This is a genomic window from Pseudooceanicola nanhaiensis (assembly GCF_020171315.1).
Taxonomy (GTDB): domain Bacteria; phylum Pseudomonadota; class Alphaproteobacteria; order Rhodobacterales; family Rhodobacteraceae; genus Pseudooceanicola; species Pseudooceanicola nanhaiensis_A.
Genome location: NZ_JAIUZP010000006.1, coordinates 113,599 through 226,249, shown reverse-complemented (window position 1 = coordinate 226,249; position 112,651 = coordinate 113,599). Strand labels below are relative to the sequence as shown.

Below are 112,651 nucleotides of genomic sequence, written 5' to 3'. Positions count from 1 at the left end.
CCATGTCGGATTACCGCGTGTCGGTGGAATTCGCCCCCGAGATGCGCGTGCCCCAGCTGCCCTACCTCTTCTCGGGCGAGGCGCATTACTCCAAGTTCATGCATGAGTCCGACTTCCTCGCGGGCGTGAACGAGACGCTGCTGCCGGAAGGCTTCCAGGTGCTGTCCTCCGTGGGCCTCGGCCCGTTCTCGGGCCTCTACAACAACAAGGCCGAGATCAAGACCGCCGCGGACATGCCGCAACTGCGGATGCGCGCCCTCGACACCATGCAGATGGACCTCTTCTCCAAGCTGGGCGCCTCGGGCGTCGTGGTGCCCTGGACCGAAGTGCCGAACGCGATCCAGACCGGCGTGGCCGATGGCTACATCAACCCGGTCGGCGTGGCGCTGACCTTCGGCCATATCGACCTCTTCGACTATTTCACCGACTTCAAGGTGATCCCCGCCGTGCGCGTCGCCATCGCCTCGACCATGTGGCTCGACGGGCTGAGCGACGAGGAAAAGGCGCAGGTGGATGAGGCCGTTGCCGCCGCAGATGCCGCTGTCGACGCCTGGATCCCCACCGTGGACGAACGCCAGAAGGGCGAGATCGCGGATGCGGGCATCAAGGTCTACCAGCCGACCGCCGAGGACCTGAAGACCTTCGCCGATGCCGCCGCCCCGATGGCCGACAACGTGGACGGCGTGGAGCCGGCCCGCGTGCAGGCCATCATCGCGGACATCAAATCCTACGCCGAGTGATCGGCTGAACGCAGCCGGTTCCGTCCCCCCTTCACGGGACCGGCCTCTCCCCTGTGGTGCGCGTGTCTCCCGTTGTGCGCCACAGGGTTATTCGCCCGGGCCGCAGGCGCGCGGTTCGGGCGCCTTTTTTAAAGATTTCAGGAGCTTCCAGAGATGAGCGCGCAGGCATCCTTCGACATCGTCATCCGCAATGGCCGGGTGATGGACCCCGAAACCGGCCGGGATGAAATCGCCGACGTAGGGATCAAGGGCGACAAGATCGCCGCCATCGGCCAGAGCCTCGCCGCCGGGGCCCGCGAGATGGATGCCGAGGGCAAGATCGTCTGCCCGGGCTTCGTGGATATCCACGCCCACGGCCAGTCGATCCCGGCGGACCGGATGCAGGCCTTCGACGGGGTCACCACCTCGCTGGAGCTGGAGATCGGTGCGCTGCCTGTGGGCGAGTGGTACAAGGGGCAGGCCAAGACCGGCCGCGTGCTGAACTACGGCTGCGCCTCTGCCTGGATCATCGCCCGCATGGCCGCGATGACGGAGTTCCCGCTGGATGCGGGCATCAAGCCGCTGGAAGCCATGGGCTATGGCGCCAAGGACACCCGCTGGTCGACCGAGGCCGCCACCAACGAACAGGCGCAGGAGATCGTGCGTCTGGTCAAGGAGGGGCTCGACGAGGGCGCCATCGGCGTGGGCATTCCCAACGGCTATGCCAAGGGCACCGGCCTGAAGGAGCTGACGTGGATCTGTGACGCCGCCAAGGCCGTGGAAGCGCCGACCTTCACCCACGTGGCCTTTGCCTCCAACATCGACCCGCAGTCGGGCGTCGAGGCCTATGTGCGCATCATCGGTCTGGCTGGCGCCACCGGCTGCGACATGCACATCTGCCACCTGAACTCCACCAGCCTGCAGGACGTGGAACACGCGATCACCGTGCTGCGCAAGGCGCAGGAGCAGGGGCTGCCCGTCACGGTCGAGGCCTATCCCTATGGCACCGGTTCCACCGTGGCCTCGGCCGGCTTCCTGCGCGCGCCGGACTTCCGCGAGAAATCGGGCGGCGACTACAAGGACATCGAACTTGTCCGCAACCGTCGCCGGATGGAAAGCCGCGAGGACGTCCTCGCCGTGGGCGACGAGAACCCGAGCGAGTTGATCCTGTGGCACTTCCTCGACGTGGCGAACAACCCGCGTCACCAGGAGCTGCTGGACATGTCCGTGGTCTATCCCGGCGGCGCCATCGGCTCGGACGCGATGCCGTGGATCAAGCCGGACGGGTCGCTCTACGAGGGCACCGAATGGCCGCTGCCGTCGGATGTCTCGGCGCACCCGCGTTCCTCGGCCTGCTTCGTCAAGTTCATGCGCGACTACGTCCGCGACCGGAAGCTGGTGCCGCTGATGGAGGGTATCGCGAAATGCACCACGATCCCCTCGGCGGTGATCGAGAAATGCACGCCCCAGATGCGCACCAAGGCCCGCCTGCAGGAGGGCATGGACGCCGATATCCTCGTCTTCGATCTTGACGCGCTCGACGACAAGGCCGACTTCTCGAACATGACCCAGGTGTCCGAAGGCGTGATCCATCTCATCGTGAACGGCGTGCCCGTGATCGAAAAGGCGACGCTGGCCGAAGAGGCCATGCCCGGCCGGGCGATCCGCCGATGAGCCTGCCGGTTCTTGTCGTCACCGGGGCCCTCGGCGCCGGCAAGACCACCCTCATCAACCGCCTGCTGGCGGGGGATCACGGGCGTCGCATCGCGGCCATCGTGAACGACTTCGGCTCGATCAACATCGACGCCGACCTGATTGCCGGGTCCACCGAAGAGGTGGTGGGCCTGCGCAATGGCTGCATCTGCTGTACGCTTCAGGGGGATCTTCTGCGCACGCTGAAGATCCTCTTCGATCAGGACCCGCGCCCCGAGATGATCGTGATCGAGGCCTCGGGCGTGGCCGATCCGGCGGGCATCGTCGAGGCGCTCTACGATCCCGTCATCTTCTCGCACGCGGCGTTGGAGGCGGTGGTCTGCGTGCTGGACGCCGAGGCGCTCGCCGAGGATCCCAAGATCGCGGAGGATGACCTCTGGCAGGCGCAGCTGGCGGGGGCCGACATGGTCGTGCTTTCCAAGGCGGCGGGGCTGGCGGAGGATCAGCTGGCCCGTATCCACACCCGTCTTGGCGCGGCTGGCCACCGTCAGGTGATCGACCCGGATCGCGACACCTCCGACCTTGAAATGCTGCTGCTGGAGCCGGAGACGATCCGCTCCGCCGCCGGGCCGCGCCTTGCGGGGCAACGTCCGCGCGTCGTGGACGCCGGGCGGTTTGCCACGGTGGAATGGGTCGTGGACCGGGCCATTTCCCTGCCGCGGTTTCAGGCTGCCATGCAGCAGATCGCGCCGGGGCTGCTGCGCGCCAAGGGCTTCCTGCGCACGCAGGAGCATCCGGGCCAGCAGCTCATCTTCCAGCTGGTCGGCCGCCGTGCGGCCGTCTCGCAGGGCGATCCTGCCGGGCCTGCGGGCTGTCGGCTTGTCCTGATCGGCCGGTCGGGCGAGTTCGATGCCGAAGGCGCGCGCGAGGTGCTGGACCTCTGCTGAGGTCCGCACCCGCTGCGTTCAGGGGCTGTCGCGCAGCCAGCCTCAGCCGAAGATCGCCACCATCTGCCGCGCCCCGGCGATCCGGTAGCCCTCGGGCGACCAGAGGTCCATGTTCTGCACCGAATAGCCATCGCCCGCCGCCTGCGAGGTGGAGTGCAGCAGCACCCATTCCACGCGGTCGGGGATGCGCGCCACGTCCAGCTGCCACGAGATCGTCGCCACCGGCGCGGGCGCCGTCATGGCGGTCAGCGCGGCGGGGGGCGGGCAGTCGGCGATGCAGGTCATGGCGATGACCGGCGCGAGGTCGGCGCGCTCATTGAGGCGCACCCAGAGGTGGAATTCCGGCTCGGTCGCGCCGGAAAGCGGCAGGGCGCCCGCCGCGCGGCGCACCTCGAAGTTGTGGAAGAAGGCCGGGCCCTGTTCGCGCGGGGCGACGAGGCGGCTGTCCTCGGGGCCGGGCAGGTGGCCGGGCAGGGGGAAGCGATCGTGGCGCACCTCGCTGTCCCGCGGCGCCCCGAAGACGAAGGTGCCCCGGGCGCAGGCCTTGCCCGCGCTTTCGCAGGACAGGCCCACGAAACCGGTCGAGCGGCCCCGGCGCAGGATCTCGGCCTCGAACCGGGCCTCGGAGGTGGGCGGGGCCATGAACATCATCTGGGCCGAGCGCAGCGGCGGCAGGTCCGGATCGGCCCGCAGGGCGGTCTCCACCCCGAGCGCTGCCACGAGCCCGCCGAAGGCCGTCCGGCCCTGCATCCATGTCTCGGGGATATGCGCCTGTTGCGCGGGGCCATCGGGCGTCATGCCGGCGATGATCTGGGCCAGTGATGTCATTGGGTCCTCCTGTCTCCTCCGCTCCTATTAACCATGGGTAAGCGGGGGGCGGAAGGCCTGCGCCGCGGGTGACGCAGCGCTCTTTCGCGGAGCGGAAATTGGCGGGAGGCGGGGCGTCTGCTGCCACAACCGAAAGGGCAAGGCAGCGCCCCTACGGACAGAAAAACACCGGCGCGTCAGGGACGGCCGGTGGACAGGTCTTCTCAGGTAATCGACCGCAGAAATCCTGGGCGGGGACGGAACCCGCCGGGCATCGCCGCGTTGAAGTCTTGACCGGGGCTCAGGAGCCCCAGTGACGCACGGGACCGCAATCCATATGCACGAAGTTCGACCGGGAGTACTTGCCGACGCCGCCGCCATGGCAGGCCGCCGCGGCCTTGTACATCTGGTTGACCGAGCGCGACTTGAGCCGCAGGTCGGCCGCCTGGCCCTTCATGTGAAGAGAGTTCTTGGCCACACCGCTGGAGCGGGAGCGCAGCATCGCGTTGGTCTCGGGCGAGCGGTAGCCGGAGAGCAGCATGTAGGGCTCGCCGGGATCAAGCAGGCGATGCGCGGCGGCCATGACATCCATGGTGCGGCCGTCGATCGTCATGTGCTTGTCGTTGCGCCAGTCGCGCATGAAGTGGGTCACTTCCTTCATCGCCTCGGGGATATACTCCCCCTCGATCCAGTAGATCATGTTGAGGCGCTCGCCGGTGCGCGGACTGTACATGTGCAGGCGGCGAACGTCGCCTGCGCCACGCAGAAAGCCGGCTGCTTGTGAATAGGTGGGGGCTGCTACAACAGCCGTCGCTGCGAACGCACCGAGTAGGGCGCGCCGCGAAAAGCTCTTCGAGCCGTTCGTGGTCGTCATTGGTCGTCTGTCCCGTCTCTTACCTGTTGCCGCGATGTTACGCGGGCTCTGCCAAATATTCCCCAAGTGCGATTGTTATTGCACGCACGGCTGTGCGGCCCAAGACGAAATTCCTTGGCATCCCACCGATCGGCGGAATTCGGCGGATTTCTGCTGGGTTTCCCCTGTTTTTCGCCCGGAATGGAACCAATTCCGGGGCGGTTCTTAAGGCCCCGTTAAGCTTCGCGGGCTCCGTAGTGGAATTACATCAAGTTGCGGAGAAATTTACCTTTCCGCTCGGCGCCGCTGGACACGCCCCGTTCCCCTGCGCAGGCTTGTCGCAACCACATTCGAATGAGGTTTCCTAAATGTCCTTTTTGCCCGCCTCTCTCCGGGTCCGTCGCCTTCAGACCGCCGTTCTTGCCCTCGCCGTGGCGCTTCCCCTCGCCATGACCGCGCCGTCGGCCGCCGAGGCCGATGTCTCGCTGGCCTTCCGTCAGGCCGTTGCCGAGACCGCCTCCCGCGACCGCGAGATGGCCGCCTTCTACCGCGAGACCGGGTTCGCGCCGATCTGGACCGGCACCGACGCGGCCGCGCAGGCGCGCCGGCAGGCATTGGTGCAGGCGATTGCCGGGGCCGGGGATCACGGGCTGCCGGTGGGCGATTATGACCTCGACGGGCTGCTGGACAAGGCGCGCGCCGTGCGCAGCGAACGGGACCTCGGGCTGGTGGAAGTGGGCTTCTCCAAGCTCTTCCTGCGCTACGCCCGGGACGTGCAGACCGGCATGGTCACGCCCTCGAAGATCGACCCGCTGATCGTGCGCGAAATTCCCTATCGCGACCACGCGGAGCTGCTGGCGGGCGTGGCGGGGGACGATCCCTCGGCCTTCATGCGCTCCCTTCCGCCGCGGACCCATGAATACCTGCGCCTGATGCGCGCCAAGCTGGACATGGAGAAATCCGTGGCCGCGGGCGGCTGGGGCCCCGTCGTGACCGTGGGCAAGCTGGAACCCGGCGCACAGGGGCGCAACGTCGTCCTGCTGCGCAACCGGCTGATCGCCATGGGCTACATGGAGCGTTCGCTGAGCGACCGCTACGACAGCACGATGACCGACGCGATCCGCGCCTTCCAGGCCGATCACGGCCTCGCCGAGGACGGCGTCGCCGGGCCCGGCACCATCGGCGAGATCAACGTCTCCATGGCCGACCGCCTGCGGTCTGTCATGGTGGCGATGGAGCGCGAGCGCTGGATGAACAAGGAACGCGGCGATCGCCACATCCTCGTCAACCTGACCGATTTCCACGCCAAGATCATCGACCACGGGATCACGACCTTCGAGACCCGCTCGGTCATCGGCAAGAACATCCCCGACCGCCGCACGCCGGAGTTCTCGGACGAGATGGAATATCTCGTCATCAACCCGACGTGGAACGTGCCGCGCTCCATCGCGGTGAAGGAATATCTGCCGATGTTCCAGAAGAACCCGAACGCGGCCTCGCACCTGAACCTGATCAACGCACGCGGGCAGGTGGTGAACCGGGCGGCGGTGAACTTCTCGGCGCTGAACGCCCGTAACTTCCCCTTCGACATCAAGCAGCCGCCGTCCTCGCGCAATGCGCTTGGGCTGGTGAAGTTCATGTTCCCGAACAAGTACAACATCTATCTGCATGATACGCCGTCGAAATCTCTCTTCGACCGCGAGGTGCGGGACTTCAGCCACGGCTGTATCCGCCTGCAGCAGCCCTTCGATTTCGCCTATGCGCTGCTTGCGGTGCAGGAGGACGATCCCGAGGCCTTCTTCCAGTCCAAGCTGCGGACCGGCCGCGAGACCCGCGTGAACCTCGAAACCCCTGTGCCCGTGCACCTGATCTACCGCACCGCCGTCACCGAGGCGACCGGCAAGGTCACCTACCGCCGGGACATCTATGGCCGGGATGCGCGCATCTGGGAGGCCATGCAGGCGGCAGGGGTGGCGCTGCGCGGCGTTCAGGGGTAAGCCTGCCCCTGCACGACAGGGGGACCCCATGCGCCACAGCATCGAGAGCATTGCCGCCGCCCTTGGCACCACCGCCCTTGGCGACGGCTCCATCACCGTGACCGGCGTGGCAGAGCCCGCCGCCGCAGGGGCCGAGGACCTCGCCCTCGCGATGAAGCCGGAATACGCCGACGGCCTGAGCAAGGGTCAGGCCCGCGCCGCCATGGTCTGGGAGGGCGCCGACTGGGAGGCCCTCGGCCTGAAGGCGGCCATCGTCGCACCGCGCCCGCGCATGGCCATGGCCGGACTGACCCGCGCCTTCTATCCCGGCCCGGGCTATCCCGAGGGGATTGATCCCAACGCCTCTGTCGATCCGACGGCCATTCTGGCCGAGGGCGTCAGCGTCGGCGCCTTCGCGGTGATCTCTGCCGGCGCCGTGATCGGCGAAGGCACCGTCATCGGCCCGCAGTGTTTCATCGGGCAGGACGCGCGCATCGGCGCAGGCGGCCTGCTGAACGCGCAGGTCCGTGTCGGGCCGCGCGCGCAGATCGGTGACCGCTTCCTTGCGCAGCCCGGGGCCACCATCGGCTTCGACGGTTTCTCCTATGTCACGCCCGAGGTGAACGCGGTCGAAAAGGCCCGCCACACCCTCGGAGATGCCTCGGGCACCGAGGCGCAGGGCTGGATCCGCATCCATTCTCTCGGCGCAATCATCATCGGGGACGACGTGGAGATCGGCGCGAATGCCTGTGTCGATGCAGGCACGATCCGGCCGACGCAAATCGGCAACGGCACCAAGATCGACAACCTCTGCATGGTCGGCCACAACGTCGTCATCGGGAACGAGTGCCTCTTTGCCTCGATGGTCGGCATCGCGGGCTCCACGCGGATCGGCAACAACGTCGTGCTCGGCGGCCAGGTCGGTGTGTCGGACAACATCACCATCGGGGACAACGTGGTCTGCGGTGGCGGCTCTGCCATCCGCACGCGGGTGCCTGCGGGGCAGGTGATCCTCGGCAATCCGGCGATCAAGATGGAAACCCAGCTTGAAGGCTACAAGGCACAGCGCCGCCTGCCGCGTCTCTTCCGTGAGGTCGCGGAGTTGAAGAAAGCGGTTTTCAAGGACGGCCAGAGCGACTAAATCAGCGGCAATCGCAGAAGGGGAGTAGCCCGGCATGACCAGCGTGAAGGACAGGGTGATCGCGATCATCGCGGAGCAGGCGGTTCTTGAACCGGGCGACGTGTCCATGGACCAGACGCTCGAGGACCTCGGCATCGACTCGCTCGGCCTCGTGGAGAGCATCTTCGCCATCGAGGAAGCCTTCGACATCCAGGTGCCCTTCAACGCGAACGAGCCGCAGGAGAGCGATTTCGACATCTCCAGCGTGGCGACCATCGTGGCGGGGATCGAGAAGCTGGTGGCGGAACAGCACGCGTGAAGAGAGTCGTCATTACCGGTGCCGGCACGATCAACGCGATCGGCCATTCTGTTTCCGAGACGTTCGCTTCGATGCGCGAGGGCCGCTGCGGCATCGGTGCGCTCGAAATCCAGGACGTGGAGCGGCTGTCGATCCAGATCGGTGGCCAGGTCAAGGGCTTCGAGGCCGAGGGCGAGTTCAATCGCCAGCAGATGGCGCTCTATGACCGCTTCACCCAGTTCACGCTCTATGCCGCCCGCGAGGCGATCAAGCAGTCGGGCCTCGAATTCATCGGGGAACTGGCGGCGCGGTCCGGGGTGGTGCTTGGCACCGCCGGCGGCGGCGTCTCGACCTGGGACGAGAATTACCGCGCGGTCTACGAGGCGGGCAAGAACCGGGTCCATCCCTTCGTCGTGCCCAAGCTGATGAACAACGCGGCCGCCAGCCACGTGAGCATCGAGTACAACCTCAAGGGGCCGAGCTTCACCGTCTCCACCGCCTGTGCCTCGTCGAACCATGCCATGGCGCAGGCCTTCCAGATGGTGCGCCTCGGCATGGCGCCCGCGATGGTGACCGGCGGGTCGGAATCGATGCTCTGCTTTGGCGGCGTGAAGGCCTGGGAAGGGCTGCGCGTCATGTCCAAGGACGCCTGCCGCCCGTTCTCGATGAACCGCAACGGCATGGTGCAGGGCGAGGGCGCGGGCGTCTTCGTCTTCGAGGAGATGGAGCACGCCAAGAAGCGCGGCGCCGAGATCCTCGCGGAAGTCGTGGGCTTTGCCATGACCTCGGACGCCTCCGACATCGTCATGCCCTCAAAGCAGGGCGCGGCCCGGGCGATTGCGGGCGCCATGAAGGACGGCGGCATCAACCCCGAGGAAGTGGGCTATATCAACGCTCATGGCACAGGGACCGCGGCCAACGACAAGACGGAATGCGCGGCGGTGGCGGATGCCTTCGGCCAGCATGCGGACAACCTGATGATCTCCTCGACCAAGTCGATGCACGGCCACCTGATTGGCGGCACCGGCGCGGTGGAACTGCTGGCCTGCATCATGGCGCTGCGGGACGGGGTGATCGCGCCCACCATCGGCTACGAGGAACCGGACCCGGAATGCGCCCTCGACGTGGTGCCCAACGAGGCCCGCGAGGCCAAGGTGAACGTGGCGCTGTCGAACGCCTTCGCCTTTGGCGGGCTCAACGCGGTGCTGGCGCTGCGCAAGGTCTGATCCGGGCGGATGCCCTGACGATGAAACGCCCGGTGATCGCACCGGGCGTTTTCGTATCCAGAGGGCGAGAAGGGCAGGGCGGAGGCCGGAAAATTCTTCGAAGAGTTTTCCCAAGAATTTTCGGAAATTCTTGGATGCCCGACGGCGAGGGCCCGCGCCTCAGCGCGCCTTGAAGAACGAGCCGAGGATGCCGCGTACGATCCGTCGTCCGGTGGTGCCCTTCAGTTCCTTGATCGTCGCATCCATGATGGCGCTGCCGAAAGTGTCCTGCGACACCCGTTTCGAGGTCGAGCGGCTCACCCGCGTGCCGGTATAGCGCCGGGCCGAGGCATATTCCCGCTGGGCCACCGGCTGCGCGTCTTCCTCTGCCTCGGCGGTCTCTGCCGCCTTGGCGGCGTCGGCGGCGCGTTTGGCGAGGATCTCGTAGGCCGACTCCCGGTCGAGCGTCGTGTCGTATTTCCCGGCCACCGGGGAGGTGTTGATCGCCGCGCGGCGCAGGGTCGGGTCCAGCGGCCCCAGCTGCGACGACGGCGGGCGCACCAGCGTACGCTCGGCCATGCCGGGGATGCCCTTGCGTTCGAGGAAGGAGGTCACCGCCTCGCCGGTGCCGACCTCGCGGATCGCCTCCTCGATGGAGAAGCGCGGGTTGTCGCGGTAGGTCTCTGCCGCCTGTTTCAGCGCCTTGCGGTCGCGGGCGGTGAAGGCGCGCAGTGCGTGTTGCACGCGGTTGCCCAGCTGGCCGAGGATATCCTCGGGCACATCGGCGGGGTTCTGGGTGCAGAAATAGACGCCGACCCCCTTGGAGCGGATCAGCCGCGCCACCTGTTCCACCTTGTCCACGAGCGCCTTGGGCGCGTCGTCGAAGAGCAGGTGCGCCTCGTCGAAGAAGAAGACCAGCCGGGGTTTGTCGGGATCGCCCACCTCGGGCAGGTCCTCGAAGAGTTCGGAGAGCAGCCAGAGCAGGAAGGTCGCATAGAGCCGGGGCGCGGCCATCAGCTTGTCGGCGGCAAGGATCGAGATCACGCCGCGGCCGTCCGTATCGGTGCGCATCATGTCCGACAGCTCCAGCGCCGGTTCGCCGAAGAAGTTCGCGCCGCCCTCGGTCTCCAGCACCAGCAGGCGCCGCTGGATCGCGCCGATCGACTGGGTCGAGATATTGCCATAGCGCAGCGAGAGATCGGCCCGGTTCTCGCCCAGCCAGACCAGCAGCGATTGCAGGTCCTTCAGGTCGAGCAGGGCAAGCCCCTGTTCGTCGGCGACCCGGAAGGCGATGTTCAGGATGCCTTCCTGCGCCTCGCTCAGCTCCAGCAGGCGCGAGAGCATCAGCGGCCCCATCTCGGACAGCGTGGTGCGCACCGGGTGGCCCTGCTGGCCGAAGAGATCCCAGAAGATCACCGGGAATGCGTTGTAGCTGTAGTCGGGCAGGCCGATCTTTTCCGCGCGTTCGGTGAAGGGCGCATGGGTTCCGGCCGTGGCAGAGCCCGCGGCAGCAAGGCCCGAGAGATCGCCCTTGACGTCCGCCAGCACCACCGGAACCCCGCGGGCCGAGAAGCTTTCCGCCATGATTTGCAGCGTCACCGTCTTGCCGGTGCCGGTCGCGCCCGCGATCAGGCCGTGGCGGTTGGCATAGCCCAGCTTGAGCCACTGCGCCTCTGCATAGTCCGCGCCGCCGCCGCCGATGAAGATGTCCTGATCCATGATCCTGCCGCCCCTGTTTTCCCCTTGGTTACAGAGGGAAAATACAACCTTAACCTCTGCGTGCCAGTATCAATTCATCCGCCCGCGCATGTCCTCGTGTGGGCGGGTGACTTCCTCCCTGTCAGACTGGCCGTGCCTGCGGGCACGGCCTTTTTTTGATGCGGCTCCGGTGCCAGTGCGGCCCCGATCGCACCGCAGATGGACGCCGATGCGCGTCACTTCGCGCCGCGTCGCAGCGGCCATGACGCGAAAAACAGCAGGGCCGGGGGTGCCGAAAAAAGTAGGCGGTTTTTAGCCGGTTTTTCCTGTTGACGATCCGTTACATTCCACATAGCGTCCCTCACAAGAACTAAGTCGGCCAGTCCGACGGGGAGAAAACCAAATAGAAAAGGGGCCTGTAACGGGCCCCTTTTTGCTTGTGCGGAAACTGGCTGATCGCGGGTCTTCACTGTTTTGTCACAGCACCGGATTTGGGTTTGGGGCCTGACAAGGTGCGGGTGCCATGTTAGACGCGGGCCAAGTCTCCTTTGCGAACAAACAGGAAAAGCATGACCCGTATTTCCGGATTTCTGGCCTCCGCGGCCATGATCGCCTTCGCCGGCGCCGCCGCCGCCCAGGACACGACCCCCGCGCCCACGACCGATGCGCCCGCCGCCCAGGCCGAGCCCGCCAAGACCCCGCTGGCGCCCGATCTCGCCATGGGTGTCACCGCCGGCGAGAACCCGAACGTGGGCCAGACCTACGTGAAGGAAGAAATCGGCGACTGGCAGCTGCAGTGCATCAAGGTGGAAGAGGGCGAAGACCCCTGCGAGCTCTACCAGCTGCTGCGCGATGAGGACGGCAATTCCGTTGCCGAGTTCAGCCTGTTCCGCGCCGCCAACCAGGGTGAGGCCGTTGCCGGTGCCACCGTGGTCGTGCCGCTGGAAACCCTGCTGCCCGCCGGTATGACGCTGGGCGTCGACGGCACCCAGGGCAAGCGCTATCCCTTCCTCTTCTGCAACCAGGTCGGCTGCTTTGCCCGCATCGGCCTGACGCAGGCGGACGTGGACGCCTTCAAGGGCGGCAAGGAAGCCACGCTGACCATCGTGCCCTTCGCCGCACCGGACGTGAAAGTGGCGCTCAAGGTCTCGCTCATCGGCTTCACCGCCGGCTACGAGAAGGCCACCGTGCAGGAACGCTGAGCGGACCCGCATCGCGCTTTAGAACGCCGCCCCCCGGGGCGGCGTTTTGCGTTTCCCCGGGGCCGCGTTCGCAGCGCCGCCGTTTTCGGCAGGCCCGGGGCGGAGCACGAAAAAGGCGCTGCGAAAATACATGCTCTCTTCACCTATGCAGGGGAAAGGCGCTATCCCGTTGCGCGGAGGGACTGCCTCCGAAAGACCAAGGAGAGCCCCATGAGCGCCGAGACGGACCTGTCCCACTACGAGGTCGGCTATGACATCCCCGCCAAGCCCGGCATGGCTGAGGCGGAGATCCAGACGCCCTGCCTGATCCTCGACCTCGACGCGCTGGAGCGCAACGTGGTGAAGATGGGCGATTACGCCAAGGCGCACGGGATGCGTCACCGGGTGCACGGCAAGATGCACAAGTCGGTGGACGTGGCCAAGCTGCAGGAACGCATCGGCGGCGCGGTCGGCGTCTGCTGCCAGAAGGTCGCCGAGGCCGAGGCCTTCGCCCGGGGCGGCATCCAGGACATCCTCGTTTCCAACCAGGTCCGCGATCCGCTCAAGATCGACCGACTGGCGCAGCTGCCCAAGCTGGCCGCCCGGGTGCTGGTCTGCGTCGATGACGTGGCGAATATCCAGCAGCTCTCGGACGCCGTGCAGCGCCACGGGACGGAGCTTTCCGTGCTGGTGGAGATCGACTGCGGCGCCAAGCGCTGTGGCGTGACCGATCTGGGCGACATCCTCGCCATCGCCCGCGCCACCGCCGAGGCCCCGGGCCTGACCTTCGCAGGCATTCAGGCCTACCACGGTGCCATGCAGCACATCAGCGCCTATGGCGAGCGCGAGCTGCAGCTCTCCAAGGCCATAGCGCAGGTGACCGAGGCGCGCGACGTGCTGGCGCAGGCCGGGTTCAGATGCGAGCTGATCACCGGGGGCGGGACGGGCTCCTACTACTTCGAGAGCAACTCGAACCTCTATAACGAGCTGCAGTGCGGCTCCTACGCCTTCATGGACGCGGATTATGGCCGCATCCTCGACAAGGACGGCCAGCGGATCGACCAGGGGGAGTGGGAGAATGCGCTCTTCCTGCTGACCTCGGTTATGAGCGTGGCGCGGGATGGGCAGGCGGTTTGCGACGCGGGGCTGAAGTCCCAGTCGGTGGACAGCGGGCTGCCGGTGATCTTCGGGCGCGATGACGTGGATTACGTCGGCTGTTCGGACGAGCATGGCACCATCAAGGACCCGGGCAACGTGCTGGAGATCAACGAGAAGCTGCGGCTGGTGCCGGGGCATTGCGATCCGACCTGCAATATCCACGACTGGTATGTGGGCGTGCGCAATGGCCGGGTGGAATGCGTCTGGCCGGTCTCGGCGCGCGGGAAGGCGTACTGAGGCGGGGCGGCAAGGGGGCAGGCTGGCGCGTGCCAGATGAGACCCTCCTGATACGCAGGGGATGGGGGCGTCAGACACTCCATCACCCTCCGGATCTTTTTGCGGTTGGGCACGTGCTCCAGCTAGCGCCACGCTCTTGATCCGATCGCTGCCGAGAGGGCTGCACCATGCAGTGCCCCGCTACCGATCAACCACCCGCCCGGCCGATAGGCCGGGCAGCGCCGACCCGCCCCCCTGGGGCGGCGCTTATGCGCCACCCCGCGGGACGGCGCTGCCCTTCGCGTTTGGGGCGAGGGTCTGCAAGACGATGCCCATGGCGGGTCGAGGGCCGCTGAAGCCTTTAGTCTTTCATGACCCGCAGACTTGAGCCCAAGACCGTGCCATGTCATGCCACCATCACCCCCGCCGCAGAAGAGAGACGCAATGAAGCTTTCCGATTTCGCCCCCGAGGCCATGTGGCAGCAGGTCTTCCCCGCTGGCACCTTCGAGACGCCTGACGCTGGCTTCGAGACCTGCTTCCCCGCGACGCTGGCCGATGGCCGCCAGATCGTCCTGCCGCTGCGCCGCCTGCCGGGCGAAACGCCGCGTGCGGTCTCCTCGCTGATCCTGAACCAGGCGGGGTTCGAGGTGGAGGACGCGCTCTGCGATCTGCTGGCGCAGCAACTAGCGCCCCATGAGCCCGAGGTGGTGATCGGCGTGCCGACGCTGGGCCTGCCACTGGCCAATGGCACCGCGCGGCGGCTGGAACATGCGCGGATGGTGCCGCTCTCCACCAGCCGCAAGTTCTGGTACGACGAGGCGCTGTCCGAGCCGATGTCCTCGATCACCAGCCCGGATCAGGTCAAGACGATCTACCTCGATCCCCGGATGCTGCCGGTGCTGGCGGGCAAGCGGGTGGCGCTGGTGGATGACGTGGCCAGCTCCGGCAAGACCATGGTCGCCGTGCTGCGCCTGCTGAAGAAGGCGGGCGTCGCGCCGGTGGCGCTCGGCTTTGCCATGTTGCAGAGCGACCGCTGGAAGGAGGCCATCGCGGCCTCCGATTTCCCCGAGGTTCCGGTGGTTGCACCTTTGAAGACGCCGCTCTTCGACCTCGTGCCGGGCACCAGCGATGCAGCGCCCCGCTGGCAGCCGATGGCGGGCTGAACGCGCGTCCGGACACGCCGGTGCATCAACACGGGCCGCCTTCAGGGGCGGCCCGTCGCCTTTGATCAGGCGTGTTCGGGGAAGAGCGGCACCGGGTCCTGTGTCGTGACGTTCAGGATCGGGTGCAGGTCGGTCGGCCGGTATTCCGGGATCACCGCAAGCGCCAGCCCGGTCAGGGCAAAGATCTGGCGTACGTTGCCCGGCACGATCCCGCGCTTGCCCAGTTCTTCGTTGAAGACGCTCAGCTGTGCGGTCAGCGCATCGCAGCTCTCGAACGACATCAGCCCGGCGAAGGGCAGCGGCAGTTCGCAGATCACCTCGCCCCCGTCGACGAGGACGAAACCGCCGCCGATCTCCTTCAGATGGTTCACCGCCTGCGCCATGTCGGGCGCATTGGTCCCCGCGACCAGCACGTTGTGGCAATCGTGCGCAACGGTGTGGGAAAGCGCGCCGGAAGTCAGGCCAAGCCCGGTCAGCGGCGTGCAGACGGGGGGCGTATTCTGGCCGTGGCGCGGCACGACGGAGGACATGACATAGCCTTCGGGCAGGCTCTCGGGCGTGATCTTGCCGTCGGTCACTGCCGCCTCGAAGGTCGCGAGGTCCGTCATCCGCGTGGGCAGCAGGTGCAGCCCGTGCATGGTCACGGTCGGGCTGTTCGAGGGCGACTGGATGGCAAAGCTCTCCGCCGTGATCTCGGGGATCAGGACGGTGTTGGCCAGCTCGCGCCCCGCGAGCGTGTCGGTGATCTCGACACACATCTCCTTGTCCGCGACCACCTGCTTGCCGCCGACGAAGACATCGTTGACCGAGACGGTCTGCAGATCGTCCAGCAGCAGGAAATCCGCGATGAACCCCGGGGCGATCGCACCGTAGTCGCGCAGGCCATAGTGCTGCGGGCCGATGTAGCAGGCCCAGCGGATCGCCCGTTCCACCGGCACGCCGTATTCCATGACGCCGCGCACGACGCGGTCCATGTGGCCGTTGGTGCGCAGGTCCGAGGGCTCCACGTCATCGGTGCAGAGCGCCACGTCGACGTAGGCCGCCTTCAGCAGGTCGGGCATCAGCCGGGGCAGGTGGTTGCCCGGCGAGCCGAGCTTGATCAGCGGCAGCAGGCCGAGGCGCAGCTTCTCCAGAACCTCCGGGCCCAGACGGCTTTCGTGGTCATTGTCGATCCCGGCGGCGATATAGGCACAGAGATCGCGGCCCATCAGCTTGGGCGCATGGCCCTGAATGGCGACACCGGCCTCGATGCCCGCATCGACGATGCCGCGCATCCGGGGATCGTTGCGGATGACTCCGATGAAATCCATCACCTCGGCCAGCGTGACGACGCGGTCCCAGCTCATCATCTCGGCCACTTCCTCGGGGCCGAAGAAGGCGCCTGCGGTCTCCTTGCCCTCGACGGAGGGCACGCAGGAAGGGATCGCGAAATAGACCCGGAGCGGCAGGTCCTCGCTGCCCTCGATCATCAGGCGGACGCCCTCCTTGCCCATGACGTTGCCGATCTCATGCGGGTCCACCACGGCGGAGGTGGTGCCAAGCGGCAGCACACCGGCGGCATAGCCTGCGGGCGTGACCATCGTGCTTTCGATGTGCAGGTGGCTGTCGAAGAAGCCGGGGCAGGCCCACTTGCCGGTGCCGTCGATGGTCTCCTTCGCCTTCAGGTCATAGGCGCCCGCCGGGCCCACCACGGCGATGCGCCCATCGTAGACGCCGATGTCGGCCGGGTAGACCTCGCAGGTGAGCACGTTGACCAGCTGCACGTTGGTCACAGCAAGGTCGAGGTCCCGCAGGCCGCGCGCGGCCTCGACAAGGGCCACGCGGTCCACGGGCTCACGGGCGAACATGGGGGATTTGAGGGTCATTTCAGGCTCCGATCAGCGTTCGAGGAAGGCATTCAGCCCCCCGATCCGCGCGAGGAAGACGAAGAGCGCCAGCGTGATCGCGATCATCAGGGTCGAGATCGCAGCCGGGCTCGGGTCCGGGTTGTATTCGATGTGGGAGACGAGCTGCACCGGCAGGGTGGTGACCCGCGACGAGGTCAGGAAGATCGAGATCGTCACATCGTTGAAGGAGAAGGTGAAGGCGAGGATCGCACCGGCAAGGATACCGGGCCGGGCCGATTTCAGCACGACATGCCAGAAGGTCTGCGCGGGCGTGGCACCCAGCGACTGCGCAGCCTCCTCCAGCGAGATATCGGCCCCCGCCATGGAGGCCCAGACCGAGCGGATCACGAAGGGCAGGGTGATCATCACATGGGCGATGATCATTTGCGGCATGGCCACCCGGTCCATCTGGATCATCACCAGCACGTTGAAGATGGCAAAGCCGATCACCACGCCGGGCAGGAAGAGCGGCGAGAGCACGAGGTATTCCACCAGCCCGCGGCCCCGGAACGGGCGCTTGGCCAGCACGCGCGAGGCCAGCACGCCGATCACCACGGCGATCAGCGTGGCGCAGGTGGCGATGATCAGCGAGGAGGTCACCGCGCTGCGGATCCAGCTGAGCGACAGCACCTCGCGGTACCAGTCGAGGGAATAGCCCGGCGGCGGGAACATCAGGTAGCTGGCCGAGGTGAAGGAGACCACCACCACGATGATCAGCGGCGCCACCATGAAGAGCTGCCACGCAAGGCCCACGACGTGGAAGAGCAGGCGGCCCAGCTTCCACAGCAGGGCCTCGACGGGGGCGGGCAGGAGGAAGCGATCAGAATTCATGGCGGCTCATCCACATCCAGGCGACGGTCTTCTGCACGGCGACGAAGGCCACGGCGATCACCGCCAGCACGAAGGCCACGGCAGCGGCAGAGGCCCAGTCATAGGAGGTCAGCGCATAGCGGTAGACCAGCGTGGACAGCAGCGGCGTACGCGCGCCGCCCATGACGAGGGGCGTGGCAAAGGCCGTGATCGCCAGCGAGAAGACCAGCAGCACACCCGACAGCAGCCCCGGCACGGTCATCGGCAGGATCACCCGGAAGAAGGCCACGAGGGGGTTCGCGCCTAGGGACAGCGCGGCCTCTTCCAGCTGCGGCTCCAGCTTGCGCAGGACCGAGAGCAGGGCGAGGACCATGTAGGGCATCAGGAGGTGCGTCTCGCCCACCACGATGCCGAATTCGTTCTGCGTCATGGTCAGCGGCTCCGAGATCAGTCCGATCCCCATGAGCGCCTCGTTCACGATGCCCGCCGGGCCGAGGATGACGACCCAGCCAAACGTCCGCACCACGACCGAGACCATGAGCGGGAAGAGCACGATGACGAAAATCACCAGTGAATAGCGCGGGTTGGCCCGGGCGATCAGCAGCGCCAGCGGATAGCCCCCGATGACCGAGACGAGGGTGACGAAGAAGGCGATCCGCAGCGTGCGCCAGAAGGCCTGACCGAAAATCTTGCTGTCAAAGATCGCCTGGAAGTTCTCCAGCGTCAGGGCGCCGGTGTCCACGTCCTGAAACGCCTTCACGATCAGGATCGCGGCGGGCAGCAGCGCCACCAGCGTCACCAGCAGGATGCCGGGGCTGGCCAGAAGCCACGGAATGTCGCGCTTACCGGTCATCGTGCAGCACCATCATCTTCTCGGGCGGCAGGCAGAGCGTCACCTCGCCGTCAAAGGCGATGTCGGAGGGGGCGGAGGCCAGCACCGGGCGCTCCAGCCCCGGCAGGGCAAGGCGGTAGAGCCGCTCGCGCCCGCGGTATTCGCCGTCGAGGATCGTGGCGGGCAGGCCGGTGCCGCCCTTGGGCTGGATCGCCACGTCGGAGGCCCGCAGGCCGAGGATCACCTCGGCACCCTGCGCAAAGCCCACCGTCGTGGGCGCCACGGCAAGGCCTCCGGCGCAGGTCAGCTGACCGGGCGCGGTGACTTGGGCGGGGATCAGGTTCTCGACCCCGATGAAATCGGCGGCAAAGGCGGTGGCGGGCCGCGACCACAGCTCATCCGGGGCGCAATACTGCACCACCTCGCCGCTGCGCATCAGCACGATCCGGTCGGAGAGCGAAAACGCCTCTTCCTGATCGTGGGTCACGAAGATCGTGGTGACGCCGGTGGCGCGCTGCAGGTTCTTCAGCTCATAGCGCATTTCGCCGCGCAGCTTGGCGTCGAGGTTGGACAGCGGTTCGTCTAGGAGCAGCAGCTTCGGCTCGATCACGAGGGCGCGGGCCAGCGCCACGCGCTGCCGTTGCCCGCCGGAGAGGTGGCGCGGATGGCGGTTCTCGTAGCCTGCCAGCCCGACCTGCGCGAGGGCCGCCTTGACCCGGGTCGCGGTCTCGGCCTTGGCGACGCGGCGCATCTTGAGGCCGAAGGCCACGTTCTCGGCCGCGGTCATGTAGGGAAAGAGCGCGTAGTTCTGGAACACCAGCCCGATGTCGCGCCGCCACGGCGGCAGGTCGTTGACCGAGGTCTGGCCGAACATCACGTCGCCGCTGGTGGCATCCTCGAAGCCCGCGATGATCCGCAGCGAGGTGGTCTTGCCACAGCCGGAGGGACCCAGAAGCGTCAGGAATTCGCCCTTGCGGGCCTGAAAGCTCACCTTCTTGAGGACTTCCGTCTCGCCGAAGGATTTGCCGATGTCTTGCAGTGCGACGGCGGCAGCATCGCTGCTGCCGCCGCCGGTCGTCATGTCCGCAGTCATTGCGCGATGACTTCCTCTTGCCACTTGTCCATCAGCGCCGGGCGCGCCTCGTAGACCTTGTTCGCGTCGAGGAAGTGCAGCTTGCCGTATTGCTCGGGCGGGATCACCGTGGGGTTGGCATCCGTGGGCGTTTCCACGTCGCTGCGCACCGTCGCCTCGCCGTAGAGGTTCAGCAGTTCCTGCTGGATGTCGTGCGAGAGGTGGAAGTCGATCAGCTTCTGCGCCAGTTCGGCGTTGGCCGAACCCTTGACCACGCAGACGAGGTTCAAGAGGCCGATGGCGCCTTCCTCGGGGTAGACGAAGGCGGAGGGCGCGTCCGCGTCCTTGGAGACGAAGATGTTCAGGTTCGGCGCCATGGACATTTCGCCCTGGTGGATCGCTTCCAGCGCCTGCGAGCCGCGGGTGTAGATCTGCAGCGAGGGCAGGATGTCCTTCACCGCCGCGATACCGGGATCGAGGTCCTCGATGCCGCCGCCGTTCAGGCCGGCGATCTCGGACATGACGAAGGGCCCGTAGGAGATCGACATGTCGGGGAAGCCGGTTTTCAGCCCGTCGACGGGCTTCATCAGGTCGGCCCAGGAGGTCGGCGGGGTTTCAAGCGCGGTGGAATAGGAAAGGCCCACGGCGTTCACCGTGAAGGCGGGGCACATGCCGTCGCCGAGCGGATCCTTGGCCCAGTCCTCCAGATCGTCCATCGCGGTGATCGAGCCGGGCTCGACCGGCTGGATGATGCCGCGCTTCTTCAGGTCGGCCATCTGGTAATCGACGATATACATCAGGTCGGTGCCGCGGCCCTTGGTGGCGATCATCTTGGCCATCCGGTCCGAGGAGGAGCCGGATTCCATCGCGACGGTGACGCCGTATTTCTTCTCGAAGGGCTCGATGATGGTTTTCTTCAGGTCCTCGGCGTAACCGCCGCCATAGATCGAGATGGTCAGGTCCTGGGCGGAGGCAACGGAGCCGAGCGCCGTCAGCGCGAGGCCGGCGGTCGTGGCGAGCAGTTTGTTCGACATGGAAGGTGTCCCGGTTGGTGAGAATAGGGTGCGTGCCGGTCTGCGCCGGATCACGACTGTGCCCGGAGGCTAGCAACCGCATGGGGGGCATGAGAAATATTTCATCCTTATGCCTCCATGCCGAAATCATATACACCTTATAGGCGCCTGCTTTCAGGGCATTGATTTTGCTTGGAAATCCAAGGTGTGCCTCGCGACGGGCCGGGATATTGACCTGAGGCGCCGGGGGCGCTAGCGATTTTTACGCATAGACAGCAAAGTGGCCTGATCGCTTTTTAGGCGCTTTCTGCACATTCCAATGCCCCCCGGAAGGACCCCGAGATGACCCGCCCCGCCACCTTCGCCAGCTTCTTTGCCGGTTCCAACAGCCCGGTCGAGACGATCCGCGAAGACCTCCACCGCCACCCCGAGACCGCCTTTCACGAGTTCCGCACCGCTTCGCTCGTGGCCGAGTACCTCGATGAACTGGGCTTCGAGGTGCAGACCGGGCGCGCGGTGATGGACCCGGCGGCGATCATCTGGCCGCCCAAGCCCGACAGCATCGCCAAGAGCCGCGAACGTGCCCTTGCCCATGGCGCGAACCCGGAGTGGGTGGCGAAGATGGAAGGCGGGCTGACTGGCGTCGTGGCGACGCTGACCCGGGGCGAGGGGCCGAAGGTCGGCTTCCGCTTCGACATCGACGCGCTGCCGGTGACCGAGGTCGAGGACGACAGCCACCGCCCCTTCGTGCGCGGCTACAACTCTGTCTTCAAAGGCGAAATGCACGCCTGCGGCCATGACGGACACACCGCGATCGGCGTGGTTCTGGCGCAGCGCCTGATGGCCGATCCCGACTGGCAGGGCACCGTGAAGCTGATCTTCCAGCCCGGCGAAGAGGGTGGCCGCGGGGCCAAGCCCATGGTCGCCGCGGGCGTGGTGGATGATCTCGACTACTTCTTCGTCGGCCACCTCGGCTGCCTGCTGCCCTCGGGCAAGATCGCCATGGAGGCGTCGGATTTCTTCTCCTCCATCCGCTTCGACGTGACCTATACCGGCAAGGCCGCCCATGCCGCGATGGGGCCGCAGAACGGCGCCAACGCCCTGCTGGCCGGGGCGACCGCCGCGCTTGGGATGCACGCGATCGCGCGGCACGGCGAGGAGGCGACCTTCGTCAACGTGGGCAAGATGGTCTCGGGGGCGGCGCGCAACATCGTGGCCGAAAGCTGCCTTCTGGAATGCGACGTGCGCGGCGCGACGCAGGAGGCCCGCGAGTACATGCACCGGCGCGCCTTCGAAGTGATCAACGGTGCCGCCGTGATGCATGGCTGCGAGGTCGACATCAGCGTGGGGCCGGAGCTTCTGGGCAACGAGAACAGCCCCGAGGCGGCCGAGATCATCGGCATCGCCGCCGCCAAGGTGGAGGGGATCGAGGAAGTCGTGCCCTCCTGGCCCATCGGCGGGGGGGATGATGCCTCCTTCATGATCAAACGGGTACGCGAGTTGGGCGGCAAGGCGTGCTATTGCCTGATCGGCAGTGACATTGATGCCATCCACCACGCCAAGACCTTCGATTTCGACGAAACGGCACTGGAACAGGGGATCAGCCTGTTCCACAATGTGGCACAGCACCTGCTGAAGCGCGCCTGATCGCCTGATGGGACGGCCCGGCACAACCTCCGAGGGCCGTCCATGACGCCGTTCCTGAACATCCGCCATCTGGCTTTTTTCCGGGCGCTCGCAGAGAGCGGCAGCTTCACCCGCGCGGCGGAGATCTGCGGCGTCTCGCAGCCCGGCCTTTCGGTCGCGATCCGGGAGCTGGAGGACGAACTGGGGGTGAAGCTCTTCGATCGCTCGACCCGGGCGGTCACGCTGACCCCGAAGGGGCGCGAATTGTTCCCGGTGATCGAGGTGGCCCTCGTGAATGCCGCCCGGATCGAGGATGACATCCGCGACGTGGTGGCCTCCAAGCGGCAGGTGCTGCGGCTGGCGGCGGTGCCCTCGATCTCGGCCTCGGTGCTGCCGCGCGCGCTTGCCCAGCTGGACCGGAGCGAGCCCGCCCTGCGCATGGAACTGATCGACGTGGAAAGCCGCGTGATGGAGGATTACGTGCGCGAAGAGCGGGCCGACGCGGGCATCGGCGCGGGGCACTACGACCCGGAAGTCTTTGGCATGATACCGCTTTTCGGTGATCCGCTGTCGCTGGTCATGCCCGCCAGCCACCCCTGGGCCAGCCGCGACTCCGTCCAGTGGGCAGAGTTGGAAGGCCAGCCCTACGCGCTCTACAACGATGTCTCCGAGGCCTATCGCAGTGCTGAGAGGACGATGCTGGCCCACGGCCTGCGCTTTGCGCCGATCAGCACCACGAACTACCATCAGACCCTCATGGGGCAGGTGCTCTCAGGCTGCGCCTTTGGCATCGTGCCCCGGATCGCGACAGTGCGGCTGCTGCCGCCCGATCTGGTCTGCCTGCCGCTCAGCGAGCCGGAGGTCGCGCGGCGCTACACGCTGATCTACAAGCGCGACCGCCGCTTGCAAAAGCGGTTCGTGGCCAACATGAACCGCCTTGCACGGCAGTTGAGCTACAGCCAGCAGGGCTGACCCGACCCGGGCCATCCTCGGCCATCCGGTTGAGTATGATGCAGGCGCCCGAGAGCCTGCCCTTACGTCCTTGGGCACAGGGCAGGCCAAAGCGCGTTGCGCCAGATACTGTACAGGAATACAATCCGGGCCGTGTTGGCGCCGGTGTAGATTGTTCTTGTTCGTGCGCTGAAGCCATGCGGAGGCGGCGATGGCAAGTGTTTCGAGACTGCACGACGATGTATTCGACGGGGTTCTGCGCCTGCTGCGCGAGGATGGGTTGCAACCGGGCGACCGGATCGTCGAGAGCCGCCTTGCGGACCGCCTGCGGGTGTCGCGCACCCCGGTGCGGGCGGTGCTCGACCAGTTGGCGGGCGACGGCTACCTGCGGCGGGTGAAGAACCGCGGCGTCGAGCTGATCCAACTGCCCGAAGGCCCGCCGGAGGAGCCGCCCGCCGCCCGCGAGGACGACCTGTTGGTGCGGATTTCCCACGACCGGCATCGCGATATCCTCGGACAGGAGATCACCGAGACCGAGATCATGCGGCGCTACGAGATCAGCCGGAACGAGGCGAACCGTATCCTTGAACGTCTCGCGGCCTATGGTGTGCTGGAGCGCAAGCTGGGCTATGGCTGGCGGTTTCTGGATGGCATCCGGGACGCGCAGGCCCGGCGCGAAAGCTATGATTTCCGCATGGTGATCGAGCCGCAGATGCTGCTGTGCCCGGCGTTCCAGCTGACGCCGGAGTGGATCGCCGAGACCCGCGCACAGCACCGGGCCTTCCTCGAGAGCGACTGGAAGCAGCGGGATTCGATCCGGCTTTTCGAGATGGACGCAGCCTTCCACGAGGGGCTCGCCCTGGCCTCGGGCAACCGCTACTTCGTCGATGCGGTCCGGCGGCAGAACCACATGCGGCGGCTTCTGATCTACGACCGGTCGGACGGGTTCCACGGCGTGGCCCGGGCGGTGGGCGAGCATCTGGAGGTCCTCGACCTGCTGGAGCGGGAGGACAACCAGATCGCCTCGATCCTGTTGTATCGGCACCTCGAAAGGACACGATCCACGACGACGCGGCTCGAGGATTAGGCGATCTTCTGACGGGGAAAAGACAGTTCTCTGGTGCTGACTCGCGTCATGGCATCAGGGTGCCACCGTCAGGCCGGGACAGACGGCAGCGTCTGTTTGCAGGCGGGAGAGGAAATAAAGAAGGCCGACCTGCGTGGGGCAGATCGGCCTTGCTCAATCTGTGGGCCCAAGCACGAGGGCCCCATGTCTACCGGCATGTCTACCGGCGAAGGATCACGACAGAACTGCGTCCATCGTGATCTCGGCACCCGCCAGCACCTTGGAGACCGGGCAGTTCTCCTTGGCCTTCTGGGCGGCATCGGCGAATTGCTCGGCCGTCGCGCCGGGGATCTTGGCCGAGACGTCGAGGTGGATCTTGGTGATCGAGAAGCCCGCGTCGCCCTTTTCCATCATCACCGTGGCCTTGGTGGCGATCTCATCGGCCACCAGATCGCTTTCGCCAAGGATGTTGGAGAGCGCCATGGAGAAGCAGCCCGCATGGGCCGCGCCGATCAGCTCCTCGGGGTTGGTGCCGGGCTTGTCCTCGAACCGGGTGTTGAAGCCATAGGGCTGGGAGGTCAGCGCGCCCGACTGGGTCGAAATCTCGCCCTTGCCGTCCTTGAGGCCACCGGACCATTTTGCAGAACCCGTTTTGCGGATCATGGGATGTCTCCTTGTTCCTGTTCACCGGCTCAACGCGCGGGAAGCGGCCTGCGTTCCCCGGAGGAGGACAGGTTCACCCGTGGTCAGCCCCGGCGGGAGCATCGTCTTCGGGGGCGATCAGCGCCATGAGGATGTGATCCTCCCATCGGCCCGCGATCTTGAGGTAGTCCCGCGCCAGCCCTTCGCGTTCGAAGCCCATCCGCTCCAGCAGCGCGCGCGACCGGGTGTTGCGCGGCATCACGTTGGCCATGACCCGGTGCAGCCCCAGCGGACCGAAGGCATGGGGCAGGGCGGCCTGCAGCACATCTGTCATCAGCCCGGTGCCCTGCGTCGCGCCGTCCACGGCGTAGCCTAGGGCGCAGGCCTGAAACGCGCCGCGCACGATATTGGCGAAGTTGCAGATCGCCAGCACGCGCCCGTCTGGACCGAAGGCCAGAAGATGCAGGGCGCGGTCGCTGTCCATGGCGGCTTTCTGGGCGCCGATCCGGGCGATCGTGCCGGAGAGCGTATAGAAGGCGTTATCCCGCAGCGGCTCCCACGGGGCGAGATGGGCACGGTTGCGATCGTAGAAATCCATCACCTCCACCGCATCGCCGCCCTGTACCGGGCGGATGAGGCAGCGCGGGGTCTCGATCACGCGCCGCCCCCGGTGGCGGGGCATGGGGGGCATGCAGGGAAGCCGGTCTGGACGGCGCCGGAGGCAACTGGCCTCACTTGGTCAGCTCCCGCATCCCCGCTTCCAGCCCCTGAAGGGTCATCGGCACCATCCGGTCCTCGAAGATATCCCGGATCATGGTGATCGACTGGGTGTAGCCCCAGTATTTCTCGGGCACCGGGTTGATCCAGAGAGACGCGGGCCATTGCTCGCGGGCGCGTTCCAGCCAGACCTGCCCGGCCTCGGGGTTCCAGTGCTCGTTCGCGCCGCCCGGATAGGCGACTTCGTAGGGGCTCATGGAGGCGTCGCCGATGAAGATGCACTTGTAGTCCGAGCCGTAGGTCCGCAGCACCTCCCAGGTGGGGGTCTGCTCTTGCCAGCGGCGGTGGTTGTCGCGCCAGACCCCTTCGTAGAGGCAGTTGTGGAAATAGTAATATTCGAGGTGCTTGAACTCGGCCCGCGCGGCAGAGAAGAGCTCTTCCATCACCTTGATATGCGGGTCCATCGAGCCGCCCACATCCATGAAGAGCAGCACCTTCACGGCATTGCGCCGCTCGGGCCGGGTCTTCACGTCGAGGTAGCCATGTTCGGCCGTGGCGCGGATCGTGCCGTCGAGGTCCAGCTCGTCCATCGCCCCGTCGCGGGCCCATTTGCGCAGCCGCTTCAGCGCCACCTTGATGTTGCGGGTGCCCAGTTCGACCGTGTCGTCGAAATTGCGGAACTCGCGCTTGTCCCAGACCTTGACCGCCCGCTGGTGTCGGCTCTTGTCCTGTCCGATGCGGATGCCCTCGGGGTTGTAGCCATAGGCGCCGAAGGGCGAGGTGCCGGCGGTGCCGATCCACTTGTTGCCGCCCTGGTGGCGGCCCTTCTGCTCTTCCAGCCGCTTCTTCAGCGTCTCCATCAACTTGTCGAAGCCGCCAAGCGCCTCGATCTCGGCCCGCTCCTCGGGCGAGAGGTGCTTTTCCGCCATCTTGGTCAGCCAGTCGGCGGGCAGTTCCACCGCCTCCAGCACCTGCTCCAGCGGGATCTGCTCCAGCCCCTCGAAGGTGGCGGCGAAGGCGCGGTCGAACTTGTCGATGTTGCGCTCGTCCTTCACCATGGACGCGCGGCCGAGGTAGTAGAAGGCCTCGACATCATAGGTCGCCAGCCCCGCCTTCATCGCTTCGAGGAAGGTAAGGTACTCGCGCAGCGACACCGGCACGCCGGCCTTGCGCAGGTTCTCGAAGAAGGGGATGAACATCGCGGGCCTCCCTGTCCCGCCCGATGGCCCTGAGGCGCGGTCAGACGGACATGCGGTGGATGAAGATCGTCGCGAAGACGCCGAGCACGGCAAAGATCATCGCATAGACAAAGGCGTATTGCAAAATGTCGGCGCGTTTGCCCTTGCGCCGCGCGGCGAGGCTGCCCCCGATGAGGGCGCCGATCAGGGCGCCAATCAAGACGATCATTCCGTTCCTCCTCTGGCCCCGTCAGGGCGTCACGGGCTGTGCCACCCGCGTCACGGTCTGCGGGCTGAGCGCCGCGATTTCGTTCAGCTTCTCGCGCACCGCGTAATCCGGGCCGAAGCCGTAGCGCGCCCAGCCGAGGCTGTCCAGCCGCACGGTCGCGGCCTCCTGCGGGCGGTTCAGCTGGTCCAGCGCCTCGGCCCGCAGCATCAGCAGCGAGGAGAGCAGGGCGGCGTTCTGGTATTGCAGCGCCAGCTCGGGCTGGCCCTCTAAGTAGGAGAGCGCCTGCTGCCCGTCGCCTCGCGTCAGGGCATGGGCCGCCAGCTGCGCCGAGGAAAACGCACCGTGAATGCGGGTTTCGGGGCTGCGGGCGCAGATCTCGCGCGCGGTTTCGAAGGCGGCGCGGGCCGAGGCCGGATCACTGCCCTGCACCAGCCGCCCGTAGACATAGAGCGAGAAGGCGAGGCGATGGTCGCGCCAGCCCTCGCGCCGGGCGATCTGGATCACCTTCTGTCCGGCCCGCTGGCGTGCGCCGGGGCCCGCACCGGGGCCAAGCGCCTCCTGCACGGCGTCGATCCAGTCGCGCGGCGTGGTGGAGAGGCCCTCGTAGGGCACGGCCTCGCCGCCGGGGTTGATCCGGCGCAGGATGCCCGGCAGCACGGCCGCCACCTCGCCCCGCGTCATGCCGGAGTGCAATTCAGGCGCGTAGGTCACCCGCAGCATCAGCATGTCGAACCCGGTCAGAACCGTATGGATATTGTCGTCGTTGAAGACGCTGTCGGGCAGGCGGTAGAGATCGTTGAGCGGGCCCAGCGACTGCGCCAGTTCCTCGTGTAGGCAATCGCGCATCTCCTGCGGGGCCACGTCGGCGGGCACGAAGATCGCCATGTGTTCCCGGGTGGTGAGCTGCGCCCAGTCGGTCAGCCCCTTGCGCCGGGCCGAGGGGTAGTCTTTCAGCGAGGTGATGTTGGGCACCACGAAGCAGGCGGCCTGCGGCAGGAAGCGGCGGATTTCATCGCCCGAGACGGCCTGAATGGTGACCTGCGCATCGGCGCTGTCGGTCCGGGCGATGTCCAGCTTCGCCTCGGTCCGCATCCGCCCCAGCACATTCTCCAGCTCGCCCACCATGCCCTTGGGCACGTCGCCCGTCAGCCGCACGCGGATCGGGCCTTCGAACCGGGTCATCACCGGCAGGGTGCGGCCCGATTCCAGCTCGAAACTGAGGTCGAGGAAATCGCGCGCCATGTCCCGGTTGGAGCGCCGCGCCGGTTCCGGCGAGGTGGCGGCGAAGGTCTTCATGGCGGGCAGCGGCTGTGCCGGCGCCGAGGGCGCGCGGGCCGGGGGCAGGCTGCCTGCGGGCAGGTCCGAACACCCCGCGAGCGGGGCCGCGAGGAGCGACGCGGCCAGAACCAGCCGCAGGGGTCCGATCATGCCCGCCGCTCCGTGCCGCGCTGCATCAGCGCTGACCCCGTGCCATGAAGGCCAGCCGCTCGAAGAGATGCACGTCCTGCTCGTTCTTCAGAAGCGCCCCGTGCAGCTTGGGCAGGGCATTGGCCCCGTCGCGCTTCAGGTCCTCGGGCGTCAGGTCCTCGGCCAGCAGCAGCTTGAGCCAGTCCAGCACCTCGGAGGTGGAGGGCTTCTTCTTCAGCCCCGTCATCTCGCGGATCTCGAAGAACTGGGTCAGCGCGGCGGTCAGCAGCTCTGCCTTGATGCCGGGGTGATGCACCTCGACGATCTGGCGCAGCGTGTCCATGTCCGGGAAGCGGATATAGTGGAAGAAGCAGCGGCGCAGGAAGGCGTCGGGCAGCTCCTTCTCGTTGTTCGAGGTGATGATCACGATGGGCCGGTGTTTCGCCCGGATCGTGGCGCCGGTCTCGTATACGTGGAACTCCATCTTGTCGAGTTCCTGCAGCAGGTCGTTGGGGAACTCGATATCCGCCTTGTCGACCTCGTCGATCAGCAGCACGACCTTCTGGTCGGCCTCGAAGGCCTGCCAGAGCTTGCCCTTGCGGATGTAGTTCGCCACGTCATGCACGCGCTCGTCGCCCAGTTGGCTGTCGCGCAGGCGGCTGACGGCGTCGTATTCGTAAAGACCCTGCTGCGCCTTGGTGGTGGACTTGATGTTCCACTCGATCATCGGCAGGCCGAGGGCCTCTGCCACCTGACGGGCCAGTTCGGTCTTGCCGGTGCCGGGCTCACCCTTCACCAGAAGCGGACGTTCCAGCATCACCGCGGCGTTGACCGCAACGGTCAGATCCTCGGTGGCGACGTAAGACTCGGTGCCTTCGAAACGGTTCATGCGGCGCTGCTCCCTCCTGCCTCTCCCCTCTGGGGATAAAGTTCCGGCGCCGCCTGTGCAAGCGGCGCCGGGAGGAAGCGCGGTCAAAGCGGCGCGAGCGCGCCACCCGAAGGGTCAGTCGAGGGTGAAGCTGCCGCCATAGGCGGCGACTTCCATCACGCCGCCATGGCATTTGCCCGCCATGTCCTGCGCGATGAAGCGGTGGCCGGTGTAGCTGTCGATGTTGCGCTCGGCCCCGGGGGCAAGCGCCATCATCTCCATCGTCTTGCCCTCGAAGTCGAGCCAGTAGACCGTGAGCGGCTGCGGCGAGGTATTGCGGAAGCTGACCGTCGCGGGCTGGCTGGAGCCGGGCGATTTCACGAAACCGGGCAGGGGGCAGATGCCCTCGGACGCCAGCGGCGCGGGCTCGATGCTCAGAACCGTGGGATAGGGGCGGTCGTCCCGCGGCGTGTCAGTCCCGGGTCCGGGCAGCGGCATCACCGGCGCAGGGCGCATGGGCGCAGGCTGCACGGGCGCGGGCGTGGCCGCACCGGCCTTCACCACGGCAAGGTCCTGTTGCAGCGCGTTCCATTCACGGGACGACTTGATGTCCGGCACGCCGATCTCGCGGCCCAGTTCAACCCAGCAGTCCTCCATCTTCAGCAGGGCCGCGGTGGTCCCGGCGAGGCTGGAGCGGACGGTGTAGGTCTCGAACTCGAGATAGGCCACGTCGCCCTTGGCGATCTGCTCCAGCATCTCGCGGTCGGCGACCTCCCAGGCCATGCCGTCGCTCACGTAGAAGTTCAGCGCCCGGGACCAGTTGCCGATGCGGATCTCGGCGGGGATCGTGGTTTCGTCAGGCTCATGGGCCACGAAGGCAAGCTGGAAACCGGTTGCCGGCGGCAGGTGCAGCAGCAGCATCTCGCCCGGATCGCCGCCGGCGCGCGCGGCAAGGCAGCCGCCCATGGCGTTGACGTAGATTTCCCAGTTGCGCACCCAGCCGAGGCTGCGGCCCCATTCGTAGGCAGAGGCCTGAAGCGGGGCCAGGGCAAGCGCCGCGGCAAGAAGGGTCTTAACGAAGGTCATGGGAGGTCTCTCCGAAGGGGACTTCGATCGCGCCGCCGTGGCAGCTGCGCGAGGCGTCGGTGGCCACGAAATAATGGCCGGCGATGCTCTGGATTTTCATCTGGTAGTCGGCAGGCACTTGGCCCATCTCCTGCGGCTGACCGGCATAGTCGAGCCAGTAGACCGTCAGCGGCTGTCCGGCGCGGTTCACGAAGGTGATGTCGCCCCAGTCCTGCATGTTCGGCGAAACGAAACTGCCCGGCGCCGGGCAGTTCGCCCCCAGCACGGCGGGCTGCGGGACGGGAACCGGCATGGGCATCGGTGCGGGCGTTGGCGCAGGCATCGGGCGCGGCGCAGGCGCGGCGGCCTGCTGCGACCGGCCGGAATTGATCGCGCATTCATCCACCTTCTGGATCGCGGCCATGGTGCCGCTCGCGCTGATCTCGTTCGCCCTGCTGTTCATGTAGAGCGTGATCCTGTCCGCGTGGCCGATGGTCTCGACCCACTCATGGGTCATCGGCGCGGCGAGGAACCCGTTTTGCACAGTGCCGTTCATGACGTTGGAATACTTGTCCACGTCCATGTCGATCGTGGCGCGGCTGCCTTCGGGCAGCTGCGTCGGCACGGCGATCCACCATTGGCCATTCTCGCGCTTCATCAGGATGTCGAGCTGCCCCGCCACCGGCGGACGCTCCATCACGCAGCCCGAGAAACGGCCGTTGGTGGTTTGCGCGCTGACATACCAGCCGCGGGTTTCACCGTAGAAACTGTTGGATTGTTGAGCCGCCACCGGGGTGGCAAGGCAGGCCGCAAGCGCAAGCAGCAGGGGGCTGCGCGCCTGTCGGGAACTGGTACCCATAATCGGTATCCCTTCCGTAATTGCTTTCTTTCTATTGGATGACCAAGGCCACCTGCGGCGGCAGTTTCCCGGTAGGTCTTTGGAAATCAACACTTAATGCGGATACGCTTTGATTTTCATGCAGGGGTTGTGGGCGACGGTTTGCATGTCATTTGACAAGCGAATTGGCGCGGGCTGCTGCCAAAAAATTACGCGTCCTTTCCGGCGCGCGTTGCCCGATCCCCGGGCGGTATTTTCTCCGATTTAACTCACTTTCGCCTTTGAAATAAGCAACTTTGGCAATTCCGCACATCTTGCGGGCAAAGCATTCGTTGCAGGCTCGGGTTTTCCGGGGCCATTCGGCGGGGGGAGATTGTGTAGTGACAAGGCGGAACGAAACCGCTATCTGCTGCCCCCATGGGGTGCCTTCGCCCATGGACAAAGTGAGGTCGGTGGGCCAGGGCCATGTCTAGGGAGCCTGTGATGAAAGCCGAAACTTTCCTGCCTGATGACTATAGGCCGGCTGAAGACGAACCTTTCATGAATGAGCGGCAAGTCGAGTATTTCCGCCGCAAATTGTTGAATTGGAAGGAAGAATTGCTCGCGGGAAGCCGCGACACGATTGAAGGCCTGCAGGGCAACACGCGCAATATCCCCGATATCGCAGACCGCGCCAGCGAAGAGACCGACCGGGCTCTGGAGCTGCGCACCCGCGATCGTCAACGCAAGCTGGTGTCCAAGATCGACTCCGCGCTGCGCCGGATCGACGAGGGGGAATACGGGTACTGTGAAGTCACCGGGGAGCCGATTTCGCTGAAACGGCTTGATGCGCGCCCGATCGCGACGATGAGCCTTGAGGCGCAAGAGCGTCACGAGCGCCGCGAGAAGGTCCACCGCGACGACTGACGCCGGAGAGCGTCGTTGATTGCGCGTTAGGCATATTCCTTACGCGCTTGCCTGATTTTTGAACGCCGGGGGTTTTCCCCCGGCGTTTTTTGGTGTCCATAGGCGCGATGGAATTGACGGGATTCAAAGTGGCGGTGATCGGCGCCGGGATCGGCGGGCTGGCAGCAGCCCGCGCCCTTGCGCTGCGCGGGGCCGAGGTCACGGTGCTGGAGCAGGCGCCCGAGATCCGCGAAGTGGGGGCGGGCCTGCAGCTCAGCCCCAACGCGCTTGCCGTCATGGACGGGCTCGGCCTGCTGCCGCAGCTGCGCGCCACCGGGGCTGTCGAGGCCCGCGCCGTCGTGCTCCACGATCAATCCGGCAGCGAGGTGCTACGCCTCGACCTGGGGCGCCTACAGGGGCAGGAATACCGTCTCGTGCACCGGGCGGACCTGATCTCGGTCCTCGGCCATGGCGCGCGCGATGCGGGCGCGCGCATCCGCCTGCTGCAACGGGTTGAGGGCGTGACCGAGGGCGAGAAGCCCGAGGTCGCGCTGTGCAACCGCACCCGTCTGCGGGCCGATCTGGTGATCGGCGCGGACGGTCTGCACTCCCGCCTGCGGCCCAGCCTGAACGGCGAGGCGCAGCCTTTCTTCACCGGCCAGGTCGCCTGGCGCGCGACGGTTCCGGGGCTTGGAGAGCCCGCCGAGGCGCGCCTCTTCATGGGGCCCGGACGCCATCTGGTGACCTATCCGCTGCGCAACGGCGCCCTGACGAACATCGTCGCGGTGCGCGAACAGCGCCGCTGGACTGAGGAGAGCTGGTCTCAGGAGGACGATCCCGAGACCCTGCGCCGGGTGTTCTCGGGCTTCGGGCCGGAGGTTCACAAGCTCCTCTCGCGGGTCGAGCAGGTGCATCTCTGGGGGCTGTTCCGTCACCCCGTGGCGCGGCATTGGACCGGCGAGGGCGTGGCCCTGCTTGGGGACGCGGCGCATCCCACGCTGCCCTTCATGGCGCAGGGCGCGGCCATGGCGCTGGAGGATGCCTGGGTGTTGGCCGATGCGCTTGCCGACGCACCCGACCGGCAGGCGGGGCTGGCGCTCTATCAGGCGCGGCGCGCGAGCCGGGCGGCGCGCGTGATCAACACCGCCTCGAAGAATGCGTGGAAGTATCACCTGCGCTTTCCGCCGCTGCGCATGGCGGGCCATATGGCCCTACGGCTGGCGGGGCGTCTTGCGCCCGGCGCCATGGTGCACCAGTTCGACTGGATCTATGCGCACGATGTGACGCACGGAAAGAAACTGGCGTAATTTCAGTCGGTTGCGGCGCGTTTTTTATGCGTCGATTTCAATCCAGACCGGCACGTGATCCGAGGGTTTCTCGCGGCCGCGGATGTCCTTGTCGATGCCGCAATCTGTCATCAGGTCGGCGCATTGCGGCGTCAGCAGCAGGTGGTCGATCCGGATGCCGTTGTTCCGGTTCCAGGCGCCGGCCTGGTAATCCCAGAACGAGTAGTTCCCCGGGGCGGCATCCCGGGCGCGGAACGCTTCAGTGAAGCCGAGGTTCAGGATCCGGCGGAAGGCGGCGCGGCTTTCGGGACGGAAGAGCGCATCTTCGGTCCATTGCTCCGGCTTCGCGGCATCCTCGGATTGCGGAATAATGTTGTAATCCCCGGCCATTAGCGCTGGTTCTTCAGCTTCCAGCAGCGCCTCCGCGCGGGCTTTCAGGCGCTCCATCCAGGCCAGTTTGTACTCGTATTTCGGGCCCGGCACCGGGTTGCCGTTCGGGAGGTAGAGCCCGCAGATCCGCACCGCCTGTTTGCCCACGACCGTGGCCTCGATCCAGCGGGCCTGTTCGTCGCCGTCATCGCCCGGCAGGCCGCGGGTGACGTCCTCCAGCGGCAGCTTGGACAGGATGGCGACGCCGTTGAAGCTCTTTTGTCCATGGGTTTCAACCTGATAGCCGCGATCTTCGAAAAGCTCGCGGGGGAAGGCCTCGTCCACCGACTTGATCTCCTGAAGCACGGCCACGTCGGGCTGCGCCTCGTCCAGCCAATCTAGCAGCGCCTGCGCCCGTGCCTTGATCCCGTTGATGTTGAACGTCGCGATTTTCATGGTCCGGCCCCCTGTTGCCCCTTCATCGCCGATCGTCGGGAGACTGTCCAGCAACCCGCGTGGCGGGGGTGCGGATGGGCGACAGATCGTGCTGCGCGGTCGGATCGGAGGGACGGGAGCGGTGCGGCGGAGGCGCGTCCGCCGCGACGCGGATCGGCGACAATCCGGACCGGATTGTTCGGCGCCGGGGCGGAGATTCGCGCCCGATTCGGAGGGTGGGGGAGGGGCTAACCTGCTGGAATCCGGGTCAAACTGGGACGCAAATGTGTTCAAAATGGGGCACGCTTAAAATTTATCTAATCAAGCAATATCAATTGGTTGCGCGCAAATGCTCACGCGCTTTGCCCCAAATTGGACACGGTTAGCTTGAAAAATTGTTTTGCAAAACCCGGATTGCGTGCAAGCGTTTATGCACCTTGGTTCACTTGTTGGGAGCACACCAAATGTCCGCACTTCGTAAACAATTCGCCCCGGTCGAACGCGTCTCCGAGAGCTTCTCGATGCACGACGGCCTGGGCGCCGAGATGTTCTCTTCGGGCTCGGCCCCGATGGCATCCGACCTCTTCGGCGGCGAAGCCACCGAGATGTTCTCTTCGGGTTCCGCGCCCCTCACCGCAGCCGCTGCCACGGCTGGTGAAGGCCTGAACCTGTTCTCCTCGGGCTCGGCCCCGATCTCCTCGGCTGCCACCACCGGCGACGCCGTGGAAATGTTCTCCTCGGGTTCCGCCCCGATGACCTCCGACGCCCGCACCGGCGACGCGGTCCACATGTTCTCGTCGGGCTCGGCTCCCGTTGCTTCGGCTGCCGCCACCGGCGACGCCGTGGAGATGTTCTCCTCGGGCTCCGCACCCGTGACCTCCGACGCCCGCACCGGCGACGCGGTCCACATGTTCTCGTCGGGCTCGGCTCCCGTCGCCTCCGCTGCCACCACCGGCGACGCGGTCGAGATGTTCTCCTCGGGCTCCGCACCCGTGACCTCCGACGCCCGCACCGGCGACGCGGTTCACATGTTCTCCTCGGGCTCGGCACCCGTGACCTCGGAAGCCACCACCGGCGACGCGGTCGAGATGTTCTCCTCGGGTTCCGCACCCGTGACTTCGGAAGCCACCACCGGCGAAGCCGTCGAGATGTTCTCCTCGGGTTCGGCTCCGGTTGCCTCGGCCAAGACCGACGCGGGTGAAGGCACCCACATGTTCTCGTCCGGCTCGTAAGCCGCGGCGCGCTCCAACAACGACCGGGACGGGGCGGTCAGCCCCGGTGACGAAAGGAAAGAACCCATGTCCAATGTCATCCAGCTGAACCTCCCCTCCCGTCGCCAGCGCAGGGCGGTGCGTCATGCCGCCCTGCTGGAAAACTTCGCCCGGAACCGTCGCTACGGTGACGACGTGTTCTGGCTGAAGGAAAACGCGGAACTGCTGAACATCCTCGAATGCACCGGCACCGCGCTGGATGCAGAGGCGCTGGAGTCCCACGCCGGGTTCTATGCCAACGTCGAGAAGCGGATGGGCTTCTTCCCGCAGTACTATCGCTTTCTCCTGTCGATCTGCCTCGACCTCGAAGACCTGGGTCTTGCCCAGGGCGCCGAGGGCAAGGGCGAATTCCTGGCACGCTGGGTGTCCGATCAGGGTCTCGTGGACGCAGAACTTTCCGATCTGCAGCGGGGCGAGGGTCGCCGCCTGATGCAGCGCCGCGGGGTGTCTCCGCGGGCGGACGATGCTGGCCTCGACGATCGGCTGCGCGCCTTCGTCGCACGGTCCCAGACCTTCGCTATGCCGAACAAGAAAGCTGCCTATGAACTCACCCATATTGTGTTCTACCTAAGCGAGTATGGCCGCAAAGACCCGCTTTTGTCCAACGGGACAAAAGAAAGCCTTATCTTTGCCGGAACTCTCAGCTACCTTGAGCGTAACGCCGATCTGCTGGCCGAAGTTTGCGTGGCCATGACCTACGCAGGCTACAACCCACCGGCGAAGTGGGTGGACTGGCTGACCGGTGTGACAAGCGGCTTCAAAGTCGCACAGGGAGACAAGGCAGTGAAACAAGACGACTACCACGAGTATCTCGTGTGTAACTGGGCGGTTGCGACCGCTGCGGGGGGCGAGGCCTTTGCCCATCCCGTGGTCGCCGACAGCATCAGTTTCCACCGGACGGACGACCGCGCGGCCCCGCTGCGCGAGATGTCGGAATGCATGTTCCGGCTCGACGACCGTCGCAGCAGCGACTGGGGCCTGATGCGTCCCTACCTGCTGGATACGCTGAGCGAGACCAGCCGCGACATCCTGCTGGAGGCCGAGGCCGCCTGCGATGATTTCGGCGCGTTCTTTGCCGGCTTCGCCCGCACCGGGCTGAACGCGGGCCTGCCCCTGCGCCCGACGGGGAGTGCAGGATGAAGGCAAAGATACTGAAGTCTGCCGCGCTCAGCGGCACACTCCTTGTCCTGATATATACGGCCATCATCTCGACGGCTGATGGGATCACCAAATTGCTGGCGGGCGGTTATGCGGCCCCCCAGCTTTATGCTATTTCAGGGGGGCTCGTCGTTCTGTTCACCCTGCTGGCGGACCGGGTGAAACCGCAGAGCGAAGGCATGCGCACCACCAAGCCCGGGGCCATGGCCCTGCGCGCGGCGATGACCGTGCTCTCCACCATCTGCTACTTCTACTCCTTCCGGCTTCTGCCCTTCGCGGAGGTCTTCATCTTCATCGGCATGGTGCCGATCTTTGCCGGCGTCTTCTCGGGGCTGATCCTGCGGGAGCATGTCCGGCTTCAGGTCTGGCTCGCGCTCGCGGCCGGGTTCATCGGGGTCCTGATGATCTTCCCCGACGGGCTGCATTCGGTGACGCTGGGCCACGCGGTGGCGCTTGTCGCCTCGCTCTCCGGCACCCTCTCGATGGTGATGGCGCGCTACATCGGCAAGTTCGAAAGCAACTCGCTGGCGCAGGTCTTCTATCCGAACCTCGCGATCATGATCTGCATGGGGGCGGCGCTGCCCTTCGTGTTCAAGCCGATGCCGATGACCGACGTCCTCTGGGCGGTGGCCTATGCCTTCTGCCTCTTCGGGGCGCGCTGGATCCTCGTCGTCTCGCTGCGCAAGCTGCCCGCCTATGCGGTCACGCCGCTGATGAACATGCAGTTCGTCTGGATGGTGCTGATTGGCGCGGTCTTCTTCGGCGAGGTGCCGGGCACCTACATCTACTTCGGCGTGGCCGTGGTGATCGCCGCAGGGCTCTACCTGATCTATGACCAGCATTCGCCGCGCTCGCGGCGCGGCTGGGAGCGCTACATGTCCCGGATCACCGATGCGGGGGAGAGCCTCGTGGAAAAGCCGATCCCGGCGCGGGCGACGTCCCGGTGACGGGGACTGAGCCCGTGAAGCGACCCGTCGCCGGAGAGTAGACGAAGGCGGGGACGACAGGCCCCGCTAATACGGAACGCAAGGAAAAACCCCGCAGAGCGATCTGCGGGGTTTGTCATTTCCGGGTGAGAGTTCCCGAGATGGCCCGGGGTGTGCGGGCCCGCGGCCGGGGATCAGGCCGCGGGGGTCAACCTGCGTCAGCGCGGGATCAGGCGGCGACCTTCGGCAGCGGCACCGGCGTCGGCAGCGGCTGGCCTGCGAAATGCGCGGCGATATTGTCCACCACCAGCTGCGACATGGCCTCGCGCGTTTCCACCGTGCCGGAGGCGTGGTGCGGGTAGAGCACGGCGTTTTCCAGCGTCACGAAGGCGGGATCGGGGTTGGGCTCGTTCTCGAAGACGTCGAGACCCGCGGCCCCCAGCTTGCCCGATTGCAGCAGTTCGATCAGCGCCGCCTCGTCCACGACGGAGCCGCGGGCGATGTTCACGAAGATGCCCTTCGGCCCGAGCGCCTCCAGCGCGGCGCGGCTCACGAGGCCCTTGGTCTCCGGCCCGCCGGCGGCGGCGGCGACGATCACGTCGGCTTCGGCGGCAAGGGCCTCGGGCGTCGGGTAGTAGGCATAGGGCACGTCCTTGGGGCTGCGGCCGGAATAGGCGATCGCCATGCCGAAGGCCTCGGCCCGGTCGGCGATGGCCTGCCCGATGCGGCCCAGTCCGACCACGCCCAGCGTCTTGCCCTTCAGCGCCATGGTCAGCGGCATCTGCCCCTTCTTGGCCCAGGCCCCGGTGCGCACATGTGCCTCGCCCTGCGGCAATTGCCGTGCGGCGGCCAGCAGCAGCATCAGCGCGGTATCGGCCACGTCATCGGTCAGCACGTCCGGCGTGTTGGTCACGGCGATGCCATGCGCGGCGCAGGCGGCAAGGTCGATCTTGTCGTAGCCCACCGAGGAGGTGGAGACGATCTTGCACTTGGGCAGCGCCTCGGCCTGCGCGCGGGTGAAACCGACGGAGCCGACGGTGACCGCCGCGTCGATCTGCGGGCCGACCTCGGCGAGGAAGGCGGCCTTGTCGGCGGCCTTGTCGAGGCGGTGCAGGTCGTAGGCGGCCTCCAACTGGGCCATCTGGCCGGGGAGCAGCGGGGCGATGATGAGCACCTGAGGTTTCATGAGGGTCTCCTTGCGTGGTGCGCGGTCTGGGGCGGTCGGGCCGCGCCATGGCGCGCCCGGTCCGCGGGCCCGGGCGGGCCGGTCCTTGCGGGGGACCCCTGCGGGTCCGGTTAGGGGGACGGCCCGGCGGGGCCGTCGCGGGATGTCAGCTCTCGGCGGTGCGGGCGCGGGCGCGGCGCGCGGCCAGCGTCGGGGCCGAGGCGAGGTCGTCGCTTTCGGCCTTGGTGGTCACACCGGAGGGGCGGGTGGCGGTCTTGCGGCGGGCACCATCCGGTGCGGTGCCGCTGTCCCGCGGCAGGATCAGGCGCGCGACCTCGGTCCGGCGCAAGCCCAACGTGCTTGTTTTGTCGAAGATTTCCCGGATCACCTCGGTTTCTGCCTGCGGGCTGAGCAGGAGTTCCATCCGGGTGACAGGACGGGATTTCTTGCCCTGCGCCTGCAGCAGCGTCAGGTCCACCACGCCGGGCAGGGCACGCAAGGCCTCCACCGCCCAGCCGATCTCCTCGCCGGTCATGTCGTCCAGATCGCAGGCCAGTTGCACCACGCGGTCGCTGTCTTGGCGGTCGGCGGTTTCAAACCCCGGAATTGGGGCGGCGGTGATCTCGAAGGCAGTGACGCGCAGCACATTGGGCCGGTCGGGCAGGGTGCGCGTGCCCGCGCCCATGCCGCTGCTGGTCAGCCGGCCCGGAGGCCTTGTGCCGTGGCGGCCCGCGGTCAGATGGGCGATGATCGCGGCACCTGTCGGCGTGACCCGCTCCCCCGCCACGCCATCGTCGATCCAGTCGTAGCCTGCGAGGATCTTCGCCGTCGCCGGGGCCGGGACCGGCAGCATCCCATGGGCCGTCTTCACGAGGCCCGCGCCAAGGGGCAGGGGTGCCACGGACCATGTCGCGCCCTCCAGCGCCGCCGCGATCGAGCCCGCGGCCGTCACATCCATCAGGCTGTCCCAGTCGGCGAGCTCGTGGAAATGCACCTCCTCGACGGGGAGGGCATGGGCCGCCGCTTCCGCGAGCGCGATCCGGTGCAGGATGGCGCAGGCCTCTGCCGCGGTGCCGGGGGCCAGTGGCGCTTCCTCGATCCGGGCGCGCAGGGCGCGGTAGGTCGTATCGTGGGAATGGCTGTGGTCATGGTCATGCGCGTGAGACGCCGCGTGGCTGTGCCCATGCCCGTGGTCTTCCGCGTGGGCCTGCGCCTCCGAATGGGAGTGCGCGTGCCCGTGAGAATGGCCATGGGAATGCCCGTGCGAATGACCATGAGAATGCCCATGAGCATGCCCGTGGGAATGACCATGCGAATGATCATGGCCATGGTGGTGATCCCCACCCTCCGCCGTGCCCGCCAGCCCGAACCGCTTCACGGCCATGCCGCCGCTCATACCCTTCGCCAGCCGCGCATGGCCTGCCTCGGCGGGCAGCACGGCGGCGCAATCGGCCATGACGCGGGCGGTCAGATGGGGAAAGGCATCCAGCAGCGCGGCCACGAACATGTCGCCTGCCGCGCCACCGAGCGGATCGAGATGGAGATGCAGCCGCGCGCCCATGCCGAGATCCCGCATCAATGGGCCTTGGGCCAGGGGTTCGCGATCCGCCCGTTCTCGAACCGCATCTCCTCCAACTCGCCAACCACCTCGAAGCCGGGGCGGCCCTCAAGCTCCGCCAGCATCGCCTCGGAGACGTAGAGATAGCCAAGGTGCAGCGTATTCGGGATGCGGATCAGCTTGCACATGCGCAGGTCCTCAGCCTCGCAGGTCTTCACCACCGCCTGGATGGCGGAGCGGTCGTCGGGCATGACCATGGGCATCTTGGCCTGCATCAGCACCGTGGAGGTGAGCGAGTTGGCATAGACCGCCTCGCGGTCGAAGGCCGCTTCCAGCCGCGCGGTCACCACGTCGGCCCGCGCCGCGCCATTGCCGTTGCCGGCCGACTGCGGCGACAGCTCCAGCGCGGCCAGCCGCTTGATGTTGATCGTCGCCTGCCGCTGCATCTTCTGCGAGGAGAAGCGGTGCGTGATGTTCGGGTCCATGCCGGTGCCGGAAAACTCCTTGCCGATCATGTCCACGACGAGCACGTCCAGCTCGCCCTCCGCCACCGGTGCCTCGGGATCTCCGAGGGGCAGGCGGGGCATGTTGGCCATCGCCTCCTGCAGGAAGGGCTGTTCCGCCTCGATCAGCCCTTCGCTGTCCAGCACGACGACCTTGGCCAGCTGGTCATAGGCGTTCTCGATCGAGCCGAGACCGAAGAGCACCTTACAGGTGGCCAGCTTCACCCGCGCCTGCATGTCCACGTAGATCGGCACGTTGTCGATGCCGCGGGAATGGCAGCTTTCCGCGCCTGATTGCTTGCCGAGCCCGATGGAGAGCATCTTGGCCAGCCCGCTCTCGTTCGGGGCGCGGAAGGAGGTATGCGGCTTGATCCGGTTGAAGAGCACGATGCCGTCGGCCCCGTAGGCGTGCTTGTCGATCCGCACGACCATGCCGTTTTCCAGCGTGCCAACCTCGACCGTCTCCATGGAGGAGCGGATCTCGCAGTCCATCGAGGCTTCGGTCACGCCCAGCTTTTCCAGCACCTTGACCTGACCCTCGGCCGTGGCGCCGCCGTGACTGCCCATGGCGGGCACGATGAAGGGATGGGCGCCGCGGGCCTTGATCTCGTCGATCAGCGCGCGCAGCAATTCGGGGAAGACGGCGATGCCGCGGCTGCCGGCGGTGACGGCGATGGACATGCCGGGGGTGATCTTGCCCACGCAGTCGGCGCCGGCCATGGCGTCGCGCACGGCGGCTGCCGGATCGTCGATCCGAGTGGCGGGGAAGGTCTGCTTGCACAGCACGATGCGCGGCAGCACCGTATCCTCGACCAGTTTCACGTAATTCGGTTTCGCGCCGTCCAGCATGGTCCGTTCCTCCCTAGACCCCTATCCTCGTATCGCAGAGCCGGGCGGGGCCGAAGCCGCCGCCCGTCTGCCCGGCCAGCCGTCCGTGCCGGGCCCGGATGGACCCCGCTCCTCCCGAACGGCCGCCGTGAACCCACCGCAGCGGGCCCCTGTGTCTTCAGACCCGGAGCGTCAGCCCCAGAGCCAGTGGACCCTGAGCCTCACGTCTCACGGTCTCGGTCAGCCCGTCACGCCGATGGGCCAGGGGGCGAATTCCTCTTCCCCCACGCCGAGCGCTTCGGACTTGCTCTTCTCGCCGGAGGCGATCCGCAGGATGTGCTGGAAGATATCCTCGCCCATCTCGTCCAGCGTCTTGGTGCCATCGACGATTTCGCCGCAGTTGATGTCCATGTCCTCGACCATCTTGGTGAACATCGGCGTGTTCGAGGCCAGCTTGATCGTGGGCGAGGGATAGGAGCCAAAGCAGGAGCCGCGCCCGGTGGTGAAGCAGATCAGGTTCGCGCCGCCCGCGATCTGCCCCGTGGCCGAGACCGGATCGAAGCCGGGGGTGTCCATGAAGATGAAGCCCTTCTCGACCACCGGCTCGGCGTAGCGATAGACTTCCATCAGCCCGGTGGTGCCGCCCTTCTTGGAGCCGCCCAGCGATTTCTCCAGCACGTTGGCGAGGCCGCCCGCGTTGTTGCCGGGGCTGACGACGCCGTTGATCTGGGTGTCCTTGCCCTTGGTGTAGTCCAGCCACCAATCCATCCGCTCGACCAGCTTGCGGCCCACTTCCTCGGAACGCGCGCGCCGGGTCAGCAGGTGTTCCACGCCGAAGATCTCGGGCGTTTCGGACAGGATCGCGGTGCCGCCGTGCTGGATCAGGATGTCCGCCGCGCGCCCCAGCGCCGGGTTCGCCGTCAGCCCCGACAGCCCGTCGGAGCCGCCGCATTGCATCCCGATGGTGATATGTTCGGCCGAGCAGGGGGTGCGCTCGATCTTGTTGGCCTCGTCCAGCATGGCGCGCACGGCGGCCTTGCCGGTCTTGATCGCCTCGGCCGTGCCGCCGACGTTCTGCATAGTGACCGTGTGCAGCATCTTGCCTTCGGCGAGGCTCTGCTCCTCGAAGAACTGCACGAGGTTGTTGCGCTCGCAGCCCAGCGAACAGACCACGGCACCGGCCATGTTGGGGTGGCGGATATAGCCTGCCAGCGTGCGGCGCAGCAGGTCCATCGGCTCGCCGGTCAGCTCCATCCCGCAGCCGCTTTCGTGGATGAAGGGGATCACGCCGTCGACGTTGGGCCAGTCTTCCATGCGCTCTTCGTCGAAGTAGTTCGCGATCTTGCGCGCCACGGTGGCGGAGCAGTTCACGGTGACGAAGAGACCGATGTAGTTGCGCGTGCCGACCTTGCCGTTCGCGCGCTTGATGCCCTGGAAGGTGGCGCGCTGCTCGGGGGGCAGGATCTCGGTCGGGACGTAGTCGCGGGCGAAGGCATAGTCCTTCTCGACCGCGTCGAACTTGATGTTGTGGCTGTGCAGCCAGTCGCCCGGCGCGATGTCATGGGCGGCATAGCCAATGACGGTCTCGAACTTCAGGATCGGCGCGCCGGCCTGGATCGGGCGCGTGGCGACCTTGTGGCCCTGAGGCACGTCGTGGTTGGCGGTGACGCCCTCCGTGGGCAGCGCCGTGCCGGCCGGGATCTCGCGGATCGCGACAACGATGTTGTCGCCGGGGCTCAGGCGCAATACGGGGGATCTGGGCGCGGTTTCGGCCAGCGTTTCGGTCATGGTGTCCTCCCTCAGGATGGCCCGGGTATCGACAAGGGAATCGACAGGGGCCCTCGATCTGATATATTAGATCTATCAGTCACGCGGAAAGGCGGCAATGCAGGATTTGATCGGAACAGCGATGAGCCGCGGCACCAGCGGGCTTGCAGAAAGCTTCGGGCTCTCGGACACGGGCGCGGGACTCTTCGAGGGCGGGCCCGCGGGACGCACTGTCTACGAGGTGCTGCGGACCCGGATCGTGCGGCTGGACCTGCCGCCGGGGACCTCGCTGCCGCGGGCGGAGCTGGCCAAGACCTTTGGGGTCAGCCTGACGCCGCTGCGCGATGCGCTGCAGCAGCTGGCGGAGGAGGGGCTGGTGCGGATCTTCCCGCAGTCCAAGACGCTGGTCGCCCCGATCGACGTGCCGCAGGTGCGCGAGGCGCAGTTCCTGCGGCTGGCGCTGGAGACGGAAGTGGTGCGCCAACTGGCCTCCGAAGGGATCTCCGACGCCGACCTGGCGCGGCTGCGGTCTATCCACGCGCTGCAGGAGAGCCTGGCGGGCGATGCGGCGGCGGTGCCCACCTTCCAGGAACTCGACGAGCTTTTCCACCAGGCGCTCTTTGCCGCGGCCGGGCACGAGCAGAGCCAGCGGGTCATGCGCTCCCGCGCCGGTCACCTCGACCGGCTGCGGCGCATCTTCCTGCCCGATGACGGTACGCCCACGGATACCGGACCGGTGCGCATGGACGCGGTGCTCGGCGGCCACGCCGACATCCTCGACGGTATCGCGGCCCGCGATGTGAGCGCCGCCACCACGGCGCTGCGCGCCCACCTGCAGCGCACGGTGGACCGGATCACGGAGAAACGCGCGGCCTACCCGGAATACTTCGGCTGATCCTTCATCTTTCCCCAAATACCTCCGGGGGAGGCGCCGCACCGCGGCGCCCGGGGGCAGAGCCCCCGACGCGCCTCCGCCGGAGGCGCGCCACGGATTTTTCGAAAAATCCGGTCCGGAAAATTCGAATTTTCCGGGGGGCAGCGCGGGCGGACGGCGGTGTGGTAGAGAGCGGCGCTGAAAAGTCTTGAAACAAGACTTTTCGCAAGAATTTTCCTTAAAATTCTTGGCGGTCCGGGGGAGAGTTGAGGCGCTTGTTTCAGAACGAAGAAGGGGGGCTGTCTGCCCCCCTGTCGCTGCGCGACACCCCCCGAGGATATTTCGGAACAGTGGATATCAGCGGTTGTTGGCCTTGCGCCAGGCGGCGAACTTGTCGAGGTTCTCCTGCTTGGTGCCGGGATAGAGGCCGATGATCGCGGCGCCCTCCTTGACCTGTTCCACCACGAAATCCTCGTAGGCGGTCATCTCGGTGGCCTCGTCGGCCACTTCCTCGGCGAGATGCGCGGGGATCACGATGACGCAATCGTCGTCGCCCACGATGATGTCGCCGGGGAAGACCGGGGCGTCGCCGCAGCCGATGGGCACGTTGATCTCGATCGCCTCGTGCAGCGTCAGGTTCGTGGGGCTGGAGGGGCGCTGATGGTAGCAGGGCATGTCCAGCTGGGCGATCGTGGCGGCATCGCGCAGCCCGCCGTCGGTGACGACGCCGGCGCCGCCGCGCATCATCAGCCGGGTCAGCAGGATGTCGCCCGCCGAGGCCGCCCGCGGGTCCTTGCGGCTGTCCATCACGAAGACATGGCCCTCGGGGCAGGTCTCGATGGCGGCGCGCTGCGGATGCTCGGGGTTGCGGAACTCGACCAGCTGGTTGCGGTCCTCCCGGGCGGGCATGTAGCGCAGGGTGAAAGCGGGGCCCACCATGTTGCGGCCCTTGGGGCCCACCGGGTGGACGCCCTGGATCACCTGGCTGCGCAGCCCGCGCTTGTAGAGCGCGGTGGCCAGCGTCGCCACCGAGACCTGCATCAGTTTTTCCTTGGTTTGCGGGTTCATGCGGCCTCTCCCTTTGCCAGACCGTTGGCTTTCATGAAGGCGTCGAGCGCCGTCTGCTGCTTCTCCGTCAGCGGCCAGGCCGAAGGCGGCCGGGTCGGGCCGCAGTCGTGGCCCTGCGCGATCAGAGCGGCCTTCACGCCCGTCACGTTGGTGCCGTTCAGCTCTTCCGCGCGGATGTCCTCGAAGATCCGCATCTCGGAGATGAGCCGGTTGGCGAGCGCATAGTCGCTGGCCTCCAGCGCCGCGTGGATCGCCATGGAGCGTTCCGGCCAGACGTTGATCAGGCCGGAGGTGAAGCCGCGTGCGCCGACCGCGTAGAGCGGCGGGGCCCAGACCTCCGCCAGGCCGCCGACCCAGACGATGTGGTCGGGGCAGATGTCGATGCAGCGCGCCAGCATCATCGGGTTGGGCGTGGCCCATTTGACGCCCTGCACGCCCTCGATCTCGCAGAGCCGGGCGATGCCGGCGGCGCCCATGGCGTCGTTGCGCAGGTAGAGCATCACCGGCAGCCCGCCGGAGGCCTCGCGCACGGCCTTGATGTAATCCTCGGTCCCGCGGGGCGAGACGAAGGGATCGGGCGGCTGGTGGATCATCAGCGCGGCGGCCCCGGCCTCGGCGCTTTCTTTCGCCAGTCGGCAGGCATCGCGGATGCCGCGCCCGACGCCCGCCAGCAGCGGCGTGCGGTTGTCGAGAAGGGCGGCCACCTCACGCACCATGGTGCAGGCTTCGTCGGTGGTGAGCGCGTAGAACTCGCCGGTGTTGCCGTTCACCACGGGCAGGTGGACACCGGCCGCGACCACGCGGTCGAGGATCGGGGCCAGCTTGCCGGGCGCGATCTCGCCCTTGTCGTCATAGGGCGTCACGAGGATGCCGGAGATGCCCCGCAGGGCGGTTTGCAGGTCGTGGGTCATGATCTGCTCCTCAGAAGATGTCGGGCTCAGGCGCCTTGGCGCCGAAGTCGTGGGTCAGGTAGTCGAAGTCGCAGCCCTCGTTGGCCTGACCGACGTGGCGCTGGAACATGTAGCCATAGCCACGGTCATAGCGCGGGGCAGGGGCGACCCAGGCCGCCTTGCGCGCGGCCAGTTCCTCGTCGCTGATCAGCATGTCGAGGGAGCGGTTCTCGAGGTCGAGGCGCACGATGTCGCCGGTCTTGAGCAGTGCCAGCGGGCCGCCGATGAAGCTTTCGGGCGCCACGTGCAGGACGCAGGCCCCGTAGGAGGTGCCGGACATCCGCGCGTCCGAGATCCGCAGCATGTCGCGGTGGCCCTGCTTGATCAGCGCCTTGGGGATCGGCAGCATGCCCCATTCCGGGAAGCCGGGGCCGCCCTGGGGGCCTGCGTTGCGCAGGACCAGCACGTGATCCGGCGTGACCTCGAGGTCCTCGTCGTCGATCGCCTTCTTCATCTCGGGGTAGCTGTCGAAGACCAGTGCCGGGCCCTCGTGCTGGTAGTACTTGGGGTTGCAGGCGGCGGGCTTGATTACCGCGCCGTCCGGGCAGAGGTTGCCGCGCAGCACGGCGAGCGAGCCCTCGTGGTAGACCGGGTTGTCGAGCGGGCGGATCACGTCGTCATTGTAGACCACCGCGTCCTTGATGCCCTCGTCCAGCGACTTGCCGGTGACGGTGATCGCGGTGCGGTCGAGCTTGTCGCCCAACTGGTTCATCAGCGCGCGCAGGCCCCCTGCATAGAAGAAGTCTTCCATCAGGTAGGTATCGCCGAGCGGGCGGATGTTGGCGATCAGCGGCGTGGAGCGGCCGAGCGCGTCGAGGTCGTCGAGCGTCAGCGCCACGCCGGCGCGGCGCGCCATGGCCAGCAGGTGGACGACGGCGTTGGTGGAACAGCCGGTCGCCATGGCGACGACGGCGGCGTTCTTCACCGCCTCGGGGGTGACGATCTTGGCGGGCGTCAGGTCTTCCCAGACCATCTCGACCGCGCGCCGCCCGCAGGCCGCCGACATCCGCTTGTGGCCCGCATCCGCCGCCGGGATCGAGGAGGCGCCGGGCAGGCAGAGGCCCATGGATTCCGCGATGGCGGTCATGGTGGAGGCCGTGCCCATGGTCATGCAGTGGCCGTAGGAGCGGGCGATGCCGCCCTCGACGCCCAGCCATTCCTGATCCGAGATATTGCCCGCGCGGCGTTCGTCCCAGAACTTCCACGCGTCCGAGCCTGAGCCGAGGATCTTGCCCGCGTAATTGCCGCGCAGCATCGGACCTGCGGGCAGGTAGATGAAGGGCACGCCAGCCGTGATCGCGCCCATGGTCAGCCCGGGGGTGGACTTGTCGCAGCCGCCCATCAGCACCACGCCGTCCAGCGGGTGGGAGCGGATCGTCTCTTCCGTCTCCATGGCGATCATGTTGCGGTAGAGCATCGAGGTCGGCTTGGTGAAGCTCTCGTCGATGGAGATCGTCGGGATCTCGACCGCGAGGCCACCGGCCTGTGCCACGCCCTTCTTCACCTCTTCGGCCCGCTGGCGGAAGTGCAGGTGGCAGGGGTTCATCTCGGACCATGTGTTCAGGATGCCGATGATCGGCTTGCCTTCCCAGTCCTCGGGCGCGAGGCCCATCTGCATCATGCGGCTGCGGTGTCCGAAGCTGCGCAGATCATCCGGCGCAAACCATCGCGCAGAGCGCAGATCGGCCGGGGTTTTGCGAGTATCGCCCATGAATTCCTCCCTCATTCGCCAGCTGGCGGGGGCCGGTCCGGGACCGGCGACTCGGTGCTTGCTCGAACTGATATATTACCGTATCAGGTGACTTGTCGAGGGGCGATCTGCCCCGATCTGATTTGGAGGAGGACAGGACATGCCGTCGCAACCGCTCAAGGGAGTGCTGAAACCGGGGGCGCGTCTGCCCGGGATCTGGCTGTCGCTCTGCTCGCCCACCGTGACGGAGATCGCCTCCGGTTCGGGCGTGGACTGGCTGCTGGTGGACATGGAGCATGCACCCAACGACCTGAGCCAGATCACTGATCAGCTGCGCGCGGCCCGGGGCGCTGCCGGCACCTCCACCGCCGAGGTCATCGTGCGCCCGCCGTCGTCGGATCAGACCATGACCAAGCGGCTGCTCGACATCGGGGCGCGCAACATCATGTTCCCGATGATCCAGACCGCCGAAGACGCCGCCCGCGCGGTCAGCTGGACGCGCTATCCACCCCATGGGGTGCGCGGCATCTCGGCCACGATCCGCGCCAATGACTATGCGCGGCAGGGTGACTACCTGACACGCTACGCCGACGAGATCTGCGTGATCGTGCAGGTCGAAACCCCCGAGGCCGTCGCCAATATCCCCGAGATCGCCGCCGTGCCGGGCGTGGATGCGATCTTCATCGGGCCGGGCGACCTCTCGGCGGCGATGGGCTATGCCGGGCAGGTCGGGGCCGAGCCGGTGCAGGCGCTGATCAGGCAGGCGGTCGCGGCGATCCATGCAGGCGGCAAGGCGGCCGGTATCCTCGGCTACGGCGAGGCGGTGGCGCGCAAGTTCTTCGACGAGGGGGTCGAATTCGTGGCCATCGCGGGCGACGCCTGGCTGCTCGCGCGCGAGATGGACGGGCTGGTGTCGCGGCTGAAGCCGTAATTCGTGTCCCGCAGGGGCCGTATAGACGACAAAGGGCAGGGCGGTTGCGCCCTGCCGTTTCATATGCCCGCTTCAGACAGTGGACCGCTGCCCCTGCCGGGTGTCGCGCCTCAACCTCAGCTGAAGAAATCCGGATGTTCCACGCGCTGCTCCTCGACCCGCGCCACCGTGCGGCTGAGGTGATCGCGCATGGCGACCGTGGCCGCCTCCGGATCTCGGGCCTCGATCCCGTCGAGGATCTCGCCATGCCCCCGCAGGATATAGGCGATCTTCTCGCCCGAGGGCGGGTCGAGCCGCCGCAGCCGGTTTAGGTGGCCAGAGCGCGCGCGGATCAGCGCATGAATGCCGCCCTGTCCGATCCCGTCGAAAAGCGTCTGGTGAAACACTTCGTCCAATTCCTGGAACACGGCCATCTGCGCCGGGTCGTCCTTCACCGCCTCCTGCATCCGCAGAAGCGAGCGGGCGCGGGCCAGCGTCTCCTTCGGGGGCTCTTCGGCAAGCCTGCGCACCACTTCGATCTCCACCGCCGTGCGCAGGAAATGCGCCTCGTAAATTTGCGGCACGTCGATCTTGGTGACCACGGTCTTGGACTGCGGATAGACTTTCACAAGGCCTTCCTGCTCCAGCCGCTGCATTGCCTCGCGGATCGGCGTCTGGCTCACGTCATAGCGCTGCGCCAGCTCTGCGCGCAGGAAGGGCGTGCCCGGCGGAAGCTCCAGCGCGATGATCCGGCGGCGCAAATCCTCGAAGACCCGCGTCGCGGCAGAGCCGCCCGCAGGTCGTTCCGGTGTCAGAAACCCCAGATTTGTCATCGCCTTATCCCCTGTAACTCGCCTGTCACGCTAACCCTTGCTGCAGGGCAGCGCAACGGGACCCCGCCGGTTGACGGGGTGGGTGAATTAAAATATTAGTGCACATGAAACGCAAGATACCATCTCTCGGGAGGGGACCATGGACGGAAACGCACTTCATTTCACACCGCACGGCAAGCATCTGATCGCAGGCGACTGGGTCGAAGGCCCGTCGCATTTCAAGAACGAGCCCTTCGAGGGTCCGCAGCACGATTTCTCCGTCGGCACCGTGGATCACGTCGAGGCCGCCTGTGAAGCCGCCGAGGAAGCCTTCTGGAGCTACGGCTATTCCACCCGCGAAGAGCGTGCGGTCTTCCTTGAGACCATCGCCGACGAGATGGAGGCCCGCGCCGAGCAGATCACCGAGATCGGGCACCGCGAATCCGGTCTGCCCGTGGCGCGGATGCAGGGCGAGCGTGGCCGCACCACCGGCCAGCTGCGTCTCTTCGCGCAGCACATCCGCGACGGCGCCTACCTCGACATCCGTCATGACAAGGCACTGCCGGACCGTGAACCGCTGCCGCGTCCCGACATCAAGCTGATGCAGCGCCCGATCGGCCCGGTGGCCGTCTTCGGCGCCTCGAACTTCCCGCTCGCCTTCTCCACCGCCGGGGGCGACACCGCAGCCGCCCTAGCCGCAGGCTGCCCCGTGGTGGTCAAGGGCCACTCCGCCCATCCCGGCACCGGTGAAATCGTGGCCGAGGCGATCCACGCCGCCATCGAACGCTGCAAGCTGCACCCCGGGGTCTTCTCGCTGATCCAGGGCGGCAATCGTCAGGTCGGCAGCGCGCTCGTCCAGCATCCGCTGATCAAGGCCGTGGGCTTCACCGGCTCGCTGGCCGGGGGCCGTGCGCTCTTCGACCTCTGCGCGCAGCGGCCCGAGCCGATCCCCTTCTTCGGGGAACTGGGCTCGGTCAACCCGATGTTCATGATGCCCGAGGCCGTCAAGACGCGCGCGGCGCAGATGGGCGCCGGCTGGGCCGGGTCGCTGACCATGGGCGCGGGCCAGTTCTGCACCAACCCCGGCATCGCCGTGGTCGAGAAGGGTGCCGCCGGTGACGCCTTCGTCAACGCGGCCCGCGTGGCGCTGGATCAGGTGGGTGAGCAGGTCATGCTGACCGACGGCATCGCCAAGGCTTATCGCGACGGCAAGGCCCGTTTCGACGGTCGCAACGCCGTGCGCCCGCTGCTGGCCAAGGACGCTGGCCCCCGCGGCGCGCTGCCCAACCTCTATGAAACCGATGCCGAGACCTATCTGCAGGATCACGCGCTCGGCGAAGAGGTCTTCGGCCCGCTCGGCCTCGTGGTGCGGGTGAACTCGGTCGACGAGATGGTCGGCCTTGCCAAGGGTTTCGAGGGCCAGCTCACCGCGACGATCCACATGGATGACGAGGACGCCGAGGATGCCCGCCGCCTGCTGCCCGTGCTGGAGCGCAAGGCGGGCCGCGTGTTGGTCAACGGCTTCCCCACCGGTGTCGAGGTCTGCGACGCCATGGTCCACGGCGGCCCGTACCCGGCCTCCACCAACTTCGGCGCGACCAGCGTCGGCACGATGTCGATCCGCCGCTTCCTGCGCCCGGTGAGCTATCAGAACGTGCCGGCTTCGATCCTGCCCGCGGACATAAAGTGAGGCCAGAGGCATGATTGCACCGACCGACCTGCGGGAGTTGATCCGCACCGGGCTGCTCTCCTTCCCGGTGACGCCCTTCGACGATCAGGACCGTTTCGCGCCCAAGCCTTTCGCCGCGCATCTCGACTGGCTCTCTTCCTATCCCGTTGCCGGCCTGATCGTGGCCGGCGGCACGGGGGAGCTCTTCTCCCTCACCCCGAACGAGGTGGTCGAGGTGGTGAAGGTCGCCCGTCAGGTGGCGGGCGACGCGCCGGTGATCGCGGGCTGCGGCTATGGCACCCGTATGGCCTGCGACATGGCGCAGGCGATCGAAGCGGCGGGCGGCGACGGCATCCTGCTGCTGCCGCACTACCTGACCGAGGGCCCGCAGGAAGGCGTTGCGAACCGCATCCGCGCGGTGTGCAAATCCACCAACATGGGCGTCATCGTCTACAACCGCGGCGCCTCGCGCGTCTCGGCCGAGACGCTGGAGCAACTGGCGGAGGAATGCCCCAACCTGATCGGTTTCAAGGATGGCACCGGTGACATCGACACGGTGCGCCGGGTGACGATCCAGATGGGCGACCGGCTGTCCTACATCGGCGGGATGCCCACGCACGAGCTTTTCGCGCAGGCCTATCGCGGGGCGGGGATGCCGACCTATTCCTCGGCCGTCTTCAACTTCGTGCCCGAAACGGCGCTGAGCTTCTTCGATGCCTTCAGCAAGGGCGACGATGCCACCTGCGAGCGGCTGCTGCGGGAGTTCTACTATCCCTTCGCCAAGATCCGCGACCGCTGCGCCGGTTACGCGGTCTCGGCGATCAAGGCGGGCGTCAGCCTGCGTGGCTTCGAGACCGGCCCGGTGCGCGCCCCGCTCACTGACCTGACCGAGGAAGAGCGCGGCATGATGGAAGACCTGATCGCCGGGCGGTCGTAGGCGGGCAATTGATCGCTCCCGATTGGGTCGGGCTGAATTGATCAATTCCTGCTGATAAGATCAGGGTGATGGGGGCCTGCTGATAACGCCCGGCCGATCTGAAAAAGGTTGGTCAGGCCCAAATTGGCAGGGCCGATCTGATCGAGCGCACCAGTCCGGCACATCCTACGCAAGACTCACCGGCCCCGCACATTCGTATGGGGCCGGTGGCATTTGGCGGGCGGTCGCTGAGCGGGGGCGCTCCAGAGGCCAGTGGGGCAGCAGGCTTGCCGTCGGTGCCTTCTAGGGGTGGTTTGCAAATCTCGTGTGGGCTGTTTGCAAAGTTGGATTGGCCGGACGGAGGGGGCGGGTTGCTTTGCAAACCACCTCTCGCCACTTTGCAAACTGCTGATGGGGGCGGCCCAAAGGACAGCGATTTTATCAGGGATCGCAGGCGCTGCCGCCGGGGCAAGGGATCACGGTCTCAGCATCTTGCATGACCCGCAGGCGCCCAGGTCTTGGGCCGTTTGCGTGACGCGGCGGATCACTCACCCTGAACGCCGCCCGTGACGTCGCCTCAGTCGCCGCCCGTGACCTCTCGGATCAATCGTCCCGCGCGTTGTCCGTCACACGTTGGCGCGCCTGCAGCAGGTGATAGGCCATGGTCAGACCGGCGGCCTCGCCATCGCGGGCCTTGATCGCCTCCAGCACCTGTCGGTGTTCGCGGGCCACGCGGTCGATGCGGGCCTGCGTGCCGGCGCGGGTGATGCTCTGCGCCACCTGGATCGTCCGCTCGGCCACGTCGCGCACGGCGGTCAGCATGGTGACGAAGACCTCGTTTCCGCTGGCCTCTGCCACGGCGAGGTGGAAGTCGAAATCCGCGTCGCCCGCCGGTTCGCGGGCCTGCATCGCCTGTTCCAGCCGCTCCATGGCGGCCTCGATCTTGGCGATGTCGCGGGGTTCCGCGCGCATGGCGGCGAGGCGGGCGGTTTCCTTTTCCAGCACGATCCGGGCTTCCATGGCGCGCATGAGGCCAGAGACGCTGTCAGCGGTGGTATATTCGATCAGCCCCTGCGGCGGGCGCTTGCGCACGAAGGAGCCGACGCCGCGACGGGCCTCGATCAGCCCGTCCTCCTGCAACTTGCGCAGGGCCTCGCGGACCACGGGGCGGGACACTTCGAAGGCGGTGCAGATCTGGTTCTCGGAGGGCAGCTTCTCCCCCTGCGAGAGGGTGCCGGAGACGATCTGTTCGAGGATCTGGCCATAGAGCTGGTCCGAGAGCGTCTTGCGCTTGCGGATCGTCAGCTTGCCGTTGTCCATTCCGATGCCACCCGTTGCCACGGACCCGATCCCGGGCCCCGTATGGGGGGGTATTATCCGCAGGCTGTCGGACATGTCAAAACGCGTCGCGCGGCGGGGTGGCCTGGGCCATGGCCGGTGCGGTGACCCGGGCGAAGCGCAGCGCGGCACAGGCGGCACCATAGCCGTTGTCGATATTGGTCACGAGGATGCCGGGCGCACAGCTGGCCAGCGTGGCGTTCAGCGCCGTCTGGCCGCCCGCCGCCACGCCGTAGCCGACCGAGGTGGGCACCGCGATCACCATGCCCGGCACGAGGCCCGCCACCACCGAGGGCAGCGCCGCATCCATGCCGGCAAAGACGATGACGACCTGCATGGACTTCAGTAGTTCCTCCTGCCGCAGCAGCCGCCATAGCCCGGCCACGCCCACGTCGGCCACCATGGTGGCGGAGAGGCCGGAATAGGCCAGCACCCGCTGCGCCTCCAGCGCCGGGCCCGCGTCCGAGGTGCCCGCGCTGACGAGGGCCACCCGTGGGGTCACCGCCTGCGGCGGCAGGTCGCCGAGGATCGCGGTCCGTGAGATCGGGCAATAGTCGATGGCCGCGCGCTGCGCCTCGGGCAGGGCGGCATGCTGGTCATGGGTCAGGCGGGTCAGCAGCAGGCGGCGGCCCTCTGCGATGGCATCGCCAAGGATGGCCGAGACCTGATCGACGGTCTTGAATTCGGCCAGCACGGCCTCCTCCAGCCCGATGCGCAGCTGGCGGTCGCGGTCGAAGGTCACGTTCGGGTCGCTGTCGAAACGGTCCTCAGGCATGGATGAAGGCGCTCCCTCTCTTGTAGGCGCGCAGGCGCAGCGGCAGGTGGTCGGCAGCGTGGGCGGCGGCCACGGCGCGGGCCTGCGCGGTCAGCTCGGCCTGCGCGTCCGCCGTGAGGGCGGCAAGGGTCGCGGCGTCGATCTCGATCGCAAGGGCATCGGGCAGACGGCGGCAGCGCAGGGTGACAGGGCCCAGCCGGTCGCGCAGCGCGCTCTCCACCGCGTCGATCAGCGCCAGTTCGGCAGGCTCCACCCGCAGGCCGGTCTCGATCCGGCTGGCAAGGCAGGGCGCGGCGGGCAGCTCTGCCAGATCGCCGAGGCCGAGGCGCCGGGCCAGGGCGCGGACCTCGGATTTCGGCATCTCTGCCGCCACGAAGGGATGCAGGATGGCATGTTCGTCTGCGGCCTGAAGCCCGGGGCGGTAATCCCCGAGGTCATCGAGGTTGGTGCCCGCGGCAATGGCCCCGTCGCCCGCTAGACGGCGCAGGGTGCCATAGAGGTTCGACTTGCAGAAATAGCAGCGATTCACCGGGTTTGCGCGATAGCGCGGATCGGCGAATTCGCCCGCATCCACCAGCCGCAGGGGCAGGGCGCGGGCCTCGGCGAAGTGTTTCACCCGCGCGGTAGCGGCAGCAGGCACGGCGGCGGAGACGGCATGCACCAGCGAGACCTGCCCGTCGCGGGCGAGGGCTGCGGCAGCGGAGAGGGTCAGCGAATCAATCCCGCCACTCAGCGCAATGGTCAGCCGGTCGGGCGCCTGCAACGCGGCGTGAAGCGCGGCGGGCAGGGCGGTTCCATGGGGCGGGCGGGCGCAGGTCACTCCGCCGCCTCGGGCCGGTCGTTGCGATGCAGGTCGCTCTGCTCTCCCTGATGGTCCCAGAGCTGCCCCAGCAGACGGTCGCGCGACAGTTCGAGGTGCTTTCTCATCCGCTTGCGGGCGGCGAACATGTCCTGTTCGGCGATCGCCTCGACGATGGAGCGGTGTTCCTCGGCCGCTTCGCGGCTGTCGCCGCCCCGTTGCAGGGCGCGTTCACGGCCGGCCTCGATCGTCTCGCGCAGGCTGGCGCTGAGATAGTCGTAGAAGGCGAGGTAATAGCTGTTGCGCGTCGCCTCGCAGATCGCACGGTGGAAGCGCAGGTCGGCCTCCACGCCCGCGCGGGCGTTTTCAGGGCTGTGGCGCTGCTGCGCGGCGAAGGCCTCCACTGCCTCGCGAATCGTGTCGAGGTCGGCCTCGGTCCGGCGGCGGGCGGCGATGGCGGCGGCCTCGATCTCGATCCCCATGCGCAGTTCGAGAATCTGTCCAAGCGTCCGGCGGTTGTCCACGTCCCCCGCGTCGATGGAGAACCCCAGCCGCGAGCGGTTGGAGGCGACAAAGGCGCCACGCCCCTGCTGGCTGGACAGAAGACCCTCGGCCTTCAGCCGCGCGACGGCCTCGCGAATGACGGTCCGGGAGACATTAAGTTCTTGGCAAAGCATGGCCTCGGACGGCAACATGCTGCCCACGGGCCAGGCGCCGCTGGTCACGTTCTGGCGCAACGCCTCGGTCACCTGATCGCTCAGCGTTGACCCGCGCGTCAGAGACACGGATTTCCCGAAAAGCTCGCTCATTGACAGTCTCCTCCGGGGATCGACGGTACACTTGTATTATAAGATGTCAATATGAGGACCTTACAGGTTCGGACGCCAGCAGAATCGTTTCTGCACCTGCAAAATAAGGGTTTATCTCCATATTTTGTTTGGCAAGCGCAAAGAGAACGCTGCTGACTTGTATTTTCGTTTGACAAGTTGTCACCTTGTGGGGGAAGTTGCCCAAGACGGCACGCCCGTGTCGTATCAGGGAGGAGCGACGGGCAGGACCATTGGCTTTGCGGACAGGAGATCCGCGCGGCCGGCCCTGAGCTCAGTCAGCAAAACTCGGGAGGAGTTACATGTCTCAAGTTCTCAAAGCCGCCCGCGGCGCAGTTGCCGTGGCTGCCATCGTTGCATCCGGGGCCGTGGCCGCGCAGGCCAATGAATTCGTGATGGCCACCGGCCAGCAGGGCGGGTCCTGGTTCCCCGTCGGCGGCGCGATCAAGGCCATCGTGGAAAAGGAAATCCCCGACCTGTCGATCACCGTCACCCCCGGCGCGGGCGTGGCCAACGTGGTGGGCGTCGATGCGGGTCGTTTCCCGATCGCCTTCGCGAACTCGATTTCGACCGTGGACAGCCTCGAAGGCAAGGAGCCCTTCCGCAAGGCGACCACCAACGTCTGCAACATCGGCGTGCTCTATCCGCAGTACTTCCAGGTTGTCGTGACCGCGGACAGCGGCATCAACTCGGTTGCGGACATGAAGGGCCACGACCTGACCACCCAGCAGCTCGGCAACACCGGTGAATACCTCACCCGCGAACTGCTCGGCACCGCCGGCCTGTCCTTCGACGACATGAAGTCGGTCGCGCATACGTCCTACTCGGACAGCGCCAGCCAGATGAAGGACGGCCATGCCGACATCTTCACCCTCGGCTCCTCGCTGCCCACCGGCTCGGTCATGGACCTCGCCTCGTCGCGCGACATCAACATGATCGACATCGACGAGGAAACCTTCAAGCACTTCAAGGACATGAACGCCGCCTTCCAGCTGCGTGAAGTCAAGCCGGGCTCCTACCCGGGCATCGACGAAGTGAAGCACGCGATTTCCTATGACACCCACATGGTCGCGGCCTGCGACTTCGACGGCGAGATCGTTAAGGCTGTCCTGGGCGCGATCGCCGACAACATCGACAGCTTTGGTGCGATCACCAAGTCGATGGCCGGCCTGACCGTGGACATGATGGCCACCGACATCGGTGTGCCGTTCCACCCCGCCGCCAAGGAATTCTACGAGTCCCGCGGCGTCAGCATGAACTGATCATCCCCCTGGGGATGACCGGGCGGGGCTGCATCGTGGCCCCGCCTTTCTCCGTCCGCGCCACAGGAGGGGCAGGGCGGTACATACAGAGCGAATGGAACCGGGACGGCGTCTGAAGGGGCGGTGCGGTTCCCACGGGCGCCAAGAGGAGGATCGCCATGAGCCTGAGTCTGTTCTCAAGACACATACCGCTGCTATCGAGGATCGTACGTCTGATCCTGATCGGCATGGCGTTGTGGCATCTTTACGTGGCCTTTGCCGGCCCGCCCAACCCCTATGTGATGCGTGGTGTGCACGTGGCCCTGGCCCTGCTGCTCATCTACCTGACCCATGACTACAAGGGACGTCAGCAGGAGGTGCCGCGCTGGTACGACATCCTGCTGGGCGGCATCGCCTGTCTGGCGGCGCTCTATCCCTCGCTGAACCTCGAATACATCTACATGCGGTTCCTCTACGTGGACCCGCTGGAGCCGATGGACATCGCCGTGGGCATCACCCTCGTGGTGCTGCTGCTGGAAGCGACCCGGCGGATGCTGGGGCCGGTCCTGCCGATCACCGCGATCTGCTTCATGGCCTATGGCCTCTTCTTCACCTCGACCCTGCCGAGCGTGATCCTCGAACAGCTGTTCATGACCCCCGAAGGCATCTTCGGTATCCCGATCTCGGTGTCGGCCACCTACATGGTGCTCTTCATCCTCTTCGGCGCATTGGTCGAACGGATGGGCGTGGGCCAGCTCTTCATGGACTTCGCGGTGGCACTCACCGGTCGTCAGGCTGGCGGCCCCGCCAAGGTGGCCTGCGTGACCTCGGGCATGTTCGGCTCCGTTTCGGGCTCGGCCGTGGCCAACGTGATGACCACCGGCACCTTCTCGATCCCGCTGATGAAGCGCATGGGCTTCAAGCCCGCCTTTGCCGGTGCGGTTGAGGCCGTGGCCTCCACGGGCGGTCAGATCATGCCGCCGGTGATGGGTGCCGCCGCCTTCGTGATGGCGGAATACCTCGGCGTCGGCTACCTGACGGTTGCCAAATACGCCATCGTCCCCGCGGTCCTGTTCTACGTCGCGCTCTTCGCCGCCGTCCACTTCGAGGCCAAGCGCCGTGGCATCGGTTCGGTCCCGAAAGAGGACCAGGTGCCGATGAAGCAGGTGCTGCGTGAACGTGGCCACCTCTTCCTGCCGCTGGCCGTCATCATCGGCGTGCTGATGATGGGCTACTCCGCCCCCTACGCAGCACTCTGCGGCGTGATCTCGGTGGTGCCGGTTGCGGCCCTGCGCAAGACCACCCGTCACTATGTCACCATCGACAACATCCTCGCAGCCCTCGAAGGCGGTGCGCGCAACGTGCTCTCCATCGCCGCGGCCTGTGCCTGTGCGGGTATCGTCGTCGGTGTCATCGACATCACCGGCCTTGGCCTGACCTTCTCGAACTTCGTGATCTCCGCCGCGCAGGACACCCTTGTCATCGCGCTGCTGCTCTCGATGATCGCGGGCATCATCCTCGGCATGGGCATGCCCACCACCCCCGCCTACATCGTGCAGGTTGCCCTGCTGGTGCCGGCGCTGGTGAAACTGGGCGTGGAAGTCGAGGCGGCGCACCTCTTCGTGTTCTACTTCGCGATCCTCTCGGCCATCACGCCGCCGGTCGCAATGGCGGTCTATGCCGCGAACACGCTGAGCCAGGCCAAGATCGTCGAGGCGTCCATCGCCGCGGTCAAGCTGGGCATGACGGGCTTCATCGTTCCCTTCATGTTCGTCTACGAGCCCTCGATCCTGCTGCAGGGTGACTGGCTGAACATCGTCGTGGTCGTGACCTTCGCCACGCTGGGTGTGATCCTGCTGGCCGCCGCGCTGCAACGGTTCTTCTACGGCAAGCTCGACCACTGGCAGGCCGCTCTGCTCTTCGTCGGCGCGCTCTGCATGATCTACCCCGACTGGCGGGTGACGGTCGCGGGCCTCGTCTGCACCGGCCTCGTGCTGGCCCGGCAGCTGACGCGGACCCAGGCCCAGCCGGTCGCGCAGGTCGGCGAGTAAGCACCCTTCGCCCCGGCCGGCCATCCGGCCGGGGCTTTTTCTCCCCCCATGCCCCTCGGAGCCCGCCCAAGGTCTCCGCCCGGACCCGGCATGCCCAGAAACACCCCCCGTGAAACGGAGACCCCCATGCTGCAATCCACCTCCCACCCGGTCCGCACCGGCGGCCAGATCCTCGTCGATCAACTGCTGATCCACGGCGCCGACACCGCCTACTGCGTGCCCGGCGAGAGCTACCTGGAGGTGCTGGATGCCCTGCATGACGTGAAGGACCGCTTCACCCTGATCAACGCCCGCCACGAGGCCGGCGCCGCCGACATGGCCGAGGCCTATGGCAAGATGACCGGCAAGCCCGGCATCTGCATGGTCACCCGCGGCCCCGGCGCCTGCCACGCCGCCATCGGCGTCCATATCGCGCAGCAGGACAGCACGCCGATGATCCTGCTCGTGGGCCAGATCGCCCGCGACACCACGGACCGCGAGGCCTTCCAGGAGGTCGACTACCGCGCCATGTTCGGCCCGATCGCCAAATGGGCGACCCAGATCGACGACGCGCGCCGCATTCCCGAATACATGTCCCGCGCCTTCCGCGTCGCCACCTCGGGCCGTCCGGGCCCGGTGGTCATCGCGCTGCCCGAGGACATGCTGACCGATGCCGTGGCCGTGGCCGATGCGCGCCCCTACGAGCCCACCAAGGCCGGGATCATCCCCGCCGACGTCGAGGCCCTGAAGGCCGAGCTGGCGGGCGCCGAAAAGCCGATGCTGCTGCTTGGCGGCTCGGGCTGGGACGATGATGCCGCCGCCGCGATTTCCCGCTTCGCCGAGGCGAACAACATCCCCGTCACCACCTCGTTCCGCCGTCAGGACATCGTCGACAACCTCTCGCCGGTCTACGGTGGCGACTTCGGCACCTCGACCGCACCCTCGCTCTACAAGCGCCTCGAAGAGGCCGACCTGCTGGTGGTCATCGGCGCCCGTCTGGGCGAGATGACGACCCGCACCTATGAATCGCTGGCCTCGCCGAACCCCGGCATCCGGCTGGTCCATGTCTACCCCGACGCGGACGAGGTGGGCCGGGTCTATACCCCCGACCTCGGGCTGGCCTGCGCGCCCTCCGTCCTTGCGGCGGCGCTGGACGGTGCCGAGCTTGGCAAGGCCGATGACTGGGCCGGTTGGTGCGCTGCGGTGCACGGCGACTACCTTGCCGACACCGAGGCGCCCAACGGCGGCGACTGGACCCTCGACATGGGCGTGGCGCTTGCGCAGGTCCGCGACAGCCTGCCCGATGACCTCGTGGTGACGCTGGACGCGGGCAACCACACCGGCTGGGCACAGCGCTTCCTGCGCTTCGGGCGCCCGGGCCGCATCGTCGGCTCCACCTGCGGTGCCATGGGCTATTCCGTGCCCGCCGCCGTGGCGGCCTCGCTGATGGACCCCGAGCGGCTGGTGATGTCCTTCGTGGGCGACGGCGGCTTCATGATGAGCGGCAACGAACTGGCCACCGCCGCGCAATACGGCGCCAAGCCGATTGTCCTGCTCTTCAACAACGGCGTCTACGGCACGATCCGCATGCACCAGGAGCGCGACCACCCCGAGCGCGTTTCGGGCACTACGCTGAAGAACCAGGACTTCGTCCGCATGGCCGAGGGTCTGGGCTGCTATTCCGAGCGGGTCGAGAAGACCGAGGACTTCGCCGCTGCCCTGACCCGCGCCCGCGAAAGCGGCCGTCCGGCGGTGCTGGAACTGGTCACCGACCCCGAGCAGATCTCCTCGCGCACGACGATCACCGCGCTGCGCAAGGCGGCCCTCGCCAAGCAGACGGCGTGAGGGCAGGGCGATGAACGTGCAAGCCCAGCCGAAACCGGCGCTGGAGGCCCTCCCGGAGGGCCTCTATGCCACCCTCGAAGGGATCGTCGGCCCGTCCTACGTCACCTCCGACGCGGGCGACATGGCCCTGCGGATCGTGGAGGATCGCGGCCTCTACAAGGGGCTGGCGCTTGCCCTCGTGCGGCCCGGCTCGACGCAGGAGGTCTCGGACATCGTCAAGGCCTGCCGCGCGGCGGGCGTGCCTATCGTGCCGCAGGGCGGGAACACCGGCCTCGTGGGCGGGGGCGTGCCGCAGGGCGCGGTGATCCTCGCCACCGACCGGATGAACCGCATCCGCGAGGTCGATCCGCTGAATTCCACCCTGACGGTCGAGGCGGGCTGCATCCTGCTGACCGTGCAGCAGGCGGCAGAGGAGGCGGGGCGTCTCTTCCCGCTGTCGCTCGCCTCCGAGGGCTCCTGCCAGATCGGTGGCAACCTTGCCACCAACGCGGGCGGCACGGCCGTCCTGCGCTATGGCAACACGCGTGAGCTGGTGCTGGGGCTGGAGGTCGTCCTGCCCGATGGCGAGATCCTCAGCGACCTGAACGGGCTGCGCAAGAACAACACCGGCTACGACCTGAAGAACCTCTTCATCGGGGCCGAGGGCACGCTGGGGATCATCACCGCCGCAGTGCTGAAGCTCTTCCCCAAGCCCGCCACCCGCGCCACCGCCATGGTCGCCTGCGAGGGGCCCGATGCGGCGCTCGCGCTCTATGACCGGATGCGCGCGCAGGCCGCCGACAGCCTCTCGACCTTCGAGTATATCGAGCGGATGGCGCTGCAGATGGTGCTGGACCACGCGCCCGGTTGCACCGATCCCATGGCCGAGGTCCACCCGGCCTATTGCCTGGTCGAGCTGACCTCGCCCGATGCGAATGCCGATCTCGACGCCCGCATGGAAGCGGTGCTGGGGGAGGCCTTCGAGGCGGAAGAGATCTTCGACGCGGTGATCGGGGCCTCCGAGGCGCAGCGCAACGCGCTGTGGAACCTGCGCGAACACCTCTCGGAAAGCCAGAAGCCCGAAGGCGCCTCGATCAAGCACGACGTGGCGGTGCCGGTCTCCAAGGTGGCGGAGTTCCTGCATGTGGCGCCCGCGGCCTGCCGCGCGCATATGCCCTCCGTGCGGGTCGTGCCCTTTGGCCACTTCGGCGACGGCAACCTGCATTTCAACCTGTCGCGTCCGCTCGACATGACCGATGCGGACTTCCTCGAGGAATATCCCGCCTTCAACCGGATCGTGCATGACATCGTCGCCGGGATGAACGGCTCGATCTCGGCCGAACACGGCATCGGCATGGTGAAACGCAAGGAATTGCGCCGTTACAAGGACCCGGTGGCGCTCAAGCTCATGGAAACCATCAAGCAGGCGCTGGACCCGGAGGGGTTGATGAACCCCGGTAAGGTGCTCTGAACACTCACAGTTTTCTCCCGGAAATGTCGCTGGCATTCTCCAAACTGGCCGGGCCTCGTGCCCGGCCTTTTCTTGTGCGCCGCAGGGCGGATCGGCACGGGATTGCACCGCCCAAAGGCGAAATCGGGGTGTGAAACGCCCGGAAAAGGCGTGTCTGCAGAGAAGGGGGCAGACAAAAGTCCAGCCGCGCCACATACTTGCACCATCATTTCATCCGCGGCCCGTCAGGGCGGCACTTTCCAGAACGCAATTTCGGAGGTCCCCATGAGTGATGCTTCCCCCGGCAAGAAACGCTATTCGCTCACGACACAGGTCATGATCGGGATGGGCGCGGGCCTCGTGCTCGGCGTGATCCTGAACATGCTTCAGATCGAGGCCATCAACACCCATCTCGTGGGTGGCCTCTTTGGCATGGTGGGGCGGATGTTCGTCAACGCGCTCTCCATGCTGGTGGTGCCGTTGGTCTTCTTCTCGCTGATCTGCGGCGTGGCTGGGATCGGTGACATCCGCATCCTCGGGCGCGTGGGCGGCAAGGCCTTCGGCCTCTACCTGCTGACCACCGCCACGGCCATCGCCATCGCCATCCTGATCGCCCTCGTGGTCGGGCCCGGGCAGGGCTTCCAGATGGAGGGCGTGGACACCTCCGGCGTGACCGGCAAGGAGGCGCCATCGGTCTGGGCGACCTTCGCCTCCATCGTGCCGCGCAACCCGGTGGCGGCCTTCGCGGGCGGCGAGATGCTGCAGATCATCTTCTACACCATCATCCTCGGGATCGCGGTGCTGATGCTGGGCGACAAGTCGAAGTCCTTCGTCGAGGGCTGCGAATACATGAACGAGTTGATGATGAAGGTGGTGCAGATCGTTATGGCCTTCGCGCCGATCGGGGTCTTCTGCCTGATCACCAAGACCTTCACCGAACAGGGCATCGGGCTCTTCCTGCCGGTGCTGGCCTATGTCCTCGTGCTGGTCTTCGCGCTGCTGCTGCATCTCTTCGGGACGCTGATGCTCTACCTCAAGGTCTTCTCGGGACTCAATCCCTTCATCTTCATGAAGAAGATCCGCCCGGCACAGGTCTTTGCCTTCTCGACCGCGTCCTCGAACGCGACGATCCCCGTGACCCTGCGTTGCGTGACCGAACGGATGGGCGCCACCAACTCGGTCGCCTCCTTCTCGGTGCCCTTCGGTGCGACGATCAACATGGACGGCACGGCGATCATGCAAGGCGTGGCGACGGTATTCCTCGCCAATGTCTACGGCATCGACCTCGGCGTGGGCGGCTATCTGACGGTGATCGCCATGGCGGTGCTGGCCTCCATCGGCACGGCGGGCGTGCCGGGCGTGGGCCTTGTCATGCTGACCATGGTGCTGGGGCAGGTGGGCCTGCCGATCGAGGGCATCGCCCTGATCCTCGGCGTCGACCGCCTGATGGACATGATCCGCACCGCGGTGAACATCACCGGCGACGCCGTGGTGACGACCATCGTGGCCAAGAGCGAAGGCCAGCTTGACATGGCGGTCTACGAGAACCCCATGGCCGGGGTGATCACCGACAAGCTCGACATCGACCCGGTCGCCGAAGGCCACCTGGCCGAAGCCGCGCGGCCGCATTGAGCCTCTGAAGGAAAAGGCCCCGGCAGAGTGACGCTCTGCCGGGGCCTTTTTCATGCGGGTCGTCCGGGCGGCAGGGCGTCCGCGCCGGGAAGCGTGCGTCACCCCCGTCCGATGAACGGCATCTTCGTGGCCATCACCGTCACGAACTGCACGTTCGTCGAGAGCGGCAGCCCGGCCATGTAGGCCACGGTCTTGCCCACGTCGCCGGCGTCCATCCGGGGTTCGGCGCGGCGGGTGCCGTCCGGTTGCAGCACGCCCTGCGTCATCCGCTCGGTCATCTCGCTGGCGGCATTACCGATGTCGATCTGGCCGCAGGCGATGTCATAGGCCCGCCCGTCCAGCGACAGCGACCGGGTCATGCCGGTGATCGCGTGTTTGGTCGCGGTATAGGGCAGGGAGAGCGGACGCGGGACATGGGCGCTGATCGAGCCGTTGTTGATGATCCGCCCGCCCATCGGGCTTTGCCGTTTCATCAGCCCGAACGCCGCGCGGGCGCAGAGGAAGGAGCCGGTGAGGTTGGTGGCGACGATGTCGTTCCATGTCTCCACCGGCAGGTCGTCGATATCCACCGCAGGGCCGTTGCGGCCCGCGTTGTTGAACAGCAGGTCGAGGCGCCCGAACCGGCGTTCGACCTCGGCAAAGAGCGCCTCCACCGCCGTGGCATCGCCGACGTCCGCCGCCAGCCCGATGTGTCCTTCGCCGGGCAGGCCCGCCGCTGCGGCCTCGACCACCTCGGCCCGGCGGCCGGTCAGGACGAGGGTGAAGCCGATCTCGGCTAGCGCCGTTGCCGCTGCAAGGCCCACGCCGCTGCCACCGCCCGTCACGAGCGCGATTTTCTGATCCATCTGTCTCCTCCACGATGATTGATATATTAATGCAATACGACGTGGAGAAAGGCAACGCCCCCGAAACGGCGGGGCCGGGGCGGCGTCTTCGAAAGGAGGGCTCAGCGGTTTTGCAGCAGGTCGGCGATCATGCGGCGGAAGGGGGCGTAGTAGCGCGACACCGGCCGGGCAGAGTTCGACGAGATCGAGACATGCATCATCACCGCGGGCGCGAAGGGGCGCACAACGAGGCCGGGGAAGCTGCTCCACTGCACCAGCCCGTCCACGAGCGCCACGCCAAGCCCGCCGGACACCAGCGGCACCGCCCCGATGGAGGAGGAGATCTGGATCGCCACCTCGCGGCTCTGTCCCTCGGCGGCAAAGGCGGCATCCAGCGCCGGGCCCACGTCCGCATGACCGCCGTAGGAGATCAGCGTCTGCCCGGCGAGGTCGGTGGGCGTCACCGCCTCCAGCCCGGCCAGCGGATCGTCTTCGCGCATCAGTACGACAAGGGGCACCCCGGCGAGGACTTCGCTGCGCACCGTCGGCGCCTGGATCGTCGAGAGCGTCAGCGCGAGGTCGATGTCGCCCACCAGCAACTGTTCCGAGATGTCGGCCTTGGGCAGCGCATGCAGGTGCAGCTTGGCCATCGGGTAGTCGCGGCGGAAGAGATGCAGCGCCTGCGCGAGGATGGAGTGGGTGAAGGGCGGGCTGGCCCCGATCCGCAGCAGGCCCATCTTGCGTTCGCCGATGGTGCGGGCGAGGGTCTTGAGCGCCTCGATCTCGCGGAACACGCGGTCCGCGTCATCGTAGAGGAGGTGGGCCTCCATCGTGGGCACCAGCCGGCCTGCGATCCGCTCGAAGAGCTTGTAGCCAAGCTGGTCTTCGAGGTGGTGCAGCACCTTCGAGACCGAGGGTTGCGAGACGGCCAGCGTATTGGCGGCCGCCGTCACGGATCCATCGCGCATGATGGTGCGGAAGATCTCGAGTTGTCGGGCGTTCATGGGGATCGTTCGTCAGGGGCGTCTGCCCCAAGGGCACCATAGCCCCGGGGCCGGGTCAACCATGCGCCGGGGGTCCGGGGCGCCGCCCGGTCCCGGCTGCCCGTTTCCCGGGCGTCCCGCAGGCCGGGTCACAGGGCATAGCGCGTGCGCAACGCGTCAAAGAGCGCCTCCATCTGGGCGGGCATATCCTCCAGCGGGCCGGCCGTCTCTACCGCGTCAAAGACCTGATGTTTCAGGAAGAAACGCCAGCCCACGGGGGCAGAGGCAAGGAATGCCGTCAGCAGAGCATAGCGCGCGGGTGTCCAGACCGCCTCGAAGGCCTGCCGCTCGGCCCCGTGGCTGAAGAGCGCCTTGCGCCGTGGGGCTGCGGCCCGCAGGGCCTCGGTCGCGGCCCTGTCCACCGCACCGTGGCAGAGCACCACGCCATAGTCGGCCCGGGCGCAGGCCTCCGAAACCGCGCCCTGCGCCACGTCGCGGGCCACCTGTTCGGGATCGCGCGCCATCGGATCGCCCCAGCCGCCCGCACCGGGGCCCACCACGCGGATCACGTCGCCGGGATCGCATTTCACGAGGTCGGTGTTCTTCAGCTGGATCTCGGACGGGCCGGGGTTGCGGGCGAATTGCGAGACCGCGCCGGGATGCGCGCCCTTGAGCCCCCAGCCGCCCATGATCGAGCGGTTCCGGTTGCGCGCCGTCACCACGGTTTCGGGGCTGGAGACCTCGAATTCCATCACGGCCGACAGGCCGCCCCGGAACTGGCCGGGCGCGCCGGTGTCGGGTTCCAGCCCGTAGCGGCGGAAGCGGATCGGCACCTCGGCCTCCGAGATCTCGATGGGCGTGTTGCGCAGGAAGCCGGTGGCCCCGCCGGCCCCGTCCGAGCCGTCGCAGAAGGGCGTGCCGCCGCCGCCGCCGCCCACCGGGCCGATCGAGGCCATGATCGGCTTGCCGTTCCGGGCCGAGGTCTTGACGTTCATGATCGCGTTGCCGCCGGGCGAGGCGGCGGGGATCAGATCGGGCAGGGCCTGCGCGAAACAGCCCACGGTGACGATCTGCGTCATGGCACAGGTGAGCGACCGCATCCCCACGGCGGCCGAGGGCTGGCAGTTCACCACCGTCCCTTCGGGCAGGATCGCGCGGGCGGCGCGCAGGGTGCCCGCGTTCAGGATCACCGAATTGTCGAGGGTGAAGAGCACGTAAGTCAGCCCCACCATCACCAGCGGATGCCGTTCCACCCCGCCCGTGGGCATGTTCAGCGCCGAGGACAGCTGCGGGTCGGAGCCGGTGTAATCCAGCACCACCTCGTCGCCCCGCACCCTCAAGGTCAGCGCCACCCGGCAGGGACGGCCACCGGGGCTGTCCTCGTCCGCGTAATCGGCAAAGAAGTAATCGCCGTCCGGCACGCGGGTCAGGATCGCCCGGGCCTGCGCCTCGGAATAATCCAGCATCTGCCCGACACCCTCGACGAAGCCCTCAAAGCCGAAGCGGGCGATGATGTCGTGGATCTTGCGCTCGCCGACGTTGACCGAGGCGATCTGCGCGTTGAGGTCGCCCCAGTTCTGCTCGGGCATCCGCACGTTCGATCGGATCACCCGCACGACGAACTCGTTCATCTCGCCCCGGTGCACCAGCTTGACTGGCGGGATGCGCAGACCCTCCTGCTCGATCTCCGTCAGCGTGCGCGAGAGAGAGGCAGGCACGGCCCCGCCCACGTCGGTGTTGTGAATGTGACCGACCACGAAACAGGCAATCTCGCCCTGCCAGAAGACGGGCTTCCAGATGTGCATGTCGGGCGAATGGGTGGCCACGTTCCCGGCGTAGGGATCGTTGGTGATGCAGATGTCGCCCTCTTCATAATCGTCGAAGTGGCGCAGCAGCGGGGCATAATCGATGCCGGAATACCACGGTGCGCCGAACTGGCGCGGGCTGGTAAAGGCCAGCCCCTCGCGGCTGACGATCTGGCACGAGAAATCCTCGGTCTCCTTGATGAAGGCCGAATGGGCGGTGCGCATCAGCGTGAAGGCCATCGCATCGGCCGCGGCGGCGCAGAAGTTGGCGAGAACCGAAAGGTTGCGCTGGTCGATGGCCATGATCAGCCCTCCTTGCGGGTGATGACGAGGTTGCCGAAGCGATCCACCGTGACGGTGAAGCCGGGGGGCACCACCGTTGTGGTATCGTCCTGCCCGATGATCGCAGGCGCGTCGAAGGTATGGCCGGGCGCCAGATCGGCGCGGGCATAGACGGGGGTCTCCTGCGCGGTGCCGTCGAAATGGGCCGTGACATGGCGCACGGGTCGGGCAGGGCCGGTGGCGGGGTCGGGTTCGGCGATGCGGGGTTTCGGCGTGGCACCTGCCACCACGAGGCGCAGGTTCACCAGCTGCACCAATGCGTCCCGGTCGGCATGGCCGTAAAGCCGCGCGTGTTCGGTATGGAAGGCCTCGGAGATCGCCGCGACCGACAGGTCGGCGGCGTCGAGCGGCGTTTCCAGCTCGTAGGACTGGCCGAGGTAGCGCATGTCGGCAGAGAGGCTCAGACGGGCCTCGCCCTTGAACCCCTGCTTGCCCTTCAGCCAGTCGAGCGCCGTGGCCTGCAGCTCTGCCACCGGGGCGGCCAGCGTGGCGACGCCTGCCTCGGTCACGTCGATGTAGAGCGTGCGGATGAAGTCGTTCTTCAGGTCCGCGATCAGCCCGCCAAGCGCCGAGACGACACCGGGCGTCAGCGGCACGACGACGCCCTTCATGTTCAACTCGCGCGCCAGGAAACAGGCCAGCATCGCGCCCGCGCCGCCGAAGGCAAAGAGGTGGAATTCCCGCGGGTCGATGCCAAAGCGCGAGGTCAGCCCCGACACCTCGGCATACATGGACGAGACCGAGATCTCGATGATGTTCGCCGCCGTCTCCTCGATCGAGATGCCGAGGCGTTCGGCCAGCGGCGCGATGGCGGCGCGCGCGGCGGCATGGTCCACCGTGACAGCGCCATAGCCGAGCGGCGTGTGCCCGATCAGGTTCGAGGCCGCCACCGCATCGGTGATCGTGGGCTTGGTGCCGCCCCGGCCATAACAGACCGGCCCGGGGGTGGAGCCGGCGGAGGCCGGGCCCACCTGCAGCACGCCGAGCGGGTCGATCCAGGCGATAGAGCCGCCGCCCTGACCGACCGAAGAGACGGAGACCGAGGGCACGTGGATCTGGAAATCCCCGATCAGCTCCCCCACGCCGTACTGCGGCGTGCCGTCGAGGATCACCGCCGCATCGGCCGAGGTGCCGCCGATGTCGAGGCTCAGGATCTTGGGGAACCCGCAGTGCTGCGCGAGGTAGCCCGCACCGATCACCCCCGAGGCGGTGCCGGACAGGATCATCTGCACGCATTCGTCGCGCGCCTGGTCGATCCCCATGACGCCGCCGTTGGTCTTGGTGATATGCAGCGGGCAGGCGACGCCACGCTCCCGCAGGACCGTTTCAAAGCGGTCGAGGTAATGGGCCACGCGCGGCTGCACATAGCCCGAGATGACTGCGGTGATCGTGCGTTCGTATTCGCGGATGATCGGCCATGTGGCGGCCGAGGAGACGACGGGCATCTCCGGCGCGATCTCGGCGATCATGCGGGCGACCTCGGCCTCGTTGGCGGGGTTGCGATAGGCGTTGAGGAAGGCCAGCACGATGCCGGTGCAGCCCGCCTTGCGGGCGGCGGCGACGGCGGACTCCACGTCTTCGCGGTCCGGGGCGGTCAATACGGTGCCGGTGGCCTCGGTCCGCTCGTCGATGCCGAAGACCCGTTCGCGCGGCACCAGCGGATCGGGGCGGCGGGAGTAGAGGTTGTGGATCTGCGGGATCTTCAGCCGCGCCATCTGGAGCACGTCCTCGAAGTTCCGCGTGGTGAAGAGCGCCACGTCATCGCCGTTGCGCTGGATCACCGTGTTCACGCCGACCGTGGTGCCATGGGTGAAATAGCTCACATCCTCGGCGGTGATCCCGTCGCGCTGCGCCAGCGTGTCGAGGCCTGCGAGGATCTCCTCGCCGGGGGCGTCAGGGCGCGAGAAGACCTTGAGACTGGAGATCGTCGCCGTGGCCTCGTCGAAGACCGCGAAATCCGTGAAGGAGCCGCCCACGTCGACACCAATGCGATAGCCCATGCGAAACTCTCCTGCCGTTGCCGGCCCAGAAGTGACAGGGGCACCCGAAGAGCGCCAATAGCGAGAGGCGCGGGGGTCACAACCTCGGGTTATGGGCTGCGGTGCCGTGCGGGTATGGTTTCTGTGGAGGTCGTAAAATCAATGGCTTGCGCGGCACAGCTTGCGTGACACATGCGCCGCGCCGGTCGTCCGGGCGGCCTCAGCGCCGCACGGACATGTAATATTCCGGATGCGGCACGGCCTTGAAGCCTGCGCGTTCATAGACCCCGTGGGCATCCTGCGTGGCCAGCATCCAGTTGCTCACCGTGGCCAGTTCGGGGTGTTCGCGGATCACGTTGGATAGCCACGTGGCCAGCCCGCGCCGTTCATGCGCGGGCAGCACGAAGACGTCGCGCAGATAGGCGAAGACGGCATAATCCGTCACCAGCCTCGCAAAGCCCGCCAGCCCGCCGTCCGGCGCGTAGACCCCGATGGGCAGCGACCCGGCAAGCGCGCGGTCCAGCTTCTCCGCCGTCATGCCGCGCGCCCAGTAGCTCTCCTCGGCGAGGTAGCGCAGGACGCGCCCCCGGTCGAGGCGGTCGCGGTCGGTGGAGATCTCGTAGCCGTCGGGGCGGCGCCATGTCTGCGGCGCGAGGGTGAGGGGATCGAAGGTCATGGCCTGCTCCTGGGGTCGGTGTCGCCCGGCGTCTGCCGGGTCATGAAAGGGCCTGCCACGGAAGGACAGGTGGAAAATGCGGCGCAGCTGGGGCCCGCTGGCAGGCTCTGCGCTGTGGATAAGCAGAAGGGGCTTTCCCTCCCGCCTCTGCGGCGTATGGTCTGCCCGGGCCGGTTCCGACCCGCAGGCCCGCCGCGCGTGTCGGCCCGCACATATCCCGCAAGATCACAGGAGTTCCCATGTCCCCCGAAGAAATGCTCGCCCATATCCTGTCGTTCAAGACCGTGGTGGGCCAGCCAAACGGCGATCTCGTCGCATCGCTGAAGGACTACCTCGAAGGGCATGGCGCGACCTGCACGGTGATCCCGGGGCCCGAGGGCGACCGGTCGAACCTCTTCGCCACGCTGGGGCCGAAGGACGTGCCGGGCTATGTCCTCTCGGGCCACCTCGACGTGGTGCCTGCGGGCGAGCCGGAGTGGCTGGGCGATCCCTTTGTCCTGCGGCGCAATGGGGAAAAGCTGATCGGGCGCGGGGCCTGCGACATGAAGGGCTTCGTCGCGGCGATCCTTGCCGCCGTGCCGGACCTCGCCGCGATGGACCTGAAGCGCCCGGTGCATTTCGCGCTCTCCTACGATGAGGAGGCGGGCTGTCGCGGCGTTCCGCACATGATCGCCAAGCTGCCCGATCTCTGCGCCACGCCGTTGGGATGCATCGTGGGCGAGCCCACCAACATGACGCCGGTGCTGCGCCACAAGGGCAAGGTGACCATGAAGGTCTCTGCCCGCGGCGTGCCGGGCCATTCCTCGCGCACCGACATGGGCCGGAACGCGATCCACATGCTGGTGCCCGCGCTTGCCGCCGCCGCCCAGACGGCCGAGGACCTCAAGACCGCCGCGCAGGACGAGAAGTTCGAGCCGCCCTATTCCACCATGCAGGTGGGCACCGTCGGCGGCGGGCTTGCGGTGAACATCATCCCCGACCGGGCCGAGGCGCTGATCGAGGCCCGCGCCATTCCCGGTGTCGATCCGCTCGATCTCTTCGCGCCCCTGAAGGCGGCCGCGCCCGAGCTGACCTTCGAGGCGATCTCGGCCTATCCGGCGCTTTCGACCGAGGAGAGCCATCCGCTCGCCGCGCTTCTGGAAGGGCTGAGCGGCAAGACGCCCCTGACCGCGGTCAGCTATGGCACCGAGGCAGGGCTCTTCCAGGCGGCGGGCGTGCCCTCGATCGTCTGCGGCCCCGGCGACATCAGCCGCGCCCACAAGCCCGAGGAATACATCACCGTGGGCGAGCTGGACGCGGCCTATCACCTCGCGCTCGACCTCGGGCGGAAGCTGGAGGGGTGAGACGGGCAGGCGGGCCGCATATCGCCCGCCGGGCGCGTATGGTCGCCGGTCCTGTAGGTCCGCGTGCGGCCTCATGGCATCCGCCCTGTGGTTCGCCGCTGCGCGCCCATCTGTCCTGCTCCTTCTGTCGGCGCGATCTTCCGCGCAACGGGGGGCGGGCGTCAAATAGCCCGGCCGCCTGTGCCCATAACGCGGGCCTATGGCCCCGGGGCGCGGCAGGCGGCTCTGCCCTCGGCAGGGCAGAACCGGCGCAACCGCCGGGCAGGAGACGACAGACCGGCGCGGGGCGTTGACCTCGCCCGCGCGGCCTGAAAGAGACATTGACGACAATCCGCGCGGTCCCTCCCGCGCTCATCAGGAGACCCCCATGAAGACCCATTCCATTGCGCTCATCCCCGGTGACGGCATCGGTGTCGATGTGACCGACGCGACGATGGAGGTGCTGACGGCCGCGGGCGAGGCCCATGGCTTCGCACTCAAGACCGAGACCTTCCCCTGGTCCTGCGAATACTACGTCGAGACCGGCGCGATGATGCCCGCCGACGGGATCGAGACCCTGCGCGGCTTCGATGCGGTCTACCTCGGCGCGGTGGGCTGGCCCAAGACCGTGCCCGACAGCGTCTCGCTCCACGGGCTGCTGCTGCCGATCCGCAAGGCCTTCACCCAATACGCCAACATCCGCCCGCACCGCCTGCTGAAAGGTGTCGAGGGGCCGCTGAAGGCGGAAGGCTTCGACATCCTGTGCATTCGTGAGAACACCGAGGGCGAATATTCCGGCGCCGGTGGCCGCGTGCACGAGGGCACCGCGAACGAAGTGGCGGTCGAAACCTCGATCTTCACCCGCGCGGGGGTCGAGCGCATCCTGCGCTTCGGTTTCGAACAGGCAATGCAGCGCCGTAAGCACCTGACCTCGGTCACCAAGTCGAACGCGCAGAAGTACTCGATGGTGTTCTGGGACGAGGTGACCAAGGAGCTGGCCGCCGAATACCCCGAGGTGACCGTCAGCCACATGCATATCGACGCCATGGCGGCCAAGATGGTCATGGCGCCCGAGCAACTGGACGTGGTCGTGGCCTCGAACCTCTTCGGCGACATCCTGACCGACCTCGGCGCGGCCATCCAGGGCGGGCTTGGCTTTGCGGCCTCCGCCAACATCAACCCCGACCGCACCGCGCCCTCGATGTTCGAGCCGGTGCACGGCTCGGCCCCCGATATCGCGGGCAAGGGGCTGGCGAACCCGATCGCCGCGATCTGGTCCGGCGCGATGATGCTGGAGCATCTGGGCGAGGCCGAGGCCGCAAGCGCCATCCTGACCGCCATTGAGGCGGCCACGGCAACCGGTGTCGGCACCCGCCCGGGCAGCCATTCCACCGGTGAGATCACCGCCGCGGTGATCGCGGCGCTGAAAGGCTGACACGGAAGGATCGGGGGCCACACGGCCCCCGGTTTCGTTTCGGCGCGGGGCAGGTGGCGGCGGTCCGCGGATCGCGGCCCTGCCTGGGCCGGGTCCCTCTACCGATCCGCTCTGCCGGGCTTATATCGGAGAGCGTGCCACCCGCCGGGGCAGCCCGGCGCCGGTCCCCGATGGCCCCGCCATCGCGCAACACAGACCCATGCAGGGAGTGCCCATGTCCAATCCGTCCACCACGTCGCCCATCCCCGTCATCGAGGCCAACGGCGCCTTTATCCCGCAGATCGGCCTTGGCACCTGGGAACTTCAGGGCGAGGTTCTGGCCGGTGCGGTCGAGGCCGCGCTTGCGGCGGGCTATCGTCATTTCGACACCGCCAAACGCTATGAGAACGAGGCCGACCTCGGCGCGGCGCTGCGCGCCTCCGGCGTGGCGCGGGACGAGATGTTCATCACCACCAAGGTCTGGCGCGATGATCTGGCGGAGGAGACCTTCCTGCGCAATGCCGAGGCTTCGGTTGAGCGGATCGGCATGGGCCCGGCGGACCTGCTGCTGGTGCACTGGCCCAGCCCCGACCGCCCCATGGCCGAGGTGATCGGCGCGCTCTGCAAAGCGCAGAAGGAGGGGTTCACCCGGCATATCGGGGTGTCGAATTTCCCGCCGCACCTATTGCGCGAGGCGATCTCGCTGGCCGATGCGCCGCTGTCGGCGAACCAGTGCGAATACCACCCGCGCCTCGATCAGACCGAACTGCTGGAGCTGTGCCGCCGCGAGGGCATCGCCTTTACCGCCTATGCGCCCATCGGCAGCGGCGGTCTGCTGGACGATCCCGAACTGATTGCCCTCGCCGCCGAAAAGGGGCGCACGCCCGCGCAGATCGTCCTTCGCTGGCATCTGCAACAGGGGGTCGTCGCGATCCCGCGTTCCCGCAACCCGGAGCGGATTGCCCAAAATATCGCCATCATGGATTTCGAGCTGACCGAGGCCGACATGGCGCGTCTTGGCGCCATGGCCCGCCCCGACGGGCGCCGGTTCGGGCTCGACTGGGTGGATTGGGACGGCTGAGTCCCAGTTGGCCGGGGGGCATTCCCCGGCCTTTGGCGGCTTCATAACTGCCGGCTATGGACGCAATGCCACTTGGCATTGGTTCCCCTTACGTCGCTTTCTTACGCTGATCCTGTACCGGCGATGCCTCTTTTGGGCGTGTCGGGGCGGGGCACTGACCCCGTCGGACATCCGGCCCGGGGTCTTCCCGGTCCCGCTCACGAAAAGGACCGCGTTCCATGAAGATCGACACCCAGCCCACCGAACTCTGGCAGCTTTCCGCGGTGGACCTTGCCGCGGGGATCGCGGGCAAGCAATTCACCAGCCGCGAGGCAACCGAAAGCGCCTTCACCCGGCTCGACGCGGTGAACGGCCAGCTGAACGCAGTGGTCGAGGTGATGCGGGACGAAGCACTGGCCGCGGCAGATGCCGCCGATGCGGCGGTGACGCGGGGCGAGACGCTGGGCCTGCTGCACGGCGTGCCCTGCACGATCAAGATGAACGTGGATTGGCAGGACAAGCCGCGCAACAACGGCATCATCGAGATGCAGGGCACCGTCGCCACCAAGGGCAGCAGCCCGGTCACCGACAACATGCTGCGCGCGGGCGCGATCCTGCTGGGGCAGACCAACTGCCCGGCCTTTGCCTCGCGGGCGCATACGTCCAATGAACTCTACGGCCAGACGCTGAACCCATGGGACCCGCGCGTCACTGCCGGTGGCTCCTCGGGCGGGGCGGCGGCTGCGGTGGCTGCGGGCATCGGCGCGATTGCCCATGGCAATGACCTGGGCGGGTCGGTCCGTCAGCCGGCCTATGTCTGTGGTGTCGTCGGGTTGAAATGCACGCCCTGCATGATCCCGAACTACAACCCCTCGGTCGCGCTGGATCGGCCCTACCTGCACCAGTCCACCACCTCGCAGGGGCCGCTGGCCCGGTCGGTGGCGGACGCAGAGCTGGGCTTCCGCGCCATGTCGGCCCGCGATCCGCGCGATCCGTGGTGGGTCCCGCCGCTGCCAAGGGAGCTGGAGCAGCCGTTCCCTTGCCGTGTTGCACTTTTCTTCGGCGATGGCGAGCTGGAGCCGGAGGTGCGCGCCGCCATGAACGCCGCCGCCGCCATGCTGGAGGATGCGGGCTGCACCGTGGAGGAGGCCGAACCGCCGCGCTATGCCGAGAGCTGGGAACTGCACAAGGCGCTTCTGCAGGCGGAACGGATGAATGCCACGCTGAAGAACATCGAACGCTACGGCGATCAGGCGCTGCGCAACAAGATGAAGGTCTTCGAGAACTGGCGCCACATGACGCCGATCGAGACCCGGGACGAATATATCGCGGCGATTGCCATGCGGTCCTCGATCCTGCGCGAATGGACGGCCTTCCTCGACCGCTATCCGCTGCTGATCACGCCCAACATCGACACCCAGTCGCAACCGGCGGAGATGGACCAGCTGGGGCTCGACGCGGTGGATCGCGACATCACCTCCCGCAAGGCGCATCAGGTGATCTCTCTCCTGTCGCTGCCTGCGCTGACCGTGCCCACCGGCGTCACCAACGGTCTGCCCGACGGGGTGCAACTGGTGGGGCAGCGGATGCAGGACCTCTTCCTCTTCCGCGCCGCCGCCGCCATCGAGGCGCGCGCCGGCACCTTCACGCCCATCGACCCGCGGGGCGCCCGCTGATCGCCCCTGACTTCCCCCGGCCTTCCGGCGCGCCGAGCAAGGCGGGCAGGGTGGCCGGACCTGACGACCCTCCCTTCCGTTCCAGAGACCCCCGCCAGAGGGGCCGCGGGACGGGCCCTCTCCCCATCCAACAGGAGCCAAGATGAACCGTTTGTACCTGACCGCCGCCGTGGCTGCGCTCGCCCTCGGGACGCAGGCGCAGGCCGAAAGCCTCGCCATCGCGCTCAAGACCGAGCCGAACTCGATCGACCCGCATTTCAACTACTCCGCCGTGAACATCGCGCCGCTGTCGAACATCTACGACCCGCTGGTGGAATCCGACGCGGTGAAGAAGCCGATCCCGGCGCTTGCCACTTCCTGGACCGCGCTCGATGACCTGCGGTGGGAAATCAAGCTGCGCCAGGGCGTGACCTTCCACGACGGCAGCCCGCTGACCCCGCGCGACGTGGTCTATTCGTGGTGCCGCGCGCCGCTGATCGAGAATTCGCCCTCGTCCTACGCGACCTTCGTCAACAAGATGGCCTCCATCGAGATCGTCGACGACAGCACGCTGATCTTCACGACGAAGGAGCCGAACCCGCTGATGTGGTCGGACCTGTCGCAGATCTTCATCATCTCCGCCGCCAAGATGGGCGCGGAAGAGACCGTGACCTTCGGCGCCGAGGGCTGCACCGGCATGGGCGAGGTGCCCCAGTCCGCCGTCTTCTCGGATCTGGGCTATGCCATGGGCACCGGGCCCTACAAGGTGACCGAGTTCAACCGCGGCGAGGCGCTGCGGCTGGAGGCCTACGACGGGTTCTGGGGCGACAAGCCCGACTATGACGACGTGACGATCCGCACGATCTCTTCCGACGGGCCCCGCGTGGCGGCCCTGCTGGCCGGTGACGTGCAGCTGATCGAAAGCCCGCCCATTCAGGACATCGAGCGGATCAAGGGCGAGGGCTTCAAGACCACCGAGACCAAATCCGCCCGCGTCATCTACCTGCAACTGCGTCAGGACATGACCGAGACGCCCCCGATGATGGAGGCCGAGGGCAACCCGCTGCATGACCAGCGTGTCCGTCAGGCGATCTCCTACGCGATCAACCGTCAGGGCATCGTGGACCGGATCATGGGCGGCTATGCCGAGGCCGCGGGCGAACTGCTGGCCCCGCCGATGTTCGGCACCACGGGCCGCGCCGTCGATCCCTACGATCCCGAAAAGGCCAAGGCCCTGCTGGCCGAGGCAGGCTATGGTGACGGCTTCAAGGTGACGCTGGGTGCGCCGAACGACCGCTATGTCAACGACGAGCGCGTCGCGCAGGCCATCGCGCAGATGCTCACGCAGGTCGGCATCACCACGGACGTGGACGCAACCACGGCCTCGCAGTTCTTCTCGCGCCGCAACAAGCTGGACTTCGGCATGTTCATGGCGGGCTGGGGCTCCTCCTCGGGCGATACCTCCTCGCCGCTGAATGCCATGGTGGCCACCGCCAACAAGGACATCGGCGCGGGCGGCTGGAACTACGGCCGCTATTCCAACCCGGTGGTGGACGAGAAGATCGCCAAGGCGCTTGTCACCGTCGATGACGCGGAACGCGAAAAGCTGCTTCAGGAGGCAGAGACCATCGCGCTGGACGAATTCGGCATCCTCCCGCTGCACTACGAGTTGACGGTCTGGGCCATGGCACCGGAGGTTCATTACGAGCCGCGTTCGGATCAGCGTACCGCCGCCTACCTCGTTGAGAAGGCAGAGTAATAACAGGGCGTTGATCCTGCTGCGGACCGGCTGCCGCCCCGGTGGCCGGTCCCCTTGTTTCCGAGTGATCCCTGTTCTCCCGGCCCAGACCAGACCACGTCCGGGCCCTTTCCGCCGCGTCCCCGCCCCGGAGCAAGAAGAAGATGCTTGTCTACCTCATCCGCCGATTGGGCCAGAGCCTGCTGGTCGTCGTCGTCATGGCCACGCTGGTCTTCCTCGGCGTCTATGCCATCGGCAATCCCGTCGACATCCTCGTGGCGCCTGATGCCGGCGCGGCCGAGATCGCCCGCGTGACCGAGAGGCTGGGCCTCGACAAGCCCATGTGGCAGCAGTTCCTGACCTTCGCGGGCAATGCGCTTCAGGGCGACCTCGGCGACAGCTTCGTCTATGGCCGGCCCGCGCTCGAGATCATCCTCGAACGGATGCCCGCCACGCTGGAGCTGACCTTCGTGGCGCTCGTCCTCTCCACCGGGCTTGGCGTGTCGCTGGGCCTCGTTGCCGGGCTCTGGCCCGAAAGCGTCGCGGGGCGGACGATCATGGCGGGCTCGATCCTCGGCTTCTCGCTGCCGAGCTTCTGGCAGGGGATGCTGCTGATCATGGTCTTCTCGGTCATGCTGGGCTGGCTGCCCGCGGGCGGCCGTGGCGACACGGTCGAGATCTTCGGGGGCCTGCGCGTCTCCTTCCTGACGTGGGATGGCCTCGTGCACATGATCCTGCCCGCGATCAACCTGACGATCTTCAAGATGAGCCTCGTGATCCGGCTCGCCCGCGCCACGACGCGCGAGGTGGTGCCGCAGGACTACGTGAAATTCGCCCGGGCCAAGGGCGTCAGCCGCCTGCGCATCACCTTCGTCCACGTGCTCAAGAACATGATGATCCCGGTGGTGACGATCGTGGGCCTTGAACTTGGCTCGATGATCGCCTTTGCCGTGGTGACCGAAACGGTCTTCTCCTGGCCCGGCATGGGCAAGCTGCTGATCGACTCGATCAACCTGCTCGACCGGCCGCTGATCGTCGCCTACCTGATGATGACCGTGCTGATCATCGTGACCATCAACCTCGTGGTGGACGTGATCTATACGCTGCTCGACCCCCGCGTCCGGCTTGCGGGGACAAGCGCATGAGCGACCTGACCACCACCGCGCCCCGCCGCAAGGACACGCCGCTGCGCCGTCTGGCCCGCCAGTTCCTCGAAGACCGGATCGCCGTTGCCGCGCTTGCCGTCTTCCTGGCCGTGGCGCTCTTCACCCTGCTGGGGCCCTTCATCGTGCCGCAGAACCCCTATGATCTGGCGCAGCTCGACTTCATGGACGGGGGCCTGCCGCCGGGCTCGCAGAGCTTCTCGGGCATGACCTACTGGCTGGGCACCGACACGCAGGGGCGCGACATGCTCTCGGCCATCGCCTATGGGCTGCGGATCTCGCTGGCGGTCTCCTTCACCTCGCTGATCCTCGCGCTGATCATCGGCGTGGCGGCGGGGCTGGCGGCGGCCTATTTCGGTGGGCGGATCGACACGCTGATCATGCGGGTGGTGGACATCCAGCTGTCCTTCCCCTCGATCCTGATCGCGCTGATCCTGCTGGCGCTTTTCGGGCGCGGGATCGACAAGGTGATCCTTGCCATCGTCATCGTGCAATGGGCCGATTTCGCGCGCACGGTGCGGTCCTCGGCCATCGTCGAGCGGCGCAAGGAATACATCGAGGCCGCCCATTGCCTCGGCCTGTCGCGCCAGCGGACCATGTTCCGCCACCTGCTGCCCAACTCGCTGCCGCCGCTGATCGTGCTGGCCACGGTCAAGATCGCCTCTGCCATCTCGCTGGAGGCGACGCTCTCCTTCCTCGGTGCGGGCGTGCCGATCACCCAGCCCTCGCTGGGGCTGCTGATCGCCAACGGCTACGACTTCCTGCTGTCCGGGCGCTACTGGATTGCGATTTTCCCCGGCGTGGCGCTGCTCATCACCATCGTGGCCATCAACCTCGTCGGTGACCGGCTGCGCGACGTCCTGAACCCGAGGCTGCAGAAATGACCCTGCTATCGGTCGAGAACCTCCAGACCCATTTCTTCACCCGCGAGGGCGTGGCCAAGGCCGTGGACGGCGTCTCCTTCACGCTGGCGCGGGGCGAGATCCTCGGCCTCGTGGGCGAGAGCGGATCGGGCAAGTCGGTCACCGGCTTCTCCATCCTCGGGCTGGTGGACGAACCGGGCCGCGTCGCGGGCGGGCGGGTCGTCTTTGACGGCACCGATCTGGTCGGCATGGGCGAGGGGCCGTTGCGGGCGCTGCGGGGCAAGCGGATCGCGATGATCTTTCAGGACCCGATGATGACCCTGAACCCGGTGCTGCGGATCGACACCCAGATGGTGGAGGCCGTGCGCGCCCATGACACCGTATCCCACGCCGAGGCGCTGGAACGCGCGCGGCTGGCGCTGGAAAAGGTCGGCATCCCGTCGCCCGAGACCCGGCTGAAGAACTACCCGCACGAGTTTTCCGGCGGGATGCGCCAGCGGGTCGCCATCGCCATTGCCCTGCTGCATGAGCCTGACGTGATCATCGCGGACGAGCCGACCACCGCGCTCGACGTCACCATCCAGGCGCAGATCCTGGCCGAGGTGCAGCGCCTGTGCGAGGAAACCGGCGTGGCGATGATCTGGATCACCCATGACCTCGCCGTGGTGTCGGGCCTCGCGGACCGGCTGGCGGTGATGTACGCGGGCCGCATCGTCGAGACAGGGCCCACGGCCGAGGTCCTGGGCGCCCCGCGCCATCCCTATACCCGCGGCCTGATCGAGAGCGTCCCGCAGGGCAAGCTGCATGGCGCGCGGCTGCGCCAGATCGACGGCATGACGCCCTCGCTGCTGAACCTGCCGGCGGGCTGCGCCTTCCATCCGCGCTGTCCCCGGGCCGATGCCGCCTGCCGGGTGATGCCGGACCTCGCGACCGCTGGCCCGCGCGCCGTGCGCTGCCACCACCCCCTGACCGACGAAGAGACCACCCCATGAGCGCCCTGATCGAGATCGACGCCCTCTCGAAACGCTTCTCCTCCGAGCTGGACATGGCCGAGAAGATCGCCCGCCTGCTGGGGGCGAAGCTGGCGCCCCGGACGGTGCACGCGGTGGATCGCGTCTCGCTCGAACTGGCGCCGGGCGAGGTGCTGGGGCTGGTGGGCGAAAGCGGCTGCGGCAAGTCCACGCTGGGGCGTATGGTGGCCGGGCTGATCCGCCCGACCGAAGGCGCGATCCGCTATCGCGGGCAGGCGCTCGCCACGCGGGGTGGCGGCTATCGCAGCCGGGACGAGGCGCTGAAGATCCAGATGATCTTTCAGGATCCCATGTCCTCGCTCAACCCGCGCCTGCAGGTGCAGGACCTCGTGGGCGAGGCGCCGGTGGTGCATGGCCTCGTCGGGCGCACTGACGCCCATGGCTACGTGGCGGAATTGCTGGCGCAGGTGGGCCTCGACCCAGCGGTGGCGAAACGCTACCCGCACCAGTTTTCCGGCGGCCAGCGGGCGCGGGTCGGCATTGCGCGGGCGCTTGCGCTCAAGCCCGAGCTGATCGTCTGCGATGAATCCGTGGCCGCGCTCGATGTCTCCATCCAGGCGCAGGTGCTGAACCTTTTCATGCAGTTGCGCGAAGACCTTGATCTGACGTACCTGTTCATCAGCCATGACCTTGGCGTGGTGGAACATATCTCGGACCGGATCGCGGTGATGTACCTTGGCCGGATCGTGGAACTGGGGACGGCGCAGGATCTGATCGCGCGGCCGAACCATCCCTACACCCAGGCCATGGTGGCCGAGATCCCGCGGATCGGCACCGCCAAACGCCGCTTCTCGGCCATCAAGGGTGAGATCCCCTCGCCGGTGAACCCGCCCGCGGGCTGCCATTTCCACCCGCGCTGTCCCTTCGCGACCGAGCGCTGCCGCAGCGAGGTGCCGGTGCTGCGCGCGGTCGCGCCCGACCGGCTGTCGGCCTGTCATCTGAACGACGGCGTCTGAATTGGGGCCTGATCGGGGGCCTTGGGCCGCCTAAGCGTCGTCAGAGCCCGGTCGGGGCATAGGCTGCAAGGTCGAGGTCCGTCGCCATACCAAGCGCCGCCTGCGCCAGCAGCCGCCCGCCGAGCGGCCCGGCCGTCAGCCCCCATGCCCCCAGACCGTTGCCGATCAGCAGGCCCTGTGACCCCGGCACCGCACCCAGCATGGGCACCATGCCATCGGTGAAGGGCCGGGTGCCGACCTTGGTGCGGATGTGCTCGGCCCCGGCGAGGCCGGGGGCAAACTCCAGCCCGGCCTGCAGCACCTCAAGGTTGCCCGCCGCCGTGACCCGCTGGTCAAAGCCCGCGTCGTCTTCGCGCGTGGCCCCGATCACCACGCGGCGGTCCGCGAAGGTCAGCATGTAATAGCCCGTGCCCGGCAGGATCACCGGCCAGTCGGTCACGTCCTGCGCCAGCCGCAGGTGCACGATCTGGCCCTTCTGCGGGCGGACCTGCTGCGCCAGACCCAGCGGGGCCAGCATCTCGTTCGCCCAGGCCCCGCCCGCAACGATCACCCGGTCGGCCGGCAACGTCGCGCCCTCCAGCGTCACCTGAGGACGGCCCGCATCGTCCAGCGTCAGCCCGGCGGTCCCGGTCACGCGCCGCGCGCCGAGGTCCGCCGCGCGGGCCAGCAGCGCCGCGCAGAGCGTTGCCGCCTCGACCCGCCCGCCGCCGCTCAGATGCAGCGCGGGCCGGTCCGGCCCGAGGGCGGGGAACAGCGCCTGCGCCTCGGCGGCGGTCTTTTCGCTCAGGACCCCGGCCTCGGGCGCATCCGGCAGTCGGAGGGCCAGGCGCGCGCGGGCGCTCTCCAGCGCGTCGGCGTCGCGGCCCATGATCAGCGCCCCCACCTGACGATAGCCCGTGTCGCTGCAGCCCGCGGCCTCAAGCTCGGCGATCAGGCGGCGATAGTAGGCCCCGCCCGCGGCATAGAGCCGGTAGAATTCCGGCTGGTCGCGCACCGTGGCCCAGGGGCAGATGATGCCCGCACCGGCCAGCGTCGCCTTGCCCGGATGGGCGGCGTCGATCACCGTCACATCGGCCCCTGCAAGGGCCAGCGAATAGGTCGTGGCCGCGCCCAACATCCCGCCGCCGATGACGATGCATTTCATGGGTATCCTCCTGTGTTCATTGAAGATTAGACACCGCCCCGCCACGCAGTGCCAGAGCGAAGGCCCCAGGATGCGGGGATCTGTGCCACCTGTGTTCGCGGGCGGCAACGGACCCGCTCAACTGCCGGATTTCGCGCCGTTTTCCAAAGCCGCGCCCGGGGGAGTGCCCCTTGCTGCGGCACCTTCTGTCATGGAGGACGCGACAAACGGCATAAGTCGTTGCGGCCAGTGATCTTGCACGCAATCTGCTGCGCAGGACCGGGCGTAGACTGGCCGCCAGGGCGCCTTGGGCGCGACAGGAGTGACACGATGAAAATGCATCCCTACTGGCTCGACTCGCGGCCTGCCTTCCGCGGCGCGACCCCCGGCGATCTGCCGGAAAAGGCGGACGTTGTGGTGGTGGGCGGCGGCTTTTGCGGGCTGTCCACCGCGCTTGCGGTGGCGAAGCGCGGCGGCTCGGTCCTCCTGCTGGAAGCGGGCGCCGTGGGCGAGGCCGCATCGGGCCGCAACGGCGGGCAGTGCAACAACGGTTTCGCCCATGACTACGGCAGCGTCCGGGCCGAGATCGGCGCCGCCCGGGCCGAGGCGCTCTACCGCGCCTATGACGATGCGGTGGACACGGTGGAGCGGATCGTGCGCGAGGAGGCCATCGACTGCGCCTTCGAGCGGCGCGGCAAGCTGAAGCTGGCAGGTTCCGCCGCGGCCTTCGAGAAGTTCCGCGCCTCTGCGGAGCTCTTGCAGTGCGAGGCCGACCCGGAGTGCTTCCTTGTCGAGAAGGCCGATCTTGGGTCCGAGATCGGCTCGGACGTGTTCCACGGCGGGCTGGTCTATCCCAAGAGCGCGCAGGTCCATGTCGGGCGTCTGGCGGTGGGGCTGGCCGAGGCGGCGGTGCGCCACGGGGCCGATATCCGCGAGGATGCACCCGTCACGGGCCTGACGCGGCTGGAGGGCGACCGCTACCGCGTGACGACGCCGCGCGGCAGCGTTGAGGCGGGGCAGGTGGTGCTGGCCACCGGCACCTCGCAGCAGGGGCCGCTCTTCCACTTCCGCCGCCGGATCGTTCCCATCGGCAGTTTCGTCCTCGCGACGGAGCCGCTGTCGGAGGCGCTCTGCGCCCGCATTCTGCCGCAGCGCCGCAGCACCACCGTGGCGCGGACCATCGGCAACTACTTCCGCTTCTCGCCCGACAACCGGCTGATCTTTGGCGGGCGGGCGCGGTTCGCGATCTCGAACCCGACGCAGGACCGCAAGAGCGGTGCCGTGCTGCACCGGCAGATGCTGGAGTACTTCCCCTATCTGGCCGACACGCGGATCGACTACTGCTGGGGCGGTGTGATCGACGCCACGCGCGACCGCCACCCGCGCGCCGGGCAGCATCGTGGCCTCTACTACGCGATGGGGTTCTCGGGCCACGGGGTACAGATGGCGACCCATATGGGCGGTGTGCTGGCCCGGATGCTGGAGGGCGACAGCGCGGCGAACCCCTTTGCCGCGATGGACTGGCCCGCGATCCCGGGGCATTTCGGCCCGCCGTGGTTCCTGCCGCTGGTCGGGGCCTATTACACCGTGAAGGACCGCTTCGCTGCCTGAGGCCTCAGCTGCGCAGGGCGCGGCGCGGCCGTGCGCTCGCCCCGTCCATCGGGTCGAGTTGCACGAAGATGATCTGCGCCAGCAGCGTCCAGAGCCCGAAGAAGACGAAGGCCCAGAGGAAATGCGCGGCGTCCGGCGTCTGGCCGCTGCCGCCCGAGAGGATCAGCGTCACCAGCGCCGCAAGCCCTACGCCGAAGGCCTGCCCGAGGCGCTGCAGCATCGAGCTGACGCCGGTGGCGCGGCTGATGTCACGCTGGCCGAGGTCGGCGAAGGTCAGCACGTTGAGCGCGGTGTATTGCAGCGAGCGGAACCAGCCGCCTAGGAAGAGCACCGTCATGATGACGATATGGGGCGTCTGCGGGTCGAAGAAGGCGCAGCCGATGATGCTGGCCGCGGCCAGCACGCCGTTCACCAGCAGCACGCCCCGGAAGCCCGCGATGCGCAGCACCATGGGGGCCGCGAACTTGACGCTGAGGGCGCCGATGGCCGAGGCGAAGGTCAGCCCGCCCGAGGTCAGCGCCGACCAGCCAAAGACGGATTGGAACAGGATCGGCAGCAGGAAGGGCATCGTCGCCTGCGCCGAGCGGAAGATCAGCCCGCCGATCAGCGCGATCCGGTAGGCCGGGACCTCCAGCAGGCGCAGGTCGATGATCGGGGCCTCGGCCCGGCGGGCGTGGCGGGTGTAGAGCGTCAGCAGCACCGCAGCGGCGCCGAGGTAAACGAGCGGCGGCCAGACCTCGCGTGCCGCATGGGCCAGCCGGTCAAGCCCGAGGAGCAGCGCCGCAATGCCGAGGCCGGAATAGGCAAAGCCCGTCCAGTCGAAGGGCGGCGCGCTCTCTTCGCGGAAGTCCGGCAGTTTCCACGCGGCAAGGGCAAGCAGTGCGAGGCAGACCGGGATATAGGCCCAGAAGATCGCGGGCCAGCTGGCGTAGGTGACGAGCAGCCCGGCCACCGGCGGGCCCATGACGGTGCCGGTCAGCGCGGGGATCGTGACCCATGTCATCGCCTGCACCAGCTGCTCGCGCGAGGTGACCTTCAGCAGCACCAGCCGCGAGACCGGGATCAGCATCGCCCCGCCCACACCCTGCAACGCGCGGAAGCTGACCAGCATCTCGAGGTTGACCGAAAGGGCGCAGCCGACGGTGGCCAGCATGTAGACCACGAGGGCGGCAAAGAAGACCGGCCGCGCGCCGAAGCGGTCGGCGAGCCAGCCGCTCATCGGCATGAAGACGGCGAGGGTGAGGTATTCTGCCGTGACCGCGATGGAGAGGCGGAGTGGTGCAATCCCGAAATCCTGCGCGATGGACGGCAGCGCCGTGCCAAGCGTCGTCTGCGACAGCGCGTTGATGAACATGGCGCAGGAGACGATGAGGGCGATGGAGATCTGGTGGCGCGTCACGCGGGCGCTTTCGGCTGTGAGGGATCACGGATGACTATTGTGCGATCCGGGTAAATGTCAATTAGATGTTGATAGCATCTTTTTTGCATGCGCCTGACCGGGGGCTTCGGCGTGGCTGATGGGGCCGCCGATCCCGGTGCCGATGTGGGACGATCCGGCCAGGGTGGGTCGCCTGCAGGTGTGGTAAATCAAATGGTTATGCAGGTATGTTCGGGCTGTGCCTTCACCCTTTCCCGGTCCGGCGGCCCAACGGCCCCAGGGGTTCGGTCCCCGGCGCCCCGGGGCCTCCCATCCGCTCAGAACTCCGCGACTTTCTGCCAGCCGAACCCTGCAAAGCGGGACAGCGCGTAATGCGCTGGATCCTCGTAGGAGGCAGCACCCGTGACCATATCCGCGATCAGCAGTCCCGCGCCGGGGCCGATGCCGAACCCGTGGCCGCTGAAGCCCGCGGCGAGGAAGAACCCGGGCAGCCGGGGGATCTCGCCGATGACAGGGACGCCGTCGGGCGTGCTGTCGATATAGCCGGCCCAGCTGGCCTCGATGCGGGTCTTGGAGAGCTCCGGCAACAGCACCTGCGCGCGGCGCAGAGTTTCCTCGATGACGGCGCGGTTCGGTTTCGGGTCGAGGATGCGGGTGCGTTCCATCGGCGTGGGCCGGTCGAGCGCCCACCCGGTCAGCCGCTCGTGCCCGGCGCGGAAGGCCTGCATCCCGCCCGGGGAGAGGTTGCGCCGGCGCCGCCAGAACATCGGCAGGTAATGCCGGGCATGGCGCAGCTGCTGCAGGGTGGGGTCAAGCTGGGCCTTGCCGCTGATCGCCAGCGTGTAGCCGCCGCTGCTGCGCTGCGTGACCGACACCTGCGAGGTGTGCAGCGCCGGTGGCAGCCCCTCGGCGCCCGCGGTGACCGAGAGGATCGAGCTGCGGGTGGCGGCCTGCGGGAAGCTGATGCCGAGCGTGCGGCAGAAGGACGAGGCCCAGGCCCCGCCCGCCATGACCACCCGGTCACAGGCGATGGTGCCCTTTTCGGTGATCACGCCGCTGACGCGTCCGGCGGCCGTCTCGATCCCGCGGGCGGCGCAGCCCTGCACCACATGGCCGCCATAGTGCAGCACGCCCTGCGCGATGGCCGGCACGGCAAGCGAGGGATCGGCGATCCCGTCGTCGGGGGAATAGACGCCGCCCTTCCAGCCCCGGCCGGTGGCCTCGCCGCGCCGGGCGGCTTCCTCCGCGCCGAAGGCGTGGGAGCGCACGCCGCGGGTCTTGGCGAAGTCGCACCAGTTGGCCCATCCCTCGATCTCGCTCTCGCTGTCGGAAAGGTAGGTCAGCCCGCAGCGGCGGAAGCCGGTGTCGATCCCGGTCTCCTGCTTCATGGCATCCCAGAGCTCGAGGCTCTTGGTCGCCATGGGCAGTTCGCGCGCGTCGCGGTTCTGCTGACGGCACCAGCCCCAGTTGCGGCTCGACTGTTCGGCGCCGACGAGGCCCTTTTCCAGCAGGGTTACCGAAACGCCGCGCTGCGCGAGGTAATAGGCGGTGCAGATGCCGACGATGCCGCCGCCGATCACCACCACATCGGAACGGGCGGGCAGGTCGGGCGAAGTGTCGATCCGGGTCAGGGGGGCGGGCATGGTCGGGTCCTGTCTTGCACGGCAATCGACGCCCTTTTGCCACGATCCGCACAGGGCGAGGATGCGGCGCAGAGGGGGTTTTTGCTATTATCTGCCGTATTGCCATCGGCCAGTGCTGTTCCGTACCAGCCGGCTGCGGCTATGGTGGCAGAGCCCGGGCAGCCATGAGGCCAAGCAAGACCCCGGCGCGACAAGAGGACAGACCATGTGCGCAGAGGCCACCAAGCTGATCGAGACCTTCGAGCTGACGCCGAAGCGGCTTGAGGACGCCGACCTGCCGCTGCTGCACGAACTGTCGGTCGGGGTGCGGTGGCCGCACCGGGCCGAGGACCTGCGCCTGCTGATGGAGATGGGCGAGGGGCTGATCGCCTGCGATCCCATCGGGCGCATCGTCGGTTCGGCCATGTGGTTCCCCATGGGGACTTTCGCGAACATCGGCATGGTGATCACCTCGCCCAAGCTGCAGGCCCGCGGTACCGGCCAATGGCTGGTGGAACAGGCGATTGCCGCCTGCGGGCTGGAAAGCTACCGGCTGAATGCCACCCGGGCGGCCTACAGGCTTTATATCTCGATGGGCTTCGAACCGGTGGCGACCGTGCACCAGCGGCAGGGCATCGTCACCGCGCCGCCCGCCGTCGCACCCGTGCAGGGGCAGGTGCGCCCTGCGGGGGCGGAGGACCTCGCCGCCATCATCGCGCTGGATACGGCCGCGAACGGTGCGCCGCGGGCAGAGCTGATGGCACGTCTCATGGAGCTTGGTCCCGCGCTGGTGCTGGAGACGGCAGGCGAGGTGATTGGCGCGGCCTTCCGCCGCCGGGCCGGGCGCGGGCAGGTCATCGGCCCCGTCATCGCACCGGACGAGGATGCTGCCATGGCGCTGACCGCGCCGCATCTTGCCGCGCTGGAGGGGCGGTTTGCCCGGCTGGACACGATGCGGACCGGCGCCCGTTTCATCGACCTGCTGGAAGGCAGTGGCCTCGCACCCTTCGACACGGTCACGCATATGACGCTGGGGCCGGTGGTGCCGCGGTCCGGGGCGGTGCAGCACTGGGGCCTCGTGAACCAGCCGCTGGGATGACCCTCGGGGCGTCCGAACGAGGCCGGGTGATCCGGCAAAGGGAACGGGGCTACTCGCCCTCGTCCTCGAACAGCAGCTTCAGCGGCACCTCGCCATGTTCGATGGGCGATTTCACCACCACATAGCTGAAGTACTTGGCGATCCCGATGTTCTCTTCCTGCAGCGTCTCCATCATGTCCTGATAGTGCGACAGCTCTCGCACCACCAGTTTCACGAGGTAGTCGAAGCCGCCGCTGATCAGGTGGCATTCCACCACCTCGGGGCGCCGCCGCAGCCCGGCCTCGAAGCGCTGGAAATTCGCGCTGCGGTGCTGGGTCAGGGTCACTTCGAGGAAGATCGTGATCGAGGGACCCAGCTTGCGCAGGTCGATCTGGGCGCCGTAGCCGGTGATGATGCCGCTGCTCTGGAGGCGCTTGACCCGCAGCAGGCAGGGTGAGGGCGAGAGGCCCACCGCATCGGCCAGCTGGGCATTGGTCATCCGGCCGTTGCGCTGCAATTCGGCGAGGATGTTCATGTCAATGCGATCGAGCCTGGGAGAGGGCATCGGATGTCCTTTGTCTTCGACTGTCCTAGACCGCGCGGCGGGCCGGTGCAATCGCATGGCGCGGCGCCGTTGCGATCTCGCAGTGTCGCAGGGCGGCGCGGGCCCCGGTCACACCCCGCGCTCCAGCACCTCGGGCAGGCTGTCGAGCCAGCCGGGATCGAGCTGCGGCAGCGAGGAGACGAGGAGCCGCGTGTAGGGATGCCGCTCGGGCGCGTCCATCTGGGCCGGTGCGAAGCGATCCACCGCTTCGCCCGCGTACATCACCATGACCTCGTCGCAGAAGGCCCGCACGGTCGAGATGTCGTGGCTGATGAAGAGGTAGGATAGGCCAAGCTCGCGCTGAAGCTCTGCCAGCAGGTCCAGAACGGCCGCCGCCACCACCGTGTCGAGGGCCGAGGTGATCTCGTCGCAGAGGATCACCTCAGGCTCGGCGGCGAGGGCGCGGGCGAAGTTCACCCGCTGTTTCTGCCCGCCGGAGAGTTCCGTCGGATAGCGCTGCGCGAAGTCCCGGGGCAGGCGCACCATGTCCAGGAGCTCCGCCACCCTGTCGGCGCGTTTGCGACCGCGCATCCCGTGGAAGAAGGTCAGCGGCCGCCCGAGGATGTCGCCGATCTGTGTCGCGGGGTTCAGCGCCGTATCCGCCAGCTGGAACACGATCTGGAGCCGCCGCAACTCCTCCTTCGACCGGGCCCTCGCCTCGGCCGGGAGGGGCGCGCCGGAGAGGATCACCTGCCCGTCGCTGGCGGGCAGCAGGCCTGCGAGGGTGCGGGCCAGCGTGGACTTGCCGCAACCGGATTCCCCGATCACTCCCAGCGAGGCACCGCGCGGCAGGCGGAAGCTCACGTCGCGCACGGCGGGGATGAACCCCTTGCCCTTGCCATAGCCCGACAGGATGTTGCGCCCCTCCAGAACAATGGTCTGCTCCTGCGGGGCCACGGCGGCGGGCCGGGCACGGGGGCGCGGCGCGAAGGCCGCCAGCAGGTCGCGGGTATAGGGGTGCTGCGCGTTGGTCAGGATCTCGGCGGTGGTGCCCTGTTCCTGCACCTCGCCGTTCTTCAGCACCGTGATCCGGTCGGCGATCTGGGCCACCACGGCAAGGTCGTGGCTGACGTAGATGCCCGTCATGCCCTTGTCGCGCATCAGCCGCTTGAAGGCGCGCAGCACGCCGATCTGCGTCGTCACGTCGAGCGCGGTGGTTGGCTCGTCGAAGATCACCAGCATCGGGTCGCCGATCACCGCCATGGCCGCGGCAAGGCGCTGAAGCTGCCCGCCGGAGACCTGATGCGGATAGCGATCGCCGATGGTTTCGGGCGACGGCAGGCCGAGGTCGCGGAACAGCTCCACCGCGCGGGCCCGCGCCGCGGCCCGGTCGAGCGTGTGGTGGATGAGCGCGATTTCAATGACTTGGTCGATGATCCTCAGGGACGGGTTGAAGGCCGCCGCCGCGCTCTGCGCCACGTAGGAGACAGAGCGCCCGCGCAGCGCGGCGCGCTCGGCCTCGCTCAGCCGGGCCATATCCTTGCCGTTGACCACCATCCGCCCCGAGACGAAGTGGCAGCCGGTGCGGAAGTGCCCCAGCAGGCCAAGCGCGATGGTCGTCTTGCCCGAGCCGCTTTCACCGATCAGGGCCTCGATCTCGCCGGGGGCCACAGTGATAGAGACACCGTTGATGATGCCGAAGCTGCGGCCGCTGTCGGTTTCGGCGGCGATGTGCAGGTCGTCGATCTGGACAAGCGGGGCGGTCATTGCGGGCTCCTGTCGCGGATGCGTCGGGGCAGGTTGTCGATCAGCATGTTGATGGCAAGGGTCAGGCTGGCGATGGCGATGCAGGGGAAGACGACCGCCGCCGCGCCATAGCTGAGGCCGATCATGTTCTCGCGGACAAGGCCGCCCCAGTCGGCGGCGGGTGGCTGTACGCCCAGGCCCAGGAACGACAGGCCCGAGAGCAGCAGCACGATCTTGACGAAGGTCAGCCCCATGTCGGCCAGTACCGGCCCGATGATGTTGGGCAGCACCTCGGAGCGGATGAGGTAGACGATGCCTTCGCCGCGTGCCCTGGCCGCGACGACGAAGTCCATCGCGCCCACGTTCACCGCCATAGAGCGCGAGAAGCGGTAGCAGCTGGGGGCGAAGATCACCGCGACCGAGAGGATCAGCACCGGGATGGAGGAGCCGCCGGCCGCCACGATCACGAGGGCCAGCAGCAGGTTCGGGATGCCCACGAAGGCGTCGATGCAGCGCGAGAGGACCTGATCGAAGAGCCCGCCGATGGTGCCCGCGATCATGCCGAAGGCCACGCCCACGACCCCTGCCAGCACCGTGCCTGCCAGCGAGATGCCGATGGTCAGACGGGCGCCCATGAGGATGCGGGAATACATGTCGCGGCCCATGTAGTCGCTGCCCAGCCAGTTCAGCGATGAGACCGGCGAGAAGTAATCGTAATCCACGATCTCGCCGATGGGATAGCGGATCAGCCAGGGCGCCAGCAGCGCGACCGTCCCCCAGAACAGGATCACGGCGAAACAGGCGGCGGTCAGCGGCGAGACGATCCAGCCACGGCGGTGGAAGAAGGCAAGGGCGGTCATCGGTCGGTCAGCCTCGGGTTGGAGAGAATGGCGATGATGTCCGCCGCGGTGATCAGGATCAGGTAGAAGCCGGTGAAGAGCATGGCGCAGGTCTGGATCAGCGGCATGTCCCGGCTGGTGACCGCGTCCACCATCAGCTTGGCAAGGCCGGGGTAGTTGAAGATCGTCTCGATGATGATCACGCCCCCCAGCAGCGACGACATGGAGAGCGCGATGGAGTTCACGATCGGGGCCACGGCATTGGGCAGCGCATGGCGGAACACCAGCCGCCAGCGGCGGGCGCCCTTGAGGGTGGCGTTCTCGATGTAGGAGGTCTTGAGCGTGTCGATCACCGCCGCGCGGCTGAGCCGGATCATCTGCGAACAGCTCGACAGGACGAGGACGCCGACCGGCATCGCATAGGCGCGCAGCACCTCCCAGATGCTGTCCGCATCGGGCGAGAAGGAGAGCGCGGGCAGCCAGCGGAGCCAGACCGCGAAGATGATGACGGTGACGGTGGCGATGACGAATTCGGGGATCGAGATCAGCAGCACCGCCATGGCCGAGGCCGCCCGGTCGAACCACGACCCGCGATAGACGGCCGCGAGGATGCCGAGGGAGAGCGCGAAGGGGATCGTCAGTGCCATGGTGATCGCGGCGAGGGTGACCGAGTTCGGCAGCCTCTCGCGGATCAGGTCGGCAATCGGGCGCTGCGAGACCAGCGACATGCCGAGGTCGCCCTGAAGGAAACCGGTCATCCACGAGACATAGCGTTGCAGCGGCGAGCCATCGAGGCCCAGCGTCTCGCGCAGGGCGGCGGCCGCCTCGGGGGTGACGGCCTGCCCGAGGAGGTCTTCGGCAAGGTCAGAGGGCAGGAGGCCGGTGATCAGGAAGACCGCGACGGAGACGAAGAGCAGCGTGAGGAGCGAAATCGCGATCCTCTGCAAGATCAGTTTGACGGCTAGGCTGTGCATTGGCCCTCGGCTGGGGATGGGGCATGCGCCGGGCGGCGCGGGACGGAACGCGAAATGCGGGCGCGGTGAGGGGCGCAGCCCGCAGGCGGCGGGACCGGCGCAGGGCCGGTCCCGCGACGGATCAGGCTTTCAGCCAGACCGTTTCGGCGAAGTCATAGCCCTGCAGCAGCCCGAGGGGATGCGGCTGGATGCCCATGACCTTGTCCGACATGGCATCGACCGAGGAGAGGTAGGCGGGGATGATCGTGCCGGCCTTCTCGGCGATCATGCGCTGCATGGAGCCGTAGATCTCCTTGCGCTTGGCCTCGTCCAGTTCGACCCGGGCCTCGGCGGCCATCTTGTCGAAGCTCTCGTTGTAGAACTTGCTCTCGTTCCACTTCGCATCCGAGGTGTAGAGCAGCGAGAACAGGATATCGGCGGTGGGACGGGCGTTGATGTTGCCCCAGTGGATCGGCGCCTTGAGCCAGTAGGTCGACCAGTAGCCGTCCCGCGGCACGCGCTGGACGTCGAGGGTGATGCCCGCCTTCTGCGCGTCCTGCTGGATGATCGTCGACATGTCGACCGAGTATTTTGCCGCTTCCGAGGCGATGACGGGGATCTTGGCCCCGGCCATCCCGGCCTTCTCGAAGTGGAACTTCGCCTTCTCGGGATCGAACTCGGGCGCCACGACCTCTTCGTTGAAGTAGTGGTTGGCGCGTTGGACCGGCTGGTCGTTGTGCAGGTCGCCATAGCCGCGCAGCACGGCGCGGTTGATGACCTCGCGGTTGATCAGGTGCTTCATGCCCTGCACGAAGTCGAACTGCACGCCGGGCTCTTCGTCGAGGCGGATGTTCAGGTTGGAGTAGGAGCCGCCGGGGGTGATCATCAGCTTGAGGCTGTCCTCGGCCTCGATCAGCCGGGCGGAACGTTGGTCCATCGAGCCGATCAGCTGCACGTCGCCCGAGATCAGCGCATTGGCGCGGGCGCCGCGATCCTCGATGCCGAAGAGCTCGATCGAGTCGAGGTAGCCGCCTTCGCGCCAGTAGTTCGGGTTCTTCACCGCGACGGAACGGATGCCCGGCTCGAAGACTTCGCAGATATAGGGGCCGGTGCCGTTGGCGGTGGTGAAATCGGTGGTGCCATCCGCGATGATGCAGAAATGGTAGGTGGCCAGAACGGCGGGCAGGTCGGCGTTGCCGGCCTCCAGTTCGATCGTCACCTCCATCGGGCCGGTCTTGGTGATCGAGGTCATCTGCGCGGCAAGCGCATTGGCCTGCGAGCCCACCGCCGGGTCGATGTGGCGGTTCAGCGAATAGACCACGTCGTCGGCGGTCAGCGCCTTCCCGTCATGGAAAGTGACGCCCTCGCGGACCTTGATCACCCAGGTCTTGGCATCGTCGCTTTCGAGGCTCTCGGCCAGTTCCATGCGGGGGGCGAGGTTGAAGTCGAGCGAGACCAGCTTGTTGTAGAAGGTCGTCAGGCGCAGGTAATCCGCCTGCTGACGGGCGCGGGCCGGGTCGAGCGTGTCGCCGGTGGAGGTGGAGCCGATGGCCACCCGCAGCGCGCCGCCGGTCTGGGGCGTTTCGGCAAAGGCCCGGCTGGCGCTTGCCGCCAGCGATCCGGCGGCAGAGAGCGCCAGCCCGGAGGCGGCGAACATGCGCAGCAGGTCACGGCGGGTGGCGCCACGGCGCAGGGCGCTCTCGACCATCAGGTCGTCGGTGGAACGCCAGCCCTTGGGTTTCATCTCGGTCATGGGGAACTCCTGTCGGTGTCTGAGCGGTCGTTGCCGCGCGGGTTCTTGTTCTTCGTGCTCAAAGCCTAGACAGGGCGGATCCGGCATCCCGGCGGAATTTGCCGGGTGTCGCGGTATAATCTGCGGTTTTGAGGGGTCGAGATGATCGTTATGCCCCGGCGCCGGCCCTGCCGCGCCTTCGCAGGATCGGGCGTTTCCCGGGCTTCGCGACGCGCGCAGGCCTTGTTTTCAAGGCGTGGGCGCTCGACAGGCCGCAGCGCACCGCCTCCCGCGGCAATATGGCAGATTCTGCCGTCAGCCGGGGTCACTTCGCCCGGGGCTGCCACGGGGCGGCCTCTTCCAACCCGCGCGGCAGAGGTCTATGGCGTATAGTCGAGCGCAAACAGGAAGGACCCCATGAGCGATACCATTTCCCAGATCCTCGAGACCCCGGCCATCAAGGAGGCGCTCGCGCACCTGCGTGCGAACCACGACCGCATGGTCGAGGAGATCATCACCCTGACCGAAATCCCGGCGCCGCCCTTCAAGGAAGAGCTCAAGGCCGCGGCCTACAAGGAGATGATGGCCGAGACCGGGCTGGAGGACGTCCAGATCGACGGCATCGGCAATGTCACCGGCATCTATCGCGGCACCGGCAACGGCAACCTCGTCGCGGTGGCGGCGCATCTCGATACCGTCTTCCCGGAGGGCACCGACGTGACGGTGCGCCGCGAGGGGACCAAGCTCTTCGCCCCGGGCGTGGGCGATGACACCCGTGGCCTTGCGGTGAACCTTGCGATCATGCGCGCGCTCAAGGCGGCGGGCGTGAAGACCCGCGCCGACATCCTCTTTGTCGGCAACGTGGGCGAGGAAGGCATCGGCGACCTGCGCGGCGTGCGCTACCTCTTCGAACAGAACGCCTATGGCCCCAAGATCGAGAGCTTCGTCACCGTTGACGGGCTGGAGAGCGAACAGCTCACCGGCGAGGCCGTGGGCTCCTACCGCTACCGCGTGACCTTCAAGGGGCCGGGCGGCCACTCCTATGGCCAGTTCGGCACCGTGAACCCGGCCAATGCGCTTGCAGAGTTCGGGGCAGGCATGGCCAAGCTGACCGTTCCGGCAGAGCCCAAGACCACCTTCAACCTCTCGATCCTCGGCGGCGGCACCTCGATCAACGCGATCCCCGAAGAGGTCTTTGTGGATATCGACCTGCGCTCGGTCAGCCAGGTGGAGCTGGACAAGCTCGACACCCAGATGAAGACCCTGATGGCCGAGGCCGTGGCCGCCGAGAATGCGCGCAACAGCACGCAGTTCGGCGAGATCTCCACCTCGCTGAAGCAGCTTGGCAACCGGCCTGCGGGCAAGACCGCCGATGACGCGCGCATCGTGGCGGAAACCACCGCCGCCGTGGCCGCCTTCGGCTTTGCGCCCAAGTGGTCGCCGTCCTCGACCGATGCCAACATCCCGATCAGCCGCGGCATCCCCGCGATCAAGATCGGCTCGGGCGGCAGCGGCGGGCGGGCGCATTCGCTCGACGAATGGATCGACACCGAGCCGGAGCTGAGCCTGCGCGGCATGTCCGCCGTGCTCGTCTCAATCGTCGCGGCCGCCGGTCTGGCGGAGTAAGCGCAGCGCCTCCGGGCGTCCGACAGAGTGAGGGCCCCGCGCAGGCGATGCGCGGGGCCCTTTACTGTGGTGTCCGGGGGCTGCGGTCAGAGCAGCGCCTGGCTGGCCAGGGCATAAAGCGTGGGCCCCGTCTGCGGCAGGGGCCGGGCGCCGGGGCGCGTCATGGAGGTGCCATCGCCCGCGGCGCGCATGCCCAGGCTCTCCACCATGTCCTGAAGGGCCGCGCCGCTGTCTGGCAGGTCGATCCGCAGGAACCCGCCCGAAGCCTCGGCCACGGCGGCGCCGATCAGACCCTGCGCCAGCGTCTGGTCCGCGGCGACGACCGGCCCCAGAACCTTGCCATGCCCGAAGTCGCGCAGCGCCATGTAGCCGGTGATCCCCTCGGGCGCCTCGAAGACCCGCAGGGCGCCGGCCTCCAGCAGCGCCGCCAGCAGCGCCGGGCGCGCCATGCCGGTGGCCGCCGCGTCCAGCCGCGCGATGGCGGGCATATCCTCCGCCCGGGCGGGGCGCACACCGGGCAGGGGTGCGCCGCCGGTCACCTGACCCTGCTGCTGGCGCACCATCCCCGTCTTGCGGAACCCAAGCTTCTCGTAGAGCGGCAGGCCCTCCTCGGTCGCCGTCAGCCGGCATTCGCGGTCCCCCGCAAGGGCCAGCAGCGCCTCCATCAGCTTGCGGCCATAGCCCCGGCCGCGCAGGCTCTCATCCACGATGATCATGTTGCAGGTGGCCGCCGTCTCGCCGTGGGGCGTCATCAGCCCGGTCCCGACGATCCGTCCGTCCGCCTCGGCCACCAACCCCTCGCTCAGGGCAAGGTTCATGGCCCAGTCCTCGGCCCGGTGCGGCCATTGCACCGCGCGGCTCAGCACGAGGGCCGGGGCGAGGTCCTGCGGCGTCATGGGGCGGAACGTCACGGCGGGGGCGGTCAGGGTCATGGGGGTCTCCAGTCAGTGCAGCACGAGCCTAGGCCAAGGCGGCTGGAGATACGATCAATGACGCCGGGCGCGGTGGCATTTTCTGTGGCGTGGCGACGGCCTGTGGCGGTTTCTGCCACGGGAGGGTGCTGCGCGCCTGTCGGAGCCCGAATGAAAAAGCCCGCGACCGGAGCCGCGGGAGGGGGGAACGAAGAGGTAAATTCCCCGGAGACTGCCGTCCGAAGGGGGAAGACGGCGAGAGCCGGCGGCAGGGGCCGCGTCCCGCCCTGTCTAGAGCGGTGCGAGAGGCCCGGGCTGCGGTTCGGGGCCATCGTTTTCGCGGCTCCTGCGGTTTCGGTGCGGGGCCGTGGCAGATTGTGCCGCGCCGTCTTTGCCTGCGCGGCGCGCAGGGGATCATGGCAAGGGGGCACGGCGGAATCTGCCCGTCAGGCCGCGGACTTCGGCAGGAAATGCGACCAAGGGGGGCCGAAACGCGCAGGTCCGGGGCAGGCGGCGTGGCACCGTTGCAGACACGGCCGGAGTGCCGTTGACTGACACGCGCGGCCGGAGCGCCGCCAACCCGAGGACAGACATGAGCTTTCGCCCCAAGTACATCACCTTCGACTGCTATGGCACGCTGACCAACTTCCGCATGGGAGACATGGGCGACATGGTCAGCAAGGACCGCCTGCCGGAAGAGGACCACGCCGCCTTCCGCCGCGATTTCGCGGCCTATCGCCTCGACGAGGTCATGGGCGCGTGGCAGCCCTACGCGGATGTTCTGGCCAACGCGCTGGAGCGGACCTGCAAGAAATGGAAGATCGCCTTCGATCCGGCCGAGGCCCGCACGATCTATGAGACCGTGCCGACGTGGGGCCCCTGGGCCGATGTGCCCGCGCCGCTGACCAAGGTCGGCAAGGAGATCCCGCTGGTGATCCTGTCAAACGCGATGAACAGCCAGATCCAGGCCAACGTCGACAAGCTGGAAGCCCCGTTCCACGCCATCTACACCGCCGAGCAGGCGCAGGCCTACAAGCCGCTGTTCCGGCCGTTCGAATACATGCTCGACATGCTGGACTGCGCGCCGGAGGAGATCATGCATGTCTCTGCCAGCTACCGCTATGACCTGATGCCGGCGCGCGATCTGCACTTCGGCGCGCGGGTCCACGTGAACCGCGGGTTCGAGCCGGAGGCGCCCGGCTATGGCACGGCGACGATCCGCGATATCTCGGGGCTGCCGGGTCTCGTGGGGCTGTGATACGCACCCCTTGAGGGATGTCGGATTGACGAAAGGCCACCTGTGCGGGTGGCCTTTATTCTTTTTATCGCAATGCCTTGCGTGGCATTCCTTGCGCGGCGCGTCAGCCCTGCTGACGCAGCTTCAACGCCGCGATCAGGGCGGCGTCGCGTTCTGCCTCCAGTTCGGGGATCGTGCGCCCGGCGGCCTCGGCCTCGACGCCCGCGACCAGCATGGCGCAGACCTCGGGCGTCAGTTCGGGCGCGCCGAGCGTGGCCCAGCGGGCCTGCTGGCTGGGGCCGAGATGGGCGAGGTAATGGCGGATGCCGCCGCTCCCGCCGCCCATGTGATAGGCCATATGCGCCCCGGTCACCGACCACCGCAGGCCCGGACCGTTCACCAGTGCCCGGTCCACCTCCTCCACGTCGGCGATGCCCTCGGCCACGATGTTCACCGCCTCGCGCCAGAGCGCCGAGGCCAGCCGGTTGGCGATATGGCCCACGGCATCCTTGCGCAGGATCACCACCGCGCGGCCAAGGCCTTCGTAGAAGACCCGCGTGCGCGCGGTAATCTCGGGCGTGGCGGCGTAAAGCTCCACCAGCGGCATCAGGTGCGGCGGGTTGAACGGATGCGCCGTGATCAGCCGGGTGGGCTCTGCCATGCCCTCGGAGAGTGCGGACCACGTCAGCGAGGAGGTAGAGGAGGAGATCACCGCCTGCGCGGGGGCCGCCGCCACCACCTCCGCATAGAGCGCCTGCTTCAGCGGCACGTTCTCCGGCGCGTTCTCCTGCACAAGGTCGGCATTGGCCACGGCCTCGGCCAGCGTGTCGCAGAGCGTGAGCGCGCCGCCTTCGGGCAGGTCGGGCGTGATCTCGCGCAGCTGCGCCAGCGGGCCTGCGACCTTCGCGGCAAAGTCGGCGCGGGCCCCGGCGTCCGGGTCCCATGCGGTGACGTCGTGGCCATGCGCAAGGCAGAGCGCGGCCCAGCTGGCGCCGATCAGGCCGCAGCCGAGGATGGCGACCGTGCGGATCGGGGGAAGGGTGTCTTGGGTCATGAGGGTCTCCTTGCGGCGGGTCTATCGGGGCCGGACGGGCAGGTCCATCGGCCTCAGATCACGCCCAGCAGTTTCCACCACAGGAAGTCGAGCGGGATCAGGATCACGAAGGTCAAGAGCGTCATCAGCAGGGTCAGCCGGATCATCGAGCGGACGTGTTCACCCGCCAGCCCCATGGCCACCAGCAGCGGCGGCGCCTGATAGGGGAAGACGACGGTGGAGAAGCCGAGCACCTGGCTCATCAGCACGGCTTCGGTCGAGAAGCCGGTCGCCTGGGCGAGGTCCTGTGTCAGCGGCGTCATCACTGCCGGGACCCCGGGCATGGTGGTCAGGATCGAGGTCAGGGTGCCAAGGGCCGCCAGCGAGAAGAAGTTCGTCAGGTCGCGCCCCGGTGCCAGCGGCAGGGCGGCGGTCACGACGGCGGCCAGCCGGTCGCCAAGCCCCGCGCTCGTCACCACGACGCCGAGGGCCAGCACGCCCGCCACGAGGAGGAGGGTGCCGAAGTCGACGGCGCCCCGGAACTGCTGCTGGTTCAGGAAGCCGATGCCGGGCATCAGCAGCAGCACGGCGGCGGCAAGACCGACCCATGCGGCCGGTAGCCCGTGCAGCCAGTCCGTCGCCCAAAGGGCCAGCGTCACCAGCAGGATCGTCAGCAACCAGCCGTGGCGGCCGCTGCCCTCGACCGGGGTGAAGGCCGCGTCCTCGCTCTTCTGCGCCTTTGCGGGGCAGAGGAAGAGGATCGCCCCGACCATCAGCACCGATTTCAGCAGGCCCAGAACGGGGAAATGCAGCAGCAGGTAGTCGGTGTAGCCGATGTGGATATCCAGCAGGTTCTCCGCCGAGCCGCTGAGCACCATGTTGGGCACGTTGGCGGGCAGGATGGCGAAGCCGGGCACGTTGGTCGACATGGCAATGGCAAGCGCCACGCCGGTGCGGCCCTTGGTGCCCTTCTTGAACCCCAGCACATCGGCCAGCGCCATGCCCACGGGCACCAGCACCATGGCGCGCCCCATGGAGGAGGGCATCAGGAAGCTGAGCCCCATGCCAAGCCCGACCATGCCCGCCACCAGCATCGGATAGCTGCGCGACAGATGCGGCGCGACATGGGCGCCGATCTTCTGGCCGAGCCCAGATTGCCCGATCGCCGCCCCGATGACGAAGCCCGAGACCACCAGCCACATGGCGGTGGAGGTGAAGCCCGAGAAGACCACTGACTTGTCCACCAGCCCGAAGAGCAGCAGCGCGGTGAAGAACATCAGCGAGGTCAGGTAGGCCGGCAGCAGCCCCGTGGCCCACAGTCCCAGCGTCATCAGCACGATGGCGAGGATCTGCGCCTGATCCGGCGTCAGCCCGCCCGGTGCCGTCACCGCCACGAAAGCCGCCAGAAGCGCGATCAGACCGAACAGGATATGCTTGCCGTAGGCCATTGGCCTCTCCCTCGCCGCAGACCGGGACAGCCCCGGCGCGACAGGGATAACGCGGGGTGCTGGCAGGGGAAAGTCGGATCGGGGCCCGGGTGCCCGCGAATGCGCGCCCGCGATTTTCCCCGCGATCTTAAAGGCGCATTTCAGGGCGTTTCCCGAGGCGTTTCCCAAGCGATTTCCTTGGCGGTTCCGTCCTCCGGCACACGGCCGCACTGACGCAGGCCGGGCCGCTGCCCGCCGGGCCGCCGCGCGCGGCGCAGGGATAGGGGCGCCTGTGCGTGCAGCACAGGGGGGCCTGCGCGACGTCCCCGTGCTGCCACTGCTTGACGCCGCCCTTGGGCGCGATTAGCTGGCGCTCATGGCGCGCGCACCTCTTCTCCAGCTTTCCGACATCTCGCTGACCTTCGGCGGAGATCCCGTATTCCATGACCTGTCGCTGGTCGTCCAGCAGGGCGACCGTGTCGCCCTCGTGGGGCGCAACGGCTCGGGCAAGTCCACCCTGATGAAGGTGATGGCCGGTCTCGTGGAGGCCGACCACGGCGACCGCGTGGTGCCGCCGGGCACCTCCGTGGGCTACATGGAGCAGGAGCCGGACATGGCCGGTTTCGCCACGCTCGGCGATTTCGCGGCCTCGCGGCTGGACCCGTCGGAAGCCTACCGGGTCGAGATGGTGGCCGAGGGCCTCAAGTTCGATCCCACCCGCAGCCCCGAGGTCGCCAGCGGCGGCGAACGGCGGCGCGCGGCGCTCGCCAAGCTGATGGCCGAGGCCCCGGAGCTGATGCTGCTGGACGAGCCGACCAACCACCTCGACATCGAGGCGATTGCCTGGCTGGAGGAGGAGCTGAAGCAGACCCGCGCGGCCTTCATCCTGATCTCCCACGACCGGGCCTTCCTGCGCGCGCTGACCCGCGCCACGCTCTGGGTCGACCGCGGACAGGTGCGCCGTCAGGAGCAGGGCTTCGAAGGCTTCGAGGCTTGGCGTGACAAGGTCTGGGAAGACGAGGACATGGCGCGCCACAAGCTGGATCGCAAGATCAAGGCCGAGGCCCGCTGGGCCGTGGAAGGCATCAGCGCCCGGCGCAAGCGCAACCAGGGCCGGGTGCGCGCGCTGCAGGGCCTGCGCGAGGAACGCGCCGGCCAGATCCGCCGTCAGGGCGCTGCGGCCATGGCACTCGACAGCGGGCCCAAGTCGGGCAAGCGCGTGGTCGAGGCCGAGGGCATCTCCAAGAGCTTCGGCGACAAAGTGATCCTCAGCGATTTCTCGATCAAGGTCATGCGCGGCGACCGCGTTGCCTTTGTCGGCCCCAACGGCGTGGGCAAGACGACGCTGCTCAAGATGCTCATGGGCGAGGTCGCGCCCGACGGTGGCACGGTGACCATGGGCACCAACCTGCTGCCGGCGGTCTTCGATCAGTCCCGCGCGGCGCTGGACCCGGACATGACGCTCTGGGACAGCCTGACGGGTGACCCCGACATGCGGGTGTCGGGGCAGGCGGATCAGGTCATGGTGCGCGGCACGCCCAAGCACGTGGTGGGCTACCTCAAGGAATTCCTCTTTGACGAGGCACAGGCCCGCGCGCCCGTGCGTTCGCTCTCGGGCGGCGAGAAGGCGCGGCTGCTGCTGGCCAAGCTGATGGCGCGGGAAAGCAACCTGCTGGTGCTGGACGAACCGACCAACGACCTCGACATCGAGACGCTGGACCTGCTGCAAGAACTGCTGGACGATTACGACGGCACCGTGCTGCTGGTCAGCCACGACCGGGACTTCATCGACCGGGTCGCGGCCACCACCATCGCCATGGAAGGTGACGGCACCGCGACGGTCTATGCCGGCGGCTGGAGCGACTACCGCGCGCAGCGCGCCGAGGGCCGCAAGGATGCGCCGAAGGTCGAGAAGGCTACGCCGAAGGCGGCCCCCAAGGTCGAGGCGAAACCCGCCGCGCCTGCGCCCAAGGCCAAGCTCTCCTTCACCGAGAAGCACCGGCTGGAGGAACTGCCCGAGGTGATGGATCGTCTCGGCTCCGAGATCGGCAAGCTGGAGCAGCTTCTGGCCACGCCCGATCTCTTCACCAAGGAGCCGGTGAAGTTCAAGAAGGCGACCGAGATGCTGGCCGAGCGGCAGCAGGCCCTCGCGGAGGCCGAAGAGGAATGGCTGGAACTGGCGGAGAAGGCCGAGGGCTGACCTGCTAAGAAATATCCAGTCGGATCAAAGAGAAACGCGCCGCTGATGAAGCGGCGCGTTATCTTTTTTCGGGGGGATCGAGAGGTTAGTCCAACCCACGCCGTTCGGCGAATTTCCAGGCCAGCGGCATCTCGATGATCGTCAGCACGATCCGGTAGATGTGGTGCAGGGTGACGAAGGCCGGGTTCACCTGAAGCGAGAGCGCCACCAGCGCCATCTCGGTCACGCCGCCGGGGGCGAAGGAAATCAGCAGCACGTCGAAATGCTCGCCCGTGATCGGGCGCAGCAGCATGGCCATGATCCCGCCCACCACCAGCATCCCGCCGACAGAGGTCAGCGCCAGACCCATGCCCTTGATCAGCATGCCGGGCCGGATGCCGACGAAGCGCGCGCCGAGCGAGGCGCCGATGACGACTTGCGCGCCCGAGATCATGTAGCTGGGCACCTCGATCACGAGGAGGCCAGTCAGTGTGCAGACCATCCCGACAAGCATCGGCCCGACCAGCTGTCCCGCCGGAAGGAAGGGGATCCGGCTGAGCAGGATGCCGACGGTCAGCGCCACGATGACCTCCGGGAAATGGTGCAGGTCGGCGCCGGAACGGCTGAGGCTCATGCCCCCGGCCGAGCCGACGGGATGCCCGTACCAGAGCGACAGGCCGACCGGCAGCAGGGTCACCACGGTGATGATGCGCAGGAATTGCTGCATGGTCAGCAGGCGGATGTCGGCACCGCGGCCTTCGCCCATGAGGATCGATTCCATCAGCCCGCCGGGCGTGGCCGCGAAGAAGGCCGTCGGATGATCGTAGCGCCCGAGCTTGCGGAAGATCGTGTAGTTGATCGCATGCACCAGCGGCACGAAGAGCGTCAGCGCACCGAAGGAGTAGATCGCGGAAGGCAGCGAGGCGACCACCTCGCGCGTGATGCTGGCCCCGATGGAGAGACCGACCAGCCCGATGAAGACCTTTCGGAAGTCATTGGGGAAGCGGTAGCCCTCGGGCAGGGTCTGGGGCCGTGTCACGGTCAGAAGCGCCGTGGCAAGCAGGGAACCCAGCATATAGGGCAGCGGCAGGCCGGCAACCTTGGCCAGCAGGCCGCCGACGGCGCCGAGGGCAATGACGAAAGCGGTGGGGAGGACGGTCTTGCGAAGGAAGGTCACGTGGGGTCTTGTCTTGGGAAAAGGGCGGCCCGATGCGGCCCGCCCCTATTAGATGCATTTGTCATGCTTTGTCACGCCCCCGTGAGAGCCTCCGACGGTGGAATCCGCTCTTGCGGCGAAGTTGCGGCGGAAGTGCCGTTGCTGGGCGCGGAACCCATGCAGTCAGCGCAAGAGATCGGGCCGGGCCATCTCCACGGGCGGCAAGCCGACCGCGCGGACGATCACCGGCAGGTCGATCAGGATGACGGGCGGCGGGTGCAGAGGGCCCGCGTCCCGTGCTGTGTCAGAGAGGCGTGATGGGGGCCGAGGGCGCGTCTGCGCCCTCAGTCGTCCTTTTCCAGCAGCACTTCGCAACCGGCCATGCCGTTGTCCAGCGCCATGGGCTTGCGCAGCCGCACCTTGGCGGCGGTCACCAGCGGGCTGTCCAGCAGGTGCGAGGCGAGCCGGTGGGCAAAGACCTCCACCAGCCCGATCTGGCCGGAGGCGAGGTCCTGCGCGATGACGCCCACGGCGCGGTAGTCGAAGGCTTGCGCGATGTCATCCGCGACGGGCGGGATCACGTCCAGCTCGATATCGAGGAACAGCGGCTGGCGCTTGGCCTGCTCGTGTTCGAGGATCCCGATCAGGGCCTCGATCTCGAGGTCGGTGACGAAGACCTTGGTGGTGTTCTGCGCCATGGCGTGCCTGACCGCTTACGCGGTCAGCCCCTCGGGTTCGGGCAGGCCCGCGCTGCGGCAGGCGGCGGTGACGGTGTTGGCCAGCAGGCAGGCGATGGTCATCGGACCCACGCCACCGGGCACGGGAGTGATGGCACCGGCCACCTCGGCGGCAGAGGCATAGTCCACGTCGCCCACGAGGCGCGTCTTGCCCTCGCCGCGTTCCGGTGCGGGAATGCGGTTGATGCCCACGTCGATGACGGTGGCGCCGGGCTTGATCCAGTCGCCGGTCACCATCTCGGGGCGGCCCACGGCGGCCACGAGGATGTCGGCGCCACGGGCCACTTCGGCGAGGTTCTTGGTGCGGCTGTGCGCGATGGTCACGGTGGCATTGGCCCCCAGCAGCAGCTGCGCCATGGGCTTGCCCACGATGTTGGAGCGCCCGATGACCACGGCGTTGAGGCCCGAGAGATCGCCGAGGTGATCCTTCAGCATCAGGAGGCAGCCGAGCGGCGTGCAGGGCACCATGGCCTTCTGACCGGTCGAGAGCAGGCCGACGTTCGAGATGTGGAAGCCGTCGACATCCTTGGCCGGGTCGATGGCGGCCAGCACCTTGGCCTCTTCGATGTGCTTGGGCAGCGGCAGCTGGACGAGGATGCCATGGACCGCCGGATCGGCGTTCAGCTGGTCGATCAGCGTCAGCAGATCGGCCTCGGGCGTGTCCTCGGGCAGGCGGTGCTCGTAGGAGTTCATGCCCGCCTCGACGGTCTGGCGGTTCTTGGAGCCGACGTAGACCTCGGAGGCCGGGTCATTGCCCACCAAGACCACGGCGAGGCCGGGGGTCAGGTCATTTTCGGATTTCAGGCGGGCGACATGGGCCGCCACCTTTTCACGCAGGCCGGCCGCAAAGGCCTTGCCGTCAATTCTCGTCGCCGTCACGTTCTGGCTCCCTCGAAGCGATGGAAGGGCAGGCGGGCCGCCCCTGCGGCCCGTCGTCGAGTCGTCGGATAGCGCATTTGTCCGGGGGTTCCCAGCCCGGGGGCGACACGCCGCGCGAGGGGAGCGACAGGCCGTGCCCGACCTGCGGGGCGGACGTGGCCCATCCTGCGGGCCATCCGCGGCCCCTCTGCGGGGCGCGGCCCGCGTTCAGCCGATGCTCAGCCGGGGGCTCATCGGGTCGGTGATGCGATGCGCCTGGAAGGTGTCGGGCAGGGGCGTCACCTCGATCGCGGCAACGATGCCGGCCGCGTTGAAGGGATCGCCCTCGGCAAAGGCGGTGGCATCCGCGAGGCTGCGGGCCTCCAGCACGCCGAAGTTGCCGATGCTGGCGCCGGTCTCATCCACCAGCGCCGCGCCGATCAGCACCGCCGCCAGACCCTCCCCGCCGGAGCCGACCCACTGGCGGTGGGTCGGGCGGGTCTCGTCGCGCAGGGCGTCCATGCCGGGATGGTGCAGGCAGCGCATCAGGAAGAAGGCCATCAGGCGTTCTCCAGCACGACCATGCCGGCCCCGGTCATCGAGGCGGGGGCGTAGTAATGCTTGTGCTTCAGCGCGACCTTGTCATCCATCGCGGCCCGCATCACCAGCCACATGATCAGCTCGGCCCCTTCGGAGCCGAACTGCTCGACATACTCCTCGCGGCTCATGTCGCGGTATTTCTCGTAGTCGTTCGCGATCCCGTCCAGCCACGCCTGATCCGCCTCGCGGTTGATGAAACCCGCGCGCGAGCCCTGCAACTGGTGCGACAGGCCGCCGGTGCCCATGATCACCACGCGCTCGTCGCCAGGGAAGCTCTCGATCGCCTTGCGCAGCAGCTTGCCCATCTCCCAGCAGCGCTGCGGGGTGGGGATCGGGTACTGGATCGTGTTCACCCAGATCGGGACGACCTTCACCGGCCAGTTTTCGGGCCGGCCGAAGAAGAGCTCCATCGGCACCTGGAGGCCGTGGTCCACCTCGATCTCGCGGCAGACCATCGGGTCGAAGTGGTTCTCGACCAGCTGGTCGACGAGGTGCCAGGACAGGTCCACGGCGCCCTCGAAATCGGGCACGGCGCGGGGGCCCCAGCCTTCGTCCACGGGGCTGTAGCTTTCGGCCACACCCACGGCGAAGGTGGGCACCCGGTCGAGGAAGAAGGTGTTGCCGTGATCGTTGAAGATCACCACCGCCACGTCGGGCTTCTTGTCCGCCATCCACTGCTTGCCGGGGATGTAGCCGTCGAAGAAGGGTTTCCAGTCCGGCGTGTCGACAAGGCCCTTGTCGATGGCAATCCCGATTGAAGGTACGTGGCTGGTGCCCACGCCGCCAATGATCTCGGCCATCACTCTTTCCCCAGTCGCTGTTTCAGGAAGTCGGCATGTTCCATCTGCGCCTGCGCGGCGCCGATCTCGGTCATCACAGCCGGGTCGATGGCGGCGATCTTGAGGATGAAGAAGAGGTTCCCGCCAAGCGCCACCATGCGGTGCCAGTCGCGGGCCATGACGGCGGTCTTTTCCTCGGCGTTCAGGCCGTAGCTGTCGAGGAACGCCTCCTCGTCCGCCTTGAAGGCGGCGCGGTTCTCGGGCTTGCCCAGAGACATGGCCATCTTGTTCATCCGGTAGCCCTGCTTGGACCTCTCGCGGTCGAAGAGCGGGGTTTCGGGGATCTGCGACGGATCAGGCATCCACATCCTCCTTGTGGCGGTTGAGCCAGCCGGTCACGGCGGCAATCGTCTCCTGCGCGCGCTCCCGGGGCAGGAAGTGCCCGGCGCCGTCGATCACCTCGACCTCGGCACGGGGCAGGACCTCGGCGATCTCGCGGTGCTGCTTCTCGGGGGACCAGCCATCCTGCGCGCCGGTGATCAGCAGCACGGGGCCGGTGAAGGCGCCGATGTAGGTCAGCGCATCGGGGCGGTCCATCAGGGCGCGGATCTGGCGTTCGTGGATGTCAGGGCCGGCGGCCAGCACCATCTCGGTCAGCTCCGCCACCAATGCCGGGTCCGGAGCGCGGTCATTGGCCAGCATGGGTGGCAGCCATTCGGCGGCAAGCGCCGTCATGTCCTCATGGCCGCGCGCGATCTTGGCCAGCCGCTTGGGCGCCTCGTCGGGCTTGCGGCCGTCGTGGCCGGTATTGGCAAGGACGAGGGCCGCGATCCGCTCAGGGGCCTGACGCGCCATCTCCATCGCCACGCGCCCGCCCATGGAATGGCCCACCGGGATCAGCGGCCCGTCATGGGCAGCCAGCAGGCTGGCGGCCATGCTTTCGATCGTGGGATCGCGGGTGACATCTGCATCGGCGGTGGAGAGCCAGTCCGGCGCGGCCTCGGCCAGCGGACGCCACACGCGGGCATCGGAAACGAGCCCGGGGATGAGCAGCAATGTCGTCATGAACGGTCCTCCCTAACCGGTTCGTGAATACATTATCTGGGTGGATTAGCCCGGAAACCGGGGAATCACAAGGTAAAGCTGGCGCTCATGCATACATTTTGGCAGATTTGGCGCCGTGTCGTGCATCTTGCACGGCAAAGATTGGCGGGCGGCGCTTGCGTGTATACACTGGCCAAAGCCCGGACCGGAGAGATGAATGGCCAGCCAGACGACCGCAAAGACCCATACCATGCGTGCCCTCGTGGAATTGCGCAAGCGGATCATAGACGGGGACATTCCCGGCGGGACGCGGCTGTTCGAGGTGGCGCTGGCGGAGGACCTGCAGATCTCGCGCACCCCGGTGCGGGAGGCGATGTCCCGTCTGGCGGAGGAAGGGCTGCTGGAGCGCGCCCGCTCCGGCGGGTTCCTCGTGCGCAGCTTCGCCTATGCGGATGTGATCGACACGATCGAACTGCGCGGCGTGCTGGAAGGCACCGCGGCGCGGCTTGCCGCCGAACGGGGTGTGCCCGAGGCCAAGCTGAAGGAGATCGGCGCCATCGTCCAGAAGCTCGATCTCTGCATTGGCGAGACGCCGGATGACGTTGATTTCGCAGCCTATTCCGAGCTGAACAGCGATTTTCACGAGGCCCTTGCCGCGCTGCCCGGCAGCGCCACGCTGGAGCGCGAACTGGACCGGGCCAAACGGCTGCCCTTTGCCTCGCCCTCGGCCTTCTTACCGGACAATACGCAATTGTCCAAGTTCCGCCGCTCGCTGCATGCCGCGCAGGATCAGCACCGCGAGATCGTCACGGCGATCCATCGCCGCGAGGGCGCGCGGGCCGAGGCGCTCGCGCGGGAACACGCGCAGGCCGCGCGGCGCAACCTCGAATACATTTTCTCCAAGGATCGCAGTCTCCTGTCCTCGGTGCCGGGCCTCGCGCTCGTCTCCTCCGACGGCCCGGACGGCGCCTGACCGCAGGCCCGATCTCCTCTCGATCAACCGCAAAATCCGCCGGGGAGGAAAATTCTTCCCTTGCTTTCTGCGTGCTGACTCGCAATGTCATGTATACATTGTGACTGCTATAGGGAGGAACCTGAGATGGCAGGCCAAAGTCTAAGCTCTGTTTTGCAGGGTGTTTCGAACCCCGTGGAGCTTCTCCGCAATTCGCGCGGCGGTATCTATGTATACCCGGTTGTCGCGCCTGAATTCTCCAACTGGCGCAGCGAACAGATGGCATGGCGCCATTCGGCGGTGCTCTTCGACCAGACCCACCACATGGACGAGTTGATCGTCGAAGGGCCGGACGCCGAGGCCTTCCTCGCCTATGTGGGCATCAACGCCTTCGGCAACTTCGACCTGAACCGCGCCAAACACTTCGTTCCCGTGACCCCGGCGGGCCATGTGATTGGCGACATGATCATCTTCCGCGAGCGGGAGGACAAATTCGTCCTCGTCGGGCGCCAGCCCACCGCGAACTGGACCAAGTTCCAGGCCGCGATCGGCAAGTGGAAGGTGCGCCTGATCCACGATCCGCGCTCCGACAGCCGCCCCGAGGGCGAGCGCGTGCTGCGGACCCATTACCGCTTCCAGATCCAGGGCCCCGACGCCAACAAGATCTTTGACGAGATCAACGGCGGCCCGGTGCCGGACATCAAGTTCTTCCACGTCGACTGGATCAATGTCGGCTCCAAGAAGGTGCAGGCGTTGCGTCACGGCATGGCCGGCGCACCGGGTCTGGAGATCTGGGGTCCGTATTCCGACAAGGCCTATGTGCTCTCGACGATCCTCGAGGCGGCCGCGAAGGTGGGTGTCGACCTGCGCCGCGTGGGCAGCCGGGCCTATTCGACGAACACGGTCGAGTCGGGCTGGATTCCTTCGCCGCTGCCGGGGATCTACTCGGGCGACGGGATGATGCAGGAATACCGCGACTGGCTGGGCGCAGACGCCTACGAGGCCGTGGGCTCCATCGGCGGCTCCTTCGTCTCCGACAACGTCGAGGATTATTACACCAACCCCTTCGAACTGGGCTACGGCTTCTACATCGGGTGGAAAAAGGACGGGTTCATCGGCAAGGACGCCCTTGCCAAGCTGAAGGATGCGCCCACCAACCGCAAGAAGGTCACCTTCGAGTGGAACCCCGAGGACGTGATGAAGGTCATCGCCTCGAACTTCGAAGAGGGCACGCCCTACAAGTGGATCGACTTCCCGCAGCCGAACTATGCCTCGTCCTCCGCGGACATGATCATGGACGGCGACACGATGGTCGGCATGTCGATGTTCAACGGCTACTCCTACAACGAGCGGCGTCTGCTTTCGCTCGGCGTGGTGAAGGCCGATGTCAACGTGGGCGACGTGCTGACGCTGAAATGGGGCGAGCCGGACGAGACCCAGAAGACCTCGACCGAGAAGCACCGTCAGGCCGAGATCCGCGTCCGCGTCGCGCCCACGCCCTATGCGGCCGAGGCCCGGGAAAACTACGCCGACAGCTGGCGCACCAAGGGCAGCTGAGCCCGCGTGCGATGGCCCCTGATGCGCGCCCGAGGAGGGGCGCGCATCGGCTGGCCCATCAATCGTCCGCCGGCGCGAAACTGGTGCTTGCGGGAGTGATTGACCATGTTACCTTCCGAGGGCGGCCGCGTGCCGTACCGGCCGTCCTCGAATAGGCGATGCAGAAAATCAATTCTGCGTTTGCCATGAAAGTTCAAGTTTTCCTGTGGGTAAGGCTCAATCGTTCCTTCGGAGGAGAAGGGACTTGTTGCGGAAAATTTATACCACCCCCAGGAATTGAATTTGAGGCGCACAGGGCTTTGACCCATGTTTCGGCCTGCATGGAGGCCGGTTCGGGGATGTGTGCCGGTTTGTCCATGAAACTCGGGAGGAAGACACATGATTCACAAATCCATCAGCAGGCTTGCGATCTCTGCCGCGCTGGTCGTCGGCGGGGCCACTGCCGCCCTGGCGGAAGAACTGTCGTTTGCGCATTTCGTGCCGCCGCAGCACACGCTGACCGGTTCGGTCATCGAGCCGCTGCAGGAGGGCCTGAAGGCCGAACTGGGCGACGACATGACGGTGCGCGTCTATCCGGGCGGTGAGCTCGGCAAGGGCCCGCTGGAGCAATACGTCCGCGTCGTGCAGGGCGTGGCCGATATCGTCTGGGGCCTGCCGGGCTATACCTCGTCGCAGTTCTCCAAGACCATGGTCGCCGAGATGCCGGGCGTGATCGAGGGTGGCCAGATGGGCTATCCCGCGATCTGGAAGTCCATGGACCTGATCAAGGACGAGTTCCCGGCCACCAAGCCGCTGGCGCTGTGGACCTCGGAACCCAACATCTTCATCATGAAGGACAAGGACGTCCGCACCCCGGATGACCTGAAGGGCCTGAAGATGCGCGTGGCGGGGGCGACCTCTGCCGCGGTGATCGAGGCGCTTGGCGCGACGCCGGTGCAGATGCCCGCGGGCGAGATCTACAACGCCCTGCAGACCGGGCTGATCGACGGCGTGGTGACCGGCGCCTCGGCGGTGTCGGACTTCAAGCTGCTGGAAGTGGCCAACAGCTACACCGTCGGCGCACCGCTGGGGCGGCTCACCTTCTATGTCGTCATGAACCAGGGCCGCTATGACGGGCTGACCGACGCACAGAAGGCCGCCATCGACAAGTTCGCGGGCGAATACCTGTCCAAGAGCGCCGAGACCGCGTGGAACAAGCGCGCGGACGAGACCATCGCCGCGCTGAAAGCCGATGCGGGCAAGACCGTCATCACCCTGACCGAGGACGAGGCCGCCGCCTTTGGCGCGCTGACGATCCCGGTGACCGAGAAGGTCGTGGGCGAGCTGGGGGCAGAGGACGTCCTCACCTCCATGCGTGGCGAATAAGGCCACAGGCATGCTTGCCATCCTACGCAAGACCGCGGACGGGCTCATCAGCCTGTCCGCCTTCGCCGGCACGCTCGGCCTGCTCTTCGTGACGGGTGTCGTGCTGGTGGATGTCATCGGGCGAAGCTTCGGCGCCCCCCTGCGGGGCGGGCAGGACTTCTACCAGATGGGCATGGTCATCATCGTCTTCGGGGGCATGGCGCTTTGCGACAAGCTGGGCGGCCATGTCTCGGTCGACATCTTCGAACGCCACTTCCCGGACCGCTTCAATCACGTCGTGGACATCCTCGCGGCCCTGCTGGGCGCGGCGATCTTCGCGGGGATCGCCTACACGGTCTATGACAGTTCCAAGCTGAGCCAGATGCTGAAACTTGCCACCAATATCGTGAAGCTGCCCAAGTGGTACTTCCAGTGGGCGCTTTGCGTCATGGCGCTGATCACTGCCTTCGGCATGGTCCTGCGCGCGGTCGAACTGGCGCTGTCGGGCCCCTATGCCCGCGCCGACAAGGAGATCCGCGAATGAGCGGCGAACTGGTCGGCCTCCTCGGCATCCTCGCACTTTTCGGGCTGCTGATCATCCGCGTGCCCGTCGCGATCTCGAT

The 112,651-nt window shown here is 67.3% G+C and carries 98 protein-coding genes (2 of these 98 running past the window's edge); 46 read left to right on the top strand and 52 right to left on the bottom strand.

What is annotated here, in order from left to right; all coding sequences use genetic code 11:
• From LCM32_RS11065 to LCM32_RS11055, 3 genes are all read left to right on the top strand, one after another.
• Positions 1–740 carry the 3' portion of a TRAP transporter substrate-binding protein gene (locus tag LCM32_RS11065; RefSeq protein ID WP_224821130.1) on the top strand. 250 nt of this gene lie to the left of the window's left edge, so only the last 740 of its 990 coding nucleotides appear in the window; its start codon lies beyond the left edge, outside the window; the stop codon is at positions 738–740.
• A 153-nt stretch (positions 741–893) separates the two neighbouring features.
• On the top strand, positions 894–2,393 hold the full coding sequence (locus tag LCM32_RS11060) for an amidohydrolase family protein (protein ID WP_224821129.1): 1,500 nt from the start codon (positions 894–896) through the stop codon (positions 2,391–2,393).
• Positions 2,390–3,319, top strand: coding sequence for a CobW family GTP-binding protein (locus LCM32_RS11055; RefSeq protein WP_224821128.1), 930 nt, complete (start codon positions 2,390–2,392; stop codon positions 3,317–3,319). The genes LCM32_RS11060 and LCM32_RS11055 overlap by 4 nt, the downstream gene beginning before the upstream one ends.
• Before the next feature lie 42 nt (positions 3,320–3,361).
• Here the strand turns inward: LCM32_RS11055 and LCM32_RS11050 are convergent, their stop codons facing one another.
• Positions 3,362–4,147: a thioesterase family protein gene (locus tag LCM32_RS11050; protein WP_224821127.1), complete on the bottom strand. Its 786-nt coding sequence runs from the start codon at positions 4,145–4,147 to the stop codon at positions 3,362–3,364.
• Between the two features lie 280 nt (positions 4,148–4,427).
• Complete coding sequence (locus LCM32_RS11045) at positions 4,428–5,000, bottom strand: YcbK family protein (protein WP_224821126.1); 573 nt, start codon at positions 4,998–5,000, stop codon at positions 4,428–4,430.
• A gap of 347 nt (positions 5,001–5,347) precedes the next feature.
• Between LCM32_RS11045 and LCM32_RS11040 the strand changes: the two genes are divergently transcribed.
• From LCM32_RS11040 to LCM32_RS11025, 4 genes are read left to right on the top strand one after another with little or no spacing between them, the layout of a single operon-like run.
• Positions 5,348–6,976, top strand: coding sequence for a L,D-transpeptidase family protein (locus tag LCM32_RS11040; protein ID WP_224821125.1), 1,629 nt, complete (start codon positions 5,348–5,350; stop codon positions 6,974–6,976).
• 28 nt (positions 6,977–7,004) lie between these two features.
• Positions 7,005–8,096, top strand: a complete 1,092-nt coding sequence (locus tag LCM32_RS11035) for a UDP-3-O-(3-hydroxymyristoyl)glucosamine N-acyltransferase (RefSeq protein WP_224821124.1) — start codon at positions 7,005–7,007, stop codon at positions 8,094–8,096.
• Between the two features lie 34 nt (positions 8,097–8,130).
• Positions 8,131–8,394 carry an acyl carrier protein gene (locus LCM32_RS11030; RefSeq protein WP_222490196.1) on the top strand — a complete coding sequence of 88 codons (264 nt, stop codon included), beginning with the start codon at positions 8,131–8,133 and terminating at the stop codon, positions 8,392–8,394.
• On the top strand, positions 8,391–9,599 hold the full coding sequence (locus LCM32_RS11025; RefSeq protein ID WP_224821123.1) for a beta-ketoacyl-[acyl-carrier-protein] synthase family protein: 1,209 nt from the start codon (positions 8,391–8,393) through the stop codon (positions 9,597–9,599). The genes LCM32_RS11030 and LCM32_RS11025 overlap by 4 nt, the downstream gene beginning before the upstream one ends.
• A 159-nt stretch (positions 9,600–9,758) precedes the next feature.
• On the opposite strand, the gene LCM32_RS11020 is transcribed toward LCM32_RS11025, so the two are convergent.
• Positions 9,759–11,297: a helicase HerA-like domain-containing protein gene (locus LCM32_RS11020; RefSeq protein WP_224821122.1), complete on the bottom strand. Its 1,539-nt coding sequence runs from the start codon at positions 11,295–11,297 to the stop codon at positions 9,759–9,761.
• A 548-nt stretch (positions 11,298–11,845) separates the two neighbouring features.
• On the opposite strand from LCM32_RS11020, the gene LCM32_RS11015 reads away from it, so the two are divergent.
• The 3 genes from LCM32_RS11015 (at position 11,846) to LCM32_RS11005 (ending at position 14,995) form a co-directional block, all read left to right on the top strand.
• The gene (locus LCM32_RS11015) at positions 11,846–12,478 is read left to right on the top strand and encodes an invasion associated locus B family protein (protein WP_224821121.1); all 633 of its coding nucleotides are present in this window, start codon (positions 11,846–11,848) and stop codon (positions 12,476–12,478) included.
• Between the two features lie 210 nt (positions 12,479–12,688).
• Entirely contained in the window at positions 12,689–13,852 is a 1,164-nt protein-coding gene (gene bhcC / locus LCM32_RS11010; RefSeq protein WP_224821120.1) for a 3-hydroxy-D-aspartate aldolase BhcC, read from the top strand.
• Between the two features lie 423 nt (positions 13,853–14,275).
• Positions 14,276–14,995 (top strand): phosphoribosyltransferase, encoded by a 720-nt coding sequence (locus tag LCM32_RS11005; RefSeq protein WP_224821119.1) that lies wholly within the window; start codon positions 14,276–14,278, stop codon positions 14,993–14,995.
• A gap of 65 nt (positions 14,996–15,060) precedes the next feature.
• On the opposite strand, the gene LCM32_RS11000 is transcribed toward LCM32_RS11005, so the two are convergent.
• From LCM32_RS11000 to LCM32_RS10980, 5 genes are read right to left on the bottom strand one after another with little or no spacing between them, the layout of a single operon-like run.
• Complete coding sequence (locus LCM32_RS11000) at positions 15,061–16,860, bottom strand: adenine deaminase (RefSeq protein WP_224821118.1); 1,800 nt, start codon at positions 16,858–16,860, stop codon at positions 15,061–15,063.
• A gap of 12 nt (positions 16,861–16,872) precedes the next feature.
• Complete coding sequence (locus LCM32_RS10995; protein WP_224821117.1) at positions 16,873–17,712, bottom strand: ABC transporter permease; 840 nt, start codon at positions 17,710–17,712, stop codon at positions 16,873–16,875.
• Complete coding sequence (locus LCM32_RS10990) at positions 17,702–18,544, bottom strand: ABC transporter permease (RefSeq protein ID WP_222490186.1); 843 nt, start codon at positions 18,542–18,544, stop codon at positions 17,702–17,704. The genes LCM32_RS10995 and LCM32_RS10990 overlap by 11 nt, the downstream gene beginning before the upstream one ends.
• Positions 18,534–19,616 carry an ABC transporter ATP-binding protein gene (locus tag LCM32_RS10985; RefSeq protein ID WP_224821116.1) on the bottom strand — a complete coding sequence of 361 codons (1,083 nt, stop codon included), beginning with the start codon at positions 19,614–19,616 and terminating at the stop codon, positions 18,534–18,536. The genes LCM32_RS10990 and LCM32_RS10985 overlap by 11 nt, the downstream gene beginning before the upstream one ends.
• On the bottom strand, positions 19,613–20,629 hold the full coding sequence (locus LCM32_RS10980; protein ID WP_224821115.1) for an extracellular solute-binding protein: 1,017 nt from the start codon (positions 20,627–20,629) through the stop codon (positions 19,613–19,615). The genes LCM32_RS10985 and LCM32_RS10980 overlap by 4 nt, the downstream gene beginning before the upstream one ends.
• Before the next feature lie 321 nt (positions 20,630–20,950).
• Here LCM32_RS10980 and LCM32_RS10975 point away from each other — a divergent pair, with 321 nt between their 5' ends.
• From LCM32_RS10975 to LCM32_RS10965, 3 genes are all read left to right on the top strand, one after another.
• Positions 20,951–22,255 (top strand): amidohydrolase, encoded by a 1,305-nt coding sequence (locus LCM32_RS10975; RefSeq protein WP_224821114.1) that lies wholly within the window; start codon positions 20,951–20,953, stop codon positions 22,253–22,255.
• 42 nt (positions 22,256–22,297) lie between these two features.
• Positions 22,298–23,206, top strand: a complete 909-nt coding sequence (locus tag LCM32_RS10970; protein ID WP_224821113.1) for a LysR family transcriptional regulator — start codon at positions 22,298–22,300, stop codon at positions 23,204–23,206.
• Positions 23,207–23,396: 190 nt separating this feature from the next.
• Positions 23,397–24,272 (top strand): GntR family transcriptional regulator, encoded by an 876-nt coding sequence (locus LCM32_RS10965; RefSeq protein ID WP_224821112.1) that lies wholly within the window; start codon positions 23,397–23,399, stop codon positions 24,270–24,272.
• Positions 24,273–24,485: 213 nt separating this feature from the next.
• Here the strand turns inward: LCM32_RS10965 and LCM32_RS10960 are convergent, their stop codons facing one another.
• From LCM32_RS10960 to LCM32_RS10925, 8 genes are all read right to left on the bottom strand, one after another.
• Positions 24,486–24,914 (bottom strand): OsmC family protein, encoded by a 429-nt coding sequence (locus LCM32_RS10960; protein WP_224821111.1) that lies wholly within the window; start codon positions 24,912–24,914, stop codon positions 24,486–24,488.
• A gap of 73 nt (positions 24,915–24,987) precedes the next feature.
• Complete coding sequence (locus LCM32_RS10955; RefSeq protein ID WP_224821110.1) at positions 24,988–25,575, bottom strand: GNAT family N-acetyltransferase; 588 nt, start codon at positions 25,573–25,575, stop codon at positions 24,988–24,990.
• A 49-nt stretch (positions 25,576–25,624) separates the two neighbouring features.
• Positions 25,625–26,809, bottom strand: a complete 1,185-nt coding sequence (locus LCM32_RS10950) for a vWA domain-containing protein (RefSeq protein WP_224821109.1) — start codon at positions 26,807–26,809, stop codon at positions 25,625–25,627.
• Between the two features lie 40 nt (positions 26,810–26,849).
• Positions 26,850–27,017 carry a hypothetical protein gene (locus LCM32_RS10945; protein ID WP_224821108.1) on the bottom strand — a complete coding sequence of 56 codons (168 nt, stop codon included), beginning with the start codon at positions 27,015–27,017 and terminating at the stop codon, positions 26,850–26,852.
• 21 nt (positions 27,018–27,038) lie between these two features.
• Complete coding sequence (locus LCM32_RS10940; protein ID WP_224821107.1) at positions 27,039–28,445, bottom strand: DUF2927 domain-containing protein; 1,407 nt, start codon at positions 28,443–28,445, stop codon at positions 27,039–27,041.
• Between the two features lie 25 nt (positions 28,446–28,470).
• Positions 28,471–29,313, bottom strand: coding sequence for an AAA family ATPase (locus LCM32_RS10935; protein ID WP_224821106.1), 843 nt, complete (start codon positions 29,311–29,313; stop codon positions 28,471–28,473).
• Positions 29,314–29,427: 114 nt separating this feature from the next.
• The gene (locus tag LCM32_RS10930) at positions 29,428–30,378 is read right to left on the bottom strand and encodes a hypothetical protein (RefSeq protein ID WP_224821105.1); all 951 of its coding nucleotides are present in this window, start codon (positions 30,376–30,378) and stop codon (positions 29,428–29,430) included.
• Entirely contained in the window at positions 30,365–31,216 is an 852-nt protein-coding gene (locus LCM32_RS10925; RefSeq protein WP_224821104.1) for a hypothetical protein, read from the bottom strand. Before LCM32_RS10925 ends, LCM32_RS10930 begins: the two co-directional genes overlap by 14 nt.
• A gap of 462 nt (positions 31,217–31,678) precedes the next feature.
• Between LCM32_RS10925 and dksA the strand changes: the two genes are divergently transcribed.
• Both dksA and LCM32_RS10915 read left to right on the top strand, forming a co-directional pair.
• Entirely contained in the window at positions 31,679–32,101 is a 423-nt protein-coding gene (dksA, locus tag LCM32_RS10920; protein ID WP_224821103.1) for an RNA polymerase-binding protein DksA, read from the top strand.
• 107 nt (positions 32,102–32,208) lie between these two features.
• A complete protein-coding gene (locus tag LCM32_RS10915) occupies positions 32,209–33,387 on the top strand; it encodes an FAD-dependent oxidoreductase (RefSeq protein WP_224821102.1) in 1,179 nt (392 codons plus the stop codon).
• A gap of 24 nt (positions 33,388–33,411) precedes the next feature.
• On the opposite strand, the gene xth is transcribed toward LCM32_RS10915, so the two are convergent.
• On the bottom strand, positions 33,412–34,191 hold the full coding sequence (xth, locus tag LCM32_RS10910; protein ID WP_224821101.1) for an exodeoxyribonuclease III: 780 nt from the start codon (positions 34,189–34,191) through the stop codon (positions 33,412–33,414).
• Positions 34,192–34,634: 443 nt separating this feature from the next.
• Here xth and LCM32_RS10905 point away from each other — a divergent pair, with 443 nt between their 5' ends.
• From LCM32_RS10905 to LCM32_RS10895, 3 genes are all read left to right on the top strand, one after another.
• Positions 34,635–35,402: a DUF6749 family protein gene (locus LCM32_RS10905; protein WP_224821100.1), complete on the top strand. Its 768-nt coding sequence runs from the start codon at positions 34,635–34,637 to the stop codon at positions 35,400–35,402.
• 66 nt (positions 35,403–35,468) lie between these two features.
• Positions 35,469–36,581: a DUF6902 family protein gene (locus LCM32_RS10900; RefSeq protein WP_224821099.1), complete on the top strand. Its 1,113-nt coding sequence runs from the start codon at positions 35,469–35,471 to the stop codon at positions 36,579–36,581.
• The gene (locus LCM32_RS10895) at positions 36,578–37,546 is read left to right on the top strand and encodes a DMT family transporter (protein WP_224821098.1); all 969 of its coding nucleotides are present in this window, start codon (positions 36,578–36,580) and stop codon (positions 37,544–37,546) included. The genes LCM32_RS10900 and LCM32_RS10895 overlap by 4 nt, the downstream gene beginning before the upstream one ends.
• A gap of 208 nt (positions 37,547–37,754) precedes the next feature.
• Here the strand turns inward: LCM32_RS10895 and LCM32_RS10890 are convergent, their stop codons facing one another.
• The 4 genes from LCM32_RS10890 to LCM32_RS10875 form a co-directional block, all read right to left on the bottom strand.
• Entirely contained in the window at positions 37,755–38,711 is a 957-nt protein-coding gene (locus LCM32_RS10890; RefSeq protein ID WP_224821097.1) for a 2-hydroxyacid dehydrogenase, read from the bottom strand.
• 145 nt (positions 38,712–38,856) lie between these two features.
• On the bottom strand, positions 38,857–40,266 hold the full coding sequence (locus LCM32_RS10885; protein ID WP_224821096.1) for a LarC family nickel insertion protein: 1,410 nt from the start codon (positions 40,264–40,266) through the stop codon (positions 38,857–38,859).
• Positions 40,266–41,600: a lactate racemase domain-containing protein gene (locus tag LCM32_RS10880; protein ID WP_224821095.1), complete on the bottom strand. Its 1,335-nt coding sequence runs from the start codon at positions 41,598–41,600 to the stop codon at positions 40,266–40,268. The genes LCM32_RS10885 and LCM32_RS10880 overlap by 1 nt, the downstream gene beginning before the upstream one ends.
• A gap of 219 nt (positions 41,601–41,819) precedes the next feature.
• Positions 41,820–43,367 carry a UxaA family hydrolase gene (locus LCM32_RS10875; protein WP_224821094.1) on the bottom strand — a complete coding sequence of 516 codons (1,548 nt, stop codon included), beginning with the start codon at positions 43,365–43,367 and terminating at the stop codon, positions 41,820–41,822.
• Between the two features lie 97 nt (positions 43,368–43,464).
• Between LCM32_RS10875 and LCM32_RS10870 the strand changes: the two genes are divergently transcribed.
• Positions 43,465–44,241 carry a GntR family transcriptional regulator gene (locus LCM32_RS10870; protein ID WP_224821093.1) on the top strand — a complete coding sequence of 259 codons (777 nt, stop codon included), beginning with the start codon at positions 43,465–43,467 and terminating at the stop codon, positions 44,239–44,241.
• A 336-nt stretch (positions 44,242–44,577) separates the two neighbouring features.
• Here the strand turns inward: LCM32_RS10870 and LCM32_RS10865 are convergent, their stop codons facing one another.
• The 3 genes from LCM32_RS10865 to araD are packed head-to-tail and all read right to left on the bottom strand — an operon-like array spanning position 44,578 to position 47,949.
• The gene (locus LCM32_RS10865) at positions 44,578–45,288 is read right to left on the bottom strand and encodes a ribonuclease activity regulator RraA (RefSeq protein WP_224821092.1); all 711 of its coding nucleotides are present in this window, start codon (positions 45,286–45,288) and stop codon (positions 44,578–44,580) included.
• Positions 45,285–46,199 carry a dihydrodipicolinate synthase family protein gene (locus LCM32_RS10860; protein WP_224821091.1) on the bottom strand — a complete coding sequence of 305 codons (915 nt, stop codon included), beginning with the start codon at positions 46,197–46,199 and terminating at the stop codon, positions 45,285–45,287. Before LCM32_RS10860 ends, LCM32_RS10865 begins: the two co-directional genes overlap by 4 nt.
• 10 nt (positions 46,200–46,209) lie before the next feature.
• On the bottom strand, positions 46,210–47,949 hold the full coding sequence (gene araD / locus LCM32_RS10855; RefSeq protein ID WP_224821090.1) for an L-arabinonate dehydratase: 1,740 nt from the start codon (positions 47,947–47,949) through the stop codon (positions 46,210–46,212).
• A 139-nt stretch (positions 47,950–48,088) separates the two neighbouring features.
• On the opposite strand from araD, the gene LCM32_RS10850 reads away from it, so the two are divergent.
• Positions 48,089–48,859, top strand: coding sequence for an HpcH/HpaI aldolase family protein (locus LCM32_RS10850; protein ID WP_224821089.1), 771 nt, complete (start codon positions 48,089–48,091; stop codon positions 48,857–48,859).
• 116 nt (positions 48,860–48,975) lie between these two features.
• On the opposite strand, the gene LCM32_RS10845 is transcribed toward LCM32_RS10850, so the two are convergent.
• A complete protein-coding gene (locus LCM32_RS10845; protein ID WP_224821088.1) occupies positions 48,976–49,671 on the bottom strand; it encodes a GntR family transcriptional regulator in 696 nt (231 codons plus the stop codon).
• Positions 49,672–49,810: 139 nt separating this feature from the next.
• Here LCM32_RS10845 and LCM32_RS10840 point away from each other — a divergent pair, with 139 nt between their 5' ends.
• Positions 49,811–51,340, top strand: a complete 1,530-nt coding sequence (locus LCM32_RS10840) for an aldehyde dehydrogenase (NADP(+)) (RefSeq protein WP_224821087.1) — start codon at positions 49,811–49,813, stop codon at positions 51,338–51,340.
• Between the two features lie 13 nt (positions 51,341–51,353).
• Positions 51,354–52,256, top strand: coding sequence for a 5-dehydro-4-deoxyglucarate dehydratase (locus LCM32_RS10835; RefSeq protein WP_318246193.1), 903 nt, complete (start codon positions 51,354–51,356; stop codon positions 52,254–52,256).
• Positions 52,257–52,838: 582 nt separating this feature from the next.
• Here the strand turns inward: LCM32_RS10835 and LCM32_RS10830 are convergent.
• The 4 genes from LCM32_RS10830 to LCM32_RS10815 all read right to left on the bottom strand — a co-directional run bounded on the left by LCM32_RS10830 (position 52,839) and on the right by LCM32_RS10815 (position 55,956).
• Positions 52,839–53,555 (bottom strand): FadR/GntR family transcriptional regulator, encoded by a 717-nt coding sequence (locus LCM32_RS10830; protein WP_224821085.1) that lies wholly within the window; start codon positions 53,553–53,555, stop codon positions 52,839–52,841.
• A gap of 76 nt (positions 53,556–53,631) precedes the next feature.
• A complete protein-coding gene (gene larB, locus LCM32_RS10825) occupies positions 53,632–54,348 on the bottom strand; it encodes a nickel pincer cofactor biosynthesis protein LarB (protein WP_224821084.1) in 717 nt (238 codons plus the stop codon).
• Positions 54,341–55,168 carry an adenine nucleotide alpha hydrolase gene (locus LCM32_RS10820; RefSeq protein WP_224821083.1) on the bottom strand — a complete coding sequence of 276 codons (828 nt, stop codon included), beginning with the start codon at positions 55,166–55,168 and terminating at the stop codon, positions 54,341–54,343. Before LCM32_RS10820 ends, larB begins: the two co-directional genes overlap by 8 nt.
• On the bottom strand, positions 55,165–55,956 hold the full coding sequence (locus tag LCM32_RS10815; protein WP_224821082.1) for a FadR/GntR family transcriptional regulator: 792 nt from the start codon (positions 55,954–55,956) through the stop codon (positions 55,165–55,167). Before LCM32_RS10815 ends, LCM32_RS10820 begins: the two co-directional genes overlap by 4 nt.
• 320 nt (positions 55,957–56,276) lie before the next feature.
• On the opposite strand from LCM32_RS10815, the gene LCM32_RS10810 reads away from it, so the two are divergent.
• From LCM32_RS10810 to LCM32_RS10790, 5 genes are all read left to right on the top strand, one after another.
• A complete protein-coding gene (locus tag LCM32_RS10810; protein ID WP_224821081.1) occupies positions 56,277–57,236 on the top strand; it encodes a TAXI family TRAP transporter solute-binding subunit in 960 nt (319 codons plus the stop codon).
• Positions 57,237–57,394: 158 nt separating this feature from the next.
• Positions 57,395–59,266, top strand: coding sequence for a TRAP transporter permease (locus tag LCM32_RS10805; RefSeq protein ID WP_224821080.1), 1,872 nt, complete (start codon positions 57,395–57,397; stop codon positions 59,264–59,266).
• Positions 59,267–59,392: 126 nt separating this feature from the next.
• Complete coding sequence (locus tag LCM32_RS10800; RefSeq protein ID WP_224821079.1) at positions 59,393–61,090, top strand: thiamine pyrophosphate-binding protein; 1,698 nt, start codon at positions 59,393–59,395, stop codon at positions 61,088–61,090.
• Positions 61,091–61,100: 10 nt separating this feature from the next.
• Positions 61,101–62,540, top strand: a complete 1,440-nt coding sequence (locus LCM32_RS10795) for an FAD-binding oxidoreductase (protein WP_224821078.1) — start codon at positions 61,101–61,103, stop codon at positions 62,538–62,540.
• A 264-nt stretch (positions 62,541–62,804) separates the two neighbouring features.
• Entirely contained in the window at positions 62,805–64,151 is a 1,347-nt protein-coding gene (locus tag LCM32_RS10790) for a dicarboxylate/amino acid:cation symporter (protein WP_224821077.1), read from the top strand.
• A gap of 98 nt (positions 64,152–64,249) precedes the next feature.
• Here LCM32_RS10790 and LCM32_RS10785 read toward each other — a convergent pair whose 3' ends face one another.
• From LCM32_RS10785 to LCM32_RS10765, 5 genes are all read right to left on the bottom strand, one after another.
• A complete protein-coding gene (locus tag LCM32_RS10785) occupies positions 64,250–64,996 on the bottom strand; it encodes an SDR family oxidoreductase (protein ID WP_224821076.1) in 747 nt (248 codons plus the stop codon).
• 101 nt (positions 64,997–65,097) lie between these two features.
• On the bottom strand, positions 65,098–65,979 hold the full coding sequence (locus LCM32_RS10780) for a LysR family transcriptional regulator (protein ID WP_224821075.1): 882 nt from the start codon (positions 65,977–65,979) through the stop codon (positions 65,098–65,100).
• 128 nt (positions 65,980–66,107) lie between these two features.
• The gene (locus LCM32_RS10775; protein ID WP_224821074.1) at positions 66,108–68,066 is read right to left on the bottom strand and encodes a hydantoinase B/oxoprolinase family protein; all 1,959 of its coding nucleotides are present in this window, start codon (positions 68,064–68,066) and stop codon (positions 66,108–66,110) included.
• Positions 68,067–68,068: 2 nt separating this feature from the next.
• Positions 68,069–70,105, bottom strand: coding sequence for a hydantoinase/oxoprolinase family protein (locus tag LCM32_RS10770; protein WP_224821073.1), 2,037 nt, complete (start codon positions 70,103–70,105; stop codon positions 68,069–68,071).
• Between the two features lie 199 nt (positions 70,106–70,304).
• Positions 70,305–70,760, bottom strand: coding sequence for a GNAT family N-acetyltransferase (locus tag LCM32_RS10765; protein WP_224821072.1), 456 nt, complete (start codon positions 70,758–70,760; stop codon positions 70,305–70,307).
• A 239-nt stretch (positions 70,761–70,999) separates the two neighbouring features.
• Between LCM32_RS10765 and argE the strand changes: the two genes are divergently transcribed.
• The 9 genes from argE to LCM32_RS10720 all read left to right on the top strand — a co-directional run bounded on the left by argE (position 71,000) and on the right by LCM32_RS10720 (position 81,962).
• A complete protein-coding gene (gene argE, locus LCM32_RS10760; RefSeq protein ID WP_224821071.1) occupies positions 71,000–72,103 on the top strand; it encodes an acetylornithine deacetylase in 1,104 nt (367 codons plus the stop codon).
• Between the two features lie 367 nt (positions 72,104–72,470).
• Positions 72,471–73,517, top strand: a complete 1,047-nt coding sequence (locus LCM32_RS10755; RefSeq protein ID WP_224821070.1) for a tartrate dehydrogenase — start codon at positions 72,471–72,473, stop codon at positions 73,515–73,517.
• A gap of 214 nt (positions 73,518–73,731) precedes the next feature.
• On the top strand, positions 73,732–74,577 hold the full coding sequence (locus tag LCM32_RS10750; protein WP_224821069.1) for an aldo/keto reductase: 846 nt from the start codon (positions 73,732–73,734) through the stop codon (positions 74,575–74,577).
• 218 nt (positions 74,578–74,795) lie between these two features.
• On the top strand, positions 74,796–76,232 hold the full coding sequence (locus LCM32_RS10745; protein ID WP_224821068.1) for an amidase: 1,437 nt from the start codon (positions 74,796–74,798) through the stop codon (positions 76,230–76,232).
• A gap of 142 nt (positions 76,233–76,374) precedes the next feature.
• Positions 76,375–77,970, top strand: a complete 1,596-nt coding sequence (locus LCM32_RS10740) for an ABC transporter substrate-binding protein (RefSeq protein WP_224821067.1) — start codon at positions 76,375–76,377, stop codon at positions 77,968–77,970.
• Between the two features lie 143 nt (positions 77,971–78,113).
• Positions 78,114–79,094 (top strand): ABC transporter permease, encoded by a 981-nt coding sequence (locus LCM32_RS10735; protein ID WP_224821066.1) that lies wholly within the window; start codon positions 78,114–78,116, stop codon positions 79,092–79,094.
• The gene (locus tag LCM32_RS10730; protein ID WP_224821065.1) at positions 79,091–79,996 is read left to right on the top strand and encodes an ABC transporter permease; all 906 of its coding nucleotides are present in this window, start codon (positions 79,091–79,093) and stop codon (positions 79,994–79,996) included. Before LCM32_RS10735 ends, LCM32_RS10730 begins: the two co-directional genes overlap by 4 nt.
• Positions 79,993–80,967, top strand: coding sequence for an ABC transporter ATP-binding protein (locus LCM32_RS10725; protein ID WP_224821064.1), 975 nt, complete (start codon positions 79,993–79,995; stop codon positions 80,965–80,967). Before LCM32_RS10730 ends, LCM32_RS10725 begins: the two co-directional genes overlap by 4 nt.
• Entirely contained in the window at positions 80,964–81,962 is a 999-nt protein-coding gene (locus LCM32_RS10720) for an ABC transporter ATP-binding protein (protein WP_224821063.1), read from the top strand. Before LCM32_RS10725 ends, LCM32_RS10720 begins: the two co-directional genes overlap by 4 nt.
• A 40-nt stretch (positions 81,963–82,002) precedes the next feature.
• Here the strand turns inward: LCM32_RS10720 and LCM32_RS10715 are convergent, their stop codons facing one another.
• Positions 82,003–83,106: an NAD(P)/FAD-dependent oxidoreductase gene (locus tag LCM32_RS10715; RefSeq protein WP_224821062.1), complete on the bottom strand. Its 1,104-nt coding sequence runs from the start codon at positions 83,104–83,106 to the stop codon at positions 82,003–82,005.
• A gap of 309 nt (positions 83,107–83,415) precedes the next feature.
• Here LCM32_RS10715 and LCM32_RS10710 point away from each other — a divergent pair, with 309 nt between their 5' ends.
• Positions 83,416–84,696 carry an NAD(P)/FAD-dependent oxidoreductase gene (locus LCM32_RS10710; protein WP_224821061.1) on the top strand — a complete coding sequence of 427 codons (1,281 nt, stop codon included), beginning with the start codon at positions 83,416–83,418 and terminating at the stop codon, positions 84,694–84,696.
• A 4-nt stretch (positions 84,697–84,700) separates the two neighbouring features.
• Here LCM32_RS10710 and LCM32_RS10705 read toward each other — a convergent pair whose 3' ends face one another.
• Positions 84,701–86,095: an MFS transporter gene (locus LCM32_RS10705; protein WP_224821060.1), complete on the bottom strand. Its 1,395-nt coding sequence runs from the start codon at positions 86,093–86,095 to the stop codon at positions 84,701–84,703.
• A gap of 296 nt (positions 86,096–86,391) precedes the next feature.
• On the bottom strand, positions 86,392–87,717 hold the full coding sequence (locus tag LCM32_RS10700) for an NAD(P)/FAD-dependent oxidoreductase (RefSeq protein ID WP_224821059.1): 1,326 nt from the start codon (positions 87,715–87,717) through the stop codon (positions 86,392–86,394).
• Positions 87,718–87,829: 112 nt separating this feature from the next.
• Here LCM32_RS10700 and LCM32_RS10695 point away from each other — a divergent pair, with 112 nt between their 5' ends.
• On the top strand, positions 87,830–88,795 hold the full coding sequence (locus LCM32_RS10695) for a GNAT family N-acetyltransferase (RefSeq protein ID WP_224821058.1): 966 nt from the start codon (positions 87,830–87,832) through the stop codon (positions 88,793–88,795).
• A gap of 49 nt (positions 88,796–88,844) precedes the next feature.
• Here LCM32_RS10695 and LCM32_RS10690 read toward each other — a convergent pair whose 3' ends face one another.
• The 5 genes from LCM32_RS10690 to LCM32_RS10670 form a co-directional block, all read right to left on the bottom strand.
• On the bottom strand, positions 88,845–89,339 hold the full coding sequence (locus LCM32_RS10690; RefSeq protein WP_224821057.1) for an Lrp/AsnC family transcriptional regulator: 495 nt from the start codon (positions 89,337–89,339) through the stop codon (positions 88,845–88,847).
• Between the two features lie 108 nt (positions 89,340–89,447).
• On the bottom strand, positions 89,448–91,085 hold the full coding sequence (locus LCM32_RS10685) for an ABC transporter ATP-binding protein (protein ID WP_224821056.1): 1,638 nt from the start codon (positions 91,083–91,085) through the stop codon (positions 89,448–89,450).
• Positions 91,082–91,924, bottom strand: a complete 843-nt coding sequence (locus tag LCM32_RS10680) for an ABC transporter permease (protein ID WP_224821055.1) — start codon at positions 91,922–91,924, stop codon at positions 91,082–91,084. The genes LCM32_RS10685 and LCM32_RS10680 overlap by 4 nt, the downstream gene beginning before the upstream one ends.
• On the bottom strand, positions 91,921–92,877 hold the full coding sequence (locus tag LCM32_RS10675; RefSeq protein WP_224821054.1) for an ABC transporter permease: 957 nt from the start codon (positions 92,875–92,877) through the stop codon (positions 91,921–91,923). The genes LCM32_RS10680 and LCM32_RS10675 overlap by 4 nt, the downstream gene beginning before the upstream one ends.
• Before the next feature lie 121 nt (positions 92,878–92,998).
• Positions 92,999–94,609 (bottom strand): ABC transporter substrate-binding protein, encoded by a 1,611-nt coding sequence (locus LCM32_RS10670; protein WP_224821053.1) that lies wholly within the window; start codon positions 94,607–94,609, stop codon positions 92,999–93,001.
• A 396-nt stretch (positions 94,610–95,005) separates the two neighbouring features.
• On the opposite strand from LCM32_RS10670, the gene LCM32_RS10665 reads away from it, so the two are divergent.
• Positions 95,006–96,214 carry a M20/M25/M40 family metallo-hydrolase gene (locus LCM32_RS10665; RefSeq protein WP_224821052.1) on the top strand — a complete coding sequence of 403 codons (1,209 nt, stop codon included), beginning with the start codon at positions 95,006–95,008 and terminating at the stop codon, positions 96,212–96,214.
• A gap of 86 nt (positions 96,215–96,300) precedes the next feature.
• Here LCM32_RS10665 and LCM32_RS10660 read toward each other — a convergent pair whose 3' ends face one another.
• Positions 96,301–97,146 (bottom strand): GNAT family N-acetyltransferase, encoded by an 846-nt coding sequence (locus LCM32_RS10660; RefSeq protein ID WP_224821051.1) that lies wholly within the window; start codon positions 97,144–97,146, stop codon positions 96,301–96,303.
• Positions 97,147–97,717: 571 nt separating this feature from the next.
• Between LCM32_RS10660 and LCM32_RS10655 the strand changes: the two genes are divergently transcribed.
• Complete coding sequence (locus LCM32_RS10655; RefSeq protein ID WP_224821050.1) at positions 97,718–98,383, top strand: haloacid dehalogenase type II; 666 nt, start codon at positions 97,718–97,720, stop codon at positions 98,381–98,383.
• A gap of 103 nt (positions 98,384–98,486) precedes the next feature.
• Here LCM32_RS10655 and LCM32_RS10650 read toward each other — a convergent pair whose 3' ends face one another.
• Together LCM32_RS10650 and LCM32_RS10645 are read right to left on the bottom strand one after the other, a co-directional pair.
• A complete protein-coding gene (locus LCM32_RS10650) occupies positions 98,487–99,416 on the bottom strand; it encodes a 3-hydroxyacyl-CoA dehydrogenase NAD-binding domain-containing protein (RefSeq protein ID WP_224821049.1) in 930 nt (309 codons plus the stop codon).
• A gap of 53 nt (positions 99,417–99,469) precedes the next feature.
• Entirely contained in the window at positions 99,470–100,843 is a 1,374-nt protein-coding gene (locus LCM32_RS10645) for an SLC13 family permease (protein WP_224821048.1), read from the bottom strand.
• Positions 100,844–101,198: 355 nt separating this feature from the next.
• On the opposite strand from LCM32_RS10645, the gene LCM32_RS10640 reads away from it, so the two are divergent.
• On the top strand, positions 101,199–103,022 hold the full coding sequence (locus LCM32_RS10640; protein ID WP_224821047.1) for an ABC-F family ATP-binding cassette domain-containing protein: 1,824 nt from the start codon (positions 101,199–101,201) through the stop codon (positions 103,020–103,022).
• An 85-nt stretch (positions 103,023–103,107) separates the two neighbouring features.
• Here the strand turns inward: LCM32_RS10640 and LCM32_RS10635 are convergent, their stop codons facing one another.
• The 7 genes from LCM32_RS10635 to LCM32_RS10605 all read right to left on the bottom strand — a co-directional run bounded on the left by LCM32_RS10635 (position 103,108) and on the right by LCM32_RS10605 (position 108,196).
• Positions 103,108–104,178: an AbrB family transcriptional regulator gene (locus tag LCM32_RS10635; RefSeq protein ID WP_224821046.1), complete on the bottom strand. Its 1,071-nt coding sequence runs from the start codon at positions 104,176–104,178 to the stop codon at positions 103,108–103,110.
• Between the two features lie 323 nt (positions 104,179–104,501).
• The gene (locus LCM32_RS10630; RefSeq protein WP_224821045.1) at positions 104,502–104,855 is read right to left on the bottom strand and encodes a dihydroneopterin aldolase; all 354 of its coding nucleotides are present in this window, start codon (positions 104,853–104,855) and stop codon (positions 104,502–104,504) included.
• A gap of 15 nt (positions 104,856–104,870) precedes the next feature.
• Entirely contained in the window at positions 104,871–105,773 is a 903-nt protein-coding gene (gene folD, locus LCM32_RS10625) for a bifunctional methylenetetrahydrofolate dehydrogenase/methenyltetrahydrofolate cyclohydrolase FolD (protein ID WP_224821044.1), read from the bottom strand.
• A 207-nt stretch (positions 105,774–105,980) separates the two neighbouring features.
• The gene (locus LCM32_RS10620; RefSeq protein WP_224821043.1) at positions 105,981–106,313 is read right to left on the bottom strand and encodes a YciI family protein; all 333 of its coding nucleotides are present in this window, start codon (positions 106,311–106,313) and stop codon (positions 105,981–105,983) included.
• Entirely contained in the window at positions 106,313–107,152 is an 840-nt protein-coding gene (locus LCM32_RS10615) for a class III extradiol dioxygenase family protein (RefSeq protein WP_224821042.1), read from the bottom strand. The genes LCM32_RS10620 and LCM32_RS10615 overlap by 1 nt, the downstream gene beginning before the upstream one ends.
• The gene (locus LCM32_RS10610) at positions 107,152–107,493 is read right to left on the bottom strand and encodes an extradiol ring-cleavage dioxygenase (RefSeq protein ID WP_224821041.1); all 342 of its coding nucleotides are present in this window, start codon (positions 107,491–107,493) and stop codon (positions 107,152–107,154) included. The genes LCM32_RS10615 and LCM32_RS10610 overlap by 1 nt, the downstream gene beginning before the upstream one ends.
• The gene (locus tag LCM32_RS10605) at positions 107,486–108,196 is read right to left on the bottom strand and encodes an alpha/beta fold hydrolase (protein ID WP_224821040.1); all 711 of its coding nucleotides are present in this window, start codon (positions 108,194–108,196) and stop codon (positions 107,486–107,488) included. Before LCM32_RS10605 ends, LCM32_RS10610 begins: the two co-directional genes overlap by 8 nt.
• A gap of 196 nt (positions 108,197–108,392) precedes the next feature.
• Between LCM32_RS10605 and LCM32_RS10600 the strand changes: the two genes are divergently transcribed.
• The 5 genes from LCM32_RS10600 to LCM32_RS10580 all read left to right on the top strand — a co-directional run.
• Complete coding sequence (locus LCM32_RS10600) at positions 108,393–109,148, top strand: GntR family transcriptional regulator (protein WP_224821039.1); 756 nt, start codon at positions 108,393–108,395, stop codon at positions 109,146–109,148.
• Positions 109,149–109,232: 84 nt separating this feature from the next.
• A complete protein-coding gene (gene ligM / locus LCM32_RS10595; protein WP_318246189.1) occupies positions 109,233–110,684 on the top strand; it encodes a vanillate/3-O-methylgallate O-demethylase in 1,452 nt (483 codons plus the stop codon).
• Between the two features lie 378 nt (positions 110,685–111,062).
• Positions 111,063–112,049 (top strand): TRAP transporter substrate-binding protein, encoded by a 987-nt coding sequence (locus LCM32_RS10590; protein ID WP_224821037.1) that lies wholly within the window; start codon positions 111,063–111,065, stop codon positions 112,047–112,049.
• 10 nt (positions 112,050–112,059) lie between these two features.
• Positions 112,060–112,572, top strand: a complete 513-nt coding sequence (locus LCM32_RS10585) for a TRAP transporter small permease (protein WP_224821036.1) — start codon at positions 112,060–112,062, stop codon at positions 112,570–112,572.
• Positions 112,569–112,651 carry the 5' portion of a TRAP transporter large permease gene (locus LCM32_RS10580; RefSeq protein WP_224821035.1) on the top strand. The gene runs 1,222 nt beyond the window's last position, so 83 of the gene's 1,305 nt are visible here — the first part of the coding sequence; the start codon lies at positions 112,569–112,571; its stop codon lies beyond the right edge, outside the window. The genes LCM32_RS10585 and LCM32_RS10580 overlap by 4 nt, the downstream gene beginning before the upstream one ends.

What these genes read in the sequence shown, in the direction of transcription:
- LCM32_RS11060 (WP_224821129.1), top strand. Translation starts at nt 894, where the DNA reads ATGAGCGCGCAGGCATCCTTCGACATCGTCATCCGCAATGGCCGGGTG.
- LCM32_RS11055 (WP_224821128.1), top strand. Translation starts at nt 2,390, where the DNA reads ATGAGCCTGCCGGTTCTTGTCGTCACCGGGGCCCTCGGCGCCGGCAAG.
- LCM32_RS11050 (WP_224821127.1), bottom strand. Translation starts at nt 4,147, where the DNA reads ATGACATCACTGGCCCAGATCATCGCCGGCATGACGCCCGATGGCCCC.
- LCM32_RS11045 (WP_224821126.1), bottom strand. Translation starts at nt 5,000, where the DNA reads ATGACGACCACGAACGGCTCGAAGAGCTTTTCGCGGCGCGCCCTACTC.
- LCM32_RS11040 (WP_224821125.1), top strand. Translation starts at nt 5,348, where the DNA reads ATGTCCTTTTTGCCCGCCTCTCTCCGGGTCCGTCGCCTTCAGACCGCC.
- LCM32_RS11035 (WP_224821124.1), top strand. Translation starts at nt 7,005, where the DNA reads ATGCGCCACAGCATCGAGAGCATTGCCGCCGCCCTTGGCACCACCGCC.
- LCM32_RS11030 (WP_222490196.1), top strand. Translation starts at nt 8,131, where the DNA reads ATGACCAGCGTGAAGGACAGGGTGATCGCGATCATCGCGGAGCAGGCG.
- LCM32_RS11020 (WP_224821122.1), bottom strand. Translation starts at nt 11,297, where the DNA reads ATGGATCAGGACATCTTCATCGGCGGCGGCGGCGCGGACTATGCAGAG.
- LCM32_RS11015 (WP_224821121.1), top strand. Translation starts at nt 11,846, where the DNA reads ATGACCCGTATTTCCGGATTTCTGGCCTCCGCGGCCATGATCGCCTTC.
- bhcC (WP_224821120.1), top strand. Translation starts at nt 12,689, where the DNA reads ATGAGCGCCGAGACGGACCTGTCCCACTACGAGGTCGGCTATGACATC.
- LCM32_RS11005 (WP_224821119.1), top strand. Translation starts at nt 14,276, where the DNA reads ATGAAGCTTTCCGATTTCGCCCCCGAGGCCATGTGGCAGCAGGTCTTC.
- LCM32_RS11000 (WP_224821118.1), bottom strand. Translation starts at nt 16,860, where the DNA reads ATGACCCTCAAATCCCCCATGTTCGCCCGTGAGCCCGTGGACCGCGTG.
- LCM32_RS10995 (WP_224821117.1), bottom strand. Translation starts at nt 17,712, where the DNA reads ATGAATTCTGATCGCTTCCTCCTGCCCGCCCCCGTCGAGGCCCTGCTG.
- LCM32_RS10990 (WP_222490186.1), bottom strand. Translation starts at nt 18,544, where the DNA reads ATGACCGGTAAGCGCGACATTCCGTGGCTTCTGGCCAGCCCCGGCATC.
- LCM32_RS10985 (WP_224821116.1), bottom strand. Translation starts at nt 19,616, where the DNA reads ATGACTGCGGACATGACGACCGGCGGCGGCAGCAGCGATGCTGCCGCC.
- LCM32_RS10980 (WP_224821115.1), bottom strand. Translation starts at nt 20,629, where the DNA reads ATGTCGAACAAACTGCTCGCCACGACCGCCGGCCTCGCGCTGACGGCG.
- LCM32_RS10975 (WP_224821114.1), top strand. Translation starts at nt 20,951, where the DNA reads ATGACCCGCCCCGCCACCTTCGCCAGCTTCTTTGCCGGTTCCAACAGC.
- LCM32_RS10970 (WP_224821113.1), top strand. Translation starts at nt 22,298, where the DNA reads ATGACGCCGTTCCTGAACATCCGCCATCTGGCTTTTTTCCGGGCGCTC.
- LCM32_RS10965 (WP_224821112.1), top strand. Translation starts at nt 23,397, where the DNA reads ATGGCAAGTGTTTCGAGACTGCACGACGATGTATTCGACGGGGTTCTG.
- LCM32_RS10960 (WP_224821111.1), bottom strand. Translation starts at nt 24,914, where the DNA reads ATGATCCGCAAAACGGGTTCTGCAAAATGGTCCGGTGGCCTCAAGGAC.
- LCM32_RS10955 (WP_224821110.1), bottom strand. Translation starts at nt 25,575, where the DNA reads ATGCCCCGCCACCGGGGGCGGCGCGTGATCGAGACCCCGCGCTGCCTC.
- LCM32_RS10950 (WP_224821109.1), bottom strand. Translation starts at nt 26,809, where the DNA reads ATGTTCATCCCCTTCTTCGAGAACCTGCGCAAGGCCGGCGTGCCGGTG.
- LCM32_RS10945 (WP_224821108.1), bottom strand. Translation starts at nt 27,017, where the DNA reads ATGATCGTCTTGATTGGCGCCCTGATCGGCGCCCTCATCGGGGGCAGC.
- LCM32_RS10940 (WP_224821107.1), bottom strand. Translation starts at nt 28,445, where the DNA reads ATGATCGGACCCCTGCGGCTGGTTCTGGCCGCGTCGCTCCTCGCGGCC.
- LCM32_RS10935 (WP_224821106.1), bottom strand. Translation starts at nt 29,313, where the DNA reads ATGAACCGTTTCGAAGGCACCGAGTCTTACGTCGCCACCGAGGATCTG.
- LCM32_RS10930 (WP_224821105.1), bottom strand. Translation starts at nt 30,378, where the DNA reads ATGACCTTCGTTAAGACCCTTCTTGCCGCGGCGCTTGCCCTGGCCCCG.
- LCM32_RS10925 (WP_224821104.1), bottom strand. Translation starts at nt 31,216, where the DNA reads ATGGGTACCAGTTCCCGACAGGCGCGCAGCCCCCTGCTGCTTGCGCTT.
- dksA (WP_224821103.1), top strand. Translation starts at nt 31,679, where the DNA reads ATGAAAGCCGAAACTTTCCTGCCTGATGACTATAGGCCGGCTGAAGAC.
- LCM32_RS10915 (WP_224821102.1), top strand. Translation starts at nt 32,209, where the DNA reads ATGGAATTGACGGGATTCAAAGTGGCGGTGATCGGCGCCGGGATCGGC.
- xth (WP_224821101.1), bottom strand. Translation starts at nt 34,191, where the DNA reads ATGAAAATCGCGACGTTCAACATCAACGGGATCAAGGCACGGGCGCAG.
- LCM32_RS10905 (WP_224821100.1), top strand. Translation starts at nt 34,635, where the DNA reads ATGTCCGCACTTCGTAAACAATTCGCCCCGGTCGAACGCGTCTCCGAG.
- LCM32_RS10900 (WP_224821099.1), top strand. Translation starts at nt 35,469, where the DNA reads ATGTCCAATGTCATCCAGCTGAACCTCCCCTCCCGTCGCCAGCGCAGG.
- LCM32_RS10895 (WP_224821098.1), top strand. Translation starts at nt 36,578, where the DNA reads ATGAAGGCAAAGATACTGAAGTCTGCCGCGCTCAGCGGCACACTCCTT.
- LCM32_RS10890 (WP_224821097.1), bottom strand. Translation starts at nt 38,711, where the DNA reads ATGAAACCTCAGGTGCTCATCATCGCCCCGCTGCTCCCCGGCCAGATG.
- LCM32_RS10885 (WP_224821096.1), bottom strand. Translation starts at nt 40,266, where the DNA reads ATGCGGGATCTCGGCATGGGCGCGCGGCTGCATCTCCATCTCGATCCG.
- LCM32_RS10880 (WP_224821095.1), bottom strand. Translation starts at nt 41,600, where the DNA reads ATGCTGGACGGCGCGAAACCGAATTACGTGAAACTGGTCGAGGATACG.
- LCM32_RS10875 (WP_224821094.1), bottom strand. Translation starts at nt 43,367, where the DNA reads ATGACCGAAACGCTGGCCGAAACCGCGCCCAGATCCCCCGTATTGCGC.
- LCM32_RS10870 (WP_224821093.1), top strand. Translation starts at nt 43,465, where the DNA reads ATGCAGGATTTGATCGGAACAGCGATGAGCCGCGGCACCAGCGGGCTT.
- LCM32_RS10865 (WP_224821092.1), bottom strand. Translation starts at nt 45,288, where the DNA reads ATGAACCCGCAAACCAAGGAAAAACTGATGCAGGTCTCGGTGGCGACG.
- LCM32_RS10860 (WP_224821091.1), bottom strand. Translation starts at nt 46,199, where the DNA reads ATGACCCACGACCTGCAAACCGCCCTGCGGGGCATCTCCGGCATCCTC.
- araD (WP_224821090.1), bottom strand. Translation starts at nt 47,949, where the DNA reads ATGGGCGATACTCGCAAAACCCCGGCCGATCTGCGCTCTGCGCGATGG.
- LCM32_RS10850 (WP_224821089.1), top strand. Translation starts at nt 48,089, where the DNA reads ATGCCGTCGCAACCGCTCAAGGGAGTGCTGAAACCGGGGGCGCGTCTG.
- LCM32_RS10845 (WP_224821088.1), bottom strand. Translation starts at nt 49,671, where the DNA reads ATGACAAATCTGGGGTTTCTGACACCGGAACGACCTGCGGGCGGCTCT.
- LCM32_RS10840 (WP_224821087.1), top strand. Translation starts at nt 49,811, where the DNA reads ATGGACGGAAACGCACTTCATTTCACACCGCACGGCAAGCATCTGATC.
- LCM32_RS10830 (WP_224821085.1), bottom strand. Translation starts at nt 53,555, where the DNA reads ATGGACAACGGCAAGCTGACGATCCGCAAGCGCAAGACGCTCTCGGAC.
- larB (WP_224821084.1), bottom strand. Translation starts at nt 54,348, where the DNA reads ATGCCTGAGGACCGTTTCGACAGCGACCCGAACGTGACCTTCGACCGC.
- LCM32_RS10815 (WP_224821082.1), bottom strand. Translation starts at nt 55,956, where the DNA reads ATGAGCGAGCTTTTCGGGAAATCCGTGTCTCTGACGCGCGGGTCAACG.
- LCM32_RS10810 (WP_224821081.1), top strand. Translation starts at nt 56,277, where the DNA reads ATGTCTCAAGTTCTCAAAGCCGCCCGCGGCGCAGTTGCCGTGGCTGCC.
- LCM32_RS10805 (WP_224821080.1), top strand. Translation starts at nt 57,395, where the DNA reads ATGAGCCTGAGTCTGTTCTCAAGACACATACCGCTGCTATCGAGGATC.
- LCM32_RS10800 (WP_224821079.1), top strand. Translation starts at nt 59,393, where the DNA reads ATGCTGCAATCCACCTCCCACCCGGTCCGCACCGGCGGCCAGATCCTC.
- LCM32_RS10795 (WP_224821078.1), top strand. Translation starts at nt 61,101, where the DNA reads ATGAACGTGCAAGCCCAGCCGAAACCGGCGCTGGAGGCCCTCCCGGAG.
- LCM32_RS10790 (WP_224821077.1), top strand. Translation starts at nt 62,805, where the DNA reads ATGAGTGATGCTTCCCCCGGCAAGAAACGCTATTCGCTCACGACACAG.
- LCM32_RS10785 (WP_224821076.1), bottom strand. Translation starts at nt 64,996, where the DNA reads ATGGATCAGAAAATCGCGCTCGTGACGGGCGGTGGCAGCGGCGTGGGC.
- LCM32_RS10780 (WP_224821075.1), bottom strand. Translation starts at nt 65,979, where the DNA reads ATGAACGCCCGACAACTCGAGATCTTCCGCACCATCATGCGCGATGGA.
- LCM32_RS10775 (WP_224821074.1), bottom strand. Translation starts at nt 68,066, where the DNA reads ATGGCCATCGACCAGCGCAACCTTTCGGTTCTCGCCAACTTCTGCGCC.
- LCM32_RS10770 (WP_224821073.1), bottom strand. Translation starts at nt 70,105, where the DNA reads ATGGGCTATCGCATTGGTGTCGACGTGGGCGGCTCCTTCACGGATTTC.
- LCM32_RS10765 (WP_224821072.1), bottom strand. Translation starts at nt 70,760, where the DNA reads ATGACCTTCGATCCCCTCACCCTCGCGCCGCAGACATGGCGCCGCCCC.
- argE (WP_224821071.1), top strand. Translation starts at nt 71,000, where the DNA reads ATGTCCCCCGAAGAAATGCTCGCCCATATCCTGTCGTTCAAGACCGTG.
- LCM32_RS10755 (WP_224821070.1), top strand. Translation starts at nt 72,471, where the DNA reads ATGAAGACCCATTCCATTGCGCTCATCCCCGGTGACGGCATCGGTGTC.
- LCM32_RS10750 (WP_224821069.1), top strand. Translation starts at nt 73,732, where the DNA reads ATGTCCAATCCGTCCACCACGTCGCCCATCCCCGTCATCGAGGCCAAC.
- LCM32_RS10745 (WP_224821068.1), top strand. Translation starts at nt 74,796, where the DNA reads ATGAAGATCGACACCCAGCCCACCGAACTCTGGCAGCTTTCCGCGGTG.
- LCM32_RS10740 (WP_224821067.1), top strand. Translation starts at nt 76,375, where the DNA reads ATGAACCGTTTGTACCTGACCGCCGCCGTGGCTGCGCTCGCCCTCGGG.
- LCM32_RS10735 (WP_224821066.1), top strand. Translation starts at nt 78,114, where the DNA reads ATGCTTGTCTACCTCATCCGCCGATTGGGCCAGAGCCTGCTGGTCGTC.
- LCM32_RS10730 (WP_224821065.1), top strand. Translation starts at nt 79,091, where the DNA reads ATGAGCGACCTGACCACCACCGCGCCCCGCCGCAAGGACACGCCGCTG.
- LCM32_RS10725 (WP_224821064.1), top strand. Translation starts at nt 79,993, where the DNA reads ATGACCCTGCTATCGGTCGAGAACCTCCAGACCCATTTCTTCACCCGC.
- LCM32_RS10720 (WP_224821063.1), top strand. Translation starts at nt 80,964, where the DNA reads ATGAGCGCCCTGATCGAGATCGACGCCCTCTCGAAACGCTTCTCCTCC.
- LCM32_RS10715 (WP_224821062.1), bottom strand. Translation starts at nt 83,106, where the DNA reads ATGAAATGCATCGTCATCGGCGGCGGGATGTTGGGCGCGGCCACGACC.
- LCM32_RS10710 (WP_224821061.1), top strand. Translation starts at nt 83,416, where the DNA reads ATGAAAATGCATCCCTACTGGCTCGACTCGCGGCCTGCCTTCCGCGGC.
- LCM32_RS10700 (WP_224821059.1), bottom strand. Translation starts at nt 87,717, where the DNA reads ATGCCCGCCCCCCTGACCCGGATCGACACTTCGCCCGACCTGCCCGCC.
- LCM32_RS10690 (WP_224821057.1), bottom strand. Translation starts at nt 89,339, where the DNA reads ATGCCCTCTCCCAGGCTCGATCGCATTGACATGAACATCCTCGCCGAA.
- LCM32_RS10685 (WP_224821056.1), bottom strand. Translation starts at nt 91,085, where the DNA reads ATGACCGCCCCGCTTGTCCAGATCGACGACCTGCACATCGCCGCCGAA.
- LCM32_RS10680 (WP_224821055.1), bottom strand. Translation starts at nt 91,924, where the DNA reads ATGACCGCCCTTGCCTTCTTCCACCGCCGTGGCTGGATCGTCTCGCCG.
- LCM32_RS10675 (WP_224821054.1), bottom strand. Translation starts at nt 92,877, where the DNA reads ATGCACAGCCTAGCCGTCAAACTGATCTTGCAGAGGATCGCGATTTCG.
- LCM32_RS10670 (WP_224821053.1), bottom strand. Translation starts at nt 94,609, where the DNA reads ATGACCGAGATGAAACCCAAGGGCTGGCGTTCCACCGACGACCTGATG.
- LCM32_RS10665 (WP_224821052.1), top strand. Translation starts at nt 95,006, where the DNA reads ATGAGCGATACCATTTCCCAGATCCTCGAGACCCCGGCCATCAAGGAG.
- LCM32_RS10660 (WP_224821051.1), bottom strand. Translation starts at nt 97,146, where the DNA reads ATGACCCTGACCGCCCCCGCCGTGACGTTCCGCCCCATGACGCCGCAG.
- LCM32_RS10655 (WP_224821050.1), top strand. Translation starts at nt 97,718, where the DNA reads ATGAGCTTTCGCCCCAAGTACATCACCTTCGACTGCTATGGCACGCTG.
- LCM32_RS10650 (WP_224821049.1), bottom strand. Translation starts at nt 99,416, where the DNA reads ATGACCCAAGACACCCTTCCCCCGATCCGCACGGTCGCCATCCTCGGC.
- LCM32_RS10645 (WP_224821048.1), bottom strand. Translation starts at nt 100,843, where the DNA reads ATGGCCTACGGCAAGCATATCCTGTTCGGTCTGATCGCGCTTCTGGCG.
- LCM32_RS10640 (WP_224821047.1), top strand. Translation starts at nt 101,199, where the DNA reads ATGGCGCGCGCACCTCTTCTCCAGCTTTCCGACATCTCGCTGACCTTC.
- LCM32_RS10630 (WP_224821045.1), bottom strand. Translation starts at nt 104,855, where the DNA reads ATGGCGCAGAACACCACCAAGGTCTTCGTCACCGACCTCGAGATCGAG.
- LCM32_RS10620 (WP_224821043.1), bottom strand. Translation starts at nt 106,313, where the DNA reads ATGGCCTTCTTCCTGATGCGCTGCCTGCACCATCCCGGCATGGACGCC.
- LCM32_RS10615 (WP_224821042.1), bottom strand. Translation starts at nt 107,152, where the DNA reads ATGGCCGAGATCATTGGCGGCGTGGGCACCAGCCACGTACCTTCAATC.
- LCM32_RS10610 (WP_224821041.1), bottom strand. Translation starts at nt 107,493, where the DNA reads ATGCCTGATCCGTCGCAGATCCCCGAAACCCCGCTCTTCGACCGCGAG.
- LCM32_RS10605 (WP_224821040.1), bottom strand. Translation starts at nt 108,196, where the DNA reads ATGACGACATTGCTGCTCATCCCCGGGCTCGTTTCCGATGCCCGCGTG.
- LCM32_RS10600 (WP_224821039.1), top strand. Translation starts at nt 108,393, where the DNA reads ATGGCCAGCCAGACGACCGCAAAGACCCATACCATGCGTGCCCTCGTG.
- ligM (WP_318246189.1), top strand. Translation starts at nt 109,233, where the DNA reads ATGTCATGTATACATTGTGACTGCTATAGGGAGGAACCTGAGATGGCA.
- LCM32_RS10590 (WP_224821037.1), top strand. Translation starts at nt 111,063, where the DNA reads ATGATTCACAAATCCATCAGCAGGCTTGCGATCTCTGCCGCGCTGGTC.
- LCM32_RS10585 (WP_224821036.1), top strand. Translation starts at nt 112,060, where the DNA reads ATGCTTGCCATCCTACGCAAGACCGCGGACGGGCTCATCAGCCTGTCC.